Annotated in this window: 109 protein-coding genes, 1 tRNA gene and 1 pseudogene (2 of these 111 running past the window's edge); 67 read left to right on the plus strand and 44 right to left on the minus strand. The window is 68.7% G+C overall.

Going from position 1 to position 110,990, the window contains the following annotated elements; all coding sequences use genetic code 11:
* Positions 1-392: the end of an MFS transporter gene (locus ACLBWX_RS04715; RefSeq protein WP_447675922.1), read on the plus strand. The gene continues 1,366 nt to the left of window position 1, outside the view; 392 of the gene's 1,758 nt are visible here — the last part of the coding sequence; its start codon lies off the left edge, out of view; the stop codon is at positions 390-392.
* Between the two features lie 49 nt (positions 393-441).
* On the opposite strand, the gene ACLBWX_RS04720 is transcribed toward ACLBWX_RS04715, so the two are convergent.
* The 4 genes from ACLBWX_RS04720 to ACLBWX_RS04735 form a co-directional block, all read right to left on the minus strand.
* Positions 442-1,818 carry a DUF2252 domain-containing protein gene (locus tag ACLBWX_RS04720; RefSeq protein WP_447675923.1) on the minus strand — a complete coding sequence of 459 codons (1,377 nt, stop codon included), beginning with the start codon at positions 1,816-1,818 and terminating at the stop codon, positions 442-444.
* Between the two features lie 57 nt (positions 1,819-1,875).
* Positions 1,876-3,474, minus strand: a complete 1,599-nt coding sequence (gene purH / locus ACLBWX_RS04725; protein WP_447675924.1) for a bifunctional phosphoribosylaminoimidazolecarboxamide formyltransferase/IMP cyclohydrolase — start codon at positions 3,472-3,474, stop codon at positions 1,876-1,878.
* Positions 3,475-3,587: 113 nt separating this feature from the next.
* The gene (locus ACLBWX_RS04730; RefSeq protein ID WP_447675925.1) at positions 3,588-5,324 is read right to left on the minus strand and encodes a heparinase II/III family protein; all 1,737 of its coding nucleotides are present in this window, start codon (positions 5,322-5,324) and stop codon (positions 3,588-3,590) included.
* 128 nt (positions 5,325-5,452) lie between these two features.
* The gene (locus tag ACLBWX_RS04735) at positions 5,453-6,307 is read right to left on the minus strand and encodes a CDC27 family protein (protein WP_447675926.1); all 855 of its coding nucleotides are present in this window, start codon (positions 6,305-6,307) and stop codon (positions 5,453-5,455) included.
* 130 nt (positions 6,308-6,437) lie between these two features.
* On the opposite strand from ACLBWX_RS04735, the gene ACLBWX_RS04740 reads away from it, so the two are divergent.
* Positions 6,438-7,820: a leucyl aminopeptidase family protein gene (locus ACLBWX_RS04740; protein WP_447675927.1), complete on the plus strand. Its 1,383-nt coding sequence runs from the start codon at positions 6,438-6,440 to the stop codon at positions 7,818-7,820.
* A 5-nt stretch (positions 7,821-7,825) separates the two neighbouring features.
* On the opposite strand, the gene ACLBWX_RS04745 is transcribed toward ACLBWX_RS04740, so the two are convergent.
* Positions 7,826-8,779 (minus strand): EcsC family protein, encoded by a 954-nt coding sequence (locus ACLBWX_RS04745; protein ID WP_447675928.1) that lies wholly within the window; start codon positions 8,777-8,779, stop codon positions 7,826-7,828.
* Positions 8,780-8,789: 10 nt separating this feature from the next.
* Positions 8,790-10,247 carry an AmpG family muropeptide MFS transporter gene (locus tag ACLBWX_RS04750; RefSeq protein WP_447675929.1) on the minus strand — a complete coding sequence of 486 codons (1,458 nt, stop codon included), beginning with the start codon at positions 10,245-10,247 and terminating at the stop codon, positions 8,790-8,792.
* 319 nt (positions 10,248-10,566) lie between these two features.
* Between ACLBWX_RS04750 and ACLBWX_RS04755 the strand changes: the two genes are divergently transcribed.
* Both ACLBWX_RS04755 and ACLBWX_RS04760 read left to right on the plus strand, forming a co-directional pair.
* On the plus strand, positions 10,567-11,718 hold the full coding sequence (locus ACLBWX_RS04755) for a PAS domain-containing protein (protein WP_447675930.1): 1,152 nt from the start codon (positions 10,567-10,569) through the stop codon (positions 11,716-11,718).
* Positions 11,715-12,170: a response regulator gene (locus ACLBWX_RS04760; protein WP_447675931.1), complete on the plus strand. Its 456-nt coding sequence runs from the start codon at positions 11,715-11,717 to the stop codon at positions 12,168-12,170. Before ACLBWX_RS04755 ends, ACLBWX_RS04760 begins: the two co-directional genes overlap by 4 nt.
* Positions 12,171-12,272: 102 nt before the next feature.
* On the opposite strand, the gene ACLBWX_RS04765 is transcribed toward ACLBWX_RS04760, so the two are convergent.
* On the minus strand, positions 12,273-12,782 hold the full coding sequence (locus tag ACLBWX_RS04765) for a pilus assembly protein N-terminal domain-containing protein (RefSeq protein WP_447675932.1): 510 nt from the start codon (positions 12,780-12,782) through the stop codon (positions 12,273-12,275).
* Positions 12,783-13,195: 413 nt separating this feature from the next.
* On the opposite strand from ACLBWX_RS04765, the gene ACLBWX_RS04770 reads away from it, so the two are divergent.
* The 25 genes from ACLBWX_RS04770 to ACLBWX_RS04890 all read left to right on the plus strand — a co-directional run bounded on the left by ACLBWX_RS04770 (position 13,196) and on the right by ACLBWX_RS04890 (position 37,622).
* Positions 13,196-13,366 carry a Flp family type IVb pilin gene (locus ACLBWX_RS04770; protein WP_447675933.1) on the plus strand — a complete coding sequence of 57 codons (171 nt, stop codon included), beginning with the start codon at positions 13,196-13,198 and terminating at the stop codon, positions 13,364-13,366.
* A 266-nt stretch (positions 13,367-13,632) separates the two neighbouring features.
* Complete coding sequence (locus tag ACLBWX_RS04775) at positions 13,633-14,139, plus strand: A24 family peptidase (protein WP_447675934.1); 507 nt, start codon at positions 13,633-13,635, stop codon at positions 14,137-14,139.
* 123 nt (positions 14,140-14,262) lie between these two features.
* Entirely contained in the window at positions 14,263-15,060 is a 798-nt protein-coding gene (gene cpaB / locus ACLBWX_RS04780; RefSeq protein WP_447675935.1) for a Flp pilus assembly protein CpaB, read from the plus strand.
* Between the two features lie 34 nt (positions 15,061-15,094).
* Positions 15,095-16,585 carry a type II and III secretion system protein family protein gene (locus ACLBWX_RS04785; RefSeq protein WP_447675936.1) on the plus strand — a complete coding sequence of 497 codons (1,491 nt, stop codon included), beginning with the start codon at positions 15,095-15,097 and terminating at the stop codon, positions 16,583-16,585.
* Between the two features lie 61 nt (positions 16,586-16,646).
* On the plus strand, positions 16,647-17,381 hold the full coding sequence (locus tag ACLBWX_RS04790) for a CpaD family pilus assembly protein (protein ID WP_447675937.1): 735 nt from the start codon (positions 16,647-16,649) through the stop codon (positions 17,379-17,381).
* Positions 17,382-17,467: 86 nt separating this feature from the next.
* Complete coding sequence (locus tag ACLBWX_RS04795) at positions 17,468-18,712, plus strand: AAA family ATPase (RefSeq protein ID WP_447675938.1); 1,245 nt, start codon at positions 17,468-17,470, stop codon at positions 18,710-18,712.
* Positions 18,713-18,757: 45 nt separating this feature from the next.
* On the plus strand, positions 18,758-20,215 hold the full coding sequence (locus tag ACLBWX_RS04800) for a CpaF family protein (RefSeq protein ID WP_447675939.1): 1,458 nt from the start codon (positions 18,758-18,760) through the stop codon (positions 20,213-20,215).
* Complete coding sequence (locus tag ACLBWX_RS04805; protein WP_447675940.1) at positions 20,212-21,180, plus strand: type II secretion system F family protein; 969 nt, start codon at positions 20,212-20,214, stop codon at positions 21,178-21,180. Before ACLBWX_RS04800 ends, ACLBWX_RS04805 begins: the two co-directional genes overlap by 4 nt.
* A gap of 67 nt (positions 21,181-21,247) precedes the next feature.
* The gene (locus ACLBWX_RS04810) at positions 21,248-22,210 is read left to right on the plus strand and encodes a type II secretion system F family protein (protein WP_447675941.1); all 963 of its coding nucleotides are present in this window, start codon (positions 21,248-21,250) and stop codon (positions 22,208-22,210) included.
* Positions 22,211-22,352: 142 nt separating this feature from the next.
* The gene (locus ACLBWX_RS04815; protein ID WP_447675942.1) at positions 22,353-23,036 is read left to right on the plus strand and encodes a metallophosphoesterase family protein; all 684 of its coding nucleotides are present in this window, start codon (positions 22,353-22,355) and stop codon (positions 23,034-23,036) included.
* A gap of 257 nt (positions 23,037-23,293) precedes the next feature.
* The gene (locus ACLBWX_RS04820) at positions 23,294-24,571 is read left to right on the plus strand and encodes an amidohydrolase (RefSeq protein ID WP_447675943.1); all 1,278 of its coding nucleotides are present in this window, start codon (positions 23,294-23,296) and stop codon (positions 24,569-24,571) included.
* A gap of 7 nt (positions 24,572-24,578) precedes the next feature.
* Positions 24,579-25,754, plus strand: coding sequence for an amidohydrolase family protein (locus ACLBWX_RS04825; protein WP_447675944.1), 1,176 nt, complete (start codon positions 24,579-24,581; stop codon positions 25,752-25,754).
* Positions 25,755-26,003: 249 nt separating this feature from the next.
* On the plus strand, positions 26,004-26,093 hold the full coding sequence (locus tag ACLBWX_RS04830; protein ID WP_056473541.1) for a K(+)-transporting ATPase subunit F: 90 nt from the start codon (positions 26,004-26,006) through the stop codon (positions 26,091-26,093).
* A 35-nt stretch (positions 26,094-26,128) separates the two neighbouring features.
* Positions 26,129-27,844 carry a potassium-transporting ATPase subunit KdpA gene (kdpA, locus tag ACLBWX_RS04835; protein ID WP_447675945.1) on the plus strand — a complete coding sequence of 572 codons (1,716 nt, stop codon included), beginning with the start codon at positions 26,129-26,131 and terminating at the stop codon, positions 27,842-27,844.
* A 3-nt stretch (positions 27,845-27,847) separates the two neighbouring features.
* Complete coding sequence (locus ACLBWX_RS04840) at positions 27,848-28,051, plus strand: hypothetical protein (RefSeq protein ID WP_447675946.1); 204 nt, start codon at positions 27,848-27,850, stop codon at positions 28,049-28,051.
* A 64-nt stretch (positions 28,052-28,115) separates the two neighbouring features.
* Positions 28,116-30,206, plus strand: a complete 2,091-nt coding sequence (gene kdpB, locus ACLBWX_RS04845) for a potassium-transporting ATPase subunit KdpB (protein WP_447675947.1) — start codon at positions 28,116-28,118, stop codon at positions 30,204-30,206.
* 32 nt (positions 30,207-30,238) lie between these two features.
* Positions 30,239-30,844, plus strand: a complete 606-nt coding sequence (locus tag ACLBWX_RS04850; protein ID WP_447675948.1) for a K(+)-transporting ATPase subunit C — start codon at positions 30,239-30,241, stop codon at positions 30,842-30,844.
* A 33-nt stretch (positions 30,845-30,877) separates the two neighbouring features.
* Entirely contained in the window at positions 30,878-33,613 is a 2,736-nt protein-coding gene (locus ACLBWX_RS04855) for an ATP-binding protein (protein WP_447675949.1), read from the plus strand.
* Positions 33,610-34,311, plus strand: coding sequence for a response regulator (locus ACLBWX_RS04860; RefSeq protein WP_447675950.1), 702 nt, complete (start codon positions 33,610-33,612; stop codon positions 34,309-34,311). The genes ACLBWX_RS04855 and ACLBWX_RS04860 overlap by 4 nt, the downstream gene beginning before the upstream one ends.
* A 69-nt stretch (positions 34,312-34,380) precedes the next feature.
* The gene (locus tag ACLBWX_RS04865) at positions 34,381-35,085 is read left to right on the plus strand and encodes an OPT/YSL family transporter (RefSeq protein ID WP_447675951.1); all 705 of its coding nucleotides are present in this window, start codon (positions 34,381-34,383) and stop codon (positions 35,083-35,085) included.
* Between the two features lie 174 nt (positions 35,086-35,259).
* A complete protein-coding gene (locus tag ACLBWX_RS04870) occupies positions 35,260-35,460 on the plus strand; it encodes a hypothetical protein (RefSeq protein WP_447675952.1) in 201 nt (66 codons plus the stop codon).
* A gap of 181 nt (positions 35,461-35,641) precedes the next feature.
* The gene (locus ACLBWX_RS04875) at positions 35,642-36,151 is read left to right on the plus strand and encodes a ferritin-like domain-containing protein (RefSeq protein ID WP_447675953.1); all 510 of its coding nucleotides are present in this window, start codon (positions 35,642-35,644) and stop codon (positions 36,149-36,151) included.
* Positions 36,152-36,346: 195 nt separating this feature from the next.
* Entirely contained in the window at positions 36,347-36,808 is a 462-nt protein-coding gene (rplM, locus tag ACLBWX_RS04880) for a 50S ribosomal protein L13 (RefSeq protein ID WP_055952181.1), read from the plus strand.
* 2 nt (positions 36,809-36,810) lie between these two features.
* Positions 36,811-37,290: a 30S ribosomal protein S9 gene (gene rpsI, locus ACLBWX_RS04885; RefSeq protein ID WP_056222465.1), complete on the plus strand. Its 480-nt coding sequence runs from the start codon at positions 36,811-36,813 to the stop codon at positions 37,288-37,290.
* A gap of 80 nt (positions 37,291-37,370) precedes the next feature.
* Positions 37,371-37,622, plus strand: coding sequence for a hypothetical protein (locus ACLBWX_RS04890; RefSeq protein ID WP_447675954.1), 252 nt, complete (start codon positions 37,371-37,373; stop codon positions 37,620-37,622).
* 4 nt (positions 37,623-37,626) lie between these two features.
* On the opposite strand, the gene ACLBWX_RS04895 is transcribed toward ACLBWX_RS04890, so the two are convergent.
* Positions 37,627-38,130, minus strand: a complete 504-nt coding sequence (locus ACLBWX_RS04895; RefSeq protein ID WP_447675955.1) for a hypothetical protein — start codon at positions 38,128-38,130, stop codon at positions 37,627-37,629.
* 220 nt (positions 38,131-38,350) lie between these two features.
* Here ACLBWX_RS04895 and argC point away from each other — a divergent pair, with 220 nt between their 5' ends.
* The gene (gene argC / locus ACLBWX_RS04900; RefSeq protein ID WP_447675956.1) at positions 38,351-39,289 is read left to right on the plus strand and encodes an N-acetyl-gamma-glutamyl-phosphate reductase; all 939 of its coding nucleotides are present in this window, start codon (positions 38,351-38,353) and stop codon (positions 39,287-39,289) included.
* Positions 39,290-40,135: 846 nt separating this feature from the next.
* Entirely contained in the window at positions 40,136-40,669 is a 534-nt protein-coding gene (locus tag ACLBWX_RS04905) for a MucR family transcriptional regulator (RefSeq protein WP_447675957.1), read from the plus strand.
* Positions 40,670-41,071: 402 nt separating this feature from the next.
* On the opposite strand, the gene ACLBWX_RS04910 is transcribed toward ACLBWX_RS04905, so the two are convergent.
* Together ACLBWX_RS04910 and ACLBWX_RS04915 are read right to left on the minus strand one after the other, a co-directional pair.
* A complete protein-coding gene (locus tag ACLBWX_RS04910) occupies positions 41,072-42,376 on the minus strand; it encodes a hemolysin family protein (RefSeq protein WP_447675958.1) in 1,305 nt (434 codons plus the stop codon).
* A gap of 195 nt (positions 42,377-42,571) precedes the next feature.
* Positions 42,572-43,012, minus strand: coding sequence for a PaaI family thioesterase (locus ACLBWX_RS04915; protein ID WP_447675959.1), 441 nt, complete (start codon positions 43,010-43,012; stop codon positions 42,572-42,574).
* A gap of 121 nt (positions 43,013-43,133) precedes the next feature.
* Here ACLBWX_RS04915 and ACLBWX_RS04920 point away from each other — a divergent pair, with 121 nt between their 5' ends.
* The 3 genes from ACLBWX_RS04920 (at position 43,134) to ACLBWX_RS04930 (ending at position 45,135) form a co-directional block, all read left to right on the plus strand.
* Positions 43,134-43,562, plus strand: a complete 429-nt coding sequence (locus ACLBWX_RS04920) for a CoA-binding protein (RefSeq protein WP_447675960.1) — start codon at positions 43,134-43,136, stop codon at positions 43,560-43,562.
* Positions 43,563-43,685: 123 nt separating this feature from the next.
* Positions 43,686-44,729 (plus strand): N-acetyltransferase, encoded by a 1,044-nt coding sequence (locus tag ACLBWX_RS04925; RefSeq protein WP_447675961.1) that lies wholly within the window; start codon positions 43,686-43,688, stop codon positions 44,727-44,729.
* Complete coding sequence (locus tag ACLBWX_RS04930; protein WP_447675962.1) at positions 44,707-45,135, plus strand: ASCH domain-containing protein; 429 nt, start codon at positions 44,707-44,709, stop codon at positions 45,133-45,135. Before ACLBWX_RS04925 ends, ACLBWX_RS04930 begins: the two co-directional genes overlap by 23 nt.
* A 7-nt stretch (positions 45,136-45,142) precedes the next feature.
* On the opposite strand, the gene ACLBWX_RS04935 is transcribed toward ACLBWX_RS04930, so the two are convergent.
* Complete coding sequence (locus ACLBWX_RS04935; RefSeq protein WP_447675963.1) at positions 45,143-46,459, minus strand: MFS transporter; 1,317 nt, start codon at positions 46,457-46,459, stop codon at positions 45,143-45,145.
* Positions 46,460-46,796: 337 nt separating this feature from the next.
* Here ACLBWX_RS04935 and ACLBWX_RS04940 point away from each other — a divergent pair, with 337 nt between their 5' ends.
* From ACLBWX_RS04940 to ACLBWX_RS04955, 4 genes are all read left to right on the plus strand, one after another.
* Positions 46,797-48,077: an O-acetylhomoserine aminocarboxypropyltransferase gene (locus ACLBWX_RS04940; RefSeq protein ID WP_447675964.1), complete on the plus strand. Its 1,281-nt coding sequence runs from the start codon at positions 46,797-46,799 to the stop codon at positions 48,075-48,077.
* 69 nt (positions 48,078-48,146) lie between these two features.
* Entirely contained in the window at positions 48,147-48,320 is a 174-nt protein-coding gene (locus ACLBWX_RS04945; protein WP_447675965.1) for a hypothetical protein, read from the plus strand.
* A gap of 119 nt (positions 48,321-48,439) precedes the next feature.
* The gene (locus tag ACLBWX_RS04950; protein WP_447675966.1) at positions 48,440-48,823 is read left to right on the plus strand and encodes a response regulator; all 384 of its coding nucleotides are present in this window, start codon (positions 48,440-48,442) and stop codon (positions 48,821-48,823) included.
* Between the two features lie 34 nt (positions 48,824-48,857).
* The gene (locus ACLBWX_RS04955) at positions 48,858-50,153 is read left to right on the plus strand and encodes an O-acetylhomoserine aminocarboxypropyltransferase/cysteine synthase family protein (protein ID WP_447675967.1); all 1,296 of its coding nucleotides are present in this window, start codon (positions 48,858-48,860) and stop codon (positions 50,151-50,153) included.
* 27 nt (positions 50,154-50,180) lie between these two features.
* Here ACLBWX_RS04955 and ACLBWX_RS04960 read toward each other — a convergent pair whose 3' ends face one another.
* From ACLBWX_RS04960 to ACLBWX_RS04975, 4 genes are all read right to left on the minus strand, one after another.
* The gene (locus ACLBWX_RS04960) at positions 50,181-51,431 is read right to left on the minus strand and encodes a glutamate carboxypeptidase (RefSeq protein WP_447675968.1); all 1,251 of its coding nucleotides are present in this window, start codon (positions 51,429-51,431) and stop codon (positions 50,181-50,183) included.
* 241 nt (positions 51,432-51,672) lie between these two features.
* Positions 51,673-54,009 (minus strand): putative bifunctional diguanylate cyclase/phosphodiesterase, encoded by a 2,337-nt coding sequence (locus tag ACLBWX_RS04965; RefSeq protein WP_447675969.1) that lies wholly within the window; start codon positions 54,007-54,009, stop codon positions 51,673-51,675.
* Positions 54,010-54,070: 61 nt separating this feature from the next.
* On the minus strand, positions 54,071-54,823 hold the full coding sequence (locus ACLBWX_RS04970) for an RNA methyltransferase (protein WP_447675970.1): 753 nt from the start codon (positions 54,821-54,823) through the stop codon (positions 54,071-54,073).
* A gap of 186 nt (positions 54,824-55,009) precedes the next feature.
* Entirely contained in the window at positions 55,010-55,558 is a 549-nt protein-coding gene (locus ACLBWX_RS04975; RefSeq protein ID WP_447675971.1) for a formaldehyde-activating enzyme, read from the minus strand.
* A gap of 334 nt (positions 55,559-55,892) precedes the next feature.
* Here ACLBWX_RS04975 and ACLBWX_RS04980 point away from each other — a divergent pair, with 334 nt between their 5' ends.
* From ACLBWX_RS04980 to ACLBWX_RS04995, 4 genes are all read left to right on the plus strand, one after another.
* A complete protein-coding gene (locus ACLBWX_RS04980; protein WP_447675972.1) occupies positions 55,893-56,486 on the plus strand; it encodes a TadE/TadG family type IV pilus assembly protein in 594 nt (197 codons plus the stop codon).
* Between the two features lie 7 nt (positions 56,487-56,493).
* Positions 56,494-57,147, plus strand: a complete 654-nt coding sequence (locus ACLBWX_RS04985; protein WP_447675973.1) for a TadE/TadG family type IV pilus assembly protein — start codon at positions 56,494-56,496, stop codon at positions 57,145-57,147.
* A 16-nt stretch (positions 57,148-57,163) separates the two neighbouring features.
* The gene (locus ACLBWX_RS04990; RefSeq protein WP_447675974.1) at positions 57,164-58,519 is read left to right on the plus strand and encodes a pilus assembly protein TadG-related protein; all 1,356 of its coding nucleotides are present in this window, start codon (positions 57,164-57,166) and stop codon (positions 58,517-58,519) included.
* Between the two features lie 136 nt (positions 58,520-58,655).
* A complete protein-coding gene (locus tag ACLBWX_RS04995; protein ID WP_447676060.1) occupies positions 58,656-59,867 on the plus strand; it encodes an NADP-dependent isocitrate dehydrogenase in 1,212 nt (403 codons plus the stop codon).
* Between the two features lie 276 nt (positions 59,868-60,143).
* On the opposite strand, the gene ACLBWX_RS05000 is transcribed toward ACLBWX_RS04995, so the two are convergent.
* The 3 genes from ACLBWX_RS05000 to glgX all read right to left on the minus strand — a co-directional run bounded on the left by ACLBWX_RS05000 (position 60,144) and on the right by glgX (position 64,672).
* A complete protein-coding gene (locus ACLBWX_RS05000) occupies positions 60,144-60,467 on the minus strand; it encodes a plasmid stabilization protein (protein WP_447675975.1) in 324 nt (107 codons plus the stop codon).
* A 38-nt stretch (positions 60,468-60,505) separates the two neighbouring features.
* Positions 60,506-62,122: a histidine kinase famiy protein gene (locus tag ACLBWX_RS05005; protein ID WP_447675976.1), complete on the minus strand. Its 1,617-nt coding sequence runs from the start codon at positions 62,120-62,122 to the stop codon at positions 60,506-60,508.
* A 273-nt stretch (positions 62,123-62,395) separates the two neighbouring features.
* Complete coding sequence (gene glgX, locus ACLBWX_RS05010) at positions 62,396-64,672, minus strand: glycogen debranching protein GlgX (RefSeq protein ID WP_447675977.1); 2,277 nt, start codon at positions 64,670-64,672, stop codon at positions 62,396-62,398.
* Positions 64,673-64,910: 238 nt separating this feature from the next.
* Here glgX and ACLBWX_RS05015 point away from each other — a divergent pair, with 238 nt between their 5' ends.
* Positions 64,911-65,642 (plus strand): SHOCT domain-containing protein, encoded by a 732-nt coding sequence (locus ACLBWX_RS05015; protein ID WP_447675978.1) that lies wholly within the window; start codon positions 64,911-64,913, stop codon positions 65,640-65,642.
* 93 nt (positions 65,643-65,735) lie between these two features.
* Positions 65,736-66,803: a spore photoproduct lyase family protein gene (locus tag ACLBWX_RS05020; RefSeq protein WP_447675979.1), complete on the plus strand. Its 1,068-nt coding sequence runs from the start codon at positions 65,736-65,738 to the stop codon at positions 66,801-66,803.
* 13 nt (positions 66,804-66,816) lie between these two features.
* On the opposite strand, the gene ACLBWX_RS05025 is transcribed toward ACLBWX_RS05020, so the two are convergent.
* The 3 genes from ACLBWX_RS05025 to ACLBWX_RS05035 form a co-directional block, all read right to left on the minus strand.
* Positions 66,817-67,605 (minus strand): bestrophin-like domain, encoded by a 789-nt coding sequence (locus ACLBWX_RS05025; RefSeq protein ID WP_447675980.1) that lies wholly within the window; start codon positions 67,603-67,605, stop codon positions 66,817-66,819.
* Positions 67,606-67,909: 304 nt separating this feature from the next.
* Positions 67,910-68,356, minus strand: a complete 447-nt coding sequence (locus tag ACLBWX_RS05030; RefSeq protein WP_447675981.1) for a hypothetical protein — start codon at positions 68,354-68,356, stop codon at positions 67,910-67,912.
* A 97-nt stretch (positions 68,357-68,453) separates the two neighbouring features.
* The gene (locus tag ACLBWX_RS05035) at positions 68,454-69,344 is read right to left on the minus strand and encodes an ImmA/IrrE family metallo-endopeptidase (protein ID WP_447675982.1); all 891 of its coding nucleotides are present in this window, start codon (positions 69,342-69,344) and stop codon (positions 68,454-68,456) included.
* 563 nt (positions 69,345-69,907) lie between these two features.
* On the opposite strand from ACLBWX_RS05035, the gene ACLBWX_RS05040 reads away from it, so the two are divergent.
* The 4 genes and pseudogenes from ACLBWX_RS05040 (at position 69,908) to ACLBWX_RS05055 (ending at position 71,057) form a co-directional block, all read left to right on the plus strand.
* Complete coding sequence (locus tag ACLBWX_RS05040) at positions 69,908-70,210, plus strand: hypothetical protein (protein WP_447675983.1); 303 nt, start codon at positions 69,908-69,910, stop codon at positions 70,208-70,210.
* Positions 70,207-70,638: a PIN domain-containing protein gene (locus ACLBWX_RS05045; RefSeq protein ID WP_447675984.1), complete on the plus strand. Its 432-nt coding sequence runs from the start codon at positions 70,207-70,209 to the stop codon at positions 70,636-70,638. The genes ACLBWX_RS05040 and ACLBWX_RS05045 overlap by 4 nt, the downstream gene beginning before the upstream one ends.
* A gap of 87 nt (positions 70,639-70,725) precedes the next feature.
* Positions 70,726-70,926, plus strand: a pseudogene (locus ACLBWX_RS05050) (DUF5131 family protein); the annotation flags it as partial.
* The gene (locus ACLBWX_RS05055; protein WP_447675985.1) at positions 70,887-71,057 is read left to right on the plus strand and encodes a hypothetical protein; all 171 of its coding nucleotides are present in this window, start codon (positions 70,887-70,889) and stop codon (positions 71,055-71,057) included. The pseudogene ACLBWX_RS05050 and the gene ACLBWX_RS05055, both read left to right, overlap by 40 nt.
* A 90-nt stretch (positions 71,058-71,147) precedes the next feature.
* Here the strand turns inward: ACLBWX_RS05055 and ACLBWX_RS05060 are convergent, their stop codons facing one another.
* The 3 genes from ACLBWX_RS05060 to ACLBWX_RS05070 form a co-directional block, all read right to left on the minus strand.
* Positions 71,148-71,621, minus strand: a complete 474-nt coding sequence (locus ACLBWX_RS05060; protein WP_447675986.1) for a hypothetical protein — start codon at positions 71,619-71,621, stop codon at positions 71,148-71,150.
* Positions 71,606-71,920, minus strand: a complete 315-nt coding sequence (locus ACLBWX_RS05065) for a hypothetical protein (RefSeq protein ID WP_447675987.1) — start codon at positions 71,918-71,920, stop codon at positions 71,606-71,608. The genes ACLBWX_RS05060 and ACLBWX_RS05065 overlap by 16 nt, the downstream gene beginning before the upstream one ends.
* A 168-nt stretch (positions 71,921-72,088) precedes the next feature.
* A tRNA-Ser gene (locus ACLBWX_RS05070) sits at positions 72,089-72,178 on the minus strand.
* A gap of 245 nt (positions 72,179-72,423) precedes the next feature.
* Between ACLBWX_RS05070 and ACLBWX_RS05075 the strand changes: the two genes are divergently transcribed.
* The 3 genes from ACLBWX_RS05075 (at position 72,424) to flhA (ending at position 76,727) form a co-directional block, all read left to right on the plus strand.
* Positions 72,424-73,077: an ABC transporter ATP-binding protein gene (locus tag ACLBWX_RS05075; protein ID WP_056473478.1), complete on the plus strand. Its 654-nt coding sequence runs from the start codon at positions 72,424-72,426 to the stop codon at positions 73,075-73,077.
* 93 nt (positions 73,078-73,170) lie between these two features.
* Positions 73,171-74,415, plus strand: a complete 1,245-nt coding sequence (locus tag ACLBWX_RS05080) for a capsule biosynthesis protein (protein WP_447675988.1) — start codon at positions 73,171-73,173, stop codon at positions 74,413-74,415.
* A 146-nt stretch (positions 74,416-74,561) separates the two neighbouring features.
* Positions 74,562-76,727: a flagellar biosynthesis protein FlhA gene (gene flhA, locus ACLBWX_RS05085; RefSeq protein ID WP_447675989.1), complete on the plus strand. Its 2,166-nt coding sequence runs from the start codon at positions 74,562-74,564 to the stop codon at positions 76,725-76,727.
* Positions 76,728-76,732: 5 nt separating this feature from the next.
* Here the strand turns inward: flhA and ACLBWX_RS05090 are convergent, their stop codons facing one another.
* The 3 genes from ACLBWX_RS05090 to fliI form a co-directional block, all read right to left on the minus strand.
* On the minus strand, positions 76,733-77,782 hold the full coding sequence (locus ACLBWX_RS05090; protein WP_447675990.1) for a lysylphosphatidylglycerol synthase domain-containing protein: 1,050 nt from the start codon (positions 77,780-77,782) through the stop codon (positions 76,733-76,735).
* 156 nt (positions 77,783-77,938) lie between these two features.
* On the minus strand, positions 77,939-78,346 hold the full coding sequence (fliJ, locus tag ACLBWX_RS05095; protein ID WP_056473471.1) for a flagellar export protein FliJ: 408 nt from the start codon (positions 78,344-78,346) through the stop codon (positions 77,939-77,941).
* Between the two features lie 92 nt (positions 78,347-78,438).
* The gene (fliI, locus tag ACLBWX_RS05100) at positions 78,439-79,794 is read right to left on the minus strand and encodes a flagellar protein export ATPase FliI (RefSeq protein ID WP_447675991.1); all 1,356 of its coding nucleotides are present in this window, start codon (positions 79,792-79,794) and stop codon (positions 78,439-78,441) included.
* Between the two features lie 421 nt (positions 79,795-80,215).
* On the opposite strand from fliI, the gene ctrA reads away from it, so the two are divergent.
* Complete coding sequence (gene ctrA, locus ACLBWX_RS05105; RefSeq protein ID WP_019903129.1) at positions 80,216-80,917, plus strand: response regulator transcription factor CtrA; 702 nt, start codon at positions 80,216-80,218, stop codon at positions 80,915-80,917.
* Positions 80,918-81,087: 170 nt separating this feature from the next.
* Here ctrA and ACLBWX_RS05110 read toward each other — a convergent pair whose 3' ends face one another.
* The 6 genes from ACLBWX_RS05110 to chpT all read right to left on the minus strand — a co-directional run bounded on the left by ACLBWX_RS05110 (position 81,088) and on the right by chpT (position 87,752).
* Positions 81,088-81,984, minus strand: coding sequence for a CheR family methyltransferase (locus tag ACLBWX_RS05110; RefSeq protein ID WP_447675992.1), 897 nt, complete (start codon positions 81,982-81,984; stop codon positions 81,088-81,090).
* Positions 81,981-83,159, minus strand: a complete 1,179-nt coding sequence (locus tag ACLBWX_RS05115; RefSeq protein WP_447675993.1) for a protein-glutamate methylesterase/protein-glutamine glutaminase — start codon at positions 83,157-83,159, stop codon at positions 81,981-81,983. The genes ACLBWX_RS05110 and ACLBWX_RS05115 overlap by 4 nt, the downstream gene beginning before the upstream one ends.
* An 85-nt stretch (positions 83,160-83,244) precedes the next feature.
* A complete protein-coding gene (locus ACLBWX_RS05120; protein WP_447675994.1) occupies positions 83,245-83,628 on the minus strand; it encodes a response regulator in 384 nt (127 codons plus the stop codon).
* Between the two features lie 24 nt (positions 83,629-83,652).
* The gene (locus tag ACLBWX_RS05125) at positions 83,653-84,138 is read right to left on the minus strand and encodes a chemotaxis protein CheW (RefSeq protein ID WP_447676061.1); all 486 of its coding nucleotides are present in this window, start codon (positions 84,136-84,138) and stop codon (positions 83,653-83,655) included.
* A 32-nt stretch (positions 84,139-84,170) separates the two neighbouring features.
* Positions 84,171-86,864, minus strand: a complete 2,694-nt coding sequence (locus ACLBWX_RS05130; RefSeq protein WP_447675995.1) for a hybrid sensor histidine kinase/response regulator — start codon at positions 86,862-86,864, stop codon at positions 84,171-84,173.
* 153 nt (positions 86,865-87,017) lie between these two features.
* Positions 87,018-87,752: a histidine phosphotransferase ChpT gene (chpT, locus tag ACLBWX_RS05135; RefSeq protein ID WP_447675996.1), complete on the minus strand. Its 735-nt coding sequence runs from the start codon at positions 87,750-87,752 to the stop codon at positions 87,018-87,020.
* Positions 87,753-87,894: 142 nt separating this feature from the next.
* Here chpT and ACLBWX_RS05140 point away from each other — a divergent pair, with 142 nt between their 5' ends.
* On the plus strand, positions 87,895-88,761 hold the full coding sequence (locus ACLBWX_RS05140) for a 3'(2'),5'-bisphosphate nucleotidase CysQ family protein (protein WP_447675997.1): 867 nt from the start codon (positions 87,895-87,897) through the stop codon (positions 88,759-88,761).
* A gap of 13 nt (positions 88,762-88,774) precedes the next feature.
* Here ACLBWX_RS05140 and ACLBWX_RS05145 read toward each other — a convergent pair whose 3' ends face one another.
* The gene (locus ACLBWX_RS05145; RefSeq protein ID WP_447675998.1) at positions 88,775-89,263 is read right to left on the minus strand and encodes a YHS domain-containing (seleno)protein; all 489 of its coding nucleotides are present in this window, start codon (positions 89,261-89,263) and stop codon (positions 88,775-88,777) included.
* Between the two features lie 153 nt (positions 89,264-89,416).
* On the opposite strand from ACLBWX_RS05145, the gene ACLBWX_RS05150 reads away from it, so the two are divergent.
* From ACLBWX_RS05150 to lysA, 5 genes are all read left to right on the plus strand, one after another.
* Entirely contained in the window at positions 89,417-90,037 is a 621-nt protein-coding gene (locus ACLBWX_RS05150; RefSeq protein WP_447675999.1) for a DUF1134 domain-containing protein, read from the plus strand.
* A 134-nt stretch (positions 90,038-90,171) separates the two neighbouring features.
* Positions 90,172-90,915 carry a hypothetical protein gene (locus ACLBWX_RS05155; RefSeq protein ID WP_447676000.1) on the plus strand — a complete coding sequence of 248 codons (744 nt, stop codon included), beginning with the start codon at positions 90,172-90,174 and terminating at the stop codon, positions 90,913-90,915.
* A gap of 188 nt (positions 90,916-91,103) precedes the next feature.
* Positions 91,104-91,397, plus strand: coding sequence for a 3',5'-cyclic-nucleotide phosphodiesterase (locus ACLBWX_RS05160; protein WP_447676001.1), 294 nt, complete (start codon positions 91,104-91,106; stop codon positions 91,395-91,397).
* A gap of 119 nt (positions 91,398-91,516) precedes the next feature.
* The gene (lptM, locus tag ACLBWX_RS05165) at positions 91,517-91,870 is read left to right on the plus strand and encodes an LPS translocon maturation chaperone LptM (RefSeq protein ID WP_447676002.1); all 354 of its coding nucleotides are present in this window, start codon (positions 91,517-91,519) and stop codon (positions 91,868-91,870) included.
* 106 nt (positions 91,871-91,976) lie between these two features.
* Positions 91,977-93,254 carry a diaminopimelate decarboxylase gene (gene lysA / locus ACLBWX_RS05170; RefSeq protein WP_447676062.1) on the plus strand — a complete coding sequence of 426 codons (1,278 nt, stop codon included), beginning with the start codon at positions 91,977-91,979 and terminating at the stop codon, positions 93,252-93,254.
* Between the two features lie 3 nt (positions 93,255-93,257).
* Here the strand turns inward: lysA and ACLBWX_RS05175 are convergent, their stop codons facing one another.
* A complete protein-coding gene (locus ACLBWX_RS05175; RefSeq protein ID WP_447676003.1) occupies positions 93,258-93,773 on the minus strand; it encodes a DUF533 domain-containing protein in 516 nt (171 codons plus the stop codon).
* Between the two features lie 206 nt (positions 93,774-93,979).
* Between ACLBWX_RS05175 and ACLBWX_RS05180 the strand changes: the two genes are divergently transcribed.
* The 8 genes from ACLBWX_RS05180 (at position 93,980) to ACLBWX_RS05215 (ending at position 102,819) form a co-directional block, all read left to right on the plus strand.
* On the plus strand, positions 93,980-96,631 hold the full coding sequence (locus ACLBWX_RS05180) for a TIGR02302 family protein (protein WP_447676004.1): 2,652 nt from the start codon (positions 93,980-93,982) through the stop codon (positions 96,629-96,631).
* Positions 96,632-96,723: 92 nt separating this feature from the next.
* A complete protein-coding gene (locus ACLBWX_RS05185) occupies positions 96,724-96,909 on the plus strand; it encodes a twin transmembrane helix small protein (protein WP_447676063.1) in 186 nt (61 codons plus the stop codon).
* Positions 96,910-96,919: 10 nt separating this feature from the next.
* Positions 96,920-98,212 (plus strand): AmpG family muropeptide MFS transporter, encoded by a 1,293-nt coding sequence (locus ACLBWX_RS05190; RefSeq protein WP_447676005.1) that lies wholly within the window; start codon positions 96,920-96,922, stop codon positions 98,210-98,212.
* A 131-nt stretch (positions 98,213-98,343) separates the two neighbouring features.
* Positions 98,344-98,958 (plus strand): acyloxyacyl hydrolase, encoded by a 615-nt coding sequence (locus ACLBWX_RS05195; protein ID WP_447676006.1) that lies wholly within the window; start codon positions 98,344-98,346, stop codon positions 98,956-98,958.
* Between the two features lie 163 nt (positions 98,959-99,121).
* The gene (locus tag ACLBWX_RS05200; RefSeq protein ID WP_447676007.1) at positions 99,122-99,694 is read left to right on the plus strand and encodes a cob(I)yrinic acid a,c-diamide adenosyltransferase; all 573 of its coding nucleotides are present in this window, start codon (positions 99,122-99,124) and stop codon (positions 99,692-99,694) included.
* A gap of 240 nt (positions 99,695-99,934) precedes the next feature.
* Positions 99,935-100,684 (plus strand): electron transfer flavoprotein subunit beta/FixA family protein, encoded by a 750-nt coding sequence (locus ACLBWX_RS05205; RefSeq protein WP_447676008.1) that lies wholly within the window; start codon positions 99,935-99,937, stop codon positions 100,682-100,684.
* 101 nt (positions 100,685-100,785) lie between these two features.
* Positions 100,786-101,733, plus strand: a complete 948-nt coding sequence (locus tag ACLBWX_RS05210) for an electron transfer flavoprotein subunit alpha/FixB family protein (protein WP_447676009.1) — start codon at positions 100,786-100,788, stop codon at positions 101,731-101,733.
* Between the two features lie 204 nt (positions 101,734-101,937).
* Positions 101,938-102,819 (plus strand): 3-hydroxybutyryl-CoA dehydrogenase, encoded by an 882-nt coding sequence (locus tag ACLBWX_RS05215; protein ID WP_447676010.1) that lies wholly within the window; start codon positions 101,938-101,940, stop codon positions 102,817-102,819.
* 31 nt (positions 102,820-102,850) lie between these two features.
* On the opposite strand, the gene ACLBWX_RS05220 is transcribed toward ACLBWX_RS05215, so the two are convergent.
* The 5 genes from ACLBWX_RS05220 to ACLBWX_RS05240 form a co-directional block, all read right to left on the minus strand.
* Positions 102,851-103,153, minus strand: coding sequence for a hypothetical protein (locus tag ACLBWX_RS05220; RefSeq protein WP_447676011.1), 303 nt, complete (start codon positions 103,151-103,153; stop codon positions 102,851-102,853).
* 131 nt (positions 103,154-103,284) lie between these two features.
* The gene (locus tag ACLBWX_RS05225) at positions 103,285-104,295 is read right to left on the minus strand and encodes an NAD(P)H-quinone oxidoreductase (protein ID WP_447676012.1); all 1,011 of its coding nucleotides are present in this window, start codon (positions 104,293-104,295) and stop codon (positions 103,285-103,287) included.
* Between the two features lie 72 nt (positions 104,296-104,367).
* A complete protein-coding gene (gene upp, locus ACLBWX_RS05230) occupies positions 104,368-105,009 on the minus strand; it encodes a uracil phosphoribosyltransferase (protein WP_447676013.1) in 642 nt (213 codons plus the stop codon).
* A gap of 206 nt (positions 105,010-105,215) precedes the next feature.
* Positions 105,216-105,668 carry a DUF2852 domain-containing protein gene (locus ACLBWX_RS05235; protein ID WP_447676014.1) on the minus strand — a complete coding sequence of 151 codons (453 nt, stop codon included), beginning with the start codon at positions 105,666-105,668 and terminating at the stop codon, positions 105,216-105,218.
* Positions 105,669-105,755: 87 nt separating this feature from the next.
* The gene (locus ACLBWX_RS05240) at positions 105,756-106,397 is read right to left on the minus strand and encodes a TetR/AcrR family transcriptional regulator (RefSeq protein ID WP_447676015.1); all 642 of its coding nucleotides are present in this window, start codon (positions 106,395-106,397) and stop codon (positions 105,756-105,758) included.
* A gap of 249 nt (positions 106,398-106,646) precedes the next feature.
* On the opposite strand from ACLBWX_RS05240, the gene ACLBWX_RS05245 reads away from it, so the two are divergent.
* Entirely contained in the window at positions 106,647-107,741 is a 1,095-nt protein-coding gene (locus ACLBWX_RS05245) for a helix-turn-helix transcriptional regulator (protein WP_447676016.1), read from the plus strand.
* Between the two features lie 10 nt (positions 107,742-107,751).
* On the opposite strand, the gene ACLBWX_RS05250 is transcribed toward ACLBWX_RS05245, so the two are convergent.
* The 4 genes from ACLBWX_RS05250 to ACLBWX_RS05265 all read right to left on the minus strand — a co-directional run.
* Positions 107,752-107,985 carry a hypothetical protein gene (locus ACLBWX_RS05250; protein ID WP_447676017.1) on the minus strand — a complete coding sequence of 78 codons (234 nt, stop codon included), beginning with the start codon at positions 107,983-107,985 and terminating at the stop codon, positions 107,752-107,754.
* Positions 107,986-108,196: 211 nt separating this feature from the next.
* Positions 108,197-108,388: a DUF1192 family protein gene (locus ACLBWX_RS05255; RefSeq protein ID WP_447676018.1), complete on the minus strand. Its 192-nt coding sequence runs from the start codon at positions 108,386-108,388 to the stop codon at positions 108,197-108,199.
* Positions 108,385-109,629 carry a phosphopentomutase gene (locus tag ACLBWX_RS05260; protein WP_447676019.1) on the minus strand — a complete coding sequence of 415 codons (1,245 nt, stop codon included), beginning with the start codon at positions 109,627-109,629 and terminating at the stop codon, positions 108,385-108,387. The genes ACLBWX_RS05255 and ACLBWX_RS05260 overlap by 4 nt, the downstream gene beginning before the upstream one ends.
* Before the next feature lie 10 nt (positions 109,630-109,639).
* Positions 109,640-110,990: the 3' portion of an ABC transporter ATP-binding protein gene (locus ACLBWX_RS05265; protein WP_447676020.1), read on the minus strand. The gene runs 278 nt beyond the window's last position; 1,351 of the gene's 1,629 nt are visible here — the last part of the coding sequence; its start codon lies beyond the right edge, outside the window; it ends in the stop codon at positions 109,640-109,642.

Genomic DNA, 110,990 nt, shown 5'->3' on the forward strand with positions numbered 1-110,990 from the left:
ACCCGGCGCCCGCCGGCAACGCCACCATCGTCAAGGCTGCGAACCCGATCGACATCTTCACGGGCCAGAAGCTGATCGTGGTCGGGATCCTCACGATCCTCGTCCTCTACGTGACGATGGTCTACGGCCCGATCGCGGCGGCGCTGGTGGAGCTGTTCCCGACCCGCATCCGCTACACCTCGATGTCGCTGCCCTACCATATCGGCAACGGCTGGTTCGGCGGCCTGCTGCCAGCGACCTCCTTCGCCATCGTCGCCCAGACCGGGAACATCTATAACGGCCTGTGGTACCCGATCGCGATCGCGGCGATGACCTTCGTCATCGGGCTCCTCTTCATCCCGGAGACCAAGGACCGCGATATCTTCACCTACGACGAGAACCCGGTCCGCTGAGGATCGCGCGCCCGAGGGGCCCCGCCGCGAGGCGGGGCCCCTTGACGTTTCAGTCGGCCTGGGGCTCGGGCGTGGTCAGGAAGTCCGTGACCAGCAGGGCATGGTCCGCGATGCTCTGGCGCGCATAGGCCATGGCGAAGTCCGCGACCGCCTCGTCGAAGGCGGAGCCCTTGCCGAGATAGCCTGCGATCATCGCCGCGTCGCCGGAGCGGGCATGGGCGCGCGCCAGCGTCGTGCCGCAGAGCTGCGCATAGGCCTTGGCGCCGCTCTCCGCGAGGATCCCGCCGACGGCCGAGAGCTTCCGGTTCTTGAGCTGGCGCACGTAGTAGGAGCGCCCGCTCGCCTCGGAGAACGCCGTGCCGAGAAAGAGATCGCTCGCCGCCTGCATGATCCGCTGGCCGTCGATCACCCGCTGGCCCTCCGAGACCACGCTGAAGGGGCTGAGCGCGAGCTGGCCGATCACGGAGGGACGGGCCTCCTTGATCTGCAGGAACAGCGGGGCGCCGTCCGCGTCGGTGTAGACCCCGACGGCGCAGACCAGCCCCACCGATCCGATGCCGACGACCTTGAAGGCGACGTCGCGCTGCGCGTAGCGGGATAGCAGGGTCCAGCGGTCGGCGGTGAGGCTGTCCGGATAGGCGCGCAGCGCCTCCGCCGCATCGCGCACCGCCTCGGTCAGGCCGCCTCGCCCTTGGTGGAAGATCGTCGGCGCCTTGTCGGCGATCCGCCAGTCCGCCGGGTCGGTCTCGCCCGGGGCCACCGCGAGGGCGGGTACGTCGCCGCGGCTCAGCCCGTCGGCGTTCTCGGTCGCGGCCTCGGACAGGAGGCGCCGGCACAGGTCGTCGTCGCCGAGGCGCCCGACCTCATGGTCGAGGTCGATCCGGCTGTGCCAGATCGCCAGGGGCGAGAGGGCCGAGAGTTCGCGCATGTGCTCGCGATAGGCGCGGACGCCGGCCCGGGCCGCGCGGCGGGCCTTGTCCTCGCCCCGTGGCAGGGCCGCCAGGGCGATGCTGGCGGCGAGGCGCTTCACGTCGACGGTGAAGTCGACGTTCCACAGCGTCTCGTCGAAATCGTTGATGTCGAACAGCGTCTGCCCCTCGGGGCTGCGATAGACGCCGAAATTGCCGATGTGGCAGTCGCCGCAGGCCTGGACCGGGATGCCCGGAACCGGCACGCCCTCGAGGTCTGCCGCCATCACGGCGGCGGCTCCGCGCAGGAAGGCGAACGGGTCCGCCCGCATCCGCTCCCGGCGCAGTGGCACGAGCTCGCCGAGCCGGCCGGCTTCCCCGGCCTGAAGGATGGCGATCGGATCGCGCTGCGGTGCCGGCTGCCAATCGGCGTGCGATTCGCGCGAGACCTGCTCGCGCAGGCGCTTGCCCGCCGCGCGGCGCTCCTCGCGGCGGGTGGAGTGTTGGGTGTGAGTCATTTGGTCAGGCCTCGTGAAGCCGGAAGCTTAGCCGTTCAAGGCTGTCCGAGCGAGACGTCAGTGGCGGAAATGGCGATGGCCGGTGAACACCATCGCGAGGCCGGCCGCGTCGGCGGCCTTGATCACGTCGGCGTCGCGCATGGAGCCGCCTGGCTGGATCACCGCCGTGGCGCCCGCTTCCGCCGCCGCGATCAGCCCGTCGGCGAAGGGGAAGAAGGCGTCGGAAGCGACCACCGAGCCCTTGGCGAGACTCTCGATTGCACCGAGGCGCTTGGCGCCTTCGGCCGCCTTCCAGGCGGCGATGCGCGAGGAATCCACCCGCGACATCTGCCCGGCCCCGATGCCGACCGTCGCGCCGTCGCGCGCATACACGATCGCATTCGACTTCACGTGCTTGGCGACCCGGTAGGCGAAGCGCAGATCGGCGTATTCGCGCTCGGACGGCGCGCGCTGCGTGACGACCGTCAACGGCATGTCGTCGACCACCGCCGCGTCGCGGGCCTGGACCAGGAGGCCGCCCGCGAGGGTCTTCACGGTCTCGCCGGCCCCGCGCGGGTCGGGCAGACCGTCGGCGAGCAGGAGGCGCAGGTTCTTCTTGCCCGCGACGATCGCGATCGCCTCCTCGGTGGCGTCCGGCGCGATGATCACCTCGGTGAAGATCTCGACGATCTTGCGCGCCGCCTCCGCATCGAGGGGGCAGTTCAGGGCGACGATCCCGCCGAAGGCCGATGTCGGGTCGCAGCTCAGGGCGCGTTCGTAGGCCTCGCGGAGGCTCGTGCCCTCGGCCACGCCGCAGGGATTGGCGTGCTTGATGATCGCCACCGCCGCCGACCGTGCCGGATCGAACTCGGCCACGCACTCGTAGGCCGCGTCGGTGTCGTTCAGATTGTTGTAAGACAGTTCCTTGCCCTGGAGCTGGCGCGCGGTGGCGACGCCTGCGCGCGGCAGCCCGGAAGACCGGTAGAACGCGGCGGTCTGGTGGGGGTTCTCGCCGTAGCGCAGGGGCTGGGCGAGGCTGCCGCCGAAGGCGCGATAGGCCGGCGCCGCCTCGGTCTCGATCTGTCCGGCGAGCCAGTTGGCGATGGCTGCGTCGTAGGTCGCGGTGCGCGCATAGGCCTTCTGGGCGAGGCGGCGCCGGGTCCGCTCGTGCAGGCTACCGGCATTCGCCTCCAGTTCGGCGAGGAGATCGCCGTAATCGCCGACATCCACCACGACCGCGACGTCTGCGTGATTCTTGGAAGCGGCACGGATCATCGCCGGTCCGCCGATGTCGATGTTCTCGACGCAGTCGTCGTAGGAGGCGCCCTTCGCCACCGTCGCCTCGAACGGGTAGAGGTTAACCACCAGGAGGTCGATGGCGCGGATCCCGTGCGCCGCGAGGGCGGCCTGATGCTCGGGGTTGTCGCGCACCGCGAGCAGGCCCCCGTGGACGCCGGGATGCAGGGTCTTCACCCGCCCGTCCATCATCTCGGGAAAGCCCGTCAGGTCGGCGACCTCCGTGACCCGGAGCCCGGCCGTGCTCAGGGCCTTGTGGGTGCCGCCGGTGGAGACGAGCTCGACGCCGAGGCGGTCGAGGGCGCTGGCGAACGCGACGAGGCCTTCCTTGTCCGAAACGGAGAGGAGTGCGCGGGTGACCCGCACCTGGTCATGCGACATGGCGTTGCGTCCGAAGGCAAGCGACGAAAAACTGTCGGGCGCCTACCACGAAATTGTGCGCTGCGGCCAGTCGTCTCCTCGGGGTCGGCCGTGCTCTCCGCCGGACCGCTTTTTCAGCCCTGTCGCGTCTGGACCCGAGCGAAGCCCCAGCGGACGCGGGTGTCCTCGGTCACCGGCACGTAGAGCACGATCTGGTCGGTGCGCCGGGCGCCGGTGATTCCGGCGAAGTAGACGCTCTCCTCCAAGGCGACCGGCGCGCCCTCGGCGCCGAAATGCCAGACCTCGCCGATCGGCGAGGTCAGTTCGAGGCGCCCGTGGTCGAGGCCGCGCGCGGCGATGGCGGGATGCAGATGGAAGCGCACCGCCACTTCCTGCGGCCGGTGCCGGGCCTTGCCCCGCTTGGCCACCGGCGGGCGAACGAAGGCGTCCTCGCCTTCGAGGAGGTTGCCGTTTCCGGTGAGGCGCCAGCGGCGTTCGTGGATGAGGCCGAGGTCGCGGGCATAGCCGTCGTGGCGCGCCGCCAGGATGGTGGCGCCCTCCTCCTTCACGCGCTCCGATTTCACGTCGCGCGGGCCGCGCAGGATGACGGGGCCGATCCGGTGCGAGAGCCAGGTCACGGCCCAGCGCTCGTACCAGGCCCCCCCGCCGACCAGGAAGCGGCAGGACGAGGTGTCGCCCACCGTCGCGGTGGAATGGGCGGCCGTGCTGCGGGCGAGGCGACGCAGTTCGGGTCCGCTCGCGGGAAGGCCGCAATTGACGACGATGCGCTGCGGTCCGCTCGACATCTCGAAGGACAGGCACCCGGCGCCCGCGTTGATCGAATCGGGCAGCGGAGGCGGCGCGCCGACATCGGCGACCACGAGGACGCGTCCGCCCTCCAGGCGCTCGTAGCCGGAATTCGGCGCGTGCATCATCGGCTGGGCCAGGGCGCCGTCATAGACCAGCAGGGTGGCGAGGTGGTCGGCCGCCGTCGCGCCCATGCCGTTGAAGTGGCTGAGCGAGGCATCCGGATGCCTGAGCAGCCGCAGCAGCGGCAGCATCCGGTCGATGGCGTGCAGGAGCGCTTCCGGCGGGTCGACGCTGCGCGAGAGGAAGCTCTGCCGCAGGGGCAGCAGGTCGAGGAGCAGTTCCATCGCGAAGCGCGGGTCGCGGCTGCGGTGGCCGCCGTCGCGCAGGATCTGCCGTTCGAGTTCGCGCACGAGGATGCGGGTGGCGCGGCGCAGGATCGGCTGGATGCCGTCGCAGCACAGGCCCGCGTAGCACAGCGCCACCGCCGCGAGCAGGCGGCTCTGGGGTGAGATGCCCCGGCGCAGGTCGCCCTCGAGGTCGCGCGCCGTCTTGCCGAGGGCCTTCAGGAACGCCTGGTAGAAGGCATGGTCGGCGCCCTCCAGGACCAGCGGCGACTGGCAGAGGAAGGAGATCAGCCGGCGGGCCGCGACGGGGGTCGGCCGGGCGAGCGCCGCATCGCCGCGGCCAGCGATGAAGTCGGCCACGAAGGCGCGGGCATTGGCGCGGGCCAGGGCCGTGTCGGCGGCGCGCAGGTGTCGCAGCCACCCGAAGCCGTAAAGGATGTCGGCCCATTCCGGCGAAGGCGGCGCGTAGTCGAAGGGGGAGCGGCCGCTGACCGAGAGGGAGCGCCCGGCAAAGACGAACAGGCCGGCATAGATGTCGTCCGCGAAGGTCGCGTCGCTGGTGCGCAAGTCGTGCGGTGCGATGACCAGGGCGGTGACGCGTGCGCGGGCAAGTAGATCGGGCCGGCCGGTCATCCGAGCATAGGTGTCGCGCACCGAGCCCGCGATCTCGCGTCCGATCAGCCGATAGAAGCGCCAGCGATCAGCACCCCAACGCACGCACTCTCCTCTTCCGCCGGCACGGCCGCGAGCCGGCGCCGCGTGGCGCCATGTCCGTTTGTGACTAGGCCGTGGGCCTTAACCTGCGGTTAACCTCAAGTCACCCGCCCCATCGGTGGCAGGCGGCCTCACTCCACCGGCCGCGCGGCGGCCTGGCGCACAGGCCGCGCGCCGCGGCCATCGGCGGCCTTCAGGGCCTTCCAGCTGTTCGGCTGCGCCACGAAGGCGCGCAGCGCCGCGGTGTTGGCCGCGGCCTCTTCCGGCGAGAGATCCTGGCGGGAGACCGCCTCCGCCTCGGAGAACTTGCCCTGGAGCCCGAGCACCAGGGCCAGGTTCTGGCGCACGCGCGCGTCCGCCCGCGGCTGCTCGGCGGCCCGCCGCAGGGTCGCCTCCGCCTGGGTCAACTGCCGGCCGAGGGCATAGGAGAGTCCGAGGTTCGACAGGATGACCGGATCGTCCGGCTGGATCTTCAGCGCCGCCTCGTAGAAGCCCTGCGCCCGGGTGTGATCGTCGAGCTGGTCGGCGACCGCGCCCTGGGCCGACAGCACGCGCCAATCCGGCCGGGCCGGCGTGTGGGCGTTCTGAAGGACGTCCGCCGCTTCCTGGAAGCGGCCGACCTCGGACAGGCTCTTGCCATAGGCGGCGAGCACGGTGTTGTTCTTGGGATTGCGCAGCGCCGCCTGCTGCAGGACCGCGACGGCCTGCGGCTTCTGGTTCGTGGCGCGCAGGGCCTGCGCGTACCGGAGTGCCAGGGACACGTCGTTCTGATCGGCGGCGTATTTCTCGCCCAGGGCCTCGACCTCCCGGCGGCTGATCACCGCGGGATTCTGGGGGCGGCCGAAGCCCGGCAGCGAGAGGCCGCCGATGGAGCCGGTGGTCTCGGGGGACCGGGATTGGCAGCCCGCGGCGAGGGCGGCGACGAGCGTCGCCGCCAGCAGCGGCATCGGGCGCACCCGGGAGAACGTGAACAGCGGCGTGACCATGACGCGCTCCGCGACGGCCCGATCGGGCGCAGGATTTGCTCGGGCGAGCGCTTCGCGCTGCCGTTCCGGCGGTGATAGAGCGTTAACCCTAACCCGCCGTTAATTCGCCGCCCCCGCCCTCGCGAGACCCATGACCCAGACCCTGTCCCGCCTCGTCGCCGATCCGGGCGACGCCGTCCCGATCACCTGCGTCACGCCGGAATCCTGGGTTCAGGTCGAGGCGGCGCTGCCGGCGCCGCAGGCCGCCTTCGCGCGCGCCACGGATTTCGCGCCCAAGGCCGGGCGCATCGCCCTCCTCCCGGCCGCGGACGGACGGCTCGATCAGGTCCTGTTCGGGCTGGGCGACTCCGGCGACCGGATGATCGCCGGCAAGCTGCCCGGCGCGCTCCCGCCCGGCACCTACCGCTTCACGCCCGTGGACGGATTCGATTCCGGTGCGGCGGCCCTCGCCTGGCTCCTCGGGAGCTACCGCTTCGGGCGTTACCGCGAGGCCGCCGCGGAACGTCCGGCCCTGGTGGTCCCGGACGGGGTCGACGGCGGCGCCGTGACCCGCATCGCCGAGGCGGTGGCGCAGGGCCGCGACCTCGTGAACACCCCGGCCAACGACCTCGGTCCGGCGGAGATCGAGGCGGCCGTGCGCGCCGTCGCCGGGCGTCACGGCGCCACCGTCTCGGTCGTCACCGGCGAGGAACTCGCGCGGGCGTTTCCCCTCGTCCACACGGTCGGGGCCGCCTCGCCGCGGGCGCCGCGCCTCATCGATCTGTCCTGGGGGCCGGTCGATGCGCCGCGTGTGACGCTCGTCGGGAAGGGAGTCGCCTTCGACACCGGCGGCCTCGACATCAAGCCGTCGAGCGGCATGCTCCTGATGAAGAAGGATATGGGGGGCGCCGCGGCGGCCCTCGCGGCCGCCGACATGGTGATGGGTGCGGGACTGAACCTGCGCCTCCGCCTGATCGTGCCGGCCGTGGAGAACGCCATCTCGGGCAGCGCCTTCCGCCCGGGCGACGTGATCCGCAGCCGGGCCGGCCTCACCGTCGAGATCGGCAACACCGATGCCGAGGGACGGCTGATCCTCGCCGATGCCCTGACCCTGGCGGATGCCGAAGCACCGGAGCTACTCTTGGATTTCGCGACCCTGACGGGCGCGGCGCGCGTCGCCCTCGGACCGGACCTTCCGGCGTTCTTCACCGAGGACGATGCCCTGGCCGCGTCGGTCTCGGACGCCGGGATCGCCGTCGCCGACCCGGTCTGGCGCCTTCCCCTCCACAAGCCTTACGCGACCCTGCTCGACTCGAAGGTCGCCGACCTGAACAACGTTTCGGGTGGCCCCTTCGCAGGGGCGATCACGGCGGCCCTGTTCCTGCGGCGCTTCGCGCCCGGCACGCGGGCGCATGTGCATTTCGACCTCTACGGCTGGAATCCATCGACCAAGCCGGGCCGGCCGGAGGGCGGCGAGGTCCAGACCGCCCGCCTCGTGCACGCGCTGCTCGCGCGTCGCTACCCGCGGGCCTGACCGGCTCAGAGGCCCAGCATCGCCTTCTCGGATTCGTAGGCCGCGCGCACGGGGGCGGCGCCGTAGAGTCGCTCCAGCCGCCGAACGGTGAAGTGCGCCCGGGCGGTGGACTGGAAGTGATCCATGAAGGCGGCATTCACCGCCGCACCGCCGACGGCGCCGAGGATCGGCACGGCCTGCGCCGCCACCTTCTGCGAGACGACGAGGCCGAAGCGGGCGGCGATCTGCGTCGAGAAGCGGATCAGGGCCGGCGCCGCTTCGTCGAGGAGCGCCCGGTTGCCGGCATAGCGCGCAGCCTCGACCATCGTCTTGGCCAGCGCCGCACGCACGGCGAAGTAACCGCTCTCGGTCAGGGCGCTCCCGGCCGCCTCGCGACCGCCGAGGGCGAAGACCTGCACGCAGGCGAGCGCATTCTCGGGATCGGCGAGATCCTCCCCCTCCTCCTGCGCGATCTGGGCGATCGAGCGCAGCATCAGGGTCGTGGAGACCGGCAGTTCGACCGCGAGGGTGGCGAGGCCGAAGGCGCCCCCGACGGCACCGGAGACGGCCGCCATCGCCTTGTGGCCGAAGGCGCTGGAAGGCAGGTACTTCGCCAGGCGCGTGACGGTGCGGATCGTGGCCGATTCCGTGCCGGCGGGGCCGGCCAGAAGTGGATCGGACGGGGCGGGGACGTCGATCTCGCGGCCGGCCGGCAGGGTCGCCAGGGCGACCTTGAGCGAGGCGCGCATCGCGCGCTCGGTCGCCTGCGACACGGCGTCGGTTACTGGCGCGGGCAGCGCCCGGCTGATCATGTCGAGTGGCGCGCCGGCCACCGCCGAGAGCCGTGCGGCGAGCCCGGGCTTCTCCAGGGCCTCGACGGCGCGACGGAGCGCCACGCGATCGGCGTCGCTGAGGTCCGGGGCGCCGGGGGGGACGGCCGGCGCGGTGACGATGTCGTCGACGAGTTTGATGTTGCTCACGTCTGCGCTCTCATCCGTGTGCCGGGTGGGGGCGTCCGGTCCGGCCCGCCCCGGGTTGGTCGTTGCCGGTGGAAGCAAGGCCGGGACCCCGCGCATGGTTCCCGCCGATCTCGTCGCCGGCGGCGGTCTCCGGGCGGACCGGATCGGTCGCGGTCGCCCGCGCCGCGGCCGCCTTGCGCCCGCCCGCCCGGCCGACGAGGAGGCAGAGGACGACCACCGGGATGCCGACGGCCGCCGTGAAGGCGAAGAACACCGGATAGCCGAAGGCCGCCACGATGTAACCGGAGGTTCCGGCCACGAGCTTGCCCGGCAGCGCGTAGAGCGACGAGAACAGGGCGTACTGGGTGGCGGCGAAGCCCGGCGCGGTCAGGCTCGACATGTAGGCGATCAGCGCCATCCCGGCGAAGGAGCCGCAGAAATTGTCGATGGAGATCGCGGCGGTGAGGCGCCAGACCTCCGGCCCGCCGAAGGACAGCCACGAGAAGGAGAGGTTCGAGGCCGCGCCCAGGAAGGCGCCGACCACGAGGGTGGGAAACAGCCCGAAGCGCGTCATCGCCCAGCCCCCCACGAAGGCGCCCGCGATGCCGATCCAGATCCCGTAGAGCTTCGAGACCGCGCCGATCTCGACCAGGCTGAAGCCGACCTCCCGGTAGAGCGGGCTCGCCATGACGCCCGAGATGAAATCGGGCAGCCGATAGAGGGCGACGAGGAGGAGGATCGCCCAGAGGCCGGCCCCGAGCCGGGTATGCAGTTCCGTCAGGGGCTCCAGGACGGCGCCGCGGAAGGTCCAGGTTCTCGCCGGTGCGGCCGCGGTCGCCTCCGCGGTCGCGCGGCCATAGGCCGGGGCGAGCAGCGCGGCGACGATTCCGACGCCCATCAGCCCCGCCATCGACAGGTAGGCGACGCTCCAGCCATAGGCGCTCGCGATGAAGAGGGCACCGGCGCCGGCCGACATCAGGGCGAGGCGGTAGCCGAGATTGGAGGTCGCCGCCATCACGCCCTGAAGGTCGGTGCCGGCCGCGTCGATGCGCCAGCCGTCGATGACCACGTCCTGCGTCGCGGCGCCGAAGGCGACCAGGAACGCACCGAGGCCGAGAAGCGCGAGGCTCGTGCCGGGGTCGGCGGAGGCCATCAGCGTCAGCGACAGGGCGACCGCACACTGGGTCGTGATCATCCAGGCGCGCCGGCGTCCGAGCAATCCGCTGAGCACCGGCACGTCGAAGCGGTCGATGAGCGGGGCCCAGAAGAACTTCAGCGAGTAGGGCAGCGCCAAGTAGCTGAAAAGGCCGATGGATTTGACGTCGACGTCCGAGTAGGCGAGCCGCGTCGAGAAGGTCCCGAGCACCAGCAGCAGCGGCAATCCCGAGGAGAACCCGAGCGCGAGCATCAGGAGAATGCGCGGATCCTCGACGATGTCCTTCAGGCGGAGACGGCGGCTCGGGCTGTCCGTTGCGTCGCTTCGGGCCATGGCGTGGAACTCCTGAGGGCCGAAAGGCTTGATGCCCGCGAAGCAAGCGGACCTCGGCGCTCGCCCGGGACGGGGGTTAGCCGCCGGGCCGGTTTGCCGTGGCGCATCGATTACCACCGACAGCATGCCTTCCGAAATCTTAACGCGAGGTCTCGCATCTTCCTGTTAGCGGCCCGACCGCCCTCCCGAGGTTCTCCGATCCAGGTGTTGACGGCGAGTCCTCCCGGCAGTTCAAATCCGGATCCGCGTTCCAGCCGACAGGCGACCGGCCGGCGTACGGGTCGACAGTGCAGGTATCTCGTCTTGGCTGAAGTCGATCATGACGCATAGGGAAACGCCGGCGACGGGAACACGCGACCTCGGTATCGGCGCCGGTGCGTTCGTGGCGGCCTTCACCGCGAGCCCGACGCCCATGGTCCTGACCGACCCGCACCAGGACGACAATCCCATCGTCTGGGCGAACGACGCCTTCCTGTCCCTGACCGGCTACGCCTGGGAGGAAGTCCTGGGCCGGAACTGTCGGATGCTGCAGGGTCCCGATACCGATCCGCGCGCGGTGCGCCGCTTGCGCGAGGCGGTGACCGCCGGGCGCCCGATCGAGATCGAGATCGTCAATTACCGCAAGGACGGGACGTCGTTCTGGAACGGCATGACGGTGGCGCCCGTGCATGACGAGACCGGCCGCATCGCGCATTTCTACTCGGCCCAGGCCGACATGACCGGCAAGTACCGCCACGAAGTCGCGATGAAGGATGCGCACGACGAGCTCGAGCGCCGGGTCAGCGAGCAGACGGCGGATCTGCGGGCCGCCCTCGAACAGAAGACGGCGCTGCTCCACGAGGTCGACCATCGGGTCAAGAACAACCTCCAGGTCATTTCCTCGCTGATGCTCCTGAAGGCGCGCCGAACGCCGCGCGGCGAGGCCCGGGACGCCCTTCAGGGCATGGCCGAGCGCATCGGGGCGCTCTCGACGGTGCACCGAATGCTCTACTCCACCGGCGATGTGACCCGCTTCGACCTTCGAGAATTCGCGGACGACTTCGTCTCGGAACTGGTGGCCGGCCTCGATACCGACCGTACGGCCGTGAGCGCCTCGATCGACTCCATCGCCGTGTCCGCCGCGATGGCGGCGCCCCTGGCGCTGATGATGCACGAGCTCGCCACCAATGCCGTCCGACACGCCTTTCCCGATAGCCGGCCCGGGCGGATCACGATCACCGCCCAGCGCAGCGCGGACGGCCTGCGCATGCTGATCGAGGACGATGGCGTGGGCCTCGCCGCCGGAACGCCGAACCCGGCCGGTTTCGGCCGTTCCCTGGTGGAGATGGTGGTGCGCCAGCTGCGGGGAGTCATCGCCTGGAGCGATGTCGGGCCCGGAACCCGCGTCGAGATCATGGTCCCCCTTGATGCGATCTCGCTCCAGAGCGCCATCACCGATCGGGCTCCCGGCCCGGAATGGGCTTCCCCATGACCGGATCGCCGCTGCGCATTCTGGTGGTCGAAGATGAGGTCCTGATCGCCCTCGAACTCGAATGCCTGCTCGACGATCTCGGCCACGTCACGGTGGGTGTCGCCGGAAGCTCGGCCGAGGCGATCGCTCTCGGACGGGCGACCGCACCCGACGTGGCGTTCGTGGACATCCACCTGATCGACGGACCGACCGGTGTCGACGTCGCCCGTGCGCTCAGCGCCGACCCGAACGTCACGGTCGTGTTCATGACGGCGAACGCCAAGCGGATCCCCGACGATTTCGCCGGTGCCGTCGGGGTGATCGCCAAGCCCTACTCGGAGCGGGTGGTGGCCGGCGCCCTCCGGTACGTCGCCGACCGCCGGGCGGGCCTGGACGCGACGGTCGAGGGCCTGGACGGCTTCCGCCTCGCCGCCGAGAGCGCGGCCATTCATCGCCATTCGTTCGGCGGGTGAAGCCGGACGTCATGGTTTGCCGCGCCTCGATCGCCTGCGCGCGGGACGCGGATCTCGCTCTGCGGTGTCCGCCGTGGGCGGGGCGAGGTCGTCTGGCCCGGACTAGCGGCTCGCAGCCGCGCCGCCCGTCGCCATGCTGCGGCGGCTCTCGGCCTGGCTGCTGACTTCGCCGTAGAACTTGTTCGCATCCCCGAGCTGGATCGACGGCTGGCAATTCGGGGTACAGGAATAGGATTCCCGTTCCAGCCCGCGCTGAACCGTGATCACGGCGGCCTGCGGGGCCTGAACGCTGATCGTGGATTCCGCGAGCATCTGGCCCGTGGCGTCCAGGGCGATCAGGTTCGTGCTGCCGAAGCTCTTGCCGGTCAGGATCAGGATGCCGTTCCGCTGCAGGGCGACGTCGGCGATCATCGGGTTCCCGACGATCACGGTCTGGGTCTTCTCCGGCAGGCGCATGACCTTGGCGTTGTCGACCGTCACCGCGACGATGGTGGGCGGCGCATCGATCGCCTGGGCGCGCGCATGGGAGCAACCGAACGCGGCATAGCCGGCCAGCATCAGGGCCGCCAGGACCCGGAGCGGAATATGCGGTGGGTTTGATGGGGGGTGCATCGGACGCTCACTCGGACCGGACGGCACGACGCAAATCGTGAACGATCTCGGCGAGGAGGCACGCGTCCCGCTGCCGAGGCTTGACCCTCAGGAAGCACGAGCAGGGTAAACGAACCGATAACCGGACGTCCTCGGCGCCGGCAGGGACGCCTCGAACCGCGGACGGGCACGGCGGCCCAGGTGAGGCGAGACCGCGAAGGATTTGGGGGTCGCGGATCCTTTCGGATCAGCGGTCGCCGCCCGCGAAATCTTGGGCTTTACCAATGCTTCACTACAACGCGAGGCCCGCGGATCTGCCTGCGTTTCCGCGACTGATTTAACGCAATGGCAAGGGCCGTTCGGCAATATGAACCCGTCGCCGATCGAGACGCCCAGAGCGTGAACGGCACATTCACTCCCAGGGGAATTTTGCCATGACCACCATGTTCAAGCGTTTCGTGGCTGACGAGTCCGGCGCCACCGCCATCGAGTACGGCCTGATCGCCTCGCTGATCGCCGTCGCCGTCGTTGCCATTCTCGGTACGGTCGGCACCAACCTCAAGGGAACGCTCACCACGGTGGCGAACAACCTGAAGACCTCCTGATCGCGCCTGACGCACCCGCGTCTGCGGTCCGTCCACACGGTCCTGCGGAGCGCGTTCGATAGCCCGACCCGATCGGTTTCGAGGAGTATTGCGGTCCTCCGCAATGCTCCTCGCTCCGTTCGGCCGCGGTCGCGTCTCGACACCGCGGCGCCCGGCCGACCCTGACGGGTCGGCGCGCCGATGCTTCCGCAGAGGCTTCGATCGTCGGACCGATCGGGCCTTCGCCCCACCTCGCACGTCCACCGAGCGGCAGGAACGAAAGCGACATGGCCAGCGTCAGTCTCCTCGTCGTGTTTCCCTTCCTGATGGCCTATGCCGCCGCCAGGGACCTCCTGACCATGCTGATCCCGAACATGGTGTCGATCGCCCTGGTCGCGGCATTCGCGGTCTTCGCCGTCGCCGGCGGTCTCGGTTGGGACGATCTCGCGGGCCATCTCGGCGCGGGCGCCGCGACCCTCGCCGTCACCTTCACCCTGTTCGCCCTCGGCTTCATCGGCGGCGGCGACGCCAAGCTCGCGGCCGCGACGGCCTTGTGGATCGGCTTCGACCAGCTGGCCGGCTACCTGATCATCGCCTCCCTCGCCGGAGGCGCGCTGACCCTGACGCTCCTCGCCCTGCGCCTTCAGCCGCTCCCCTCCCCGGTCGCGCGCCTGCCCTTCGCGCGGCACCTGCACGACGCCAGGACCGGCGTTCCCTACGGCATCGCCCTCGCGCTGTCGGCCCTCGTCGTGATGCCCGATACGGCCATCTGGCTCCGCCTCGTCGCAGTCTGATCTGGCGCCGCCTCGGATTTCGGCATTCGTTCGGATCGATTACTCCTTGTTAACCGTAATTTGAGGAATGCGACGTCATCCTCGACCGACACGGCGATGTGCCGTGCAGGTTCGAGTTCGGCGATGAAACCAGCCAGACTGGCCGTTCTTGCCATAGCCCTCGTGGCAGGTGGTGGCGCGGCGTTGTTGATCAGTGGGGAGGACAAGCCGGTCGTGCAGCCGGCGGCCGTCGTTCCGCCGCCCGTCGTGCCGATGACCGATGTCCTCGTCGCGGCGGCCGAACTGCCGATGGGACAGAACATCCAGGCGCCGGACCTTCGCTGGCAGCCCTGGCCGAACGACGCCGTGACGACCGGCTACATCACCCGCACGAACGCGCCGAAGGGCATGGAGGAGATCGTCGGGTCGATCGCCCGCTCCGGCTTCCTCGCCGGCGAACCGATCAGGCCCCAGAAGCTCGCCCGATCCGACGGCGGCTTCATGGCGGCGATCCTGCCCGCAGGCATGCGCGCCGTGGCGATCACCATCGACGCGGTCGGCAGCAGCACGGCGGGCGGCTTCATCCTGCCCAACGACCACGTCGACGTGATCCGGACTTACCGGGACGACGATTCCGCACGCGGGACCGCCGACGTCCAGCTCTCCGAGACCCTGCTCCAGGACGTGCGCGTCCTGGCCATCGGGCAGGTCGTCCAGGAAAAGAACGGCAACACCGTCGTCACCGGGCAGACGGCCACCCTGGCGCTGACGCCGGGCCAGGCCGAGACCGTGACCCTCGCCCAGAAGGTCGGGCAACTCTCGCTCTCGCTGCGCAGCCTGGTGGACAGCGGACGCAGCAGCGATCCGAGCCTCGAGAGCCGCCCCGAGACGGCCCTGACCGTGGTGCGGTTCGGCGTCGCGAAGCAGCAATCGCGACGCTGAGACCGGCGCACGCACGATGACAGAGGACGCGTCGATGACCCTCTCCCCCTGGCCGGCCCTGCGGCGCGCTCCGCTGCTCGCCTGCCTTCTCGCCGGATTCCTGTCCGTCGGGGCCGTGCGCCCCGGCTATGCTCAGTCCCATGGCGGCCTGACCGCGGCGCCCGTGCTGGCGGTCGGGGCCAACGAGGGGGCGACGTCGCGCCGGGTCGACCTCACCATGGGGCGCTCGCTGGTGATCGACCTCCCGCGCGACGCCAAGGAGGTGTTCGTCGCCAACCCGAAGGTGGCCAACGCGGTCGTTCGCTCGACCCGCAAGGTCTTCGTGATCGGCATGGAGAACGGGGCGACTTCGATCTTCATCATGGATGGCGAGGGCCGGCAGATCACCGCCCTCGACGTCACCGTGGCGCGCGACCTCAACGTGCTGCGCCAGACCCTGAACCAGAGCATCGCGGGCGGACGCTTCGACGTCCGCGCGGCCGGGGACTCGGTCGTTCTGACCGGGACGGTCAATTCCGCCTCCGAGGCCGCCCAGGCCCTCGACATCGCCAATGCCTTCGTGGGCGTCTCGGGCGCCGGTCCGGCCGCGCGCGGCGCCGTCATCAACAACCTCACGATCCGCGGCAAGGATCAGGTGATGCTGCGCGTCACCGTGGTCGAGGTTTCGCGCACGGTGCTGAAGCAGTTCGGCGTCAATCTGAGCGGAGGCTGGTCCGGTCTCAACCTCGTCAACACCACGCCGCTCGCCCTCAACGGCGGCGCCTTCCCGACCGGCAACCTGCTGGCGGGGACGATCAACGGCCCGGGCGGAGCGAACCTCACGGCCACCCTGCGGGCCTTCGAGCAGGCCGGCGTCTCCCGGGTCCTCGCGGAGCCGACCCTGACGGCCATCTCCGGCGAATCCGCGACCTTCACGGCCGGCGGCCAGATCCCCGTCCCCTCGAACCTGAGCTGCACCTCCGTCGGGACCAGCACGATCCAGACCTGCGTGCCGAGCGTCAGCTACAAGGATTACGGCGTCAGCCTCAACTTCACGCCGGTGGTGCTGGCGGAGAACCGGATCTCGGTGCGCGTCGGAACCCAGGTCACCGAGATCGATCAGCAGAACGCCCTGAACCTGAACTTCACCGGGACCACCACCGCGGTGCCGGGCTTCACCGTCCGCAAGTCCGAGACCACGATCGAACTGGCCTCCGGCGCGACGATGATGACGGCCGGCCTGATCCAGCAGCGCAACAAGGCGGCGATCACCGGCCTGCCGGGCCTCATCAACCTGCCCATCATCGGCGCCCTCTTCCGGTCCCGCGACTACCAGCGCCAGGAGACGGAACTGATGATCATGGTCACGCCCTACATCGCCAAGCCGATGGAACCGCGCCAGGTCGCCCGGCCCGACGACGGCTTCGTCGATGCCCAGGACGCCCAGGGCATCCTGCTCGGACGCTTCAACCGTCTCTACGGCGTCGCCGGCGCCAGCCCGCTCGGCAGCGCCTATCGCGGCCGCGTCGGCTTCATCACCGACTAGTCCGGCGCTTCCCCGAACGATCACGGTACCGCGGCCCCGGCACCAGCAGGACCCTCCACCGATGTCCCTCCCGTCTCTCCGCACACCGCTGGCTCTGGCTGCGCTGGCCGGCGTCGCCGCCCTGCTCGGGGCCTGCCGCGCCGATCCGGTCGTCACCACCGGCTCGCTCTACCCGGCCGACTATCGCGCGCGGCATCCCTTGGCCCTCGCCGAAGGCGTGCGCAGCCTCGACGTCTTCGTGACCGGCACGGGTCATATCGATCCGCGCCAGGCCGCCGATGTCGACGCGTTCCTGCTGGAGTACCGGCGCTACGGCCGCGGCACGCTGATCCTCGATGTTCCCGCCGGTGGCGCTCCCGGGACGGCCGCGGCGGTCGACCGGACGGCCGCGGCCCTGCAACGGATGAGCCTTCAGGGCGGCGTGTCCGGCCGTCAGGTCGCGGTTTCCCGCTATGTGGTGGCCAATCCGAACCTCGCTGCGCCCCTCCGGCTGAGCTTCCAGCGCATGGAGGCCAAGGTCGCGAGCCAGTGCGGCAACTGGCCTCAGGACCTCGGGGTCGGCGATCCGGCGTTCAGCGGCCGCAACGAGATCTACTGGAACTTCGGCTGCGCGACGCAGTCGAACTTCGCCGCGCAGGTCGCGGACCCGGTCGATCTCGTGCGGGCCCGCCCCGAAGGCCGGATCGACACGATCCGGCGCACCAACGACATCGGCAAGATCCGAGACGGCAAGGATCCGTCAATCGAATGGCGTCAGGATGGGAAGACCTCGATCAAGGCGCAGGTCTCGCAATGAGCGCGCTGGGCGGGCGCCTCGCTTCGCCCGCGACCCGACCCGTCCTCGCATCCGCTTCGGCGGCAACCTGAACCGGAATTCTCCTCATGGCGGATCTGAACGAGACGTCCGAGCGCATCATCGCTCCCGTGCCGCGGATCACGATTCAGGCGTTCTGCGAGACGCAGGAGAGCGCGGCGCTGATCGAGTCCGTCGGTGCCGACCGGCGCATGCAGAAGGCGCACGTCAAGGTTCAGATGGGCGGTGGCGCCGCCGCGGTGGAGGCCTACCGCCACGCGCCGACGCCGAACGTCATCGTCATCGAGACGCAGGGGACGAAGTCGCGCCCACTCGAAAGCCTCGATTCCCTGGCGCAGGTCTGTGACGAGGGAACGAAGGTCGTCGTCATCGGGCATGTCAACGACGTGGCGCTGTATCGCCAGTTCATCCAGCGCGGCGTCAGCGAATACCTCATGGCGCCTGTGCGCCCGATCGACCTGATCCAGGCGATCTCTGACCTGTTCACGGCGCCGGGCGCCAAGCCGGTGGGGCGGACCGTCGCCGTCGTCGGCGCGAAGGGCGGGGTCGGCGCCTCCACGCTCGCCCACAACCTGGCCTGGACGATCGCCCGGGAGCAGGACACCGCGACCGTCATCGCCGACCTCGACATCGCCTTCGGAACGGCCAGCCTGAACTTCAACCAGGACCCGCCGCAGGGTATCGCCGAGGCGGTGTTCGCGCCGGACCGGCTCGATTCGAACCTCCTCGACCGTCTCCTGTCGAAGTGCAGCGACAATCTCTCCCTGCTCGCTGCGCCCGCCACCCTCGACCGCACCATCGATCTGGCCGAGCCGGCCTTCGATCACCTGCTCGATCTGCTGAGGGCCGCCGTGCCCTGCGTCGTGCTCGACGTCCCCCATCAGTGGACGGCCTGGTCGCGCCGGCTGATGATCAGCGCCGACGAGATCCTCATCGTGGCGAGCCCCGAACTCGCCGCTCTGCGCAACGCGAAGAACCTCCTGACGCTGCTGCAGCAGAATCGTCCGAACGATCGCAAGCCGCGGATCATCCTCAACGGCGTCGGCGTTCCCAAGCGCCCCGAGATTGCCTCGGCCGAATTCGCGAAGTCCCTCGATACGACGATCACGGCCGCGATCCCCTTCGACGCCGCCCTGTTCGGCACGGCCGCGAACAACGGGCAGATGATCGGCGAGGTGCAGTCCGGCGCGAAGGCGGCCGAGATCTTCTCCTCCCTCGCCGCCTCGATCACCGGCCGCGCCGAACTGCGCCGCGCACGGCCGAACCTCTTCGAGCCGCTGCTCGCCAGGCTTGCGCGGCGCAAGGCCTCGTGATGCACCAGCCGGTTCCGCACGACCTGACCGCCGGGAGGCCGCATCATGTTCGGTAGACGATCCGGCAGTGCGGCGGCGGCGCCGTCGCCGCGTCCCGTCGCCGTCATCGCGACGCCACAGGTCTCGCTGCCGATCCACGACGATTCGGCCCTTCGCGCGAAGGTGGAGGCTCCCCGCCGTCCCGAACCCGTGGCCGTCGTGGAGACGGTGAAGTCGGAGGACTACTTCCGCACCAAGAGCATGATCTTCGGTGCGCTGATCGAGGCGATCGACCTGTCGCAGCTCTCGCGCCTCGATGCCGAGTCCGCGCGCGAGGAGATCCGCGACATCGTCTCGGAGATCATCGGGCTCAAGAACATCGTCCTGTCGATCGCCGAGCAGGAGGAACTGCTCGACGACATCTGCAACGACGTGCTCGGCTACGGCCCGCTCGAGCCGCTGCTCGCCCGCGACGACATCGCCGACATCATGGTCAATGGGGCCAGCCGGGCCTTCATCGAGGTCGGCGGGAAGATTCAGCTCACCAACGTGCGCTTCCGCGACAACCAGCAGCTGATGAACATCTGTCAGCGGATCGTGAGCCAGGTCGGCCGGCGCGTCGACGAAGCCTCGCCGATCTGCGACGCGCGTCTCCCCGACGGGTCCCGCGTGAACATCATCGCCCCGCCGCTGGCGATCGACGGGCCGGTGCTCACCATTCGTAAGTTCAAGAAGGACAAGCTCACCCTCGACCAGCTCGTCACCTTCGGGGCGATCTCGCCGGAAGGCGCCCGCATCCTGCAGATCATCGGCCGCGTCCGCTGCAACGTCGTGATTTCGGGCGGTACCGGCTCGGGCAAGACCACGCTGCTGAACTGCCTGACCCGCTACATCGACGAGGACGAGCGCATCATCACCTGCGAGGACGCGGCCGAGCTGCAACTCCAGCAGGCGCACGTGGTCCGCCTCGAAACCCGGCCGCCCAACATGGAGGGGTCCGGCCAGGTCACCATGCGAGACCTCGTCAAGAACTGCCTGCGCATGCGGCCCGAGCGCATCATCGTGGGCGAGGTCCGCGGCCCGGAGGCCTTCGATCTCCTGCAGGCGATGAATACGGGCCACGATGGCTCCATGGGAACGCTGCATGCCAACTCGCCGCGCGAGGCCCTGGCGCGTATCGAGTCGATGATCACCATGGGGGGCTTCAGCCTGCCCTCGCGCACGCTGCGCGAGATGATCTGCGGCTCCATCGACGTCATCGTGCAGGCCACCCGCCTGCGCGACGGCTCGCGCCGGATCACCCACATCACCGAGGTGATGGGTCTGGAAGGCGACGTCATCATCACGCAGGACCTGTTCCTGTACGACGTGCTCGGCGAGGATGCGAACGGCAAGCTCATCGGGCGCCACCGCTCCACGGGCATCGGCCGGCCGCGCTTCTGGGAGCGCGCGCGCTATTACGGCGAGGACGAGGCGCTCGCGGCCGCTCTCGACGCCGCAAGCGCCGGCGGGAGCGCCCTGTGAACGCCAGCGGCCTCGCCCTCGCGTCCGGCCTCCTCGCGCTCGCGGCCGGCGGGCTCGCCTACGTCTTCGTGTTCCCCTACCTCTCCGGCGAGAAGCGGTCCGCCGAACGCCGCAGGACCGTCAGCGTCGTCGCCGCGCCGGGAAGCCGGACCGCGACGGTCAGTCGCCGCGAACAGGTCGCCAAGAGCCTCAAGGAAGTCGAGGCCAAGCGCGAAGGCACCAAGGTCACGCTCGAACTGAAGCTCGCCCGGGCCGGTCTGTCCTGGACCCGGAATCAGTTCTTCGCCATCTCGGTGGCGATGGCGATCGTGTTCGGCTTCGCGATCCTGGTGACGACCGGCAATCCGCTGGCCGGCCTCGGCGCGGTGTTCGCCGGCGGCTTCGGCCTGCCGCTCTGGCTGGTCGCCTATCTGCGCAAGCGCCGGATCAAAGCGTTCATCAACGAGTTGCCGACCGCCATCGACATCATCACCCGCGGTGTGCGCGCCGGTATTCCCGTCGGCGACTGCTTCCGGATCATCTCGCGGGAGGCGGAGGAGCCGATCCGCAGCGAATTCCGACAGGTCGTCGAGGCCCAGACCCTCGGTCTCTCCCTCGGTGAGGCCCTGTTGAAGATGCACGAGCGGGTGCCGGTCTCCGACGTGAACTTCTTCGCCATCGTGATCAGCATCCAGGCGAAGTCCGGCGGCAATCTCTCCGAAGCCCTGGCCAACCTCTCGCGGGTGCTGCGCGAGCGCAAGAAGATGGCCGGCAAGATCCAGGCGATGAGCATGGAGGCGAAGGCGTCCGGCGGCATCATCGCGGCCCTTCCCTTCATCGTCGCCACCCTGACCTACCTGTCGAGCCCGGATTACATCTCGCTCCTCTGGCGCACCGATATCGGCAAGCTCGCCCTGGTGGCCTCCGCGATCTGGATGTCGCTCGGCGTCTTCACGATGAAGAAGATGATCAACTTCGACGTCTGAACCGCCCCGCCGCAAAGCACCCCGTTACCCAGAATCCTCGTCCGGTCGGATCGTACGGAGACACCGCATGCTGGATCTCATCGCCGCGAAGGTCACCGACCCGCGATTTCTCGGCACCGCCCTGGCCGCGGTCGCCGCGGCCGCCACGGCGTTCGCGCTGCTTCAGCCGATCCTCGAGCCGGACCGGCTCGGAAAGCGCATGAAGCTGCTGGGCGAGGAGCGCGAGGAGATCCGGCGCCGCGAGCGCGAACGCATGAGCTCCAAGGCGACGCTGCGGGTCGCGCCGAAGGCCTACATGAAACGGGTGGTGGAGCAGTTCAACCTGAACCGCTGGCTCGGGACCGAAACCGCCCGGAAGCAGCTGATGATGGCGGGGTATCGCTCGCCCGGGGCGGAAACGGGCTTCCTGTTCTTCCGTCTCGTGACCCCGATCGTCCTTGCGCTGATCGCGATCTTCTACGTCTTCGTCCTCGGGGTTCTGGATCAGCCGTTCGCGATCCGGACGATGATCGTGATCGCCGTTCTGCTCCTCGGCATCAAGGCGCCCGAACTCTACCTGCACAATTGCGCGAACAAGCGCCAGACCGAGATCCGGGCGGCTTGGCCGGACGCCCTCGACCTGACGCTGATCTGCGTGGAGTCGGGCATGTCGGTCGAGCACGCGTTCCGCCGCGTCAGCACCGAGGTGGTGGGGCAGTCGATCGTCCTCGCCGAGGAACTCGCCGTCCTGACGGCCGAACTCTCCTACCTTCCGGATCGGCGGATCGCCTTCGAGAATCTCGCCAACCGCATCGGCCTCGACCAGATCAAGGCGGTCACGACCGCCCTGATCCAGGCCGAGCGCTACGGAACGCCCGTGGGCCAGGCGTTGCGGGTCCTGTCGCAGGAGAGCCGCGACATGCGCATGAACGAGGCCGAGAAGAAGGCTGCCGCTCTGCCGCCGAAGCTGACGGTGCCGATGATCCTGTTCTTCCTGCCCGTTCTGTTCGTGGTCATCCTGACCCCGGCGATGATCCAGATTTTCCGATAGCGCGCAGCCGGCGACACGGCCCGGGTCCGGACATCGCGTAGGATGGGGAGGCGCGCGGACCCTTCGTGAATCGAGGATGTTCGCAGCATCGGAATCCTGCCATGCGGTCGGTGTGCTTTCTGACCCCGTCACCGGATTCCGCATGAACGACCTGACCTACGCGATCGGCGACATTCACGGCTGCGCCGGCGCGCTGCTCCGGCTGCTGCGCCGGATCAACGGGCATCGCGCCGGCCGTCCCGCCCGGATCGTCTGCCTCGGCGACTACGTGGACCGTGGTCCCGAGAGCGCCCGGGTGATCGCGATCCTGAGACACCTTCAGGGCGACGCCCCCAACGCCATCACCTGCCTCCTGGGCAATCACGAGCAGATGATGCTGGATGCCTATCGTGACGCGCTCGGTGCCACGGTCTGGCTGACCAATGGCGGCCAGGAAACGCTGCAATCCTTCGGGATCGCGGATCCGGAAGATTTTCCGCACGACGTCCTGACCTGGCTCTCCCGCCTGCCCACCGTTCACGAGGATGCCCTGCGCTACTACGTCCACGCGGGCTTTCGCCCCGGACGCCAGGGAATCGATCCGGACGTGTCCGCCCGCCTCTGGATCCGTGAGCCGTTCCTGAGCGCAGCCTTCGACTTCGGGAAGCACGTGGTCCACGGGCATACCCCGCAGCCGAGCGGCGTGCCGGACCAGCAGCCGTTCCGTACCAACCTCGATACCGGGTGCATCTACGGTGGACCTCTCACCGCCGGGATCTTCGACGGGACCCGGGCCGGCCCCATCGGCTTCCTGCAGGTCGATCGGGACGATGAATCCGACCGCTGATGCGCTGGCGAGATCTCGATGGCTACGGTCGCTCGATCGCCGGCGACGCGCGTATCGATCGGCTCGACGACGGGCCTGGATGCCGCGGATACCGCGGAACGAGTTCGCCTGATCGTCGAAAGCCATTGCCTGCCCCAGCAATCGACCACTACTCTCCTGGGCATCGGAGCCGACGAACGAGCGCCGAGGCCAGGGAGTCGAATCCATGCCGTTCAGGGCAGTGGTCCGCCGCGCGGTCGTGATCCGAGGGCGACGCCGTGGGTGACCCGACACGCCGCGCCTGGCTCGGCGGCGCGGCCGCGACCGGTCTCGTCGCCGCGACCGGCGCACGCGCGGAGCCGGATCCGAACGGGCCCTTCGACCTCGTCATCCGGGGTGGCGAGGTGATCGATCCGAGCCAGGCCCTGCGCGCGAAGCGCGATGTCGGCATCCGCTTCGGGCGGATCGCGGCCCTCGCGCCGGACCTGCCGGCGGACCGGGCCAAGCAGACGATCGACGCATCCGGCAAGCTCGTCCTGCCCGGCCTCGTCGACCTCCATGCCCATACCTTTCCGTACGGCTCGGCGATCGGCATTCCCGCCGACGAGACGGTGCCGTTCTCGGGCGTGACGACGGTCGTCTCCGCCGGCGATGCGGGCGCCAACACCATCGCCGCCCTGCGCCGGCACATCGCCGCCCAGACCCGGACGCGGATGTTCGCCTTCGTGCACATCGCGAACAACGGGTTGTCGGCCTTCCCCGTCGCGGAACTCTACAACATCGACAATGCCCAGATGGAGGCCTGTGCGCGCGCCATCGCCGAGAACCCGGACTTCGTCCTCGGGGCCAAGGTGCGGATGTCGGAGAACGTCATCTTCAGGCACGGCGCCGAACCCCTGCGCCGGGCGATCCAGGCCTGCGAGATGTCGGGACGACCCGCCAAGGTGATGGCGCATATCGGCGGCGTCGAGACCGCCGACCTGATGAGCCGTATCCTCGACCTGCTGCGGCCCGGCGACATCCTCACGCACTGCTATTCCGGCGCGCCCAACATGGCCGGCCAATTCACCAACATCGTCCAGGACGGCAAGCTTCTGCCGGCGGCCCTCGCCGCCAAGCAGCGCGGCGTCGTCTTCGACATCGGCCATGGCGGCGGCTCCTTCGACTTCACCGTGGCGGAGGCGGCCATCGCGCAGGGTGCCCCGCCCGATACGATCTCGTCGGACCTGCACGTCGTCTCCGGCAATACGCCGGGCATGCCGTTCCTGCCGCTGGTCATGAGCAAGTTCCTGCCCCTCGGCTTCGGCCTGGAGGAGGTGATCGCGATGGCGACCGCGGCACCGGCCCGGGTCATCGACCGGGACGCGATGCTCGGAACCCTGCAGGTCGGTGCGCCGGGCGACGTCTCGGTGATGGAGTGGGTCGAGCGCCCGCTCTCCATGGTGGACACCCGCAACAATCGCCGGGACGGAAAAGGCTTCCTCGCGCCCGTCCAGACGGTGAACAACGGCGTCCCGTTCGGGCGCCCGTACCAGCTCCCCTTCTCCGTTCGGTGAGACCGCGATGATCGCATCGTCCGACGTCCCGGCCGCCTGCACCTGCTGCCTGCCGCGTCGCGGCTTCATGCGGGCCGTGGCGGCCCTGGGCGGTGCGGTGGCCGCGGGCTCGCACGCGGCGGCGCAGCCGGCGGATCGCGCGCCCTATCGCGGCCCGGTCATCGACTGCCACGGCCACTACACCACCGAGCCGCCGGCCATGCTGGCATGGCGCAAGCGCCAGATAGACGCCATCAACGATCCCGCCCAGTCCCCCTCGCCCTCCGCGCTGTCCGTCAGCGACGACGAGGTCGTTGCCAGCGTCGCCGGGCGCCAGGTCAGGCTCCAGACCGAGCGCGGCATCTCCCTCGCACTCTTCTCGCCGCGCGCCGGAGGCATGGGCCACCACATCGGGAATGCCCGGACCAGCCTCGACTGGTCGGTCGTCTCCAACGACATGATCCACCGCGTCGCCACGCTGATGCCGCGCAATTTCGTCGGCGTTTGCCAGTTGCCGCAGACGCCCGGCGTCTCGCCGAAGAACTGCACGGCGGAACTCGAGCGCTGCGTGACGCAGCTCGGCTTCGTCGGCTGCAACGTGAACCCCGACCCGTCCGGCGGCCACTGGACCGATCCGCCCCTCTCGGACCGGTTCTGGTACCCGCTCTGGGAGAAGATGGTCGAGCTCGACGTGCCCGGCATGGTGCATGTCAGCGCCTCGGCCAATCGCAACTTCCATGCGACCGGCGCGCATTACATGAACGGCGATACCACCGCCTTCATGCAGTTCGTCACCTCGGACCTGTTCAAGGATTTCCCGACCCTGCGCCTGATCATCCCCCACGGGGGCGGCGCGGTCCCTTATCACTGGGGGCGCTATCGCGGGCTGGCGCAGGACATGAAGCGCCCGCCGCTCACGGAATTGCTGCGCAACGTCTATTTCGATACCTGCGTCTATCATCAGCCCGGCATCGACCTGCTGTTGAAGGTCGTGCCCGCGGACAACGTGCTCTTCGCGTCCGAGATGGTGGGCGCGGTGAACGGGATCGATCCCGAAACCGGCCACGCCTATGACGACACCAAGCGATACGTCGAGGCGGCCGCGCTATCCGATGCGGATCGGGCCAAGCTCTATGCGGGCAACGCTCTGCGGGTCTATCCGCGCCTCGCGGCCCGGCTCGCGCAGGTCGGTCTGGCACCCTGAGCGCGCCGATCCTCATGCGATCCTTATAAGAACGCGCCGGGCACCCTCTCGAACCCTAATGCGGTTCCCGTCCATTCTTCGGGCGAGGCGCGATCGGTCGTGACGACCCGAAACCGATCCGCCGCACCGGATCGGACGCACCATGCTCGACATCACCTTCCTCGCCGCGGGCCTCGCCTTCTTCGGCCTCGCCGCCGGCTACGCCAAGCTCTGCGAACGCCTCTGAGCCGGCTGCCAGGAGCGCGCATCATGACCCTCGACCTGACCTTCGGCGCCCTCGTGACCCTGGGGCTGCTCGGCTACCTCACCTACGCCCTCGTGCGCCCCGAGCGGTTCTGACGAACCCTCCGGACGAATTCCCAAGGACCACCACCATGACCATCAACGGCTGGCTTCAGGTCGCGCTGTTCTGCGCGATCGTGCTGGCGCTCGTCAGGCCGCTCGGCGGGTACATGACGCGCGTCTTCCAGGGTGAGCGCACGCTCCTCTCGCCAATCCTCGCACCCGTCGAGGCCGGACTCTATCGCCTCGCCGGCATCGAGGCCCGAGGCGAACAGACCTGGCTCGCCTACGGGCTCGCCATGCTGGCGTTCCACGCCCTCGGGTTTGCCGCCCTCTACGGACTCCTCCGTCTGCAGGACGTCCTGCCCCTCAACCCGGCCGGGCAATCGTCGGTTGCGCCGGACCTCGCCTTCAACACCGCCGCGAGCTTCGTGACGAACACCAACTGGCAGAACTACGGCGGCGAGAGCACCCTCTCCTACCTGTCGCAGATGCTGGGCCTGACCCACCAGAACTTCCTCTCGGCCGCCACCGGCATCGCCCTCGCGATGGCGCTGGTCCGGGGCTTCTCCCGGGCCTCGGCCCGGACGGTGGGCTCCTTCTGGGTCGATCTCACGCGCTGCACGCTCTACGTGCTGCTGCCGATCTGCGTGGTCTACACCCTGTTCCTGGTCTCGCAGGGCATCCCGCAGACTCTCGGGGCCTCCATCGAGGCGACGACGCTCGAGGGCGCCACCCAGACGATCGCGGTCGGCCCGGTGGCGAGCCAGGTCGCGATCAAGATGCTCGGGACCAACGGTGGCGGTTTCTTCAACGCCAACGCGGCGCATCCCTTCGAGAACCCGACCGCGCTCTCGAATCTCGTCCAGATCCTGTCGATCTTCGTCCTCGGGGCGGCGATGACCAACGTGTTCGGTCGTATGGTCGGCGACGAGCGGCAGGGCTGGGCGATCCTCGGCGCCATGGGCGTGCTGTTCCTCGCGGGCGTCCTCGTCACCTATGCCAGCGAGGCCGCGGGCAGCTCCGTGCTGAACGGGCTCGGGCTCGACGGCGGCAACATGGAGGGCAAGGAGCTGCGCTTCGGCATCGTCGCCTCCGCGCTCTTCGCGGTGGTGACCACCGCCGCCTCCTGCGGCGCGGTCAACGCGATGCACGACAGCTTCACCGCCCTCGGCGGGCTGATCCCGATGATCAACATGCAACTCGGCGAGATCATCGTCGGCGGCGTCGGCGCGGGCCTCTACGGCATGCTCCTCTTCATCATCGTGGCGATCTTCGTCGCCGGCCTCATGGTCGGCCGGACCCCGGAATATCTCGGCAAGAAGATCGAGGCGCGGGAGGTGAAGATGGCCATGCTCGCCATCCTGTGCCTGCCCCTGATGATGCTGGGCTGCACCGCCCTCGCCACCGTGGTGGCCGCCGGTCTCGCCGGTCCCGCCAATGCCGGGCCGCACGGCTTCTCGGAGATTCTCTACGCCTTCACCTCCGCCGCGGCCAACAACGGCTCCGCCTTCGGCGGCCTCAGCGGCAACACCCCGTTCTACAACATCACGCTGGCCATCGGCATGCTGGTGGGGCGGTTCTTCGTGATCATCCCCGCCCTGGCGATCGCGGGCGCGCTCGCCGCCAAGAAGACCGTGCCGGCCTCCGCCGGGACCCTGCCGACCCATGGCGGGCTGTTCATCGGCATGCTGGTCGGCGTGATTCTGATCGTCGGCGGCCTGACCTTCTTCCCGTCCCTGGCGCTCGGCCCGATCGTCGAACACCTCGCGGGCAGCGCGGGCCAGACCTTCGCGGCGGGTGGCTGAGCGATGCGGCCCGCTCTCCCCTCCCACCGGGGCCGGCGCCATCACCTGCATGCGCCCCGCCCCGGCGGCCGCCCGCCCCTCGCGGACTCCCGAGCGCGGCCTGTCCGCCTCTCCGACCTGATCCTGGCGCTGCTCGGGGTCACCCTCCTGGGCGCGCTCGCCCTGGTCTTCGCCGCCGATCTCGCCGGCCGAGCCCTCGCGCCCTGACCCGCCTCACCGACTCGGCGCCACGCGCCCGGCCTCCCCGCGACCATTCGTGGAAACACTTCTCATGTCTCGCCCGTCCTCCTCCCTCTTCAGCGCCGCCCTCGTCGGCCCGGCCCTCGCCGGTTCGATCCGGAAGCTCGATCCCCGTATCATGGTCCGCAATCCCGTGATGTTCGTAGTCGAGGTGGTGGCCGCCCTGACGACCGTGCTGTTCGTCCGCGATCTGGCCACCGGCGCCCCCGGGCTCGGCTTCACCGGCCAGATCATCCTGTGGCTCTGGTTCACGCTGATCTTCGCCACCTTCGCCGAAGCCCTGGCCGAGGGCCGCGGCAAGGCCCAGGCCGACAGCCTGCGCCGCACGCGCACCGAGATGACGGCCAAGCGCCTCACCGGTGCGGGCGATTCCTGGGATGCCGTGCCCGGCACGTCGCTGAAGGTCGGCGACGTGGTGCTGGTGGAGGCCGGTGACCTGATCCCGTCCGACGGCGAGGTCATCGCGGGCGTCGCCTCCGTCAACGAGGCGGCCATCACCGGCGAGTCCGCGCCCGTGATCCGGGAATCCGGCGGCGACCGGTCGGCGGTGACGGGCGGAACGCAGGTTCTGTCCGACGCGATCCGGGTCCGCATCACGGCGGCGGCCGGCTCGACCTTCGTCGACCGCATGATCGCGCTGGTCGAGGGAGCATCCCGGCAGAAGACGCCCAACGAGATCGCCCTCAACATCCTGCTCGCCGGTCTGACCCTCGTCTTCGTCTTCGCGGTGGCGAGCATTCCGAGCTTCGCGAGCTACGCCGGCGGCGCGATCCCCCTCGTCGTGCTCGTCGCCCTGTTCGTGACCCTGATCCCGACCACCATCGGCGCGCTCCTCTCCGCGATCGGCATCGCCGGCATGGATCGCCTCGTCCGGTTCAACGTGCTCGCCATGTCGGGCCGCGCGGTCGAGGCGGCGGGCGACGTCGACACCCTCCTCCTCGACAAGACCGGCACCATCACCCTGGGGAACCGCCAGGCGACCGAGTTCCGGCCGGTTGGCGGCGTCACCGAGCAGGATCTCGCGGACGCGGCGCAACTCGCCTCCCTCGCCGACGAGACGCCTGAGGGCCGCTCGATCGTGGTGCTGGCCAAGGACCGCTACGGCATCCGGGCCCGCGACATGGCCGGCCTGAACGCCACCTTCGTGCCCTTCACGGCCCAGTCGCGCATGTCCGGCGTCGATCTCGACGGCGCGTCCATCCGCAAGGGCGCCGTCGAGGCGGTGATCGCCTCCCTGGGCGGCCAGCCGATGGTCGCGCGGGCCTCGAATGCGGCTCTCGCCTATCGGCCGGAGATGGATGCCCAGGCCGTCGCCGAGATCCGAGACATCGCCGAGACGATCGCGAAGGCCGGCGGCACGCCCCTGGCGGTCGCCCGCGACGGTCGACTCCTCGGCGTCGTCTCCTTGAAGGACATCGTGAAGGGCGGCATCCGCGAGCGCTTCGCCGAACTGCGCCGCATGGGCATCCGGACGGTGATGATCACCGGCGACAACCCGATGACCGCCGCCGCCATCGCGGCCGAGGCCGGCGTCGACGACTTCCTGGCGCAGGCCACCCCGGAGGACAAGCTCGCCCTGATCCGCCGGGAACAGGCGGACGGCAAGCTCGTGGCGATGTGCGGCGACGGCACCAACGATGCGCCCGCCCTCGCCCAGGCCGACGTCGGGGTGGCGATGAACACCGGCACGGTGGCGGCCCGCGAGGCGGGCAACATGGTCGACCTCGACAGCGACCCGACCAAGCTCATCGAGATCGTCGGGATCGGCAAGCAGCTCCTCATGACCCGCGGCGCCCTGACGACGTTCTCCATCGCCAACGACGTGGCGAAGTACTTCGCGATCATCCCGGCGATGTTCCTGACGCTCTATCCGCAGCTTCAGGCCCTGAACGTCATGGGGCTCGCCTCGCCCCAGAGCGCGATCCTGTCGGCGATCATCTTCAATGCGCTGATCATCGTCGCGCTGATTCCGCTCGCCCTGCGCGGCGTGACGTATCGGGCGGTGGGCGCCGCCGCGCTCCTGCGGCGCAACCTGCTGATCTACGGCCTCGGCGGCATCCTGGTGCCGTTCGTCGGAATCAAGGCGATCGACCTCGCCGTGAATGCCCTGCACCTCGCCTGATCCCCTCCCCGATCCGAACCAGAGTCGCCCCCATGCTCGCCTCCCTGCGTCCCGCGCTCGTCCTCTTCCTCGTTCTGACGGCGATCACCGGTCTCGCCTATCCCCTGGCCATGACCGGGCTCGCTGCGGCGATCTTTCCCGCCAAGGCCGCCGGCAGTCTGATCCGCCGCGACGGCACGATCGTCGGCTCCAGCCTGATCGGGCAGTCGTTCACCAGTCCGCGCTACTTCCATGGACGCCCCTCGGCGACCGTCGCCGCCGATCCGGCCGATGCCACAAAGACCGTTCCGTCGCCCTACAACGCCTCCAACTCGGCCGGCTCCAATCTCGGCCCGACCAGCGCGGCCCTGGCCGAGCGCGTGAAGGGAGACCTCGACGCGTTGAGAGCCGAGAACCCCGGTGCGACGGTGCCGGTGGATCTCGTCACCACCAGCGGATCCGGGCTCGATCCGGATCTGTCGCCCGAAGCCGCCCTGTTCCAGGTGCCGCGCGTGGCGCGCGCGCGGGGCGTCAGCGCGGATCGGGTGCGCGACCTCGTCAATGCGCAGGTCGAAGGCCGCACCTTCGGCCTCCTCGGCGAGCCGCGCGTCAACGTCCTGGCGTTGAACCTCGCTTTGGACGCGCGCCTCCGGCAATAATCCGTTCCGCGGGAAGCAGACGAAGGGGTATCGATGATCGAGGATGGCCGCGGGCGCCAGCGTCCCTCGCCGGAGGCGTTGCTCGATCGCGCGCGCCGCGACGAGGCGGGGCGCGGCCGCCTCAAGGTCTTCCTCGGCGCGGCGCCCGGCGTCGGCAAGACCTACGAGATGCTGACGGTCGGCCGGGCACGGATGAAGGCCGGGATCGACGTGGTGATCGGCGTCGTCGAGACCCACGGCCGCAACGAGACCGAGGCCCTCGTCGAGGGATTCGAGGTCGTCGCCCGACGGAGGGTCGCCTACCATGACAGCGTCCTCGAGGAGATGGACCTCGACGCCCTGCTCGCGCGGCGCCCGGCCCTGGCTCTCGTGGACGAACTCGCCCACACCAACGCGCCCGGCTCGCGCCATCCCAAGCGCTACCAGGACGTCGAGGAATTGCTCGATGCCGGCATCGACGTGCACACGACGCTCAACATCCAGCACGTCGAGAGCCTGAACGATGTCGTCGCGCAGATCACCCGGATCCGGGTGCGCGAGACGGTGCCGGACGGCATCCTCGACCGGGCCGAGGACATCGAGGTCGTCGACCTCAATCCCGACGACCTGATCGAGCGCCTGAAGGCCGGCAAGGTCTACGTGCCCGCCCATGCGGAGCGCGCCCTGCGCCACTACTTCTCGCGCGGCAACCTGACGGCCCTGCGCGAACTCGCCCTGCGGCGTACGGCCGAGCGGGTCGACCACGAACTCCTGAGCCACATGCAGGCCCATGCCATCGCGGGGCCCTGGGGCGCCGGCGAGCGGGTGATGGTCTGTGTGAGCGAGGATCCACGCTCCGCCGGTCTCGTCCGCTACGCCAAGCGCCTCGCCGATCGCCTGCACGCGCCGTGGACGGCCGTCACGGTGGAGGGTACGCGCAGCCTCGGCCTCAGCGAGGAGGACCGCGACCGGATCGCCGACGCCCTGCGCCTCGCCGACAGGCTCGGCGGCGACGCCGTCACCGTGCCGGGCAGCCGGCGCGTGGCCGACGACCTTCTGACCTATGCGCGTGGCGCCAACGTCAACCACATCGTCATCGGCAAGGCGTCGCGGTCCTGGATGTTCGAGCTCGTCAACGGCTCCGTGGTATACGACCTCGTGCGCCGGAGCGGAGCCATCAGCATTCATGTCGTGCCCGGCGAGACCCTGCCGATGCCCGCGCCACGAAAGGCGATGGCGACGGCCCCGGCGCGCCCCGCTCTCGACAACGCCGGCTACGGCTTCGCGGCCCTCGCGATCCTCACTGGCCTCGGCCTCGCCCTCGGGTCGCAGCCCTATCTCGGGGTCGAGAATGCCGACCTCTTCCTGCTGACGGCGGTCGTGGCGGTCGCGGCGCGCTACGGCCTGGGGCCTGCGCTCGCGTCCGTGGTCGCCGCCTCGCTTGCCTACAACTTCTTCTTCCTGCCGCCGGTCTACACGCTGACCATCGCCGATCCGACCAACGTCGCCGCCTTCCTGCTGTTCACCCTGGTCGCCGTCCTGGTCTCGAACCTCGCCGCCCGGGCCCGGACTGTTGCGGTGGTCAGCCAGCGCAGGGCCCAGGCGACGGAGCGCCTCTACGGCTTCAGCCGAAAGCTCTCCACCTGCGGTACCCTCGACGACGTGCTCTGGGCGACCTCGGCCCAGATCGCCGCGATGCTGCGCGTACGGGTCGTGCTGCTGCTGCCCGAGGGTGACGCGGTCACGGTCCGGGCCGGTTATCCACCCGAGGACCGCCTCGACGCGGCGGATCTGGCCGCGGCCCAATGGGCCTTCGCCAACGATCGGCCGGCGGGACGCGGTGCCGACACGCTTCCCGGTGCGCGTCGCCTTTTCCTCCCGGCACGAACAGGTCGCGGTCCCATCGGAGTGATCGGCCTCGATGCGGATGGCAGGGGACCGATCCTCACACCCGAGGATCGACGGCTGTTCGACGCGCTGGCCGACATGGGAGCACTCGCCATCGAACGGGTCCGGCTCGTGGAGGATCTGGCGCGGGCAGAACGCGATGCCGAGACCGACCGGCTGCGCCAGGCCCTGCTGACCTCGATCTCCCACGACCTGCGGACGCCCCTGTCATCGGTCCTCGGTGCCGCCACGACCCTGCGCGACCTCGACGCCGAGCTGGATCGGGAGGCCAAGGGCGACCTCCTGGCGACGATCATCGCCGAGTCGGAACGGCTGAACCGCTTCATCATCAACCTCCTCGACATGACCCGACTCGAGGCTGGCGCGGTTGCGGCAAACCTGACCGCGCAGGACGTGGCGGAAATCGTCGACACCGCCCTGCGCCGCCAGGGTCCCCTCCTCGCGGAGCACCGGGTCGTGCTGGAGCTGGCGCCGAATCTGCCGCCCCTTCGCCTCGATCCGGTGCTGTTCGAGCAAGTCTTGGTCAATCTCCTCGACAACGCGGCCAAATATGCTCCGGCCGGCTCCGCCGTCACGGTGTCGGCGCAGCGCGTCTCCGGCCAAGCCGGTGGGCTGTCGAACGTCCGCCTTCAAGTGCTCGACGAGGGCGAAGGCTTACCCGAGTCCGAGCGCGAGCGCGTGTTCGACAAGTTCTACCGCGCCCGGAAGGGCGACAGCGTGCGCGCCGGGACCGGCCTCGGCCTCGCCATAGCGCGTGGTTTCGTCGAGGCGATGGGCGGCACGCTGACGGCTGGCAACCGTGAGGATCGAAGCGGGGCCGTCTTCACCCTCCTTCTACCGGTGCCCGCCGCCCGTCCCGCCGGACCCGACCTAGCCGCATGACCCTCGCTGTCCTCGTGGTCGACGACGAACCGCCTATCCGCAAGCTGCTTCGGATGGGCTTGGTAACGCAGGGCTATACGATCTTCGAGGCACCGAGTGCGCGAGTCGCCCTCGAGATACTGACCCAAGAGACGATCGACCTGATCATCCTCGATCTCGGCCTGCCGGACATGCGCGGACACGATCTCCTGCGCCGAATCCGGGAGGGGCACCGCGATCTGCCGGTGGTCGTTCTGTCGAGCCGCGACGACGAGCAGGGCAAGGTCGAGGCTCTCGATCTCGGAGCGGACGACTACGTCACCAAGCCCTTCGGCATGGGCGAGCTTCTGGCGCGCCTCCGCGCGGCCCTGCGACACCAATTGGCAGTTCAGGGCGAGCGCGCCCTGTTCGAAATCGACGGCCTCAGCGTCGATCTGGTGCGTCGCATCGTCCGCGTTCGCGGCGTCGAGGTGAAGCTGACACCGCGGGAATACGATTTTCTCCGGATCCTTGTGCAGCATGCCGGCAAGGCCCTGACGCATGCCCAACTCATGAACGCCGTCTCGACCTCGTCGGACCCACAATACCTAAGGGTCTACATGCGCCAGCTTCGCCAGAAGATCGAGGCTGATCCCGAGCGCCCCCGTCTTCTCCTCACTGAGACCGGTGTCGGGTATCGCCTGCGTGCCCCGGACGACGAGGGCGGGCCGCTCCGATGAGCCCGTCGAACTCTGGTCCCGTGGATCTCGACCGGACAACTCGTCGATGCCACACCCTGGCGTCAGCGGGTGGCCCTGATCGCCGGTGTCACCGTCGTCGTCCTCGTCATCGCTCCGCTCCTGTCCCTGTTCTATCGGGCCTCCGGCTTCGCCGGAGCGCTGCTCCGGCCGGACATGGACGCGGGCAGCGCCTTGCCGGTGCCGCAGGCTGCCCTGATGACCCAGATCGCGACCGGCATCGTCCATGGCGAACCGTTCTGGACAATGCTGAGGATCGGTGCCGGGCTCGGCGTGGTGTTCGTCGCCCTGGTGGCCGTCCTGCGGCGGCGCGACCTGTCTTTTTCAACGCTGACGGTGGGGATCGGAATCTACCTACCTCCCGAAGTCGTGGTGACGATCGTCGTCGGGGCATCATCGGCTGGTTCGCCCGAAGGCGCCTCCAGGCACACCCTTCGAAAGCTGGGGAGACCTCCGCTCGACGACGGGGCGTTCTCGTCGCATCGGGATTTTTCGTCGGCGAGAGCATCGTCGGTGTGCTTCTCGCCGCCACCGACACGCTTGCCGGGCGCGGCTCGTTCCTCGTGTTGGTCGGTCCAGGTTTCGCACGGGTGGCGACGGGTCTTGGGGCCGCCGCCTTCGTTGCAGCCGCCATCTGCTTTCACCGATTGGTGTCCCATGCATCACCGGCGTGAGGGTCGCGCGTCCTGTGTCCGTGCGGCGTTGCGTTCCCGAGACTCCAACGCAAAGGCTTCGTTCCCGAGTCTCGTCTTCTGACTCCCTCACACTGGATTGTCCCGTTGTTTCCGGCCCGGGTTTCCGATCTCGGACGGCCTGCTCCTCGGCCTCGACCTCGACGGCCTCCTCGGCCTGTACTGCCTCGGCAGCGCTTGACCCTGGCTCGACCGCGCGGGACAGCACCCGACCAGACCCGAGCCAAGGATTGCCACGATGGCCACGCCCCGCGACCTCAAAGTTCAGATGGCGGGCGAAACCCGCGCCCGCGAACGAGCGCAGGCCTTGGCCGCGACGCAGGCGGCGCGTGCCCAGCGTGCCGAGATCGCAGCCCGCGAAGCCGAGGTGGAGCGCGACGGCTGGAAGGTACGGGCCCAGGCCGCCGAGGCGGAACTGGCACGGATGAAGAAAGGCTGACTTCTTCGCAGATCGACAAGCACGGCAATGCATTCGCGTACGTCGGAGGTGGCCTTCGTGGCCATTCTGTCGAGCGACTGCGTCCGAAAGTCCCCTAGGACCGGCGCGGAACAGGAGTCCGCGCGGACATCTTCTCGTGATGACAGCGAATGTCTTCACAAGCGATGAGGAGAACGTCCCGGTGGCCATCGACACGCGTGAAATTTACGTGACTGCCCTGAAGAACACCCATGCGCTCGAAATGCAGGCGCTCCAGATCATGGAGCGGCAGGTCGAGCGCCTGCAGCGCTATCCCGAGATGGAAACGGCCCTCCGTCGTCACATCGAGGAGACGCATGGCCAGCGGACCCGCCTTGAGGAGGCTCTGCACCGCGTTTCGGAAAGTCCTTCGACGATCAAGGAGGGCGTGCTCGGCTTCGTCGGTAACATGATGGCCCTCGGACACATGCCGGCTCAGGACGAGATCCTGAAGAATGCCTACGCGAACCACGCCTTCGAGAACTTCGAGATCGCTGCCTATGAATCGCTCCTCGCCATCACCGAGGCTGCGGGCCAGCAGACGGCACTCACAGGCTTCCAGCAATCCCTGCGCGAGGAGGAGGCCATGGCGCGTAAGGTCCGCGAACTCGTACGCCCGACCACCCTACGCTACATCGAGCTCACCACGGCAGGCGACAAAGCGGATCGCTGATCCAAGGGTGCGGTATTCTGATACCGTGAACCCGAAGAGCCTCGAACGATTGCGTTTTTTGGTCTGTCGTCGGATCAAGCACGCGTGGTGGCTTGACGAAATCGCTGCATCTCCCTAATGGAGCCTTCAACGCCGTCGCGTCCTGCACGCGGCGGCGCATCGTTTTGTCCAGACACCATTACGGAACGCCACGGGATGAAGACCTTTTCTCTGAAGCCCGCCGACGTCGACAAGAAGTGGATCATCGTCGATGCGGAGGGCTTGGTCGTCGGCCGGCTCGCCTCCATCGTCGCCATGCGCCTGCGCGGCAAGCATAAGGCTGCGTACACGCCCCACGTCGATTGCGGCGACAACGTCATCGTCATCAACGCCGAGAAGGTGAAGTTCACCGGTCGCAAGCGCGAGCAGAAGGTGTACTACCATCACACCGGCTACCCGGGCGGCATCAAGGAGCGTACGGCCAAGTTCATCCTCGACGGTCGCTTCCCTGAGCGCGTCGTAGAGAAGGCCGTCGAGCGCATGCTTCCGCGTGGCCCGCTCTTCCGCCAGATCATGGGCAATCTCCGGGTCTACAAGGGCTCGGAGCATCCCCACACCGCCCAGCAGCCGCAGGCGCTCGACGTCGGCAGCCTCAACCGCAAGAACGTGAGCGCTTGATCATGGCGACCCTTCAGTCCCTTTCCGACCTGAACCGCGCGAACGTCGAGTCGCCGGAGAACGCCGCCCCGGTCCACGTCCAGAAGCTCGACGCTCAGGGCCGCGCCTACGCCACCGGCAAGCGCAAGGATGCGGTCGCCCGCGTCTGGATCAAGCCGGGTACCGGCAAGGTGGTGGTCAACGGCCGTGCCGTCGAGACCTACTTTGCTCGCCCGGTGCTGCGCATGATCCTGCGCCAGCCGCTGCAGATCGCCAACCGCGTCGACCAGTACGACATCACCGTTTCGGTTCACGGCGGTGGTCTTTCGGGTCAGGCCGGCGCCGTTCGCCACGGTCTCTCGAAGGCGCTGACCTACTATGAGCCGGAACTGCGCTCACCGCTGAAGCGCGAAGGCTTCCTCACCCGCGATAGCCGCGTGGTCGAGCGTAAGAAGTACGGCCGCAAGAAGGCTCGCCGCAGCTTCCAGTTCTCGAAGCGCTGATCCGGCCCTTCGATACATGTCCGGACAGGGCGGCTTCGGCCGCCCTTTCCTTTTGAGCCGCGGCAGAGAGATGAATTCCCATGGCGAAGCCTTTCCGACGCGTCACCGCTCCCGATGCCTCCGCAGTGACCCTGTGCCTGGCGGAAACGGACGGCGCGACGACGGGAGAAGTGAAGCTCGCCGACGGTCGCCTGTTCAGCACCACCGGCGTGCTCCCGGTCGCGCAGGCATTCGGAATCGCCGTGCACGTCGCCAATGAAAGCGGCCGGGACATCGTAGTGATCGATCCCCAGGACTTGTGGAAGCCGTCCTGGGGCACGTTGACCGCCTGATGGCTCAAGCGTGAAGCGCACGCTCCAGTTCGCCCTTGGACATCTTGGAGCGTCCGGGGATGTTCTTGTCCCGCGCTACCCTCATGAGATCGGCCTTGGTATGGCCTGAGGTGGAACGGCGTGCGGCGGCCGTCTTCTCGGCAACGTCTGCGGGCTGTTTCGAGAACTGTTTGCCTTTCGCCGTGTCTGCGCGCTTCTTCTTCGTCGAACGGTCGTATTCCGACTTGGACACCGATTCCCGCGCTTTCTTCGGAAGATAGCGCTCACCGGTCTCGCCGCTCTTCTTGCCGGATTTGGTGTCCCATTCCTCCTCCGTCCACTGCTTGAGATGGTTGTCGGCTGATTTCTTGCCCTCATAGCCGCCGCCCGCGTCCTTGTAGGCTTTGGTGGCGGCCTGAGCCTTGCGCGCCGACCACTGGCCTGGCTTTCCGCCCTTATCCGATGCGGTGACTTGCTTCTTCACCTTTTCCCAGAGCTTGGGGTCGGTCTTTTCCGCGCTGGCTGACATGCGTTCTCCCTCGATTGCGTGTGTCTCCAGCGCATAACCGGCGGGTCGATCACGCCGTTCCGGGGCGGTGGAAGCGATACACAGGTCACATCGGTCGTCATCAGACCTTGTTCGAGGGTCGCGAAGACATTGACTTGACGAAGCCTCCCGGTCAGGTGGCGCGCACGGGCCGATGCAGGATGTATCTTCGTCGGTGCGGCAGAAAGGATTGTGAGTGTCCATGAGCGAGAATGATGCGGGGCAAAAGCCCACGGTCTTCATCGACGGAGAGGCGGGAACCACCGGTCTTGGAATCCGAGAGCGCCTCGAGCGCGAGGGCCGCGTCGGTCTCAGAAGCATCCCATACGAGAGCCGCAAGGACGTCGCGACGAAGCGCGCCCTGCTGCAGGAGGTCGACCTCGTGGTGCTGTGCCTGCCCGACGCAGCCGCCAAGGAGACCGTTGCCCTCGCCGACACCCTGCCGGGCGGCGGACCTCGCATCCTCGATGCCAGTACCGCTCATCGGGTCGATCCGGCCTGGGTCTACGGCTTCGCCGAACTTGAGGCCGCTCAGGCGCAGGCGATCCGCGGCGCCCGACGCGTTGCTAATCCCGGCTGCTATCCGACCGGCGCGATCGCGGTCCTGCGACCCCTGGTCGAAGCGGGCCTGATCCCTTCGAATCACCCGATCAGCATCAATGCAGTCAGCGGCTACAGCGGCGGCGGCAAGAACATGATCGAGACCTACGAGGCCGGAGAGGGAGAATCTTTCCTGCTTTACGGGCTCGGTCTCGGCCATAAGCATCTGCCCGAGACCCAGGCCTATGCCGGCCTGACGCGGCGGCCGATCTTCATCCCCTCCGTCGGCAACTTTCGGCAGGGGATGCTGGTGAGCGTGCCGCTCCACCTCGACACCCTGCCAGGCTCGCCGACGGTGACGGAGTTGGAGAAGGCTCTTGCTGCCTATTACGAGGGGCAGGACCTCGTGCGTGTCATTCCCAACGATGGTGCCGAACGCCTCGAGCCGGAAGCGTTGAACGACACCGACCGCCTGGAGGTTCGGGTTTTCGGCAACGAGACCTATCGACAGGCTGTCCTCGTCGCACGCCTCGACAACCTCGGTAAGGGTGCATCCGGCGCGGCCGTACAGAATATCGGTCTGATGCTCGGCCTCGACTGATGAACAGCCTCGTCCCCGCCGGCCGTCCGGCGGGGCCGTTCCGCGGTTTATCTGCTTGTCGCCGCCATTCGACCATCGCAACCGTAGCCCTTTCACGGGTAAGTGCCGCGTCGAAAGTTCCGCTTCGCGATCGAGGTCCCACCGATTCGCCAGCATGCGAATGTGTTGCTTGAGCGCTTATCCCAAGCCCGTTCGCGAGACTTCTTCAGACGTCGGAACGAGTATCATCCCTGCGAGATCGTCGAAGCGCTCGCGAAGATAAGCGGCGGCCAAGCAGCCAGAAATGCACAGCAGTGCCGCTTCGATTCCGACTGGGGCTGATCGGCATCTCGGCCTTCGCCAAGCATCTGCTGCCAATGCTGTGCAAAGTCTGTTGGCTTCATTGCGAACACCCTGAAATTGTTTTATCGAATGAAACGTTATGTCCGTCGATCGGGCCGACGTCCGTTACAGAGCGTCACGACAGCGTGTGCGTCGACGAAGGGAACGCGCCAGCGGTAATCCTGGGAGCGTAAAGGCGTCGATCTGACGAAGACCAACGGCACCAAGTGGATCGGAGAACGCACCCGGATTGCGATCGAAGATGTTTCGTTGATGAAGCGCTTTGTCTGCATCGTCGCAAGGATCTGTCAGATTCGATTTGTCTCGCACGCGCCTTCGATGGTGATCTCGGGCAACCGGAGCGCGATTGCTCGTACTGGTGCAGGCGATGCGCGAAGATTTGATAAATGATCCATTGAATGCTGATGAAAAACGCCCATTCTTCGACATAACATCTTGCTTGCTGAAAGATCCGAGCCTACGTTTGAAGACAAGATCCACGCTTATGCAGATCGGCGAAGTCACATGAATGAAACGGACAACGACGCGGCTCGGCTCATCACCCTGGCGGCCGACATCGTCTCGGCCTACGTCAGCAACAATCATGTACAGAGTGCGGAGCTTCCCAAGCTGCTCAGTGACGTCCATGAGGCGATCCGAGGTGTAACTGCCAGCGGCACGCCAGCAGCGGACGCTGGTCCGCCCAAAGCGACGCCCCAGGAGATTCGCCGTTCGATCACGTCGGATTATCTGATCAGCTTCGAGGACGGGAAGCAGTACAAGACTCTGCGCAGGCACCTGACCCTGCGTGGCCTGACCCCGGAGCAGTACCGGGCCAAATGGGGTCTGGCGCCCGATTACCCGATGACGTCGGCAAGCTATTCCGAGCAGCGCTCGGAGTTGGCCCGTGCCCTGGGTCTCGGTCAGCAGCGCCGCAAGGGTGTCGCCAAGAGTGCATCGGAGGAGACCGTGTCGGCGCCGCCGCCTGAGGAAGCTCAGGCCGAGGCTCCGCAGGTCGAAAAGAAGCGGCGCGGACCGCGCAAGAAGGTGGATGCCTGAGCCCTTGATTCATAAGCGCCCTGTTCCGGTGCGCCTCGTCCAATCGTGAACGCAACGCAGGCAGCATGCTGTCTGCGTTGCTTCAATTTCAGACCGTCGCCCGCCTGTCGTGGCGGTGACGGGCTCAGCACGCGGAGAACGTGGCTCGACTGGAGCGCCACCTTTCGCAGCAGGGGTTCCCGGCTCGATCATCTCGCCTTCAATGCTTCGAAGTCGAGGTCTGTGTGAAGTTGCGGCGAATCATGCGCTGATATCGCGATCGATTCGCTTTTTCCCGCTCCTCGGTCTCGGATCGGCACGAACAGACTCACGAACTCAGGCGACGCAGCGCCTCAGTCGCCCCAATTCGCTGTCGTAGGTCGAACCGTTGCGCCGCAGCCGGTTCCACGAGGTGTTGCGATCCTACTCGGCTGCTTTCGATAGGGGCGTCGCCAGAACCTTGTCGATGCGTCGCCCATCCATGTCGACGACCTCGAACCGCCAGCCATGGGATTCGAAGTGCTCGCCCGTTCCCGGGATGCGGCCGAGACGGAAGATCACGAAGCCTGCAAGCGTGGTAAAGTCGTCGGAATTCGGGTGTTCGGCGAAGGCGAGCCGGTCGAAGGCCTGCGACGCCGGCATCATCCCGTCGATGAGGAGCGATCCATCCTCGCGCTCGACCACACTCGGCTCGTCGCCCACTTCGGGGATATTGCCGGCGATTGCCTCCAGAAGGTCGGTCTGCGTGACGATCCCTTCCAGGCTTCCGTACTCGTCGACGACGACTGCCATCCGCACGGGCTTGGCCTGGAAGGTCTCCAGCACCGCCAGGATCGACATGCTCTCGTGGACGACGATGGGCGGTTGGGTCGCCGCGAGGACGTTCACGGGCTTGCCGTCGAGAAGCTGGTTGAGCAGATCCTGCTTGCGCACGACGCCGACGATCTCGTCGACTTCGCTGCGGCTGACCACGAGCTGCGCATGGTCGCATTCGCGCACCGACTTCAGGACCGCCTCCGGCTCCTCGTCCGCGTCGACCCACTCGACCTCGTGGCGCGGCGTCATGATATCGCGCACCCGCCGCTCGCCGATCGAGAAGATGCGCTGCACCGCCTCCTGCTGCGCCTCACGGATCAGACCGGCCTCCTGGCTCGCCTGAACCAGGAGATTGAGCTCCGCTGTAGAGTGCAGCGAACCCTCGCCGTGCCCGGCCTGCAGACCGAACATCCGCACGACACCGTTGCCGAGGCCGTTCAGGAACAGGATCGCCGGCCGAAACACGAACAGGAAGATGCCCAGGGGCCGCACGACGGCGAGCGCCGTGCGCTCGCTGCGCTGGAGAGCGAGGCTCTTCGGGGCCAGCTCGCCGAGAACGATGTGCATCGCCGTGATGATGACGAACGAGATCACCACCGCGATCGTGTGGGCGGCGGTGGTGCCGACCGGTTCGGGCAGGAAGCCGAGGGCGGGCACGATGATGTGCGCCAGGGCCGGCTCGCCGACCCAGCCCAGGGCCAGGGACGAGATGGTGATGCCGAGCTGCGTCGCGGCGAGGAAGGCGTCGAGCTGGTCCGTGGCGCGCTGAAGCGATCGGGCGTTGGTCCGGCGCTCGGAGACCAGCTCGGCGACGCGGCTCTTTCGGACGGAGACCAGGGCGAACTCGGCGGCAACGAAGAAACCGTTGGCCAGCACGAGGGCAAAGACGGCGAGGAGGCCCAAGCCGGTCACCCATACATCGTCGGAAATCGTCGTCTCCCCTGGTCAGCGGCGGATCTCTAGCAGCAACGCCCGGGACGGGCCACTGCGAACCCTGTGCCGCGCTCCAGATGGCGTGCGGATGCGGGAGGCCGGCCGGCGTATACCGAGAGGGTCGCGTCGAGGTCGCGGGGAATCGGGGGACCCGCCCGGTGTCATGCGCGGGGGTCAGGCTCCCGGCGGAATCGCGTAGGTGCCGGTGGCGTGGCAGACCAGGGGGCCGCCGTCCGGACCGGTGATGTGGACTTCGCCGACGGCGAGGCGGCGGCCGAGCTTGAGCAGGCGGGCGGTGCCGAGGAGTTCGGCGGGACCGGGCCGGCGCAGGAAGTTGAAGTTCAGGCTGGTGGTGACGGCGAGCGCCACCGGGCCGAGGCTGGCGAGGATCGCCGCGTAGAGGGCGTAGTCGGCGAGCGCCATCATGGAGGGACCGGAGACCGTGCCGCCGGGGCGCAGGTGGCGGTCGTGGTGGTCCATCCGCATCCGGGCGAGGCCGGGGCCGACCTCGACGAGGTGGTAGGTCCGGCCCCCGGCCGCCATCTGCGGGAAGGCCGATTCGAGGAAGGCCACGGTTTCCTCCAGCGTGAGGGCCTGCGGCAGGGTCTCGGACATGGACGGACAACTCCGGCTCACCGGGCCGCGACCGGCCCGATACGAGGGGAGACCGCGCGACGACTTGCGGACGACCCGCGAAGCCTTGCAGCACGCCGCCGCTTGCCCGACAAGATCAGGGATGCGCCAGTCCCACGATGCCTACGACCCCGCCCTGATCCGCCGGGTGCTCGCCGAGACCCGGACCATCGCCCTGGTCGGCGCCTCGGCCAATCCGGCCCGGCCGAGCCACCACGTCATGGCCTTCCTGCTGGAGCGCGGCTACCGGGTGATCCCGGTCAATCCCGGGCTCGCCGGGCAGACGCTCCTGGGCCAGCCGGTCATCGCCCGCCTCGCCGACCTGCCCGAGCCCGTCGACATGGTCGAGATCTTTCGCAGTTCCGACGCGGCCGGTGGGGTGGTGGACGAGGCGCTCGCCCTCCCCCAGCCGCCGCGCTTCATCTGGATGCAGATCGGGGTGCGGGATGATGCCGCCGCCTCGCGGGCTGAGGCGGCGGGGTGTGTTGTGGTGATGAATCGGTGCCCGAAGATTGAGATTTTTCGATTCTAATGCTGTTTCGCGGTATTCGCTGAAATATTTCGGGCGAGGGCATAATCTCAGGTTGAAAATCTCTGTTCTTGTTTTATTCTTTTGTCCTTGGGAGATCCAGAGCGCGAGTTTTCGAGAAGCCAAATGCTCAATAATCTACGACTGACAAAATTTGAAGATATCGACCTCGAAGATGAATTTTTTGACTCGCTTCGAGCAGATTATGATGGATTTGATAAATGGTATAACAGCAAGCTCAAGCAAAATTGCTATGTAGTCGATAATGTATCAAAGGCAGGAATCCGTGGATTTCTTTATCTCAAGGTAGAGAATGAGGAAGTCGGTGACGTTTATCCCGTAATGCCGGCTGCTAAAAGACTTAAAATTGGTACACTAAAGATCATGGCCCATGGCACCAAGCTTGGCGAGCGAGTTTTAAAGAAGGCTTTCGATACCGCTATCGCGGAAGACGCGAGCGAAATTTATGTAACAATATTTCCGAAACATGTAGGATTGATAAAGCTCTTTGAAAGATATGGTTTCACTAAATGCGGTATGAAGAAAGACGAGTTTGTTTTCTGCAGAAAGATGAAAATTCATACTGGAGATATAGTTAAAGACTATCCTCATATATCATTAGCAGGAAATAGGTATTATCTGCTAGCAATTTATCCAGAGTATCATACTAAGCTATTTCCAGACTCAATATTGCATAATGAAGACGTAAATTTAGTTCAAGATATAAGCTACACCAATACGATCCATAAAGTTTATATTGCTAAAATGCCGCTTACTCGTATGAAGCGCGGTGACATTGTTATAATGTACAGAACTACAGACAGAACTGGGCAGGCACGATTCCGCTCAGTAATCACCTCCATTTGCGTAATAGAAGAGGTTAAAAGGAAGAAAGATTTTGCAAGTCTAGTCGAGTTTCTTAAATTTTCGGTGCCACACAGCGTGTTTTCTGTTGCCGAATTGCGCAAAATATATGCTGACCCAGATCGGCACTACATTGCTCGTATGACCTACAACGCCGCTTTCACTAAACGTGTTATACGTGACAAAATGTTAGACGAAGTTGGTATAACCGAACAACCGCGGTGGGATTTGCGAGAACTCACTGAGGATCAAGTCAGGCATCTTGCAAATCTTGGTGTATTAAATGCGAGTATTGTTGTCGATTAAGCCAGAATTTGCAGAGAAAATTTTAAGTGGTGAGAAGAGATTTGAGTTCCGCAGGGTCATACATACAAATAAAAATGTCAATTCTGTCGTTATATACATGACCGCACCAGTGCAAAGGATTGTTGGAGAGTTTCAAATTGATTGTATATTATTGGACAGTCCTGATAAAATATGGAATAAAACAAAAGAGTTTGCAGGAATTAGTCGAGAGTACTATGATAAGTACTTCGAAGGTCGTAAAATAGCATATGCATTGAGCATCGGATCCGTTACGGAATATCTTAATCCAATAGATCCAAAGTTGATAATGCCGTCATTCACGCCTCCACAATCTTTCATGTACTACCCGCTCGATTACTCAATCCATCGTGCCGAAGAAAATATTCAGATTGAAATGGTATATTGATAATAAATTAAATAGATTGACCGCGAGTCTCACGCATCAACGCCACAGCCACAAAGCTAACCCCAGCCGCCACGGCCAGATAAAGCCCCACCCAACCGACACCACCCCACTCCGACAACCTTTGCGCCAGATACGGCGCAGCGGAGGCCCCCAGGATCCCGGCGAGGTTGTAGGTCACGCTCGCGCCGGTGTAGCGCACGCGGGTCGGGAAGAGTTCGGGCAGCAGGGCGCCCATGGGGCCGAACAGCCAGCCCATGGCGAACAGGCCCAGGCACAGGAAGCCGAGGACGAGGCCGCCCTGGCCGCTGCCGAGCATCGGGCCCATCAGCAGGCCCAGGCTCGCGGTGAAGACGAGGCCCGAGAGCAGGACGGGGCGGCGGCCGTAAGCATCGGCGGCCCAGCCCGAGAGCGGGATGCCGAGGCCCATGAAGAGCACGGCCACGCATTCGAAGAGCAGGAAGGTCGGCCGGGTGAAGCCGAGCGTCGAGACGCCGTAGCTCAGGGCGAAGACGGTGGAGAGGTAGAAGACCGCGTAGCAGGCCACCATCGCGAAGGTGCCGAGCAGGGTCGCGCGGATGTAGGTGGTGAAGATCACCGCCAGCGGCACCTTCTCGGGGGCGGCCTTCTCCAGGGCGGCCTTGAAGACCGGGGTCTCGGTGAGCTTGAGGCGGACATAGAGCCCGACGCCCACGAGCACGGCCGAGGCGAGGAACGGGATGCGCCAGCCCCAGGCCTGGAAGTCGGCGGGGCTCAGCGCCAAGGCGAGGCCGAGGAAGCCCAGATTGGCGGTGATGAAGCCGACCGGCGCGCCGAGCTGCGGAAAGATGCCGTAGAGCGCGCGCCGGCCCGGCGGGGCGTTCTCCACCGCCAGCAGCGCTGCCCCGCCCCACTCTCCGCCGAAGCCGACGCCCTGGCCGAAGCGCAGCACGCAGAGCGCGAGGGGCGCCCACCAGCCGGCGGTGGCGTAGGAGGGCAGGCAGCCGATCAGCACCGTCGACAGGCCCATGATCATCAGGGAGGCCACGAGGGTGGCTTTCCGCCCGACCCGGTCGCCGAAATGGCCGAAGAAGGCCGCGCCCAGGGGCCGCGCGACGAAGGCGATGGAGAAGGTCGCGAAGGCCGCCAGGGTCTGCACCGCCGGATCGCCGGGCGGGAAGAAGATCGGCCCGATCACCAGGGCGGCGGCCGTGGCGTAGACGTAGAAGTCGTAGAACTCGATCGCGGTGCCGACGAAGCTGGCGATGAGGATGCGCGCCGCCGGCACGGCCGCCTCGGGCGTCGTCTGCGGGCGGGCGCGGGTCGGGCGGGTCGCGGTCTGGCTCATGGCCGGGGCCATAGCGCAGGCGCGACCGGCAGGATAGCGCTGGTTTCGGGGCCGGGCGCGGGTTCCCCTCCCCCTTGCGGGGACGGGTCAGGGGTGGGGGTCGCTCCGCCGGCCTTCGCACGCCGCGGGTCACCCGGCCACCCCTACCCGCGATCCCTCCCCGCAAGGGAAGGAACGGCGCGAGCTCCTCCGCCTTGACCCCCTCCCCCGTCCGTCATAAAGAACTCTCGTTCGTTTCAGCGGATGGCCTGCTCTTCCGCCGGTGCCCGGTCCGGCGCTAGAAGACAGGCAAGAGACCACACGCGCGAGCGGGCCGGCGGCCCCGGAGGATTTCCCGATGACCGATCGTCTGCCCGGCTTCAACACGCGGGCCATCCATGCCGGCGCCGTGCCCGACCCGACCACGGGGGCGCGCGCCACCCCGATCTACCAGACCGCCTCGTTCGTGTTCGACGATGCCGAGCACGCCGCCTCGCTGTTCGGGCTCCAGGCCTTCGGCAACATCTACTCGCGCATCACCAACCCGACCAACGCGGTGCTGGAGGAGCGCGTCGCGGCGCTGGAGGGCGGCACCGCCGCGGTGGCGGTGGCCTCGGGCCACGCCGCCGAGTTCCTGGTGATGCACGCCCTGATGCAGCCCGGCGACGAGTTCATCGCGGCCGACCGCCTCTACGGCGGCTCGATCAACCAGTTCAACCATTCCTACAAGAACTTCGGCTGGAACGTGGTCTGGGCGCAGACCGACGACCCCGCCTCCTTCGAGCGCGCGATCACGCCGCGCACCAAGGCGATCTTCTGCGAGTCGATCGCCAATCCGGGCGGGGTCATCACCGACATCGCGGCGCTCTCGGAGATCGCCAAGCGCCACAACATCCCGCTCATCGTCGACAACACGATGGCGAGCCCCTACCTGATCCGCCCCTTCGAGCACGGGGCCGACATCGTCGTGCACTCGGCGACGAAGTTCCTCGGCGGCCACGGCAATTCCATCGGCGGCCTCGTGGTGGACGGCGGCACCTTCCCGTGGGCGGGCGACGCGCGCTTCCCGATGCTTTCGGCGCCGCGGCCGGAATATGCCGGGATGGTGCTGGGCGAGACCTTCGGCAACTTCGCCTTCGCCATCGCGGTGCGGGTGCTGGGCCTGCGCGACCTCGGGCCGGCGCTCTCGCCCTTCAACGCCTTCCTGCTCCTCTCGGGCATCGAGACCCTGCCCCTGCGCATGCAGCGCCACTGCGACAACGCGCTCGCGGTCGCGACCTTCCTCCAGGGCCACCCGGCGGTGGCCTGGGTCAGCTATCCGGGGCTGGAGACCGACCGGTACCACCAGCTCGCCCGGCGCTACACGCCGCACGGCGCCGGCGCGGTGTTCACCCTCGGCCTCAAGGGCGGCTACGAGGCGGGGGTGGCGCTCGTCTCGAACCTGACCCTGTTCTCGCATCTGGCCAATATCGGCGACACCCGCTCGCTGATCATCCACCCGGCCTCCACCACCCACCGCCAGCTCACCGACCCGCAGCGGGTCGCCGCCGGGGCGGGCCCGGAGGTGGTGCGGCTCTCGGTCGGCCTGGAGGATCCACAGGATCTGATCGCCGACCTCGACGCGGCCCTGAGCGCCTGAGGGGAGCCGTGTTAACGTTATCTTTACCACGTCGGGCCGAGGCTGGGGCCGCGATCACCGGAGGTGGCGATGTCGGCCTTGGCTGCGATGGACTGGGCGTTCGTGGAACAGATCGCCGACGGATTGGCGTTCCTGGCCATCCTGTCGGCCCTCGTCGGCCTCGCGGTGGCCTTCGCCCCGGAGCTGCCGGCGCGGCGGATGCCCGCCCCCGCGAAACGGATGCGCGACACCGGCCGTTATTGACGACACCGGCGGCTGGGCCTAGGCCCCCGTCTCCTTCCTGTCGCGAGATCGTCCGGCCGCCGATGCAGCAAGACCCTCCAGAGACTCACGAATCGACGGACTCGCCCGGATCGGCGGAGTTGCCCGGATCGGCGGACCTGCCCGTCGTGCTCCTCGTCGAGGACGACGGCCTGCTCCTGATGGAAGCCGCCGACACGCTCGCGGAGGCCGGGTTCGAGGTGCTGGAGGCCAGCCACGCGGACAACGCCCTCTCGGTGCTGGAGAACCGCAGCGACGTCGGCGTGCTGATGACCGACGTGGACATGCCGCGCGGCTCCATGGACGGCTTCGCCCTGGCCCGCCTCGTCGCCCATCGCTGGCCCTCGATCCCGGTGCTCGTCGTCTCCGGCATGGGTACCCCCGGCCCGCACGACATGCCCGACGGGGCGCGCTTCATCCCGAAGCCCTACGAGCCCTCGACCCTGGTCCGGACCCTGCGCGCCTTCGCCAGCCGCGCCGCCTGACCGCTCACCCGACCTTCACAGACGGGAGGCCCCGATGGCCACCGAGACCCAGACCCATCGCTTCGCGACCCAGGCGATCCATGCCGGCGCCGCGCCCGACCCCGCCACCGGCGCCCGGGCCCAGCCGATCTACTTCACCAACGGCTTCGTCTTCGAGGACACCCAGCAGGCGGCGGACATCTTCGCCATGCGCCGCACCGGGTTCTCCTACTCGCGCGGCTCGAACCCGACGGTGGCCGCCCTGGAGCGCCGCGTCGCCGCGCTGGAAGGCGCCAAGGCCGCCGTGGCGGTGGCCTCGGGCCAGTCGGCCGTGCTCATGGTGCTGATGACCCTGATGAAGAGTGGCGAGGCCTACGTCGCCTCCTCGCGCCTCTTCGGCGGCTCGCTCGGCCTGATGAACCGCCTCGACGGGCGCTACGACCTGAAGCCCCAGTTCACCAAGGGCCTGACCCCGGCCGATTTCGAAGCGCAGATCACCCCGGAGACCCGGGCGATCGTCTGCGAGTCCATCGTCAATCCCTGCGCCACCGTGATGGATCTGGCCGGCATCGCCGAGGTCGCGCGCCGGCACGGCCTGCCGCTCGTCGTCGACAACACCCTCGCCTCCCCGGCCCTGATCCGGCCGATCGAGCACGGCGCCGACATCGTCATCCACTCCACCTCGAAGTTCCTCGGCGGCTCGGGCCAGACCATCGGCGGCGTGATCTGCGACGCGGGCAAGTTCGACTGGGCGGCGATCCCCGGCCGCTACAACCTGATGAGCGAGCCCTGGGCCGATTACGACGGCCTCGTGCTCACCGAGCGCTTCCCGGACTTCGCCTTCGCCTCGGCCTGCCGCGTCTTCGGCATGCGCGAGCTCGGCCCCGGCCTGTCGCCCATGAACGCCTTCCTGACGCTCACCGGCATCGAGACCCTGCCGCTGCGGATGGAACGGCACTGTTCGAACGCCCGGAGCGTGGCGGCCTACCTGAAGGACCATCCGGCCGTGGCCTGGGTGAGCTACCCGGCGCTGCCCGGCCAGGAGGGCGAGGCGATGGCCGCGCGCTACGTGCCGCAGGGGCCGGGCTCGATCTTCACCGTGGCGCTGAAGGGCGGCGAGGCGGCGGCGGTCACGTTCATCATGAGCCTCAAGCTGATCTCGCACCTCGTGAACATCGGCGAGATCAAGTCCCTGGCGATCCACCCGGCCACCACGACCCACCGGCAGCTCGACCCGGCCGACAAAACCGCCGCCAAGGTCGGCCCCGAGACGGTGCGCCTCTCGATCGGCCTGGAGAGCGTCGAGGACCTCATCGCCGACGTCGAGCAGGCCCTGGCGCAGCTGGGCTGAGACGGCTTCCGGCCTGCCGCGTCCGGGTCAACGCCCGCCGTCCCGGGACGCCTCCATCACCAGGCGGGTCGCGAGATAGAGCCGCAGCGTGATGCTGGCGAGCACGGCGAACTCGTCGGCGCTGTGATACTGGCCGCCGACGATGCCGAGGGATTCGAGCAGGACGGGCTTCGCCGGGCTGTCGGGCTGGAAGGCGTAGCCCGCATCGGTGCCGCCGCCGATCTCGGCCAGGGCGAGCGCGGCGCCCATCTCGCCATAGATCGCCCGGGCCCGTTCGCCGAGCGCCTGCGTCGCCGGATTGCGCGGCAGCGGCGGCCGTCCCCTGGCGAGATCGAAGCTGACCTGCGTGTCGGGCACGCGATGGCTGGCGATGATCCGGCGGGCCTGCGTCAGCACCCGGTCGTACTCGCCGGGCTCGAAGTAGCGCATGTCGCCCTCCGCCCGGGCGGCCTCGGGGATGATGTTCGGCTTGGTGCCGCCCTGGACGACGGTCCAGTGCAGGCTGGTCCCCTTGCCCGGATCGCCGAGGTCCTGCAGCTGCAGGATCTGGTGGGCGAGCTCCACCACGGCGTTGCGGCCGGCCTCCGGGGCGCCGCCGGCATGGGAGGCGCGGCCCTTCACGGTCAGGCTCGCGTAGTTGATCCCCTTGGTGGCCACCGTGACGGCATCGACGCCGGCCTCGGCGAAGGACGGCTCGAAGGACAGCACCACGTCCTGCTCGCGGGCGATCCGGGCGATCGCGTCGCGCGACCCCCGCGAACCGCGCTCCTCGTCGGGATTGAACACCACCGTGAGGGTGCCGTAGCCGTCGAAGCGCAGGGTCTCGAGGGCCGCCATCAGATGCAGGATCATCGCGATCCCGCCCTTCGCATCGGCCACGCCGGGGCCGTAGGCCCGGCCGTCGCGCTCGGTATAGGGGCGCTTGGCGGCATCGCCGGTCCCGAAGACGGTGTCGTAATGCACCAGCAGCATGATCTTGCGGGTACCCGTGCCGGATCGCGTGCCGATCAGGGTGTTGCCGCCGAAGGCGGGGGCGGCCCGGCTCTCCACCTGGAGCCCCGCCGCTTCCAGGCGCGACCGCAGGACCGCTTCGATCCTGGCGAGACCGGGGACGTCGCCGGTGCCCGTATCGACGTCCACCAGACCCTTCAGGGTCTCGCGATAGGGGCCGTCCTGCGCCTTCACCGCCGCGAGCACGGCCTCGTCCGGCGCGGCCGCCGCGGGAGCGGGCGACAGGAAGACGAGCAGCGCGAGGGCGAGGGCGGCATTCGGGCGCATGGCGATCCTGATCGGCGAAGGGCGCGGCCGCGACGGCGTCCGGTCGACGCGGCCTGGCCCGTCCTCTCGGGGCATGGGACAGCCTGCCCCGAAAATTCCGGGGCATCAACGCGCCGGAGAAGCCGGGCCGTCGATGCCCGATCGCGTCCCGGCCGGGTGTCCGGACCGGCAGCGCGAACCCGTCGGCCTCGCACCGCGCCGGCATCGGCGGTGGGCCAGTCGGTCCTGAGCCTCGGCCGGCTCAGGCGATGCGCAGGATCGACTCGGCCGCTCGATCCAGCGCCTCGGCGTGGTCGCGCAGGAACCAGGGCACGCGGCTTTCCGGCATCGGCTTGCCGTAGAGGTATCCCTGCACGTGCGTGCAGCCGTTCTGGTGCAGGAAGGCGGCCTGCTCCTGGGTCTCGACCCCCTCGGCGGTGACGTCGAGGCCGAGGCTGCGGCCGAGCTGGAGCACCGCCGTGACGATGGCGGCGTCGTTGGCGTCGCGCTCCAGGTCGCGAATGAAGCTGCGGTCGACCTTGATCTCGTGCACCGGGAATTGCTTCAGGTGGGTGAGCGAGGCGTAGCCGGTGCCGAAATCGTCGAGCGCCACCTGGATGCCGCTGCCGTGCAGTTCGGCCAGCACCTCGCTGACCCGGTCGACGTGGCTGCCGAGCAGGACGGTCTCGGTCACCTCGACCCCGATCCGGCTGCGCGCGAGCCCGGCGGTGTCGACGTCGTCCAGGAAGGTGCGGGCGAGGTCGCCCTGGGCGAACTGCACCGAGGAGAGGTTGAGGAAGACGCGGCCGGGATCGAACCCGAGGCTGGTCCAGTGCAGGATGTCGGCGATGATCCGGCGGCGCAGGGCATCGCCCACCGCCACACCGATCTCGGGATCGTCGAACACCGCCGAGAAGGCGCCGGGCATCAGCAGCCCCCGGGTCGGGTGCTGCCACCGCGCCAGGGCCTCGAAACCGATCACCGCCCCGGAGGCCAGGTTGATCTTCGGCTGGTAGTGGGGCACGAGCCCGCCGCCCGCGTCGAGGGCGGCGCGCATCTCGCGCGTCACCGTCACCCGGTCCTCGATGCTGGCGCGCAGGGCCGGAACGAACAGCGTGGCGCGGTTCCGGCCCGAGGCCTTGGCGGCGTAGAGGGCGAGGTCGGCATTGGTGAACAGGTCGGCCGCGTTGCGGGCGTGATCGGGATAGAGGGCGAGACCGAGGCTGGCCCGGGGCGCCACGACGCGCCCGGTGATCGACATCGGAGGATGCAGGGCGTCGAGGATGTCCGTCGCGAGATCGTGGATGCTCGACCGCCCGGAGGCGTCGCGTCCGGTGGAGAGGACGACGAACTCGTCGCCGCCGAGGCGGGCGACGAGGTCGTCGGGCCCGATGACGGCGCACAGGCGGCGGGCGACCTCCTTCAACAGGGCGTCGCCGGAATCGTGCCCGAGGGTGTCGTTGATCTCCTTGAACGCGTCGAGGTCGAGCAGGATCAGCCCCACCGGCGCGGAATCGGCCTCGGCCCGCACCAGGGCGGTATCGAGGGTCGCCTGGAACAGGGCCCGGTTCGGCAATCCGGTGAGCACGTCGTGATGGGCGGCCGTGCGGATCTGCGTCTCGGCGGCCTTGCGGCTGGTGATGTCGACGAGGCTCGACACGTGGCAGGCCGTTCCGTCGATCTGAACGCATTCGATCGACAGGAGGACGTCCCGGCGCCCGCCCGAGAGCACGACGATGCTGGTCTCCCGATCCCGGACGACGGCCTGCCGGTCCAGCAGGGCCTGCATCTCGCGGCGATCGGCGGAGGCGATGAAGGTCCGGTTGGCGTAGTTCGACAGGGCGTCGCCGGGGGCGAGTTCGAAGAACGCGATCCCGGCATCGTTGGTGCTGATGATCTGCCCGTTGGCCGCCAGGGAGACGACGATCGGAACCGGTACGGCCCGGAACATCGTCTCGAACAGCGCGCGGCTCTCCGCGAGCGCCCCGTTCGCCCGGCGCTCGGCTTCGGTCGCCGTCCATTCGAGGCGTCGCAGCCGGTTCGACCACGTGACGAACAGCAGGATCGTCAGATTCGTGAGGACGACCTCGAGGGTCAGGCCGATCACCGTCACCGGCAGGGCCTCCGGCAGCAGGTAGCCCGCCAGCAGCACGATCGCCGAGAAGCTGCCGGCGGCCGCCGTCCAGGCGAAGCGCAGCGGCAGCACCAGCATGAAGGCGGCCGGGATCATCAGGGTCGCCGCCAGGGCGACGTCCGACTGCGAGGCGCACAGGACGGAGGCCGCGACGCTGAGCACGACCTGCCAGGTGACGAGCAGCCATTGCAGGCCGGAGAAGTGCCGGATGCGCGGCAGGACGAGGAGGCCCGCCAGCGTCGCCGCGACGATGCCGAGGCGCGCCGCCAGCATCGGGCCGAAGGCAGTCTGGCTGCCGGTCAGGGTGCCGTCTGCGGCCAGAAGCAGCACTTCGATGGCGATGCAGACGAGGAAGATCAGCTGCGTGTGGCGCAGGGTCTCGGGCAGCCGCTCCGCCCGGAACGCCGCTTCGCGGGATCGAGAGGCGAACTCGCCTCCGAAGGTCGTGAGACGATCGTTCTGCATGCCGCTGTATTGTGCCATGCAAATATAGCGCGCGGGTTAAGAGCGCCTGCGCAGTTGCGCCTCATCCCGGCCGGCGGCGCGTCAGGGCGCGAAGCGCCCCCCGCATCGTGCGCACGTCCTGCTCGGTCATGGCCATGCGGTGGAGCATGTCGCGCATGTTGCGGGCGATGATGTCCCGCTTCTCCGGCGGATAGAAGCCGGCCGCCGCGAGGCTGTCCTCCAGGGTCCCGAAGAGCGAGGCCATCGCCTCGCGGGTGGCGGGGGGCGACAGCATCTCGCCGCTGAAGGGCAGCGCCGAGAGGCCGGCCGCCCGGCGCCACTCGTAGCCCATCAGCAGCACGCCCTGGGCGAGGTTGAGCGAGGAGAAGCGGGGATCGACCGGGAAGGTGACGATGGCGTCGGCCAGCGACACCTCGTCGTTGTCGAGGCCCGACCGCTCGCGGCCGAACAGGATGCCGACCCGCTGGCCGGCCCGGGCGGCGACGTCGCGCATCGCCTCGTCCGGGGGAAAGACCCGCTTCATCTGCCCGCGCTCGCGGGCCGTGGTCGCCAGCACGTAGCGCAGGTCGGCGATCGCCGCGCCGAGGGTGTCGTACACCACGGCGCCGTCGAGGATGTGGGTGGCGCCCGAGGCCGCCTCGCGCACGCCCTTCTTGGGCCAGCCGTTCTTCGGCGCCACCAGGCGCAACTCCGACAGGCCGAAATTCGCCATCGCGCGCGCCGTCATGCCGATGTTCTCGGCGAGCTGGGGCTGGACCAGGATGATGACGGGGCCGGCGGGGGACTCTGGCGGATTCATCGGTGCGGACGTCATCGGGGCGAAATCATCGGGGCGAAATCATCGGGGCGAAATCATCGGGGCGAAATCATCGGGGTCTGACGTCATCGCATCGGAAGCTTCGGGATCGGCATGGGTCGGCGGCGGCGCGCCTCCGGCCCTCTCGCACGGGCCGGCCGCGCCGGCAAAGCCGCCCGCGGCCGGCCTCGTGTCGCCGCGGCCTCAGATCTTCCCGTCGAGGCCCATCTGATAATACTTGTGGACGATCTTGTCCTGGTTCTCCAGGAGCCAGTCGATGGACGGCTCGTTGGTCATCGCCTTGCGGATCGCCTCGGTCATGCCCCGGCGCTGGATGTCGAACAGCGCCTTGTGGTCGACGCTCTGCGCCTCGATCACGCCCGGGCTGAGCCAGACCGAGCAGATGATCCCGAGGTCGTTCGCCTTCTCCTTCGGAATGTAGCCGGCGCGGACCGCATCGAGCACGCCGTTGGCGATGGCGAACTGCACCGTACCCATCAGGATCGAGGTGTACTTGCTCTCCGTGACGCTCACCTTCGAGACGCAGAGGGTGACCGGGCGCACCATGATGTCGGTGTTGAGGAGCGCGAAGACCCGGCTGTGGCCCACCACCTGGTCGCCCGTGAGGGTGGCGAGCGCGGTGCCCACCGGCCCGTCGAGCTCGCCGATGATCACTTCGGGCTCGGACGCCGTGTTCGGCGGCCCGCCGGCGACGAGGGCCTCGCCGGCCCGGAGGATGATGCGTTCGCTCATGGTGATCTCTCGAGAGGGGGTGCGGCGCCGCCGGAGGAAGGCAGGGTCGCCGTCCGGCCGGTTCCGCGGGGACGGCAGATTCCGGGTGTGGCGCCCAATGTCCACCCCTGCCCCCGCATGGCGCCCCGTCGCGCGGCATCCGCCGTCCGGTGAGGCCGCCCGCGACCGTGGCGGAACCGGGTAATCCGACTTTAAGGCTTGCCAGGCATTCCTGATCGATACGGGACATGGGCATCGGCTGTTCGAGACGACGGTAGTCAAACCTTCGGGTCGGACCGTGATGGCAAGGCCAGGCGACCCGAGGCATCAGACAACGATCGATTCCGGCACCGGCATGTCCTGTGAACTCAAGAAGAAAGGCTGGGTGCGCCGCTTTCGCCGAGCATCGGGCGGGGCGACCGCGGTCGAGTTCGCGCTCGTCATGCCGCTCTTCATCCTGGTCTTCGTCGAGATCCTTCAGGCCGGCCTCTACGTGTTCTGCTACGCCGCCCTGGAGAAGGCGACGGCCGACACGACCCGGACGATCATGATCGGCGCCCTGACCGACAGCGCCTCCACCGCGACCGGCTTCCGCAATTCGGTGGTCTGCACCAAGCTGATCGCCGGCCTCTCCTGCGACAACATCGTCACCAGCCTGCAGACCACGACCTTGTCGGGCTCGGGCGGCGGCTACTCGGTGTTCGTCAGCCCGGACGAGCGCAGCCTCGTGCCCGTCACGATGGACAACGGCAAGACCTCGTACTGCACCGGGGCGCCGGGCACCTACGGCTACATCCAGGTCTTCTACGCGGTCCCGGTGTTCAGCCCGCTCTGGATCGCCCTGAAGCTGAGCTCTCCCTGGAAGGGCGGCTCGGCCGTGTTCGCCCGCGCGGCGGTGGCGTTCCGCAACGAGCCCTTCCTCAACCCGAACTTCCCGACCGTGTGCTGAGGCCGCGATGAGCCGCACCCTCTTCGGACGCTTCGGACGGGACGGGCGCGGGATCGCCCTCGTCGAGTTCGCGCTGATCATGCCGCTGCTGATCACGCTCTCGGCGGTGACCTTCGATCTCGTCCGCTACGTCATCTACATGCGCAAGATCGAACTCGCCGCCAGCACCCTGGCGGACCTCGTGGCCCGCAACGACACGGGCAAGATCACCCAGACCGACATCCAGGCGATCTCGCGCGCGCAGCTGGTCATGTTCCCGGAGGCGATGTCGACGGCCAAGGACGCCAACGTCCCGGTCTGGACGCTGCTGAAATGGTCGCTCTCGGGCGTGAAGTTCACCCAGACGGTGGCGACCTGCAACGCCAACTGCACCTACACGCCGAAGGTGGCCTGGACCTCGGGCCAGAAGCGCTCCTGCACGACGCCTCCGGTGGCGGCCCCCAACACGGCCGGTCCGAGCCCGACGACGCTGCCGAGCGACACCTTCGGGCCAGGCTTCCTAGTCGTGGCCGACGTGGTCTTCAGCTACAAGCCCCTCATCCTCCAATCCGTCGTCGGTTCGATCGACATCGCGAAGTCCTTCTACGTCGCGCCGCGCTACGTCGCGTCGATCGCCTTCGATCCGAGCGGCGGGACGACGTCCGCCAATGCCTGCCCCTGACCCCGAGGCATTTCCCATGCGCGCCGAACCTGTCCCCCCCCTGTCCCGCACCCGGCACCTGCTGCGGCGCCTGCGCGACGAGCGGAGCGGCAACGTCCTCATGGTCTTCGCCCTCGCCCTGGTGCCGCTCATCGGCCTGACCGGCCTCGGCGTCGATTACGTCCGGGGGATCAACTTCCGCACCCATTTCGACCGCGCCGCCGACGCCGCCACGATCACGGCGATCGCCACGGCGCGGGACTACATCTCGACCAATCCCAACAACGAGGCCAACCCGACCGCCTCCGCCCTCGCGCTAGGCAAGACCCGCGGGCTGGCGGCCTTCCGGGTCAATGCCGGTCCGATGCTCAACAGCATGCCCCTGGAGCCGAGCCTGACGGTGACCCGGACCGGCGGCGTCGTCTCGGCGACCGCGACCTACGCATCGAGCTACGAATCCCCGTTCAGCCGGGTTCTCGGGAGTCTGACCTCCATCGCGGTCTCGGGCAAATCGTCCTCGAGCCTGACCCTGGGCAACTACACGGATTTCTATCTGCTGCTCGATACGTCGGGTTCGATGGGCTTTCCGACCTCCAGCGAAGCCCAGACACGCTTCGCCTCCCTGAACCCGGATATGAATTTCGGCGGCGCCAACAATTGTGCCTTCGCGTGCCATTTTCCCGGCCGCCAGGGTTTCGATATTTCGAAGAAGTACAATATCGAACTTCGGATCGCGACGGTCAGCAATGCCGTCCAGGGATTGATCGCCAAGGCTAAAAGCAACCAAACTCTGCCAAACCAATACCGGATCGGACTGTATCCCTTCGTGAGCAACATCGAGGTTGCAGCGGAAGCAACATCGAATTTGGACTCGCTCAAGACGATCAATCTCGAAAACTACATGGATATCGGCAACTCGTATGTTCCTCGTGGTAGCGGCGGAACCCACTACGAAACCGTGCTTCCGGCAATCAACAGCAAGATCACCGCAGTGGGCGATGGATCGAGCGCGTCGAAGGCATTGCCTTTCGTGTTTCTGATTACGGACGGGGTCGCCAACAACCAGTACTACATGAACTCTTCTTGGTGGACGGGATCGCAGGCGAAACTTCTCGATCCGTCCCTCTGCAAGCCGCTGAAGGACCGGGGCGTCACCGTGTCCGTGCTCTATATTCCGTACGTCCCGATTTCGCCGGCCGTCAGTCCCGATTGGACGGTCACGCAGGAGAATCTCCTCGTCAACAGTCTGATCCCCAGCGTCCCGAGCACGCTGCAGAATTGCGCCTCTCCCGGCTACTTCCGCACCGCGAGTTCGGCGACCGAGATCCAGGAGGCCCTGAACGCGATGTTCGACCAGGCGACCAAGAAGGCGCGTCTCGTCGCCAGTCCCTGACAGGGCAAACCATTTGTCATGGCCGCGGGGCGGCCAGCCTGCTTCCGCCCCGGAAGCGCGCGGGCTAAGAGCGGCGCGAGTTCGGCATCCGCCTTGCGTGGCGCCGGACATCCTGGCTCAGGAAGGCGTGCTGCAGATGGACAAGATCAAGGTTGCGAACCCGGTCGTCGAACTCGACGGCGACGAGATGACCCGGATCATCTGGAGCGAGATCAAGAGCAAGCTGATCCACCCCTATCTCGACCTGAACCTGGAATATTACGACCTCGGCGTCGAGCACCGCGACGCCACCAACGACCAGGTCACCGTGCAGGCGGCCGAGGCGATCAAGCGCCACGGCGTGGGCGTGAAATGCGCCACCATCACCCCCGACGAGCAGCGGGTGAAGGAGTTCGGCCTCAAGGAGATGTGGAAGTCGCCCAACGGCACCATCCGCAACATCCTCGGCGGCGTCATCTTCCGCGAGCCGATCATCTGCCAGAACGTGCCCCGCCTCGTGCCGGGCTGGACCCAGCCCATCGTCGTCGGCCGCCACGCCTACGGCGACCAGTACAAGGCCACCGACTTCAAGGTGCCGGGCAAGGGCCGCCTGACCATCAAGTTCGAGGGCGAGGACGGCACCGTCATCGAGCGGGAAGTCTTCAAGTTCCCGAGCGCCGGCGTCGCCCAGGCGATGTACAACCTCGACGACTCGATCCGCGACTTCGCCCGCGCCTCGATGAACTACGGCCTGAACCGCAAGTACCCGGTCTATCTCTCGACCAAGAACACCATCCTCAAGGCCTATGACGGCCGCTTCAAGGACCTGTTCGAGGAGGTCTTCCAGAACGAGTTCAAGGCGAAGTTCGACGCCGCCGGCATCACCTACGAGCACCGCCTGATCGACGACATGGTGGCGTCGGCCCTCAAGTGGTCGGGCGGCTACGTCTGGGCCTGCAAGAACTACGATGGCGACGTGCAGTCCGACACCGTCGCGCAGGGCTTCGGGTCGCTGGGTCTGATGACCTCCGTCCTCCTCACCCCCGACGGCCGCACCGTCGAGGCCGAGGCCGCCCACGGCACGGTGACCCGCCACTACCGCGAGCATCAGAAGGGCAAGGAGACCTCGACCAACTCCATCGCGTCGATCTTCGCCTGGAGCCGTGGCCTCGCCCACCGCGCCAAGCTCGACGACAACGCGGCGCTGGCCAAGTTCGCCACCACCCTGGAGACCGTCTGCGTCGACACCGTCGAGGCCGGGTTCATGACGAAGGACCTCGCCCTGCTCGTCGGCCCCGACCAGAAGTGGCTTTCGACCACGGGCTTCCTCGACAAGGTCGACCAGCACCTCAAGACCGCGATGGCCTGAGGCGGCCGACCCCGTCGCTCGCGTCCGAGCGCGGGGTCGTCCCTCTGCCTCTGCCGGCAGGACCATCGGTCCGACGACGGCCTGCCGGATGCCCCCGGGCGGCACTCCGTCATCCCGGGGCCGCGCCATGGAAGTCGGGATCCAGACGCACAGGTGGTGCAGGACTTCACACCGCCGGCGGCCCTGGCTTGCACGCCTCCGAGTCCGGGCTCGCCTCCGGCGCCCCGGAACGACGTCGGGCGGGAATCGGCCGGCCGATCCGCCCTCGGCCGCCGGTCACGATGCGTGGCGCCCGGCCTCCGCGTTGCGCTTGCGGGTGGCGGCGGCCTTCTTGGCCGAGGCGGAACGCTCCTCCGCCGTGCGGCCGGCCGAGGCCTTGCCCCCGACCTCGCCGCCGCGATGGGCCGCCGGGTGGTCGGTCGCCTTGCCCCGACCGGAGCCGCCGGGCTTCTTGCCGCCGCCATCGTCCTTGTTGACGGTGGCCCAGGCCCGCGCCTCGGCCTCCTTCTCCGGCACCCCGCGCGACTCGTAGGACTCGGCGATGTGCTCGGCCTTGCGGACCTGCTTGTCGGTGTATTTCGACTTGTCGCCCTGGGCCATGCCTGCGCACTCCGATGGGGCGGACCCGGGCGGGAGGCTCAGCCGGCCGCGGCGGGTCCGTCGAGAATCGCCCGGACGCGGCGGACCAGGTCCGTCCGGCGATAGGGCTTGTTCAGCAGATCGAACTCCGAACCCCCGGCATCGGTTCGCTCCAGGCTCGCCTCGGCGTAGCCGGTGGTGAGCAGGACCTTGAGGTCCGGGCGCCGGCGCCTGGCCTCGCGCCCGAGGACGATGCCGTTCATGCCGCCCGGCATGATGAGATCGGTGAACAGCAGGTCGACGGGGCCGCCGGTCTCCAGCACGTCGAGGGCCGCGCGCCCGTTCTGCGCCATCAGGGTGCTGTAGCCGAAATCGCGCAGGATCGTCCGGGCCAGCTCCGCCACGTCCTCGCGGTCGTCGACGATGAGGATGGTCTCGGTGCCGTATCCCTCCTGTTCGCCGACCGCGGCCGGCGCCGCTTCGAGCACCGCGTTCTCGGTCGCCGGGAAGGACAGGTGCACCACGGTCCCCGCCCCCAGGACGGATTCGATGCGGGCCGCGCCGCCCGATTGCTTGGCGAAGCCGTAGACCATCGACAGGCCGAGGCCGGTGCCCTTGCCCTCCTCCTTGGTGGTGAAGAACGGATCCATCACCCGGGCGAGGACATGGGCCGGGATGCCGCTTCCGGTATCGCTGACGCTGATGGTGACGTAGCGGCCCGGTGCCAGCGGGCCGGCCAGTTCGCCGGTGATGACCTGGTTCTCGGTCCTGACCGTGAGGCGGCCCCCGTCCGGCATCGCGTCGCGGGCGTTGATGAAGACGTTGAGGAGCGCGACCTCGGCTTGGTTCGGGTCGACCCGGCAGTTCCAGAGATCCGGGCCGAGTTCGAAGCCGAGGGTGACCGTCTCGCCGAGCGTGCGGCCGGCCATGTCGGCCATGCCCTCGACCAGCGCGTTCAGGTTGACCGAGCGACCCTCCAGACGCTGCTTGCGCGCGAAGGCCAGCAATTGCTGCGTCAGGGTGGTGGCGCGTTCGGCGGCGGTGCGGATGTTGTCGGTGGCGCGGCGCAGGCGGGCGCGGTCGGCCGCCGGGTCGTCGAGGCCGGCGCCGAGGATGTCGACGTAGCCGACGATGACCTGGAGGAGGTTGTTGAAATCGTGGGCGATGCCCCCGGTGAGCTGGCCGAGGGCCTCCATCTTCTGGGCCTGGCCCAGGGCCTCCTCGGCATCGCGCCGGCGCGAGACGTCGAGTTGCGAGGCGAAGAAGTACACGAGCGTCCCGCCCGCATCGTAGATCGGCGAGACGAACAGGGCGTTCCAGAACGGCGTGCCGTCCTTGCGGTAGTTGACGATCTCGATGGCGACGTTCTCGCGGGCGGCGATCGCCCGGGCGAGTTCGCGCACCGCCGCACGGTCCGTCTCCGGCCCCTGCAGGAAGCGGCAGTTGCGGTCCACCACCTCGTCGCGGCGGTAGCCCGTCATCTCCAGGAACGCATCGTTCGTGACGATGATCGGGTTGTCGGGCCGGCGCGGGTCGCTCACCACCATCGGCATGCGCGAGGCGGCCACCGCGGCGAAGAAGAAGGCCGATTCCGGACTGGTCTGCGCCTCGTCCGAGGAGCGGATGGGGTCCTGCGCGAGCGCCCCGGTGGGCGGCATCTTGGGCGTTTCCATCATCGTCGCGCAATCATATCGGCGGGCCGTCGCGGGTGGGACTTGTCGCCCCGGACCTGGCAGGCCGGACTTGGCAGGCAGGACTTGGAAGGCAGGACTTGGCAGGCCTGAATTGCCGACCGGGAATCAGCGGCCCTACCCTGACAGCCCGGCCCTAACATGGGTCAAACGACCGGCGCCATCATCGTTCCCCGCGGCACGCTCCGCCAGCCACGCCGCTACATGACGATTCGGCGAGGATCGCTGCGCGCGTCGCGCGCAGCGGGTCTTCGGCCGTCAGCGCTGCTCGGTCTCGAAGCGCACGCTGTTGACGTTGGCGCGCTCGAAGGCCTGCATCACGTGCTGGTACGAGCGCTCCATGTCGGTGGCATCGACGCCGTCGACCTCCTCGGGCTTCAGCACGAACATCAGCATCGAGTGCCCGGTGACGTCGTAGGTCTCGCCGATCAGCTTGCTCACCACGTCCTGACTGTCGGGCAGGTTGGTGTCGAGGAGACGGGTCCAGCCGACGCCGCCGACCGATTCCGGCAGGGTGAACGACACGAGGTCGTGATAGGCGTTGTAGAGCAGCAGGAGGGTGGCGTCGCCGCCGCGCTGGTGGATGCCCGACGCCTGGGCGCGGCCGTCGAGCAGCACCGCGATGGCGCGGGCGTCCCCCTGCGACCAGTTCTCGGGCGACATCTCCCCGCCGTCGGGACGCAGCCAGGTCACGTCCTTGACGCCGAACTCCTCGTCGTAGGCGCCGGTGAGGAAGCGTCCGCGGGTGAGGATCGGCAGGGCCTCGCGCAGCAGGGTCAGGCGCTGCGTGAACTCGGCGAGATCCCGCTCCTCGGGGCCGATGGCCTCCCAGTCGAGCCAGGAGATCTCGTTGTCCTGGCAATAGGCGTTGTTGTTGCCGTTCTGGGTGCGGGCGAACTCGTCGCCCGCCAGCAGCATCGGGGTGCCGCGGGACAGGAAAAGGGTCGCCAGCATGTTGCGCATCTGGCGCAGGCGCACGGCCCGGATCTCCGGATCGTCCGTCGGTCCCTCGGCGCCGTAATTGTTCGACAGGTTGTGCGAGTGGCCGTCGCGGTTGTCCTCGCCGTTGGCCATGTTGTGCTTCTCGTTGTACGACACGGTGTCGTTCAGCGTGAAGCCGTCATGGGCAGTCAGGAAGTTCACCGAGGCCCAGGGCTTGCGCCCACGCTTGTTGAACTTGTCGGCCGAGCCCGTGAGACGCGCGGCCAGATCGGGCAGCATGCCCTCGTCGCCGCGCCAGTAGGCGCGCACGTCGTCGCGGAAGCGGTCGTTCCATTCGGCCCAGCCGGGCGGGAAGCCGCCGACCTGGTAACCGCCCGGACCGCAATCCCACGGCTCGGCGATCAGCTTGACGCTGTTCAGCACCGGGTCCTGCCGGCAGGTGTCGAGGAAGCCGCCGCCCTCGTCGAAGCCGTGCGGCTCGCGGCCCAGGATGGTGGCGAGGTCGAAGCGGAAGCCGTCCACCCGCATCTCGGTGGCCCAGTAGCGCAGGGAGTCGGTCACGAGCTGCAGCACCCGCGGATGCGACAGGTTGAAGGTGTTCCCGGTGCCGGTGTCGTTGATGTAGTAGCGCGGCTCCTGGGGCATCAGCCGGTAGTAGGAGGCGTTGTCGACGCCCTTGTAGGACAGGGTCGGACCCTTCTCGTTGCCCTCGGCGGTGTGGTTGTAGACCACGTCCAGGATCACCTCGAGGCCGGCGCCGTGCATGCGTGCGACCATCTCCTTGAACTCGGAGAAGGCGAAGTCCGGCACCGCCGAATAGCGCCGGGCGGGGGTGAAGAACGAGATGGTGTTGTAGCCCCAGTAGTTCACCAGCCCCTTCTCCTGCAGGTAGTCGTCCTGCACGAAGGCGTGGACCGGCAGGAGCTCCACCGAGGTGACGCCGAGGCTCTTGATGTAGTCGAGCACGGCCGGGGTGCCGAGGCCGGCATAGGTGCCGCGCAGCTTCTCCGGCACGGCCGGGTGCAGCTTGGTGAAGCCCTTCACGTGGGTCTCGTAGAAGATCGTCTTCTCCCACGGCACGTGCGGCTTGCGGTCCCGGCCCCAGGTGAAGGCCGGGTCGATGACGCGGCTGCGCCGGGTGAAGGGCGCGGAATCGCGCTCGTCGAAGGTCAGGTCGTCGCCCGTCTCCATCTGGTAGCCGAACAGGGCCGGGTTCCAGGTGATCGAGCCGACGAGGCCCTTGGCGTAGGGGTCGATCAGCAGCTTGTTCGGGTTGAAGCGGTGCCCGGCCTTCGGATCGTAGGGGCCGTGGACCCGGTAGCCGTAGATCGTCCCGGGACGCGCGTCGGGCAGGTAGCCGTGCCAGATCTCGTCGGTGTACTCCGGCAGCTCGATGCGCTCGATCTCGTTGATGCCGTCATCGTCGAACAGGCACAGCTCGACCTTGGTGGCGTTGGCGGAGAAGAGGGCGAAGTTGACGCCGAGGCCGTCCCAGTTGGCGCCGAGGGGATAGGGCGACCCTTCCTTGATGCGCGAACGTTTGGCGCGGCCCTGCGGGCTCGAGCGGTCCGCTGGATTCGTCGTGTCGGCCATGTTCGCTCCGGGCGGTATCGATGCGTGCGTCGGGACGGGGCGCCGCGCGACGGCCCGTCCTGGAAACCTCGACAGGAACGCTCACGCTTCGCCGGAAGGTCCGCTTTCGGAAGAAATCTTTTTGCATTGCACGGTCGGAGCCCCGGGGCGGCTTCCACGCCGCCCGCGCTTGCGGCAAGACTGTCGCGACGAGATTTGGACGACGACGCGGCCGGGCCGCGCGCGAGGAGACCGGCGCATGACGGATCAGCCCAACGGCCTGCAGGCGATCGCCGACCGCTACCGGGTCAGCCTCGACGCCGTGCGCCACCTCGTGCAGGCGCTGGAGGCCGGCAACGGCCGGATGGCGCAGTTCAACCATCCCGACCTCGGCGGCTTCGGCCAGTGGTCGGGCGCCGGCATGACCATGATCGGCGACATGTTCAACGCCGACCTCAAGGCCCGGGTCGACGCCCTGTGCACCACCCTCGCCGCGGCGCTGCCCACCGGCGCCTTCGCGGAAGCCCCCCGCGCCGGCGGGTCGCCCTGGCCGGCCGAATGGGGCGCGCCGGCGACCTCCGGCTCGCAGAACGGCATGCGCTACGCCTATTTCCCGGCCCACCGGCGCCTGGTGGTCGATGCGGACGGGCGGGCCGCGGTCTACGACACCGGCGATCATGCGATCAGCGGTGTGTCGCAGCAGCAGGGCGGGGGCACGAACCTGCACTTTTCCGGCCCCGGCGGCCCCGTGGACCTCGCCAGCCTGAGGCGCCTCGACGAGGCGGAGCGCGGCGAAGCCCGCCCCTTCGCGCCCGAGCCGTTCGAGGCCGGCGCCGCGGGGGCCGAACCGCCGCCCGCGCCGGGTGCCGCGCCGGTCCCGGGCAGCGACGTGCTGACGACGATCGAGCGCCTGTCCGAGATGCGCCGCAAGGGCATCCTCACCGAGGGCGAGTTCACCGCCAAGAAAGCGGAGCTGCTCGCCCGCCTCTGATCGCCACACCGCGGATCGCCTGATGCCGCGGGGCGTTGGCCCCGGGCCGGATGCGCGCGCAGGACGCGCATCCCGGTCGATGTCCCAAGGCAGATGGCCAGAGCCCGCGACCTCCTCGACGTCTCGACGATCTACCACGAGCCGGCCGTGCGGGACTTCCCGCGCGGGCGGGAGATCCTGGACCGGTTTCCGGAAGCCGCGCGCATCGTCGTGCCCTCGCACTGGAACATCCCGAGCCTGCACGGCAACGCGGGCTCGGTGGATGACTGGGTGCGGATCAAGCGCTCCACCCTGGTGCTCGGGGTGAAGAAGGGCCTCGCCATGCGGCCGAACGGGCGCAGCGCCCATTTCATCGCGCCCTCGACCTCGAACGGCTGCGCCATGGCCTGCGCCTATTGCTACGTGCCCCGGCGCAAGGGCTTCGCCAACCCGATCTCGCTCTTCGTCAACGTCGAGGCCGTGTCCGCCGCCATCGCCCGCCACGCCGCGCGCCAGGGCCCGCTCCCCGAGCCCGACACGATCGATCCCGCCCTCTGGGTCTACGATCTGGGCGAGAACGGCGACCTCTCGGTGGACGCCCTGGTCAGCGACACCGTGCGGGACCTCGTGGCCCTGTTCCGCGACATCCCCAACGCCAAGGCCTCCTTCGCCACCAAGGCGGTGAACCGCGACCTCCTCGCCTACGACCCGCAGGGCAAGACCCGGATCCGCTTCTCGCTGATGCCCGAGCGCATCGCCCGCATCGTCGACGTGCGGACCGCGCCGATCCCCGAGCGCATCGCCGCGATCGACGATTTCGTCGCCGCCGGCTACGAGGTCCACGTCAATTTCTCGCCGGTGATCCTCTACGAGGGCTGGGAAGCCGACTGGGCGGCGCTGTTCGAGGCCATCGACGGGGCGATCGGCCCGGCGGCCCGCGCCCAGCTCAAGGCGGAGATCATCCTCCTCACCCACAATGCCGACCTGCACGCGGTCAATCTCGGCTGGCACCCCAGGGCCGAGGATCTGCTCTGGCGCCCGGACATCCAGGAGGGGAAGGTCTCCGAGGGCGGCGGCGCCAACCTGCGCTACCGCACCGGGTGGAAGGGGAAGTGGCTCGGTCGCTTCAAGGCGCTGCTCGCCGAGCGGATGCCGTATTGCACGGTGCGCTACGCGTTCTGAGGGGCCGCCTCCATCAGTTCAGGCCCTCGACGATGACCGTTCGCGCCCGTTCGATGGGCGCCGAACTCATGGCCATGGGGCCGTCGAACGGGCGCTCGTGCAGAGCCACGACGCCGAGGGTCGTCACCATGGCAATGGAGAACAGCGTCAAAGACGTGACCTGGGCGACCGGGCGTTCCAGGTGCACGATGCCGATCGCGACAAGGGTGAGGCTGGCCAGCACCATGAGGTTCAGCCATTTCGATTGATCACCCTGCGCATCGCTGAGGGCCAGGCGTTCTCCTCGGGCCGTACGCAGGTTCATCACGACTTCGAGCAGGAGCGCGTGAGCGGCTTGGCCCGACACGTGATGTTTCGGGTCGGCGGCGACTGCCATCAGTTGCCCCAGCGCGACGCTCGCCTTGAGCGAGGACATCCCGTCGGTCATCTTCGGCCACTCGTCGGCGACCAGAGCCTCGGCGTAAGCGACCAAGGCGATCCGGATTTCGCGCATGTCCGACACCGTGGCGAGGCTCAGATCGTTGACGGCGAGGAGGCTCGATCGCTCGCTCTGTACGATCCGCGCCGCCTGTCGTTGGCGTTCCCAGGCATCGCTGGCGACGAAGCCCGTCAGCAGGGCGAGCATCGTCGAGATGGCCGTGAAATAGGCGGGCACCATGCCCAGACCGAGGTACAGCAGGGCGGGACGCGTCCATCGCAGATTCGTCAGCAGGACGAGAGACCCCGCAAACGCGGCGAACACGCCCGCGAGTGTCGTGAAGATCAGCCAGACCGGCAGGTCGAGCCACAGGCTGAGGATCATACCGCATCTCCGTCCGGCATCTCGGCCAGGCCCGTAGGCCCGAGGGCGCTACCGAAGCATGACGTGCATCGAAGGCGAGCGAGACGGGTCAGGAGGCAGGGTCGCCGCCTCAGCCGCACCCATGCCTCACCGGCGCCATCCGGCACGCCGGCGGGTCCGTCGAGGGGCTTCGGCCACTGACGCCGTGGCCAGTCCTGAGCCCCGCGATCGTTCGGCCTCTCAGCCGAACCTCCCGAAGCCGGGTCCCCGAGCCAATCGGCATGGCTCGGGTTCACGCCGCCGAGGGCCGCGCCGTCGGGCAGCGCTATGGCTTGCTCGGGGTCTTCTTCGACGGCTCAGCGGATTTGATGCTTCCCGTCTCGGACACTCGATCACGAGCCTGATCGAGACGCTTCCGCGAGGCGACAAGCTCGCGTTGTGAATTGCCGAGCTGGCTTTTGGCCGCGTCGCGCGCCGCAACAGCTTGGCCGACTTCCTCGCGTGCTGCGGCGAGTTTGCCCTGCCACTCACGGACGAGATCGATCTTCGCCTGTTCCAACTCTTTCTGGCGGCTCACGAACCCGCTTCTCTCCGTCCGAAGCAGGCTGACCTCGGTCGCGAGATCGCGGTTGGCCGACGCTTTGCTCGCGTAGCCACCCCAACCTGCTATGGCGAACACTCCAAGGACGAGGGGAAGCAACTGAGCGGGTTTTGGCGTCCAGGCAAAAATCACCTGGAGCTTCCAGCGCAGCAATGCGAGCAGGCGAGGCATCGACCGGTTGTCTCCCGTCGCGACCGGGCGGACCTCTCTGGTCCGAACGACTGATCGCTCCATGTCATCACGATGCGCGAACTGCCTTAATCCTTGCTTACCGTCGCCCCGAGTGGAAACGGTGACGCCAACCCTCATCCAACCTGCGCTCCTCCGCGGTGTCCTCCGGAACGGGTTCCAGACGCAGCAGGATCATCGCGAAGCCGCTCTGCTGGAGGTACACCTGCTCGGAGAGAGCCGGCGCGCGAAGGTCGCGCCTGACATCGATCCAGAGATCGGGACTGCACGCAGCGACCTCGCTCGCGACGTTCGGCCGTCGCGGACCGCTGTGATGAAGCGAGGCGGCCGGGACCGGGCTGCCGACCGCGCAAGTGATGTCTGGAAAAGAGAGGCTGCGGTAGCAGCGCTGGACCCGGCCGTTCCCGGCGACGACGATGGCGATCCGCTCGGGGTGGTACTGCACGTAGGCCCGGGCCGCCGTCTCCTTTCCGACGCCGAAGTCGCGCGCGAGCGCGAGGACGTGCTGCAGATCGGGCTCGCGAAAGGTCGCCATGGCCCCCCGCATGAGGTGCGAAGGCATCAGCAGGAGGGCGGCGAAGCGATTGGCCTCGACTTCCCTGCGCTGCCTCCCATCATCCGCGGTGACCGTGAGGCGCAGCAGGTCGGAACTCTTGCACAGGAACCGGCCGGGCCGATCCGGAACGTGGTGCGCCATCAGGAAGTGGCCGAGTTCGTGTGCAAGGGTGAAGCGGCGACGCGGTTCACCCCCGCGCTTGGCGAGGATGATTCCCTCGGACCGCTTCGTGTCGGTCCGGAGACTGCCCTCGAACTCGTCGGTATCGAGGTCCTCGATCCCTCGGATGCCGAGGCGCGCGCACAACTCCTGGATCGGCACGGGCACCGAAAGGTTCGGCTCGGCTTTCAGAATGCGTGTGACGAGCGCCTCCGGTGACCTCGCGTCCGCCAGATCCTTCCTGCTGATCCGCACTCGCACCGCCCCTTCCTGTCTCCGAGCCCATCCCTCGGCCTGCCAGGCACCCGGGATTCCGAGACCGGACGACCCTCAGATAATGCGGGCGATACCAAACCGGACCATCGCGAGCATAGGCTATCTTGACGTGGCACGTCGGTCCCGACGATCCCGTTGGCATCGGCGAGGCGGAGAACGCCCCCATGTTCGGGCAGGCGAGCGCGGCGGCGCATGTCTGGACCGGACGGCCTACCGCACGGGCATGAGCAGCAGAAGCGTCTGTTCCATGCGATCCAGCGAGGGAAGCTTCAACCCGATACCAGATCTGGGCCAAAATGATCGCCGCGGGTTTGACCTCGGTCTAAAACCGCAGCGTGTCGAGCCGCCCAATGCGGATGTCTGGCGGGCTGCGCCCGACGATGATGAGCACTACGTCTACGCTATAGCCCTCCAACGCCGCAAGCGGAGGCCCATATCTGTCGGCTTGACGCTCGATGGATGCGGTAAGCCCCTCCAACAATGTTGCTCGAGTCGATGCGGAAGGATATATATCCAGTTATATTCGAGGAGGAGGCTTGGCCATGAGCAATGCAGCACAGAAGCGAGCGATCCGTAATTACCGGTCGCGTCAGGCCGAGCGGGGCATCGCGCGCTTCGAGGTCCAGGCGCTCGATGCCGATCGTGACTTGATCCGCGCACTCGCGCGGCGGCTTGCCGATGACGGTCCCGAGGCCACACAGGCCCGCACGATGGTTCAGAAAATCGTGTTCGGCGAGCCGCCCCATCAGGGCGGTATCCTTCAAGCCCTGCGTCGGTCGCCGCTCGTCGGCGCCGATCTCGACCTCGGTCGCGCTTGCGAGGAAGGGCGCAGGGTCGATTTGTGATGCGATACTTGCTCGACACCAACATCATCAGCAATGTCGTCAAGCCGGAGCCTTCCGCGTCTTTGCTGGACTGGATGGCCACGCAGGCGGACGATGCGCTATTCATGGCATCACTGACGGTCGCAGAAATCCGACGCGGCGTTCTGGAGAAACCGGCCGGCAGAAAACGAGAGGCGCTTGAAGCATGGTTCTCCGGTCCCGAAGGACCGCAGGCTTTGTTCGCCGGGCGTATCCTGTCATTCGACGACCGGGCCGGACTGATCTGGGCGCGGCTGATGGCGGACGGAAAGATCACCGGTCGCCCTCGCAGCGGCCTCGACATGATCATTGCTTCGGTTGCCGATGCCAACAATTGCGTCGTTGTCACCGACAACGAAAAAGATTTCGCCGGGCTTCGGTTCATCAACCCGTTGCGCGAAAGGGTCTGACGTCAAAAGCCACTCGGCATCGCTCGGGAGGGCGGCATGGCTGAAACCCAGATCGAGTGGACCGACTCCACTTGAAACCCTGTCGCCGAATGTTCGATCGTTACCGCGGGCTGCACGCATTGCTACGCTATAGGGATGGCGAAGCGCCTGGAAGTGATGGGCGCCGCTAAATATGCGGGGCTGACCCGGAAGACCGGCAAGAGGACCGTCTGGAACGGTGTCGTGCGTGAAGAGCACGACGCACTTACGTGGCGTCCTTCGCTGACACCGATCCGGGTTCGGCCCTGAACGCTCAGTTCGGTGGCGGCATCACCGCACGAAAGGCCGGCAAGGAGGTGGTCCTAAACATCCCATGCCATCAGGAGATAACCTACCGCTCCGGTCTGAATGCTTGCCTGATCAAGGTCAGCGGTCTCTGATCCACCGAGGGAACGCCTCGCGTTTTCCCCTCAGTCTTTGCCCTGCTCTCATAAAACGGTCGTTAAAACGAGACGATCGAAGCGCCGGACTCAGGCGAGTCGCGTCATCTTCGGCTCGCTCCAGTGCCAAAACACTGCTTTCGCCTCAAAATCTTCTTGGCCCGCCATGACAATATTTTTCGAGTCTGTCCTGATGACGTCGAGATTGGATTTAAGGCGGTAAACCTCTTCTTGACTTAAAGTAAAAATGTAGGATTCCTTGACAAGTTTGGCTCCATTCGGTGATTTTATGGAAAAGTGCAAGCTGTACGAGCCTGGACGCCACCAAAAGAAGTCCTCGTAGACTTGATACAGATCCTGCATCTCTATCGAAGACAAAAACTCGACAGGCGCAAAAACATCTGATTTGCGGCTGTATGACAATTTCTTGATGGCAAGACTCATCGTTGCAGAATGTTTTTCGTGGAAATTCTGATCTTGAAATCGGACCGATTTCTCGACTAGCGCATCGGTACCTATTTTTAAAGCGACAGGCGGCAGTTCTCTCTTCACAGTTTGCTGCACACTGTTGTCACTACTAGAATTTGGTAGCCTTCTGCGTGTCCGACCCAAGACAGGCGCCGAGTGTCGCCTGCCTCGTGCCTCAGATGGACCGAAAGCTCTTCTAGTAGGGCGTCTTTCCGTTCCGACGCGAAGGCGATGTGCAGATTGAAGATTGGGCCGAAAGAGGTGAAGCCAACGGATAGTGATCTGTCGGGCATCAGGCGTACCTTGGGTTTCGAGAAGGCTTTGACCCCCCAACCGATGATCTGCGGCAACCAAGCCGCAGCCCCGATGTACGCAACGATGTCGGCGACTTCCACCCTCAGCTCCCTGGCGACCGGCTGCATGCACTCGAGCACCGTACCATCGCAACGCGCTTTTCACATGCTGCCGCTGGGGGACAGCCTGAGGGCTAAGTTAGGCGACAGCCAACCAGGTAGGTGCCGCAAGTCGATGTTTTCAAAACAAAAATGTCGTTAGTTTATATTTGGCGGAGGGAGCGGGATTCGAACCCGCGATACCGTTTCCGGTATACACACTTTCCAGGCGTGCGCCTTCAACCACTCGGCCACCCCTCCGGTCCCCGGCACCGCGTCTCGCAGCCGCCGGGGCGGCCGGGCTTCGCGATCGCGCCGGGAGGCGTCGTGTACAAGCCGCACCGGCGGCGTGCAAGCCTCAGAACGGCAAAGCTGGCGATTCCGTCGTGATTTCGGGTGCGCCGCGTCGACGGCCGGCTCGCGGGTTCTCAGATTCGCCGCTTTTGCGCCCGATGCGCTCGGGGCGGCATCGCGCCGCCCGCAGGCCCCGGGAGCCGTTCGCCGCCGTGATCCGCTTCGACAACGTGACCAAGGTCTACCGGACGGACGGCCATCGCCGCACGATCCTGGAGCGCGTCTCGTTCACCCTCAAGCCGGGGGTCAGCTACGGCATCCTCGGGATCAACGGCGCCGGCAAGTCGACCTCCCTGCGCCTGCTGGCCGGCACCGAGATGCCCACGAAGGGGCGCGTGATCCGCAGCACGCGCGTCTCCTGGCCGCTGGGCTTCGCCGGCGGCTTCCACCCGGCCATGACGGGGCGCGACAACATCATCTTCGTCGCCCGGATCTACGGCGAGGACCCGCGCAAGGTGCTGGAGTTCGTTGAGGACTTCTCGGAGCTCGGCAGCTACCTCGACGTGCCGATCCGGACCTACTCGTCGGGCATGGGCTCGCGCCTCGCCTTCGGGATGAGCATGGCGATCCCGTTCGACTGCTACCTGATCGACGAGGTGACGGCGGTGGGCGACGCGCGCTTCCAGAAGCGCTGCGAGGAGGCCTTCGCCGCCCGCCGCGAGAACGCCGACGTGATCATGGTGTCCCACGCGATGGACACCCTGCGCACCTGGTGCCAGCAGGGCATCGTCATCATCAACGGGCGCGCGATCGTCTACGAGAACATCGACGACGCCATCGAAGTCTATCGCCGCCTCAACGCCTGAGCCGCGTTGGCCGGCCACGGTTTCGCCGCGTCGCGGGTGTAGAGGGTACCGCGTCGCGTCCGGAGGGTCGCACGACATGGAATGCCGGGGCGCATGAGCATCGAAATCCGCAACCCGCAGGGCCAGCCGCTGACCACGGCCGACCGCTCCAATGCGGTCGCCGAATCCCTGAAGCAGATCGCGCGGGTCTCGCGCTTCGCCGATCGCAAGAAGGGCATCCGCTCCTACCAGAGCCACGTGAAGACGGACGCGCTGATCCCGGTTCTGTTCGTGGTCTGCTTCCTGATCCCGACCCTGGCGGCCGTCGCCTATTACGGCCTCATCGCGTCCGACCGCTTCGTGGTCGAGGCGCGCTTCGCCCTGCGCCCCGCCCTCGGCAACGTCGAGAAGGCCTCGCCGGACCAGGTCGGCACCAATTCCGGCACGCCGATGCGTCAGATGGTGGCGCAGGACAGCCTGATCGCGACGAATTACATCACGAGCCGGCCGATGATCGAGGCGATCGAGAAGGCCTATCCCCTGCGGGAGATGTTCTCCCGCCCGGGAATCGATTTCCTCTCGCGCTTCGATCCCGAGAAGCCGATCGAGAAGCTGTTGAAGTACTGGCACGAACGGGTCCACACCAAGGTCGAGGCGGGCTCCGGCATCATCGAGCTGACCGTCAACGCCTTCGACCCGCAGGAGGCGCTCGACCTCTCGAACGCGATCCTGGCCGAGAGCGAGCGCATGGTGAACGCCCTCAGCGGCCGCGCCCGTCAGGACGCCGTGGCCGAGAGCCAGCGTGAACTCAAGCGCGCCGAGGAGCGGATGGTGAAGATCCGCACCGAGGTCGCCGCCCTGCGCAATCGCGACGGCGTCCTCGACGCCCAGAAGACCAACGAGAGCAACCTGAAGGTGCTGGGCGAACTCAGGACCGCGCGCATCAACCTGGCGGTCCAGCTCATCCAGGGGCAGCGCGACCTCTCGCCGGAGACCCGGCGCATCCAGGACATGAAGGCCCAGCTCAAGGACCTCGACGACAACATCGCCCGGATCGAGCGCCAGTCGGCGAGCGAGGATCCGGAGCAGCGGCGCATCCTGGCCAACGCGCTGACCCGGTTCGAGGCCTTCGACACCGAGCGGACCGACGCCGAGAAGTACTTCGCCAAGGTGTTGGCCTCGAACGAGCGCGCGCGCATCATCGCGGAGCGCCAGATCGAGTTCTTCAGCATGATCGTCCAGCCGGTGAAGCCCGAATCCTCGCAGCAGCCCCGCCGCCTGCTCATGATCTGCCTGATCTCCGGCGGCGCCGCGATGGCGTTCGCCCTGGCGGTGGTCACCCGCAAGTACCTGGCGTGACACCTGGTCTGACACCTGACGTGATACCTGGCCTGGCGCGCCGGACCTCCGGGCCGGCGGCGATCGGCGGGACATTAACCCTTCGCTAACCCTGAACCCGGCAAATCTTGCCGGGCTCCCGACCCTCGGGAGCAGTGAGGGTAACGATGAGCGAGACGGCCGCCGCCGCGCCGGCTCCGGCGGGGGGCTCCAGCGGGAGCCTCGCACAGTTCGCGAGCTTCGCGATCCCGAACCGGGCGAACCTGAGCGCGCTGTCGAAGCGCACCGACCTGTTCTTCGCCACCGCCGTGATGGGCATCCTCACGGTGCTCATCTTCCCGCTGCCGGCCTTCCTGCTCGACCTGCTGCTCGCGGTCTCGATCATCATCTCGGTGCTGATCATGATGACCGGGCTGTTCATCGACAATCCGCTCGAGTTCACGGTCTTCCCGACCCTGCTCCTCGTGGCGACCCTGCTGCGGCTCGCCCTCAACCTCGCCTCCACCCGCCTCATCCTCGGCCACGGGCACGAGGGCACGGCGGCGGCCGGCCACGTCATCGAGGCCTTCGGCAACTTCGTGATGGGCGGCAACTTCGTCATCGGGATCATCGTCTTCGCGATCCTGATCATCGTGAACTTCGTCGTCATCACCAAGGGCTCGGGCCGCATCGCCGAGGTGGCGGCCCGCTTCACCCTCGACGCGATGCCCGGCAAGCAGATGGCCATCGACGCCGACCTCTCGGCGGGGCTCATCGACGAGAAGGTGGCCAAGGCCCGCCGCGCCGCCCTGGAGGAGGAATCCTCCTTCTTCGGCGCCATGGACGGTGCCTCGAAGTTCGTCCGCGGGGACGCCATCGCCGCCCTGCTGATCACCTTCATCAACGTCATCGGCGGCATCATCATCGGCGTGGCCCAGCAGGGCATGCCGTTCATGCAGGCGGCCAAGTCCTACACCCTGCTCACCATCGGCGACGGTCTGGCGAGCCAGGTGCCGGCCCTCATCGTCTCCACGGCGGCCGGCATCTTGGTCTCCAAGGCCGGCGTGAAGGGCTCGGCCGACAAGGCGCTGGGCAAGCAGCTCGCGAACTACCCGAAGGCGCTGGGCATGTCGTCGGGCGTCATGGTGCTGATCGCCCTCCTGCCCGGCATGCCGATGCTGCCGTTCCTGGCGCTCGCCGGCGCCTCCGGCTACGCCGCCTGGCACTTCGCCAGGATCGCCCGCAACGCGCCGCCGCTGGATGCCGACGGCACCCCGATGGATGCCACCGCCGTCGCCGCCGCCGCGGCCGCCAAGGAGGAGACCGTCACGGACCTCCTCAAGCTCGACGACCTCAAGCTGGAGATGGGCTACGCCCTGCTCGCCCTCGTGAACGGACCCGAGGGCCAGGACCGGCTGACGGACCAGATCAAAGCCCTGCGCCGCCAGCTCGCGGCGGATCTCGGCTTCGTCATGCCCTCGGTGCGCATCCTCGACAACGTCCAGCTCGACGCCAACGCCTACGTGGTGCGCGTCAAGGAGATCGAGGCCGGCACCGGCCAGATCTTCCCCGGCCAGTTCATGGCCATGGACCCGATGGGCGGACAGGTGCAGCTGCCCGGGCAGCACATGCTGGAGCCGACCTTCGGCCTGCCCGCCACCTGGATCGACGCCTCGCTGCGCGACCAGGCCCAGCTCAAGGGCTACACGGTGGTGGACGCCGCCACCGTCGTGTCGACGCACCTCACCGAGATCATCAAGGCCCACGTCTCCGAACTCCTGAACCATGTCGAGGTCCAGAAGCTCCTGCGCGAGGTCTCGAAGGACCATGCCGAGCTCCTCAAGGAGGTCATGCCGAGCCAGATCGGCACCACCGGCATCCAGCGGGTGCTGCAGTTCCTGCTGGCCGAGCGGGTCTCGATCCGCGATCTCGGGGCGATCATCGAGGGCATCGCCGAGGTGGCCGGCCACGTGAAGAACCCGCGCGACATCGTCGAGCATGTGCGCGCGCGCCTCGGGCGCCAGATCTGCGCCCAGTACCAGGGCCCCGACGGCATGCTGCCGATCATCACCCTGTCGCCGGCCTGGGAGCAGGCCTTCCTCGAATCGATCGCGGGCGAGCGCGACGAGCGCTACCTGGCGATGCAGCCCTCCAAGCTCTCGGAATTCGTCAACACGGTCCGCGACCGCTTCGAGACCGCCGCCCGCATGGGCGAGATGCCGGTGCTGGTGACCTCGGTCCAGGCCCGGCCCTTCGTGCGCTCGATCATCGAGCGCTTCCGCCGCGAGACCCCGGTGATGAGCCAGGCGGAGATCCATCCCCGCGCCCGGCTCCGGACCGTCGGCTCGGTCTGAGGCGATCAGACCGGCTTCTTCTCCATGCGGCGCTCGATGGCGTGCGCGTCGAGGCCCGGCGCCGTGAGGGGGGGCTCCGGCGCCGACGGGTCGCGGGGCGTATCGCGCAGGGCCGAGGCGAGGCGGTTGCGCTCGTAGAGGAGCACCACCACCACCGAAATCAGGAACGGGATCCAGAAGTAGAACAGCCGGAAGACGAGCAGGGCGGCGATCACCGACGGCCGGGCGATGTCGGGCATCGCCACCACGAAGACCAGTTCGAACACGCCGAGGCCGCCCGGCGCGTTCGACACGAGGGCGGCCGAGAACGAGGCGAGGAAGACCGCGAGCACGACGAGGAAGCCCGGATTCCCGGCCTCCGGCAGGGCGAAGTAGATGATTCCGGCCGCACCGAGCAGTTCCAGCGGCGCGGCGATGAGCTGGCGGCCCATGATGCGCGGGCGGGGGTATTCGAGCTTGAACTTGCGGATCGTCAGCGGCTTCAGGTGCAGCAGCGAGCCCACCACGTAGAGGGCCACGAAGGCGAGCAGGCCGGCGCCGAGGATGCGGGCGGTGGCGGGGTCGGTCAGGAGCGCCGGCAGGTACCCGTTCAGGCGCGTCAGGGTGTCGGGCAGGACGGTGAGGACGAAGCCGCCGAGCAGGATCGTCCCGAGGCCGAAGGTGAAGGAGCAGAGGGCCACCAGCACGGCGACCTGGGCCGCCGAGAGGCCCTTGGCGGTGTAGGCGCGGTAGCGCACCACCGCGCCGGAGAACACCGAGGCGCCGATATTGTGGGAGAGCGCGTAGGTGGTGAAGGAGCAGACGGAGACGAAGAACCACGAGATGTGGGTCACGCCGAGATGCAGGAGCGCGATCCGGTCGTACCAGGCGAGCGCCGCGTAGGCGACGAGGGTCGCGACGGCGGCGAGGAGGAAGCGGTGGACCGGGATCGCGGCGAAGCTGCCCTTGATCTCCGCCACCGAGATGCCCGCCAGCTCCTTGTAGAGCAGGTAGCCCGAACCGATCACGGCGGCGAGGCCGATGATCGGCCAGATGAAATCGCTGATCTTCTTCATTGTGGTCTGGACGAGCCCCTTCTCCGGAGCCCTCCCTGCACGACGCCGCACGGCATCGCAAGCAAGGTTCCGCACGGCCCCGGCAGGAACGGCTCTTCCCACGGGATCATGACGGTTTCGTGCCGGCCTCCCCCGGGGCCGGCACGCGGGGCGCGGTCAGGCCCGGATGCGCGAGAGGCCGATCCCGTCCATGGCGGCCTGGTCCCGGGCCGCCTCGGCGACGCGCTCGGCGGTGCGCTCGCGGTCGTCCAGGATCTCGATCTTCTTCAGGTCCTCGAAGGCCTCGCCGAGCTCGGCCTTGGCCTCGGCGAGCTGCCCCTCGAGGGCGGCGGCCGACTGGCGCATGTTGTCCCGGCGGGTGGCGGCCGCCCGCGCGTAGGTCGGGTAGGCGAAGTGTGCGGGATCGGAGATGCCGGCGCGGCTCTCCTCATGGGCGACCTCGCGGTCGAGCTCCATCGCCATGCGGGTGAAGTCCGCCTTCATCATCTCGATCTGGGTCACGCGCCGACGCTTCTCGTCGACCTGGAAGCGTCGCAGCCGGATCAACGTGTCACGGGATTTCATGGGCGGTCTCACTCCACGCAACGCACGGCTCGCCGGTGCGCGACGGGCCGCGCTCCGGGCCCGGCATCGGGAGATGGGGTCGGGGCGTCCCCTCACGGGGCGACGACGATCTCTGCCAGGCGACGGTAACCCTCGCCGATCGAAGTTGCTTCTTCCTTACCCTGACCCAGAAAAGCCTCCATTTCGGGCATCAGCGCGATCGCCTCGTCCACTTCGGGCGAGGCGCCGGCCCGATAGGCGCCGAGCCGGATCAGCTCCTCCATGTCGGCGTAGGTCGAGAGCAGGCGGCGGGCGCGCCGGACGGTGGGCAGGTGCTCCGGGTCGCAGGCCCGCGGCATGGTGCGGGACACCGAGCGCAGGACGTTGATCGCCGGGTAGCGTCCGCGCTCCGCGATGCCCCGCTCCATGACGATGTGTCCGTCGAGGATGCCGCGGACCGCGTCGGCCACGGGCTCGTTGTGGTCGTCGCCCTCGACCAGGACGGTGAACAGGCCGGAGATCGCCCCCTGCCCCGTCCCGGGCCCGGCGCGCTCGAGCAGGCGCGGCAGCTCGCTGAAGACGGTCGGGGTGTAGCCCTTGGCGGTGGGCGGCTCGCCGGCCGCGAGGCCGATGTCGCGCTGGGCCATGGCGAAGCGGGTGATCGAATCGATCATGCACAGGACCTGGGCGCCCTGGTCGCGGAAGTACTCCGCCATCGCCAGGGTGACGTAGGCGGCGTTGCGGCGCATCAGGGCCGGCTCGTCGGAGGTGGCCACCACCACCACCGAGCGGGCGAGGCCCGCGGGACCGAGGTCGTCCTGCAGGAATTCCTGCACCTCGCGGCCGCGCTCGCCGACGAGGCCGATCACCGCCACGTCGGCGGCGGTGTAGCGGGCGAGCATCGAGAGCAGCACCGACTTGCCGACGCCCGAGCCGGCGAAGATGCCCATGCGCTGGCCGGCGCACATCGTCAGGAAGGTGTTGATGCAGCGGATGCCGAGGTCGAGGGGCGGCCCGACCCGCTGGCGGGCATGGGCCGGAGGCGGATCGGCCCGCAGGGGATAGATCGCCGGCCCGGGGGGCAGCGGCCCGAGGCCGTCGATCGGCCGGCCGAGGGCGTCGATGGTCCGCCCGAGCCAGGCGGCGGAGGGGCGCACGGCGCCCGCGGCCTCGTCCCGCACCATCGCCGGGCAGCCGCGCCGGACCCCCTCCAGCGAGCCGAACGGCATGGCGAGCGCCCGGTCGCCCTGGAAGCCGATGATCTCGCAGGGCACCGCCCCGAGGCCGTTCTCCACGGCGATGTCGAGGCGGCCGCCGAGGCGCATCGCCGCCACGGGACCCGCCACCTCGATGAGCAGCCCGCGAATCGCCACCACCCGCCCGTAGGTCTCCAGGACCTGGACGGCGTCGACGGCGCGGCGCGCGTCAGCCAGACGCAAGCGCCCGCCGTTAGGGTCGCGGTCCGTCATCGGCGGTTCTCTCAACCATTCGTTTACCTCCCTCCTTAACACTGTGTGCATCGGGCTTGTAGCGCGCCGCCGGTCCAGGCCGGGACGTAAAAAACTTCTGTCGGGTCGGCGACATTTCGATGCCGTTGTACCGGAGAGACAGCACGCGACAAGTCCTTGCGGACAAGGCACTTGAGAGGACATGCGAAGGTTTCGTCGGAAGCCCGAGGACGATCGAACGAGAACAGATCGTCAACGGTTCGAAGCGTGGCCGGACCTCCGTTTCAATTGCGTGCTTGCGTCTGTGAATCAGGGTTTGTTAACGATTAACGAATAGCGTTTCACGTCATTGACGAGGGAGCGTTCGCCACGGGCCGGTGGCGAACGAACAGCGGGGGCTTGCCCGTACGCTGCACACGGCCGGCTGGGCTGGGGACCGACGATGCGGGTACTTCTGATCGAGGACGACAGCGCAACCGCGCAGAGCATCGAACTGATGCTCAAGTCCGAGAGCTTCAACACCTACACCACCGACCTCGGTGAGGAAGGGATCGACCTCGGCAAGCTGTATGATTACGACATCATCCTGCTCGACCTGAACCTGCCCGACATGTCGGGCTACGAGGTGCTGCGGAACCTCCGCGTCGCCAAGGTGAAGACCCCGATCCTGATCCTCTCCGGCATGGCCGGCATCGAGGACAAGGTGAAGGGCCTCGGCTTCGGCGCCGACGACTACCTCACCAAGCCCTTCCACAAGGACGAGCTCGTCGCCCGCATCCACGCGATCGTCCGCCGCTCGAAGGGTCACGCCCAGTCGGTGATCACCACCGGCGACCTGATCGTGAACCTCGACCAGAAGACCGTCGAGGTCTCCGGAAGCCGCGTGCACCTGACCGGCAAGGAGTACCAGATGCTGGAACTCCTCTCGCTCCGGAAGGGCACGACGCTCACCAAGGAGATGTTCCTCAACCATCTCTACGGCGGCATGGACGAGCCCGAGCTGAAGATCATCGACGTCTTCATCTGCAAGCTGCGCAAGAAGCTCGCCAACGCCTCCTCCGGCAAGAACTACATCGAGACCGTCTGGGGCCGCGGCTACGTGCTGCGCGAGCCCAACGAGGGCGAAGAGCGGATCGCCGTCTGATCCACCGGTCGGACGACGAAACGGCCCCGCGCGAGCGGGGCCTTTTTTGTTCGTCCCGTCCGTCCGCGTCGCCGCCGTCCCCTCCCCCTCCGGGGGATGCCCGCCCTCGAACGCGAAGGGCGCGGGCTCGCGCCCGCGCCACGCTCATCCGGCCCCGCCTCGATTCGCGTTCAGAGGCCCACGGCCCGGCGAAAGGCCGGAGCGCCGGCGGCGGGGGCGAGCATCGGTGCCGTCCGGCCCTGCGGCAGGGACGCCGCGCCGGCCTGGTTGTACAGGCCCCGGTGCTTGGTGTTCGGCACGAGCTTCTCGGTCAGGCCGATCACGGTCTCGGCGGCGCCGAGCAGGAGCGCGCCGTCGGCCGCCAGGCTGTTGCTCAGGCGGGACAGCACGTCGCCCTTCGTCGGGGCGTCGAAATAGATCAGCACGTTGCGGCAATAGATGATGTCGAAGGTGCCGAGGCCGTCGAAGGACTGCAGCAGGTTGAGGGGACGGTAATCCACCATCTGCCGGAGTGTGGCGGAGATGCGCCACTGTTCGCCGACCTGCTCGAAATGCTTGATCAGCGACTGCACCGGCAGGCCGCGCTGCACCTCGAAATGGCTGTAGAGCCCGGCCTTGGCCTTATCCAGGACCTCGGTCGAGAGGTCGGTCCCGATGAGGTCGACGGTCCAGCCCGCGAGGCGGGGGGCGGCGTCCTGCAGCATCATCGCCAGGGAATAGGGTTCCTGGCCGGTCGAGGCGGCGGCACACCAGATCCGCAGGCGGCGCTGGGCGGCCCGGCGGGCCAGGGCCTCCGGCAGCAGCACGTCGCGGAACAGGTCGAAGGGCGTGCGGTCGCGGAAGAAGAACGTCTCGTTGGTGGTCATCGCCTCCACCACCGCCTTCTCCATGGCGAGGTCGCGGCCGCCCTTGAGGGCGTTCACGAGCGCGCCGAGATCGGCGAGGTTGAAGCGTCGGCAGACCGGGCCGAGGCGGCTCTCCACCAGGTAGCGCTTCTCCCCGCTGAGGGCGAGGCCGGAGCGGGTCTTGAGGTAGGCGCGCAGGAAATCGAATTCGACGTCGGTCATGCGCCTTGTCCCGTCAGAAGATTGCGCAACGCCGGGCCGATCTCGCCGAGCGGAAGGATCGCCTGGGCGAGCCCCGCCTTGGCGATGCTGCCGGGCATGCCCCAGACCGTGCTGGTCGCCTCGTCCTGGGCGAGCACCGCGGCGCCGGCCTCGGTGAGGGCGCGGGCGCCGCCGGTCCCGTCCGAGCCCATGCCGGTGAGCACCACGGCCAGGGAGGCGGCGCCGAAGATCGCGGCGGCATCCAGGAACAGCACGTCGACGGCGGGACGGCAGAAATTCACCACCGGGCCGTCGTGCAGGCGGATGGTCACGTCCTGGCGCGACCCGGCGAGGCCCATGTGGCGCCCGCCGGGGGCGACATAGATCCGGCCCGGCTGCAGGCGCTCGTCGGCCTTGCCTTCCGCCGCCGGCAATCCGGTGCGGACGCCGAGATGCTCGGCGAACACGGCCGTGAAGACCGGGGGCATGTGCTGCACGATGAGGACCGGGAACTGGCGCAGGGTGGCGCTGCCGATCTTCTCCAGGACCTCGCCGACCGCGCGCGGTCCGCCGGTGGAGGCACCGATGAGGAGGACGCGGGGGGCGACGCCGTTGCGGGCCTTCGGGCGCAGCACCAGGGGCGCCGTCGGCCGCAGGGCCGAGACCGGCGCGGGCGCCGGCATGCCGGGCGAAATCGGGACCGGCGCGCCGGAGGCGCCGCGCTTGCGCGCCCGGGCCGAGCCGAACAGGCGCACCCGCTCGATCAGGTCGGTGCGGAAGGCGTCCGACGTGGTGACGCCGCGGTTGCTCTCGGGCTTGGGGATGTAGTCGACGGCGCCGAGGGCGAGGCAGCGCAGGGAGATGTCGGCGTTGCGGGTCGTCAGGGTCGACATCATGATGACCTGGACGCCGGGGCTCTTGGCGAGCAGCAGCGGCAGGGCCTGGGTGCCGTCGAGTTCCGGCATGTCGATGTCGAGGAGGATCACGTCGGGGTCGTGGCGCGACATCGCCTCCAGGGCGATCCGGCCGTTGGCGGCCGTCGCGACGACCTCGTAGCCGGCCTCGCCGATCCAGCGGGCCACGAGTCCGCGCACCACGGCCGAATCGTCGGCGATCAGGACCCTGACCCGCTGCCCCGCCAGGGGCGGCGGGGCGGGATGGGTCGACGCGAAGGTCGGTGCGGGAGCGGCCATCATGGATTTCACGCTGTAAGCGACGCGGGAATGCGGTCGGATCGGGAACCTCGGCCGGACGGGGCGAGGTGCCCGGTCCGTGTCCGCGTCAGGCTGCGTCGGCGTCCGTGGCGAAGCCGACCTGGGCCAGCTTCGCCGTGACGATGTCGCGGTCGAAGGGCTTCATGATGTACTCGTCGGCGCCCGCGTGCAGGGCGCGGGCGATGGCGCCGACGTCGTTCTCCGTGGTGCAGAACAGGACCTTCGGCTTCTCGCCGCCGGGAGTCTTTCGCAGCGCCCGCAGGAAGTCGTAGCCGTCCATGGTCGGCATGTTCCAATCGAGCAGGATCGCGTCCGGCATCGTCTTGCCGCAGGCGGTGAGCGCCTTCTCGCCGTCCTCGGCCTCGCCGACCTCGAAGTTCATGGTCTCGAAGATGCGGCGCGCCACCTTCCGGATGACGGCGGAGTCGTCGACGATGAGACAGGTTTTCATCGGTCCCTTCTCCTGGGCTGGGGTTCAGGCGGCGCCGGCGGTGCGGGCGTTGGTGCCGAAGGCGAGGAGCGCATCGACGTCGAGGATCACGAGCAGGCGCCCGTCGAGGCGGTGGACGCCGAGCGTGAGGTCGCGCCAGCGGGCATCGAGGTTGATCGGCACCGGCTCGTGGGTCTCGGCCCCGAGCTTGAGCACCTCGCCGACGCCGTCGACGATGAGGGCGAAGGTCTCGCCGCCCTGCTCCAGGCCGATCGCCATCTGGGCGCCGTCCCCGGTGCGGGGCGCCATGCTGAGGCGGCGGCGCAGGCACAGGGCGGTGACCACGCGGCCGCGCAGATTGAGGAGCCCGACGATCTCCGGCGGAGCGAGCGGCACCGGCGTGACGCCGGCCGGGATGAAGACGTCGTGGACCCGGTCGATGGCCAGACCGAACATGGTCTCGCCGACGAAGACGGTGACGAAGTCGCGGGTGCCGACGGTTTCCGCGGCGTTGGTGTTGGCGGCCTGCATCATGGGCGTGGACTCCGGAGGGGCGTGGCCGATCAGGCGGCGGCGGCGAAGCTGGCGACGTCGAGCTCGGCCAGCGCCGAAATCAGGCCGCTGCGGTCGAACTTCGCCACGAGGTCGGCGATGCCGAGGGTCCGCGCCCGCTCGATGGCCTCGGCGCCGATGGTGCCGGAGAGGCCGATGACGGGAAGTCCGGCGACGCGGCCCTCGACCTTGCGCATGGCGCCGACGAGGTCGAAGCCGTTGCGGCCCGGCATCTCGAGGTCGCACACCACCACGTCGATCCGGCCGTTGGAGAGCAGGGCCGCCACCGCCTCGTCGGCGCTGGCGGCGGTGATCACGCTGTAGCCGGCGGCCTTCAGGACCGGGCTCAGCATCTCGCGGAAGAAGGCGGAGTCGTCGACGAGTAGGAGGGTCGAGCTCTTCTTGACCGTCTTCTTGGGACCGCGCGCCCAGTCGTCGTAGGCGAGCGGCAGGAAGTGGGCGATGTTGATGATCTCGGTGGCGCGGCCGCGCAGGACGGCGGAACCGATGAGGTCCGAGCGGTCCGCCGAGATCTCGACGTCGAGGCGTTCCTCGACGATGTCGACGATCTCGTCGACCACGAGGCCCATGGCCCGCTCGCCGTCGGAGAACACCACGAGGGCCTGGGTGCCGGAGGCGCGGATCTCGATCGACGGATCGGCGGGCACCAGCGGCATCAGGCGGCCGCGGTACTGGATCAGCGGACGCCCGCCGACCCACTCGACCTTCGCCGATTCGATCTCCTCGAGGCGGGTGACCAGGGAAAGCGGCACCGCCTTGTAGCTGCCCGCGCCGCCCTTGAAGACGAGGAGCGTCGCCTTGGCATCGGCGGCCTCGACCTCCTCGGCCTCGGCCTCGACCGGGATGGCGCCGGACTGCGAGCCCTGGCTGACCTGCTGGGCGATGCCGTTCGGATCGACGATGAGCACCACGGCGCCGTCGCCCAGGATGGTGTTGCCGGCGAAGAGCGGCAGGTGGCGCAGCTTCGAGGACATCGGCTTCACGACGATCTCCTCCGTGTGGAAGACCTCGTCGACGAGGATGCCGAAGCGCTGGCGGCCGACCTGGGCCACCACCACGAAGCCGGAATCCACGGCGTCGGCGGCCTGGTCCTGGCCGAGGACGCCCGTGAGGGTGACGATCGGCAGGAGGCGCTCGCGCAGGCGCAGGACCGGCGAGCCGTTGATGCGCTCGACCTTCTGCGCCGTCGCCTTGTCGACGCGCACCAGTTCGAGCACCGCCACCTGCGGCACCGCGAAGCGCTGCTCGCCGGCCTTCACGATGAGGGCGGCGATGATCGCGAGGGTCAGCGGGATCTTGATGGTGAAGGTGGTGCCGCGCCCGAGCTGCGTGTTGATGTCGATGACACCGCCGATGAGCTCGATGTTCGTCTTGACCACATCCATGCCGACGCCGCGGCCGGAGACCGAGGTGATGGCGGCGGCCGTGGAGAAGCCCGGATGGAAGATGAACTTCGCCACCTGGGCGTCGGTCATCCGCTCGACCTCGGCCTGGCTCGCGACCTTGCGCTCCACGGCCTTGCGGCGGATGGCGGCGAGATCGAGGCCCTTGCCGTCGTCGGCGATCTCGATCGTGATCGTGCCGCCCTCGTGATAGGCGGAGAGGCGGATGGTGCCGCGCAGCGGCTTGCCGGACGCCTTGCGGTCGGCGGCCGACTCGATGCCGTGATCGGCCGAGTTGCGCACCATGTGGGTGAGCGGGTCCTTGATGACCTCGAGGACCTGGCGGTCGAGCTCGGTCTCGGCGCCGCTCATCACGAGCTCGATCTGCTTGCCGAGTTCCGAGGACAGGTCGCGGACCACGCGCGGCAGCTTCTGCCAGGCGTTGCCGATGGGCTGCATGCGCGTCTTCATGACGCCTTCCTGCAACTCGGCCGTCACGTGGCTGAGGCGCTGCAGGGGAACCTTGTAGGTCGAGTCGTCGTGGCGGCGGGCGATCTCGAGGAGCTGGTTGCGGGTCAGCACCAGCTCGGACACCATCGTCATGAGGTGTTCAAGGGTGTCGACGTTGACGCGGATGGTCTGGACCTTCGCGACGCCCCCCTCGCCCTCCGGGGCGGCGGGCGCATCGGCGGATTTCGCGGGCGTCTCGGTGGCCTTCGCGGGCATCGGGGCCGGAGCCTCGCGCACCGGCTCGGGGGCTGCGGCGACCGGCTCCGGCGCGGGGACGACGTCGAACGGATCGGGGCCCTCGGCCTCCATGAAGGCGCGCTCGAGATCCTCGAGGCTGACCTCACCGGGCTTCAGCTCGCGCACGACGGGATCGGGCAGCTTGATGTCCGCGACGGGCGCGGGAGCGGCGGGTGCGATCGGGGCGGAGGCCATGACCTCCAGGGCGCCGATGAGATCGTCGTCGCTGCCGGCCGGCTCGGCGCCGGTGGCTTCGAGGTCGCCCAGGATCGCCTTGAGGCGGTCGAGGGTGACGAGGATGAGGCTGACCGCGGGGCCGGTGACCGGCATGCCGTCGCGGAACTGGCCCATGAGGGTTTCGGCGGCATGGGCCAGTGCTTCGAGGCGCGGCAGGCCGAGGAATCCGCAAGTGCCCTTGATGGTATGGACGAGGCGGAAGATGTTCCGCAGGATCGTCTGATTGTTTGGGTCCTGCTCGAACCGGACGAGCTCGGCATCGACGGTGTCGAGGTGCTCTGCGCTCTCGGTCAGGAACTCACGCAACAAGTCGTCCATGAGAGGTACTCGGTCCATACGCGCACTACAGTCTGTGCAGGACGGACCTTGAACCCGAACCGGTTAGGGAAGGGTTTCATCCCCGAGGACAAAGCGGGAGATCGCCACAATATTTGTCGATCTCCCGATGAGCCGCTGAAAGCTCGGTTCGCGTCAGGCCAGCGCCGTGTCCGGCGGCTCGGAATCCGACGGCCGGTCGGCCTCCGGCTCGGCGTGCGGCGCTGCGGGCGCCTCCGGCCGCGCGGCGGCGGTCGGCGTCGCCGCGATGGTCACGGTGTCGCCCTCGATCGAGAAGCGCACGTCCATGGCCGCGGCGCGGGCGACGAGGCCGGCATAGAACGGCAGGATGCCGTGCGCGTCGACGGTGCCGCTCTCGGGCGTGCCGGCGATCATGTCCTCGACATGGGCCGGGATGCGGGCATGCGAGCCCTTGCTGGTCAGGGTCAGGGTCGGTGCCTCGCCGTCGCCGCGCACCACCACGTCAATGAGGCCGCCGCGCGGGATCGCGCTCTGCGCGATCATCACGAGGTTGAGGAGGAGCTTGACCTTGTTCTTCGGGTAGAGCGCCTGGGGCGCGCTCCAGGCGAGCTGCGTCTTGTCGTCGGCGAACATCCCGCGCGACACCTTCTCGGCATCGGCGAGGTCGATCGAGGCTCCGGCCGAGCCGGCGGCGCCGAAGGCGATGCGGGCGAATTGCAGGCGCGCCGAGGCCTGGCGCGCGCTCTTGGCGATGAGCTCCAGGGCGAATTCCCGCATGGAGGTGTCGCTCTCGTCCTCCAGGACCTCCAGCCCGTTCACGATGGCTCCCACGGGGCTGATCACGTCGTGGCAGACGCGTGAGCACAGGAGGGCGGACAGGTCGAGGGCGTCGAGATTGAGGGGGGTCATGGTGCGCTCCGCGCAGGCGTTTCTGGGCCGCGTCCGGTCTTGAACGGCACCGATAGACGGCGCCGGATACTTTGAAAAGCACCCGGACCCCTCGCGATCCGGGTCGACAAGGGTCCGTGCCGCGGGCATCATGCCCCCTATCATGTCGATTGATGCGCCGACGCGCGACCGTATTGCGGCCACCCTGATGGAAATCGCCTGCCGGGCGGGCGAAATCCTGAGGCGGCACCATGGCGGCGACTGTCCGCACGTGCTCAAGCCCGACGGCTCGCCGGCCAGCCAGGCGGACGCGGAATCCGAGACCTTCATCATCGGCGAACTCGCCCGGCACTTCCCCGGCATCCCCGTGATCGCCGAGGAATCCTCCTACGACCATCCGCCGGCACCGCTGTTCTTCCTGGTCGACCCTCTCGACGGAACCCGCGACTTCCTCGCCGGCAATGCCGAGTACAGCGTCAATATCGGGCTGGTCGCGGGCGACCGGCCGATCGCCGCCGCCCTCGCCGCGCCCGGCCTGCGCCGGGTCTGGGGCGCCGGCGCGCACGCGTTCGGGGCGGAGATCCGCGATGGGCATCTCGGCGAGCGGCAGCCGATCGCGGTCCGGCCGCGGCCGGACCAGGGCCTTCTCGCCCTGCGCAGCAACCGGCACGGGGACAGCGAGACGGAGGCCTGCCTCGGCGCCCTTCGGCTCGGGGCGACCCGCTCGGCCGCGTCCGCCCTGAAATTCTGCCTCATCGCCTCCGGCGAGGCCGACATCTACGTCCGCTGCGGGCCGACCATGGAGTGGGACACGGCGGCGGGCGACCACATCCTCACGGTCGCGGGCGGTTGCGTCGTCGCCCCCGCCGGCCGGCCCATGACCTACGGGCACTACACCCGCAGCTACCGCAACGGCCCCTTCGCGGCCCTGGGCGACGCGAGCTACGCGGACAATCTCGTGCTGCCCGAGCGCAGCCCGGCCGGGCGCGGCCCGGACCGGCACGCGCCGCAGGGCGAGGGCCGCGTCTGACCGGAGCGGGCCTTCAGTCCGGGAAGTCCGTGTCGATCTGGTCCCGCAGGCTCGGCCAGCGCGCCTCCGCCTCCGCGGCGAGGCGCGGATCCGCGACGACGCGCAGGCGGTGCTCGTCGGTGCGGAACAGGTAGAGCCGCTCGGTTCCGTCCGGACCCGGCAGGCGGGCATACACGAGCGGATCGGTATCGACGAGGCGCCCGGCGGCGACGCCGACCGGGTCGAATCCCCCCAGCCGGGGGGCATAGACGGCGGGCGCGGCCCGGAACGCCTCCCGGTTCCCCGCCCGCGCGAAGCGCCACGTCCGTCCCGACCAGGACAGCTCGTGGGCCGGCCGGCCCGGCTCCGGGCCGTCGAGGAAGTAGCTCACCACATCGAAGCCCGCGAGGGCGATGCGGCCGGCAGGAAGCGGCGGCAGCGTGGCGGCCCGGACCCCGGTGCCGACCGCGTGCAGACTTCCGATCGCGGCGACGCGAAGCAGGTGACGGCGCGTTAACCACATGTTGCTTTGTTTCGCATCATGATCGCCGCGTATCGAGGCGCACCGGCACGGGGCCGCGGCGTCCCTAGGATGACATCACCGTCCATAGCGCGGTCTCGGTTAGCGAGACGATAGCGCCTCCGGGCGGGTGTCGGTAGACAGGAGGGACGAGGCATGACGTCGAACCATCGGGCCGGCCGCGCCCTGCCATCGCGTGATCGCACCACCCGGCGCGCCGTCGTCGGCGCCCTCGCGGGCGCGCTCCTCCTCGGCGTCTCGCCCCGCGCCCTCGCGGCGGCCGACGGCGCGCCGGGCAAGTTTCGCCCCGAGGAACTGGTCGATAACGGTCACCGCTTCTTCGGCTCGATGTCGCGCGGCCTGGCCCAGCTGGTCGAGGAGGCGACGCGCCGCTGGGGCGAGCCCAACGGCTACATCCTCGGCCAGGAGGCCTCCGGCGCCATCGTCGGCGGCGTCCGCTACGGCGAGGGCACGCTCTACACCCGCAATGCCGGCCAGCGCCGGATCTACTGGCAGGGTCCGTCCATCGGCTTCGACGTCGGCGGCGACGGCGACCGCACCATGATGCTGGTCTACAACCTGCCGGCGGTGGCGGGCCTGTACCGCCGCTTCGGCGGCGTGGACGGTTCGGCCTACCTCGTGGGCGGCTTCGGCATGACGGCGGTGACGGCGGACGACATCGTGGTGGTGCCGATCCGCACCGGCGTCGGCGCCCGCCTCGGCATCAACATCGGGTATCTCAAGTTCACGGCCAAGCCGACCTGGAATCCGTTCTGAGGCGCGCGAGCGCGGGGGTGTGTCCCCGCACGCCTTGCCCATCCCGGGGGGACATGGGCTAAACAGGCCGGCGAGGGTCGACGGGTGTCCCCGTCGTCTCTGTCGTCAACGGCGTGTTGAGCGAGCGTTTCCGCGTGATCGAAACCGTGATGATCTTCACGCTCGGCTTCCTGGCCGCGAGCCTGTGCGCGCTGTTGCTCCTGCCCGCCGTGAACACCCGGGCGGCGCGCCTGTCGACGCGCCGCGTCGAGGCCCGGCTCCCCCTGTCGATCTCCGAAGTCGCGGCCGAGAAGGACTATCTGCGGGCGCAGTTCGCCGTCGCCCAGCGCCGTCTGGAGCGCAGGGTCGAGGCGGTGAAGGCCCATCGCCACGGTGACCTCGCCGCCATCGGCGCGCGGACCATGGAGGCCGCCGCCCTCACCCGGACGGTCGAGGAGCGGGAGGCCACCCTGAGCGAGCGCGAGGCGGTGCTTGCGGCGACCCGCGCCACTCTGAGCGACGTCGAGCGCGACCTCGAGGCGGCGCGCCAGGACACGGCCCTGGGCCTCGCCACCCTGCAGGTGCTCGAACTGGCCCACCAGGAAATCCTCGACGACCTCTTCGCCGCCCGCACCGCGCAGAGCGGGCCGGACGGGGCCGGAGCCGGGGTTCCGTCGGGGTCCGAGGTCCCGGACCTCACCGCCACCCTGGTCGCCGAGCGCGAGACCCTGCGCGCCAGCCTCGCGGCGGCCGAGGAGGCCCTGGCCGCGGTGATGGACCGGCGCGAGGGCGAGGCGGCCGACCTGCGCCGGCGGATCTCCGACGTCGCCGACAGCCTGATGCAGCGCGAGCGGCTTCCCCCCGTCTCGGCCTACCCGATGCCGGCCCGGACCAGCTGATCCGCGATCCGGCCGCCTTCGCGTTTCGTCACGTGGAGCGGAATACGCCGCGGACGTTGCGCGGACGGGAAATCGCGGCGTAGAAAGCGGCCTGACCACGCGGCGACCATCGGCGCGCCATGTTTCGACCATGTCGGCGCTTCATCGGATCGCCCATTCCCTGTTTTCTGAGACGGACCGCGCCCCCCATGGCCCTTAAGCTCACGTCGCTTGCCCTCCTCCTCGCCGCCACGGTCGCCGTCGCACCGGCGCTCGCACAGCCCGCCGCGCAGCCGCAGGGCGCCGCCGCTCCGCAGACGAAGCGCGGCAACGAGACCCTGAAGAAGTATTGCACCGGCGACTACCTGACCTATTGCGGCAACCTCGCCACCGATGATCCGGCCCTCGACAAGTGCTTCCAGACCAACTGGACCAAGCTCTCGGAGAACTGCCGCCGCGCCATCGACGTCTACCAGAAGACGGACGGCAAGAAGAAGAGCTGAGCCGCGCCCGGTTCCGCGCGGGACGACATCGCCGCGCGGGACAGCGTCGCCGTTTCCCTCGCGTCGCGCGGCCGCAACGGCTATGCTGACCGCCACCGCGTCCCGGACCGCATGCGTCGATGTTCCTCCGTTTCCGCCCTCTGACGACGATCGCCGTGCTCGGCCTCATCGCGCTGTCCGCCTCGGCCTGCGGCCGCCGCGGCGCGCTGGAGCCGCCGCCGGGCACCGCGGCCGCGCGCTCCGTGGCGCGCCCGGGCCTGCCCGGCGTCGCGAGCCCGCGCGCTCTGCCGCAGAGCGTCGGCCTCGGCGGCGGGACCGCGACGCCGGAGCCGGAGGCTGTGCGCGCCGGTGACGAGCTCGATACCCTGGCGGCGCCGGGCTCGGGCGCCGAGGCGCCGGTGAAGACGACGCGCGGCGCCAAGCGCGGCTACGTCATCCCCAAGCAACCTTTCCTGCTCGACCCGCTCCTGTAGAAGCGGATCACCACAGACCTTCCCCGGCCTCGTGCGGGAAGACGCGCCCGCCCGGACGCGCCGCGCGCAGGCCCGAATCCCCGGGCGGATGCCCGCAGGCAGGCCGATGCACCACTTCCAGTACCGCGACGGCCGCCTCCAGGCCGAGGATGTCGACCTGACCGCCCTCGCGGACACGGTCGGGACGCCGTTCTACTGCTACGCCACCGCCACCCTGGAGCGCCATTACGGCGTCTTCGCCAAGGCCTTCGGCGAGGACGACGCCCTCGTCTGCTTCGCCATGAAGGCGAACTCGAACCAGGCCGTGCTCGCCACCCTGGCGCGCCTCGGGGCCGGCATGGACATCGTCTCGGAGGGCGAGCTGCGCCGGGCGCTGGCGGCCGGGGTCGATCCGCAGCGCATCGTCTTTTCCGGCGTCGGAAAGACGCAGGGCGAGATGGCCGCCGCCCTGAAGGCCGGCATCTTCTGCTTCAACGTCGAGAGCGAGCCGGAACTGGTCCAGCTCTCCGCCGTGGCGTCCGGCCTCGGCCTGACGGCGCCGGTCTCGATCCGGGTCAATCCCGACGTCGATGCCGGCACCCACGCCAAGATCTCCACCGGCAAGTCCGAGAACAAGTTCGGCATTCCGATCGGTCGGGCCCGGGCGGTCTACGCCCATGCGGCGACGCTGCCGGGCCTCGCGATCGCCGGCGTGGACATGCATATCGGCAGCCAGATCACGGATCTGGCGCCCTTCGACCACGCCGCCGGCCTGCTCGCCGGGCTCGCCCGCGACCTGATGGCGGAGGGGCACGACCTCCACCACATCGATTTCGGCGGCGGCCTCGGCATTCCCTACCGCGACGACAACGCGCCGCCGCCGGAGCCTGCCGCCCTGTCGGCGATCCTGCGCCCGCATTTCGCGCCGCTGGGCCTGCGCCCGGTCTTCGAGATCGGCCGCATGATCGCCGGCAATGCCGGCATCCTGGTGACCCGCGTGATCTACGTGAAGCGCACGGAGGGCCGCACCTTCGTCATCGTCGACGCGGCGATGAACGACCTGATCCGGCCGACCCTGTACGAGGCCTATCACGGGCTGCGGCCGGTCAAGGAGCCCACGTCCGAGACGCCGAGGATCGTCGCCGACGTGGTCGGGCCGGTCTGCGAGAGCGGCGACTACATCGCGCTGGGCCGCGAGATGCCGGAGGTCGCCCCCGGCGACCTCGTCGCGGTGATGAGCGCCGGTGCCTACGGCGCGGTGCAGGCGGGCACCTACAATTCCCGCCTGCTCGTGCCGGAGGTGCTGGTGCGCGGCGCGGACGCCGCCATCGTGCGCCCGCGCCAGACCTACGACGACCTGATCGCCCTCGACCGGGTGCCGGACTGGCTCGGGCCGCAGGGCTGAACCTCAGGCGGCGAGTTCGCCCTCGATCCGGGCGACGGCCTCCTCCGGTACGTCGAGGGCCTCTGCGAGCCGCTTGAGGAATTCCCGCTCCTGCAGCGTGTCCGCCAGGACTGAGACGCGCACCGCCGCGTAGATCCGCGTCGCCTGCTCGGGCGTCGTCACCGCATCCGCGATGATGTCGAGGTCGACCGGATCGGCGATCTCCGCCTCCAGCCAGGCCGCCTCGTCCCGCGCGATCCCCGAGGCCTGGACCGCCGCATCGAGGCGCTGGCGCTCGTCCTTGTCGATCATCCCGTCGGCCAGGGTCGCCGCCACCATCGCCCGCAGCATCCAGCGCGCCTCGTCCTCGTCGACGCCGGGGTCCGCCGGCGCCTCGGCGGGCTCCGGCTGGGCCGATCCGCGCAGCGCCCGCGCGGCGAGGCCCGCCACCAGGGCGAGACCGCCGAGGGCGGCGGTGGCCGCGAGGCGGCCGCGGCGCGCGCGCACGAGGGCATCCACGAGGGGCTTCACATCGACCATGGCGGGCATCCTTCCGAACCGCTGAAATCGAGGCAGCAACCCGCGGGGGACGCGGCGGGTTCAGATCCGCGCGCCGCCGGGGCGCGGAGGCCAGGGGATGCAGCGGGGCACCCTGGGATGATTTGACCCCGTCGCGCGGCGCCGCCACCATGCTAGCCTTGCGGGTAGGGCGCGGCGCCGATGCGACGCGCGAGGAGCCAGACACGATGGGCGAGGCCGACCCGGCGACCTCCACACGCAGCGGACAGGCGTCGGATTCGCACGCGACGGCCCCCGAGACACGGGGACCGGCCCTGCGCCGGCGGCTCGATCGCCTGGTCGCCCGCTCGCAGGTCGCCGGCCTCTGGGAGCGGGCCTGGCCGATCCTGTGGCGCGGCATCGGCCTGGTCCTGGCCTTCCTCACCCTGTCCTGGCTCGGGCTCTGGCTCGACCTGCCGCCGCTCGCGCGGGTCGCCGGCATCGCGCTCTTCGCCCTGGCCCTCGTCGCCGTGCTCCTGCCCCTGGCGCGCCTGCGGCGCGACACCCGGCGCGAGGCCCTGGCCCGGATCGACCGCGCGGCCGCCGCCAGGGGCGGTCCCCTCTCCCACAACCCCGCCTCGTCGATCGAGGACACCCTCGCGGTCGGCACCGCCGATCCGGCGACCCGCGCTCTCTGGGCCCTGCACCAGGCCCGGGCAGCCGAGGCCGTGGCCGGGCTGACGCCGCCGCCGCCGCGGCCCGCGATGGCGCGTCGCGACCCCTTCGCGTTCCGGGCGGGCCTGATCGTGGCGGCGGTGGCCAGCCTGTTCGTGGCCGGTGCCGAGTGGCGCCCGCGCATCCTCGGCGCCTTCGACTGGCGGGCGCCGCCGGCCCCGGGACCGACCTTCCGGGTCGACGGCTGGATCGATCCGCCGCTCTATACCCGCCTGCCGCCCCTGGTCGTGACCATGAACGGCGAGCAGCAGCGCCTGCGCGCGCCGGTCAATTCCACCCTGATCGTGCGGATCGCCGGCCAGGGCGAGGCGGTGCTGACGCCGAAGGCTGGGCTGAAGGCGCTGCCGGGCAAGCCGCCCCATGCGGACCTGCGCGAGGACCGCTTCCAGCTCACCGGCGGCGTCGCCGACCTCACCGTCGCGGCCGGCGGCACGACGCAGCATCTCGTCGTCGAGACGATCCCCGACACGCCCCCCGAGGTGGAGCGCATCGGCGCCCTCGAAGTGAACGCGCGCGGGACCTTCAACCTGACCTACCGGGCCAAGGACGATTACGGCATCGCCTCGGCCGAGGGCCTGGTCGAGCCCCTGGCCAAGACCCGCGCGCTGGTGCCGACGCCGAAGATCGCGCTGGCGCTGCCAACCGATGCCACCGGCGAGCACGACACCAAGACCCTGGTCGACCTCACCGACAATCCGTGGTCCGGCGCCCGCGTGCGCCTGACGCTGGTGGTGAAGGACGAGGCCGGGCAGGAGGGCCGCACGCCCACCGCCGAGGTGACGCTGCCGGCCCGGGTCTTCGCTCAGCCGCTGGCCCGCGCCCTGGCCGAGGAGCGCCGGCGCCTGATCACCGCGCCGGACGACGGCCGCGCCCGGGTGCAGACCGCCCTCGACGCGCTCCTGATCGCCCCCGACCGGTTCACGCCCCAGCCGAGCATCTTCCTCGGGCTGAAGACCGCCTCCCGCCGCCTGCGCGCCGCCCGCAGCGACGAAGCCCTGATGGACGTGGCCGACCTCCTCTGGGAGATGGCCCTGAAGATCGAGGACGGCGACCTGTCGGACGCCGAGAAGAGCCTGCGCGCGGCCCAGGACAACCTGAAGCAGGCGATCGAGCGCAACGCGCCGGACGAGGAGATCAAGAAGCTCACCGAGGACCTGAAGCAGGCCCTCGACAAGTTCATGAAGGGCATGGCCGAGCGCCAGCGCAAGGACCAGAAGCCCCAGGCGGAGAAGAGCCAGCCCAACCCGAACGCCAAGACGGTGACGCCGGACGATCTCACCAAGATGCTCAACGACATGGCCGAGGCCATGAAGCGCGGCGACACCGCCGAGGCGCAGCGCCTCCTCGACCAGCTGCGCGAGATCCTGGAGAATCTGCAGACCGCGGAGCCGGGCGGCAAGTCCGACCCGAACGGCCGCGAGATGAGCAAGCAGGCCGACGAACTCGACAAGCTCTCCCGCGAGCAGCAGGACCTGCGCGACGAGACCTTCAAGGACGGCCAGGACAAGCGCGGCCAGCGTCCGCAGCGCGGGCAACAGGGCCAGCCGGGCGAGGGCCAGAAGGGCCAGCCCGGGCAGCAGGGCCAGGGTCAGCAGGGCCAGGGTCAGCAGGGCGAAGGTCAGCAGGGCCAAGGTCAACAGGGGCAGAAGGGCGAGGGCCAGAAGGGCGGCGCCGGCCAGCGCCAGCAGGCCCTTCGCGAGCGCCTGGAGGATCTCCAGCGCCGCATGAAGGATCTCGGCATGCAGGGCGAGGAAGGCCTGTCGGAGGCCGAGGAGGCCATGCGCGAGGCCGAGGGCGCCCTCGGCCAGGGCAAGGACGGCGAGGCGGTCGACGCCCAGGGCCGGGCGCTGGACGGCCTGAAGCGCGGCGCCGAGGGCATGCAGAAGCAGATGCAGGAGATGGCCGAGGGCGAGGGCGAGGGCAAAGGCGAGGGGGGCGAACAGCCGAGCCAGCAGGGCCAGGCCGGCAACCGCGACGACGATCCCCTCGGTCGCCCCACCAAGGGCCGCGACATGACCAACGGCAATGCCCGCGTGCCCACGGCGGACGAATCCGCGGTCCAGCGCACCCGGCGCATCATGGAGGAGCTGCGCCGCAAGCTCGGCGACCCGAACCGTCCGCGCGACGAGCTCGACTACTTCGAGCGCCTCCTGCGCCGGAACTGACCCGATGAACCCGCCCCCTGGGCTCCTCCCTCGAGGAGCCCATATGGGGGGCGACGACCCCCGACCCGACAGAACCGAGACCTGACGCCGTGATCTCCTCCAACACTCTCGTGCTCCTCGCCTGCGTCGCGGTGGCGGTGGTCCTGTTCCTCGGCCTGTTCAACATGATGCGCGGGGGCAGCGCCAACCTCTCGCAGAAGCTGATGCGCCTGCGCGTGCTGCTGCAGTTCATCGCGATCATCTTCATCATGGGCGTGGTCTGGTGGCGCTCGGCCTGATCGCGCGCCGATGGCCTCCGCTTCGTTCCTGAGCTCGGTCCTCGACCGGCGCGTCGCGGCGATGCTCGGCCTGGGCTTCAGCTCGGGCATCCCCTTCCTCCTCGTCTACGTGACGCAGTCGGCCTGGCTGTCGGAGGCCAAGGTGCCCATCGGCATCCTCGGGCTGATGAGCGAGCTCACCCTCGCCTACAAGTTCAAGTTCCTCTGGGCACCTTTCCTCGACCGCTACGATGCGCCCCTGATCAGCCGGTTCGTGGGGCGACGGCGCGGCTGGATCATCGTCTCGCAGCTCGGCGTGATGCTGGCCCTCGCGGGCATCGCTTTCGGCGACCCCGCCCACTGGCTCGCCTGGACCATCGCGTTCTCCCTGGCGCTCGGCTTCGCCGGTGCGACGCAGGACGTCGTCATCGACGGATGGCGCATCACCGTGGTGCCGGTGGAGCGCCAGTCGCTGATGTCGTCCTGGGCCGAGATCGGCTGGCGCATCGGCAACCTCGTCGCCGGGGCCGGCGCCCTCTATCTCGCCGACGCCTATGGCTGGCGGGCGGCCTACCTCTTCATGGTGGCCGCGATGGCGCCGGGGGTCATCGCGGCCCTCCTCGCCCCCGAGCCCGAATCCGACCGGACCGCGACCCACGACCATCCCGGCTTCGTCGAGACCATCGCGGCGCCGATCCGCGACCTCGTCCGCCGCCTGGGTCCGCTGGCGATCCCGATCCTGCTGATGGTGGCCGGCTTCCGCATGCCCGGCTACGTCGCCAGCGCGATGGCGATGCCGTTGTTCAAGAGCCTGCACTACTCGAACACCGACATCGCCACGGTGACCAAGCTGTTCGGCTTCGGCGTCGCCCTCGCGGGCACCTTCCTTGCCGGCTACGTCGTCCCGCGAATCGGCATGATGGCGAGCCTCCTGGCCGGGACCGTGTTCGGCTCGGCCTCGCATCTCAGCCTCGCCTACCTGGCGCTCCACGGCGGCGACGGCGGGACCGCGTTCTGGACCTTCGCGATCGCGGTGAGCATCGACAGCTTCGCCTACGCGTTCGCGTCCATCGTGCTGATCACCTTCATGTCGTCGCTCGCCGCCTCCGAGCACGCGGCGAGCCAGTACGCGCTCCTCACGTCCCTCTGCGCCCTCCCCGGCAGCCTGCTGGCCGGCGCCTCCGGCTTCGTCATCGAGACGACGGGCTTCGCCGGGTTCTTCGTGGCGACCTCGATCATCGGCGTGCCGGTCGCGGTCCTGTGCTGGTACGTCTGGCACCGGCAGGGCGAGACCGGGGCGATGGCGCCCCCCGCCGCGGCCTGAGACGCCTTGGACCGGGACGGGTGTTGCCCGGAGGGCTCACCGCACAGCTATCGCCGAGGCGAGGCCCCCGATGCCTGACGGTGCCGCGGGCGGCCATGCTAGACACGTTGGGTCAAACCGGAACCGTCTCGATGCATTCCCACACGTTCCGCCTCGCCGTTGCTGCCGCCGTACTCGCCACGGCCGTGCCGGTCCAGGCCGCAGACTTCCCGTCCGCGCCGCCGGCCGCCTATGTCAGCCCGGTGAAGCCCCTGAGCATCGTCTCCGAGGTCCGAATCGGCGGCGCCGTGCAGGATCCCGGCAGCGCCGAGCACGACACGAGCAACATCAACGGCGAAATCCTGTTCTCCAAGCCGCTCGTGAGCGTCGACCCGTTCTGGCAGGCCTTCGTGCCCCGGGCGACCGTCGGCGGCAGCTACAACTTCGGCGGCCGTACCAGCTACGCGTATATCGGTGCGACCTGGACCGTGGACCTCTTCCCGCAGACGCTGAACAACATCGTCTTCCTCGAAGGCTTCTTCGGCGCCGGCGCCCATAACGGCTACACCGGTCCCAAGTCCACGGCCCCGGCCGGGTTCAACACCCTGGGCTGCAACCCGCTGTTCCGCGAGGCGGCCGCCCTCGGCTTCCGGCTCACCGAGCACTGGAGCATCATGGCGACCGTCGAGCACATGTCGAATGCCGGCCTCTGCGCGAACAACCGCGGCCTCACCAATTTCGGCGGCAAGCTCGGCTACACCTTCTGAGTTCGCCGCGCTCGCATCCCGTATGAGCCTCGAGGGCCGGTCCCGCCGATGCGGGGCCGGCCCTTCGCGTTCCGCCGATGCGACTCGCAGCGGCGGGAAACTGCGCTAGGTTCCCGCTCCCGCCGGCCTCTCTCGCCAGCCCCGCTCAGGATCGGACGCCATCGTGGTCACCCTCAACCGCATCTACACCCGCACCGGCGACAAGGGGTCGACCGCGCTCGCCAGCGGCGAGCGGCGCTCCAAGGCGGACCTGCGCATCGAGACCTACGGCACCGTCGACGAGACCAATGCCTGCATCGGCCTGGTGCGGCTGCATGCCGATCCGCGCCTCGACGCGATGCTCGGCGCGATCCAGAACGACCTCTTCGATCTGGGCGCCGACCTCGCGACGCCGGAGATCGCCGAGCCGCCGAAATACGAGCCCCTGCGGATCGTCGCCGCACAGGTGCAGCGGGTCGAGCGCGACATCGACGCCCTGAACGCCGACCTGTCGCCCCTGAAATCCTTCGTGCTGCCCGGCGGGTCGCCGGCCTCGGCCGCCCTCCACCTCGCCCGGACGGTGTGCCGGCGGGCCGAGCGGCTGGCGGTGGCCCTGGCCGCCACCGAGGGCGAGATCGTCTCGCCGGAAGCGCTGCAGTACCTGAACCGGCTGTCCGATTTCCTGTTCGTGGCGAGCCGCACCGCCAATGCCGACGGCGCCGACGACGTGCTCTGGATACCGGGTAAAAACCGCTGAGGCTCAGGCATTTGGAATACCACCGGGCTGCGAGCCCGAGCCTGCGAGGCCGATCGCCGGCCCTCCAAGACTCGCGCCCGGACGGGCGGTCGCCGGGCGCGTTGACAAGGCGGAAATGAGGCCGTTACGGTCCGCCGCCTCAATGACCAGGGTTCTGGACCTCCGGTTGTCCCGGAGTTCCTTTGCGCGCCGCGCCGGCCTGGTCGAACAACATCATCCGCGCGGAGGATTGTGAACGCCATGAAGGTTCTCGTGCCCGTCAAGCGGGTCGTCGACTACAACGTCAAGATCCGGGTCAAGGCCGACGGTTCGGGCGTGGACCTCGCCAACGTCAAGATGTCGATGAACCCCTTCGACGAGATCGCCGTCGAAGAGGCGATTCGCCTCAAGGAGAAGGGCAAGGTCACCGAGATCGTCGCCGTCTCGATCGGACCGCAGCAGGCGCAGGAGACGCTCCGCACCGCGCTCGCCATGGGCGCCGACCGGGCGATCCTGGTGAAGACCGATGGCGTGGTCGAGCCGCTGGCCGTGGCCAAGATTCTCAAGGCCCTGGTCGAGAAGGAGGCTCCCGGCCTCGTCATCCTCGGCAAGCAGGCCATCGACGACGATTCGAACCAGACCGGCCAGATGCTGGCGGCGCTCCTCGACTGGCCCCAGGGCACCTTCGCCTTCAAGGTCGAGTTCGGCGAGGGCTCGATCGACGTCACCCGCGAGATCGACGGCGGCCTCCAGACCGTGACGCTGACCCTGCCGGCCATCGTCACCACCGACCTGCGCCTCAACGAGCCGCGCTACGCCTCCTTGCCCAACATCATGAAGGCCAAGAAGAAGCCCCTCGAGGAACTGGCCCCCGATGCCCTGGGCGTCGACGTGACCCCGCGGGTCACCGTGCTCAAGACGGTGGAACCCGCCGGGCGCAAGGCCGGCATCAAGGTCGGGTCCCCGGCCGAACTCGTGCAGAAGCTGAAGGGCGAGGCCGGGATTCTCTGAGCCCCCGCCCCTCCCACGGTTTCAAGAGCCCGCCGCGTCGCTGCGGCGGGTGAGACGGGGTCCGGGACCCTCCCGCTGATCGATTTCGAGGTTCGCACACCATGGCCACCCTTCTTCTCATCGAGCACGACAACGGCGCGGTCCGCGACGCGAGCCTGAAGGCTCTGACGGCGGCCGTCTCCTTCGGCGGTCCGGTTCACGCCCTCGTGGCCGGCGCCGGCAGCCGCCCCGCCGCCGAGGCCGCCGCCAAGCTCGACGGCGTCGAGAAGGTGCTGCTCGCCGAGGACGCCGCCTACGACCACCTCCTCGCCGAGCCCACCGCCGCCCTGCTGCTCTCCCTGGCCGAGCCCTACGACGTCGTCGTCGCGGCGGCTTCCACCACCGGCAAGAACGTGCTGCCGCGGGTGGCCGCTCTCCTCGACGTGGCGCAGATCTCCGACATCATCAGCGTGGTCTCCCCCGACACCTTCGAGCGTCCGATCTACGCCGGCAACGCGATCCAGACCGTGCAGGCCGGGGCCGGCAAGAAGGTGATCACCGTCCGCATGGCGGCCTTCAAGCCGGCGGCCGAGGGCGGCGCGGCGGCGCCGATCGAGCCGGTCCAGGCGGCCGCCTCGTCGGGCAAATCGAGCTTCAAGGGCGAGGAGATCGCCAAGTCCGACCGCCCCGAGCTGGCCGCGGCCAGGATCATCGTCTCCGGCGGCCGCTCCCTCGGCTCCTCGGACAAGTTCAAGGAGCTGATCGAGCCGCTGGCCGACAGCCTGGGCGCCGCCGTGGGCGCCTCGCGCGCCGCCGTGGATGCCGGCTACGCCCCGAACGACTGGCAGGTCGGCCAGACCGGCAAGGTCGTGGCACCGGAGCTCTACGTCGCCGTCGGCATCTCCGGCGCGATCCAGCATCTCGCCGGCATGAAGGACTCGAAGGTCATCGTCGCCATCAACAAGGACGAGGATGCCCCGATCTTCCAGGTCGCGGATTACGGCCTCGTCGGCGACCTGTTCCAGATCGTGCCCGAGCTGCAATCCGAGATCACCAAGGCCAAGGGCTGATCCGGAACGCCGGATCGCAGCGTCGGGGCGCGACCGGTGCGCTCCCAGGCGCATCGGTCTACCCGCGCGAACGGCGTTTCCGGCATGGAATTGCTCTAGGCCGCTGCCCTCGCGGGACGTTATAAGCGAGGCGGGCGCCCTCGGCGGCCGGGCGGGGGGCCCGGACCGCGACGGAGGCATGCCCCAGGGGTGCGAGTGCAGACGATGGGCATCGATATCAGGACGGTCGGCATAATCGGCGCCGGGCAGATGGGAAGCGGCATCGCCCATGTCTGCGCGATGGCAGGGCTCGACGTCCGCCTGAACGACCGCGATCCGGCCCGCATCCACAACGGACTGGCCACCGTCGACGGCAATCTGGCGCGTCAGGTCTCCAAGGGCAGCATCGCCGACGAGCAGCGCCGCGCCGCCGTCTCCCGCATCGTGGCGGCCGAGACCTTCGACGACCTCGCGCCCTGCGACCTCGTCATCGAGGCGGCCACCGAGGACGAATCGACCAAGCGCCAGATCTTCAGCACGCTCTGCGCGTCCCTGAAGCCGGATGCCCTGATCGCCACCAACACCTCGTCGATCTCGATCACGCGTCTGGCGGCCTCGACCGATCGGCCGGAGCGCTTCATCGGCATCCACTTCATGAATCCGGTGCCGGTGATGCAGCTCGTCGAGCTGATCCGCGGCATCGCCACGGAAGATCCGACCTACGAATCGGCGAAGGCGTTCATCGCCAAGCTCGGCAAGATCTCGACGATGTCGGAGGATTTCCCGGCCTTCATAGTCAACCGCATCCTGCTGCCGATGATCAACGAGGCGATCTACACCCTCTACGAGGGCGTGGGGTCGGTGGAGTCGATCGACACGGCGATGCGCCTCGGCGCGAACCACCCGATGGGTCCGCTGCAGCTCGCCGACTTCATCGGCCTCGATACCTGCCTGTCGGTGATGCAGGTGCTCTACGAGGGGCTGGCCGATTCGAAGTACCGGCCCTGTCCGCTGCTGGTGAAGTATGTCGAGGCCGGCTGGCTCGGACGCAAGTCCAAGCGGGGCTTCTACGATTATCGCGGCGAGACGCCCGTGCCGACCCGCTAGAGCCGGCCGGCACGGACGATCCGTCTCGGTCTTACTGCTTGTTGCCGTTGGCGGCCGGCTGGGCCGGGCTCGGATAGGCCGGGTTCGCGGCCGGTACCGAACCGGTGTTCGACGACGAGGTGGCGTTCGAGCTGCCCTTCACGGAGCCCGTGACTTCCTGACGGGCGGCGTCCTGGCTCTGGCTGGCGTAGTCCTTCGGCGAATTCGCGCCCTGCCAGGTCATCAGGCCCGTGATCGCAATCGCGAGCAGCACGAGGCTGGCGACGAGGACGTAGAGCACCGGCTTGCCACGATTGCCCTGCCGGGCTTCCTGACCGTGTAGTTTCTCGACCATGCGATCCTCGCTTGAACGGTCCTGAAGACCGATGTTTCGACCCGAGCGCCGATTTCCGTGAATCCGGCTCGTGATTCTGGCTCGGGTCTGAAACGCGACGGTCGAGAGCGGAGTTCCGCCCGGGTCCGGCCTTAGCGGCCGGTCACCAGCATGATCTTGCCGAGATGGGCGCTCGATTCCATCAGCTCGTGGGCCTTGCGCGCCTCCTCCAGCGGGAAGGTGGCGTGGATCACCGGGCGGATGGTCCCGGCCTCGAGCAGCGGCCAGACATCGCGGGCGAGGCCGCCGGCGATCGCCGCCTTCTCGGCCTTGGGCCGGGCCCGCAGGGTCGCGCCGGTGAAGGTCAGGCGCTTCATCATGATCGGCGTCATGCTGAAGGCATCGACCTTGTAGCCCTGCATGAACGCGATCTGCACGAGGCGGCCCTCGATCGCCAGGGCCGAGAGGTTCTTGGCGAGGTAGGGCGCCCCGACCATGTCCAGGATGACGTCGACGCCGCTGCCGTCGGTCAGCCGCTTCACCTCCTCGACGAAATCGGCCTCGCGGTAGTTGATGGCGGCCTCGGCGCCGAGCGCGCGGCAGAAGTCGCACTTCTCGGCCGAGCCGGCGGTGGCGAAGACGCGGGCGCCGTGGTGCTTGGCGATCTGGATCGCGGTCGAGCCGATGCCGCTCGATCCGCCGTGGACGAGGAAGGCCTCGCCGGCCTTTAGGCGGCCGCGCTCGATCACGGTGCTGTAGACGGTGAAGTAGTTCTCCGGCAGGCCGCCGGCCTCGACCAGCGAGAGCGAGGACGGCTTCGGCAGGCACTGGCCGATCTCGGCCACGGCGAACTCGGCATAGCCGCCGCTGATCACCAGGGCGCAGACCTCGTCGCCGATGGAGGCGCCGGAGACCCCCTCGCCGAGGGCGACGATGCGGCCGGCGACCTCGAGGCCCGGGATCTCGGTGGCGCCCTTCGGCGGCGGATATTTGCCTTCGCGCTGCTGGATGTCGGGCCGGTTGATGCCGGCGGCCACGACCTCGATCAGGACCTGGCCGGGACCGGGCTGCGGCAGCGGTGCGGTCTCCAGGGCCAGAACGTCGGGCCCGCCGGCACCGTTAAAGCGGATCTGTCGCATGGTCTTGGGCAGGCTGGCTGTCATCGGGGTCTCCTCCTCGGAGCCCCGTCATGTGCCGCTGGAGCCGCGCTTGGCAAGGTCGCGCGGTTCCGGTCCTCAGCGGGTGCCGTACATCCGGTCGCCGGCATCGCCGAGGCCCGGCACGATGTAGCCGTGGTCGTTGAGATGGCTGTCGATGGCGGCCGTCCAGACCGGCACGTCGGGATGGGCCGCCTGGAGGCGGGCGATTCCCTCCGGAGCGGCGAGCAGGCAGACGAAGCGCAGGTCCTGCGCCCCGCGCTGCTTGAGGAGGTTGATGGCCGCCACCGCCGAGTTCGCCGTGGCGAGCATCGGGTCGAGGACCAACACCGTCCGGTCGATGAGGTCCGAGGGGGCCTTGAAGTAGTACTCCACCGCCTCCAGCGTCTCGGGATCGCGGTAGAGCCCCACATGCGCCACCCGGGCCGAGGGCACCAGGGACAGCATGCCGTCGAGGAAACCGACGCCGGCGCGCAGGATCGGCGCCAGCACGAGCTTCTTGCCGGCGATCTGGGGCGCCTCCATCGACTGGATCGGCGTCTCGATCGTCACGGATTCGAGGGGCAGGTCGCGGGTGACCTCGTAGGCCAGCAGCATGCCGATCTCGTTGAGGATCTGGCGGAAGCCCTTGGTCGAGCGCTCGCGCTGGCGCAGCAGGGTCAGCTTGTGCTGCACGAGGGGGTGATCCACCACCCGGACGGTCGCGGCGGCTGCCTGCATCGCTGATCTCCAAGCGGCCGGGGTATGAGGCCGGGGTGGTCTGGGGCCGGGCTCCGCCGGGGCGCGGAGAACCCGAGGCAAGACCGGGACCGTTCCTAGAGCATCGCGCCAGCGCGAGCGAGGGTGTCCGATCCGCCATCGTCCACGAAAAAGGGCCCCCGACCTGCGCCGGAAGCCCTCGCGTTGCGGGGATCTGAATCCGCGCGTCAGACCGAGCGGGTCGCGTCCGCGCTGCGGCGCTTCTGCATGAAGGCGTCGAACTGCTCGCGGTCCTTGGCCCGCTTCAGCTCCTCGACGAACTCGGCGAAGGCGCGGCTCTCCTCCTGCAGCGCGCGGCGCTGGGCGTCGAGGCGCTCGATCTCGCTCCGGCGATAGTCGTCGAAGGCACGGTTGCCCGTGCTTCCGCCATTGGCGGCCTCGAACGCGGCGGCGAAGCGCGAGCGCGTGGCGCCCGCGTTCCACGAGAGGCCGCGGCCGGCCAGGCCCCGCAGCTCGCCGAGCGCGGGATACCCCGCCACCTTCCAGGCGACGTAGGCGGCGGCCAGGGGCCACCAGTAGACGAAGGCGACGACGATCGCGCCGATTTCCAGGGATCGCTTGGGGAAGGGGCCGCTACGGCAGACCTTCCCGGTGGTGAAGGGGGAGGAAGAGAAGCTCACGGCTCACGGCTCCAATGTAAATGTGAACGACATTCACTTGCGGATGGTCTCGCGCGCTTTCAAGGGGCGGTCCGGCGCCGGATGTCCTTATTCGCGGGACCGGTTGCCGGCCGCCGCACCGTGGACGAGGGCGAGGACGCCGGCCCGCAGGAGTTCGTACTTGTCCGGCATGCCGGCCGCCTTCGGCAGGTGCCCGGAGGCCGAGAGGGTCGCGAGGCCGTGCGCGAGGGCCCAGACCTCCAGGGCGATGAAGCGCGGCGGGGCGCCGCCGAACCCCTCGGGAAACGTCGATTGCAGCGCCTCGACGAGGAGATCGAACGGGCTCGGCCGGGCGGACGCGACCTCGTTGGGGACGGCGGCGGCGAGGCCGCGAGTCTCGAAGATCGCCGCGTAGTAGCCCGGCTCCTCCTCGGCGAAGGCGAGGTAGGCCTCCCCCATCCGGGTGAAACGCTCCAGGGGCGTGCCCTTCGCGCCCAGGGCCCGGGCGAGGCGCTCGGCCAGATCGGCAAAACCGCGGCCCGCCACCTCTTCGAGGAGCGCTTCCCGGCCGCGGAAGTGGCGGTAGAGGGCGGCGGGCGTGACGCCGACGAGGCGCGCGGCATCCACCAGCGTGAAGCCGCCGATCCCGCGCTCGGCGATGAAGCGGCGCGCAGCCTCGATCAGCGCCTCCTTGAGGTTGCCGTGGTGGTAGCTTCGCCGGTCGCCCGGTCCTTCGCGCCAGTGCCGCACGCCAAACTCCCCGCCCCCGCTCCGAATCGACATGACCGGTCGGATGGGCTCAAGGTTCCCCCTGATCCCCTCCCCTACCACGAAGGGCGCGGCTTTCGAGCCCTCCGGATGCCGGGTGGTTCCGTTTCGCCCCCGGTTTCCGTTATCCCATGGTCGGATCACGGGATTTTGCCGGTGACGCGGCTTGCCGCAAGCCGAGCTTTGACCGCATGGTGTTTACGATTCAGACACATGTGGATGCAGGGGGCCGTGCCGGATCGATCGGGACAGGACGACTTCGAGTCCCTGACGGACCTCATCTACGAGGCCGCCGTCCTGCCCGAGCTGTGGCCGGCGGTGCTCGACCGGCTCGCCGGGATCGCCGGTGCCCAGGGCACGGTGCTGATCGCGGCGGACCTCGAGTCGCACCGGTGGATCAACTCCGCATCGCTCGATCAGGTCATGGCGGATTTCGCCGCCGGCGGCTGGAGCGGCGCCGGGCAGCGCTCCGCGCGGCTCCTCGGCGCCCGGCATGCCGGCTTCATCCGCGAGCAGGACGTCTACACGCAGGCGGAACTGGAGCAGGACGTTCTGATCCAGCAGTTCCTGCGTCCGCGCGGCCTGGGCTGGGGCGTCGCCACCGCCTGCCCGCTCACCACCGGTGACACGCTGATCTTCAGCGTCGAGCGGCGCTACGTCGACGGGCCGGTGCCCCATGCGGCGACCCGGGTGCTCGACACCCTGCGGCCGCATCTGGGGCGGGCGGCCCTGGTCTCGGCCCGGCTGAAGCTCGAGCGGGCGCGGGCGGCCGTGAGCGCCCTGGAGGTGATGGGCCTGCCCGCCGCCGTGATGGGTGCCCACGGGCGACTGCACGACCGCAACGCGGGCTTCGCCAACCTCGTCCCACGGGTGGTGCGGGACCACCGCGAGCGGGTGACCCTCGCCCATCCGGGAGCGGATGCGCTGCTGGCGGACGTGCTCGCGGGACGGCGGGCGCAGACGGCGCGGTCGATTCCCATCCCGGCCGGCGAGGACGACCCCGCGATGGTCCTGCACCTGCTGCCGATGCGCGGACTGGCCCAGGATGTCTTCGGCGGCGGTACGCTGCTGATGGTCGCCGCACCGGTCCTGCCGCGTCCGGTCCCAGGCACCGAGCTTCTCGCCGGATTGTTCGACCTCACCGCCGCCGAGGCGCGAATCGCGCGCGGCATCGCCGACGGCGCCACGATCTCGCTCCTCGCGGCGCAACAGAGCGTCGGCGAGGGGACGATCCGAAGTCAGGTCAAGGCGATCTTCGCCAAGACCGGCGTGACCCGTCAGGTCGATCTGGCCCGGCTGATCTCGGGGTTCAGTCTGGTCCGGTGATCGCCCGCGGTCACCGGGCGTCGCGACCGCCGGCCCGATCGAAGGCCAGGGCGCGGAACAGGATGACGTTCGAGAGATCGTAGCGGGTGGACGGATCGGCGCTGATGGCGGCCTGCCGGATCTCGCCTGCAGGAATCTCGCCCGCGCTAATCTCGCCCGTGCGACGCGCGTCCGACGGCCCTGCGTCGTTCAGGATCGGGCTCGGCTGGGCCGCCGCCGCGGGATTGATCAGGCACGCGATCACCCGATCGCTCGTGCCGCGCTGAACATGCCGCGCAAGCCGCCGGCGCATCCACGGCGCCCTCGTCCACTTTTCAAGCATGACCGCCCTCGCTCATGGTTCCAGGCGACAGTGAAGCCTGCGGGCGGCGGCCCTTCATCCCCCATTTGGGGGAGGTTGAAGAATCCTTCCTGAAAGAGGGACATTCGTCACAAATCCTTCGGCCACAGGTGGTTCACAGGCGGAACAGCGAGCTTGCGCGTTCGAGCGCCGCCTTCTTGGCGAGGCGTGCCGCCTCCAGACGTTCCACCTCGGAGCGCAGCAGCGCGATCCGCTCCTCGAGATCTTCGACGGACAACGTGTCGAGCGGTTCGCCGACCCGGTGCGCGATCGTCTGCCCGGGAGCGCGGTCGTCCTCGTCCCTCATGATGGTCTCCCAATCGTGCGTCGGAGCCAGGATGTTCCCGCATCCAGTCGGGTCGTCCCGAGATGATGCGCCAGGGTCGCGCCGATATCGGCGAAGCTCTCGCGCCGCCCGACCGATCCGGGCGCGATTCCCGGCCCGAAGGACAGCACGGGAACCTGCTCGCGGGTATGCTCGGTCCCGCCCCAGGTCGGGTCGTTGCCGTGGTCCGCGGTGATGATGCAGAGGTCGCCGGGGCGAAGGACGCGGTGGATCTCGGGCAGGCGCGCATCGAAGCGTTCGAGTTCGGCGGCGTAGCCCGGCACGTCGCGGCGGTGGCCGTACTCGGTGTCGAAATCCACCAGGTTGAGGAAGACGAGCCCACCCTCCGGCAGCGCCGCGAACGCCGCCAGCGCCGCGTCGAGGCAGGCGGCGTTGCCGCCGGGCTTGATCTCCCGCCCCGTCGCCCGGTGGGCGTAGATGTCGCCGATCTTGCCCACGCTGACGATGCTCCGGCCCGCCGCGTCCAGCACGTCCAGCAGGGTCCGGCCGGGCGGCTCGACGGCGTAGTCCTTGCGGTTGGCGGTGCGCCGGAACCCCTCCACGGCGCTTCCGACGAAGGGCCGGGCGATGACGCGGCCGACCCGGTAGGGATCGCAGAGCTCGCGGGCGATCCGGCAGGTGGCGTAGAGGCGCTCCAGCCCGAAGCCGTCCTCGTGCGCCGCGATCTGGAAGACGCTGTCGGCGGAGGTGTAGCAGATCGGCTTGCCCGTCCGGACGTGCTCGGCGCCCAGGCCTTCGATGATCGCGACGCCGGCGGCGTGGCAATCGCCGAGGATGCCCGGCAGGCCGGCCTGCGCGATCAGCGCCTCGGTCAGGGCGGCCGGGAAGGTCGGGACCGCGACGGGAAAGTAGCCCCAGGGGTCGCGGACCGGAAGGCCGGTGATCTCCCAGTGGCCCGAGGGCGTGTCCTTGCCGGCGGCGGTCTCGACCGCGTGGCCGTAGGCGCCCGCGGGGTCACCGGAGAGGTCGAGACCCGGCGGCACCGCACCGGTCGCGCCCTTCGCGGCGAGTCCGAGGCCGAGGCGGGTCAGGTTCGGAAGGGCCAGGGGCCCCGCGCGCAGACCCGCCCGGTCCCCGCGCCCCTCGGCGCAGGCGCGGGCGATGTGCCCGACCGTGTCGGACCCGGCATCGCCGTAGCGGTCGGCGTCCGGGGCGCCGCCGATGCCGACGGAATCGAGCACGATGAGGAAGGCGCGGGCCATCGGGCGTCCCTCAGGCCGGGATCGGGTCGGCGACGGCGTCGCTCTGAAGATCGAAGGCGGCGGCGAAGAGCGCTTGGGTGTAGGCGGTCTTGGGCGCGGCGAAGATCGCCTCGGCCGGACCCTCCTCGACCACGTGGCCGTTCTGCATCACCAGCACGTAATTCGCGAGCGCCCGCACCACCTTGAGGTCGTGGCTGATGAAGAGGTAGGCGAGGCCGCGCTCGCGCTGGAGGTCGCGCAGGAGGGTGACGATCTGCGCCTGGACCGAACGGTCGAGGGCCGAGGTCGGCTCGTCGAGGACGACGAATTTCGGCTTGAGCACGATGGCGCGGGCGATGGCGATGCGCTGGCGCTGGCCGCCGGAGAATTCGTGCGGGTAACGGTTCATGGTCGCCGGATCGAGCCCGACATCGGTGAGCGCCTTGGCGACGACCGCCTGGCGCTCGGCCCGCGTCTTCACCACGCCCTGGACCACGAGCCCCTCGGCGACGATGTCGGCCACCGTCATGCGGGGCGAGAGCGAGCCGTAGGGGTCCTGGAAGACCACCTGCATGTCGCGGCGGACCGGGCGCATGGCGGCGGGCGGCAGGCCCGCGATGGAGCGGCCGAGGAAGACGATCGGACCCTCGCAGCCGGTCAGGCGCAGGAGCGCCAGGCCGAGGGTGGTCTTGCCCGAGCCGGATTCGCCGACGATTCCGACGGTCTCGCCGGCCCGGACGCGCAGGGAGACGCCGTCCACCGCCTTCACGTGGCTCGTAGTCCGGCGCAGCAGTCCCTCCCGGATCGGGAACCAGACCTTGAGGGGGCCGGCTTCCAGCAGGGGCGCGGCGTCCGCCGGCACCGGGTTGGCCCGGCCCTTCGGCTCCGAGGCGAGGAGGCGCCGGGTGTAGTCGTGCTGCGGACGGGCGAAGACCTCCGCCACGGGGCCGGCCTCGACGATGCGGCCGGCGAGCATGACGCAGACGTCGTCGGCGATGCGCTGCACGATGCCGAGGTCGTGGGTGATGAACAGCATCGCCATGCCGAGGCGCTTCTGCAGGTCCGCCAGCAGGGTCAGGATCTGCGCCTGCACGGTCACGTCGAGGGCGGTGGTCGGCTCGTCGGCCACCAGCAGGTCGGGCTCGCAGGCGAGCGCCATGGCGATCATCACGCGCTGGCGCTGCCCGCCCGAGAGCTCGTGCGGGTAGGCGTTGAGCCGGCGCTCGGCATCGCGCAGGCCGACGAGCTCGAGGAGTTCGAGGATGCGCGCCCGCGCCTTGCGGCCCGACAGGCCGCGATGCACCTCCAGCACCTCGCCGATCTGCCGCTGGATCGCGTGCAGCGGGTTCAGCGAGGTCATCGGCTCCTGGAACACCATGGTG

This window comes from Methylobacterium sp. M6A4_1b (assembly GCF_053345175.1).

What these genes read in the sequence shown, in the direction of transcription:
- argC (WP_447675956.1), top strand. Translation starts at nt 38,351, where the DNA reads ATGAGCGAGAATGATGCGGGGCAAAAGCCCACGGTCTTCATCGACGGA.
- ACLBWX_RS05115 (WP_447675993.1), bottom strand. Translation starts at nt 83,159, where the DNA reads ATGATGGCCGCTCCCGCACCGACCTTCGCGTCGACCCATCCCGCCCCG.
- lysA (WP_447676062.1), top strand. Translation starts at nt 91,977, where the DNA reads ATGCACCACTTCCAGTACCGCGACGGCCGCCTCCAGGCCGAGGATGTC.
- ACLBWX_RS04750 (WP_447675929.1), bottom strand. Translation starts at nt 10,247, where the DNA reads ATGGCCCGAAGCGACGCAACGGACAGCCCGAGCCGCCGTCTCCGCCTG.
- glgX (WP_447675977.1), bottom strand. Translation starts at nt 64,672, where the DNA reads ATGGCCGACACGACGAATCCAGCGGACCGCTCGAGCCCGCAGGGCCGC.
- fliJ (WP_056473471.1), bottom strand. Translation starts at nt 78,346, where the DNA reads ATGAAATCCCGTGACACGTTGATCCGGCTGCGACGCTTCCAGGTCGAC.
- ACLBWX_RS05145 (WP_447675998.1), bottom strand. Translation starts at nt 89,263, where the DNA reads ATGTGGTTAACGCGCCGTCACCTGCTTCGCGTCGCCGCGATCGGAAGT.
- ACLBWX_RS04890 (WP_447675954.1), top strand. Translation starts at nt 37,371, where the DNA reads ATGGCGAAGCCTTTCCGACGCGTCACCGCTCCCGATGCCTCCGCAGTG.
- cpaB (WP_447675935.1), top strand. Translation starts at nt 14,263, where the DNA reads ATGAAACCAGCCAGACTGGCCGTTCTTGCCATAGCCCTCGTGGCAGGT.
- ACLBWX_RS05150 (WP_447675999.1), top strand. Translation starts at nt 89,417, where the DNA reads ATGACGTCGAACCATCGGGCCGGCCGCGCCCTGCCATCGCGTGATCGC.
- ACLBWX_RS04915 (WP_447675959.1), bottom strand. Translation starts at nt 43,012, where the DNA reads ATGTCCGAGACCCTGCCGCAGGCCCTCACGCTGGAGGAAACCGTGGCC.
- ACLBWX_RS04755 (WP_447675930.1), top strand. Translation starts at nt 10,567, where the DNA reads ATGACGCATAGGGAAACGCCGGCGACGGGAACACGCGACCTCGGTATC.
- ACLBWX_RS05140 (WP_447675997.1), top strand. Translation starts at nt 87,895, where the DNA reads ATGTCGATTGATGCGCCGACGCGCGACCGTATTGCGGCCACCCTGATG.
- ACLBWX_RS04815 (WP_447675942.1), top strand. Translation starts at nt 22,353, where the DNA reads ATGAACGACCTGACCTACGCGATCGGCGACATTCACGGCTGCGCCGGC.
- ACLBWX_RS05005 (WP_447675976.1), bottom strand. Translation starts at nt 62,122, where the DNA reads ATGATGGAAACGCCCAAGATGCCGCCCACCGGGGCGCTCGCGCAGGAC.
- ACLBWX_RS04775 (WP_447675934.1), top strand. Translation starts at nt 13,633, where the DNA reads ATGGCCAGCGTCAGTCTCCTCGTCGTGTTTCCCTTCCTGATGGCCTAT.
- ACLBWX_RS05020 (WP_447675979.1), top strand. Translation starts at nt 65,736, where the DNA reads ATGGCCAGAGCCCGCGACCTCCTCGACGTCTCGACGATCTACCACGAG.
- ACLBWX_RS04735 (WP_447675926.1), bottom strand. Translation starts at nt 6,307, where the DNA reads ATGGTCACGCCGCTGTTCACGTTCTCCCGGGTGCGCCCGATGCCGCTG.
- ACLBWX_RS04830 (WP_056473541.1), top strand. Translation starts at nt 26,004, where the DNA reads ATGACCCTCGACCTGACCTTCGGCGCCCTCGTGACCCTGGGGCTGCTC.
- upp (WP_447676013.1), bottom strand. Translation starts at nt 105,009, where the DNA reads ATGCAGGCAGCCGCCGCGACCGTCCGGGTGGTGGATCACCCCCTCGTG.
- ACLBWX_RS04840 (WP_447675946.1), top strand. Translation starts at nt 27,848, where the DNA reads ATGCGGCCCGCTCTCCCCTCCCACCGGGGCCGGCGCCATCACCTGCAT.
- fliI (WP_447675991.1), bottom strand. Translation starts at nt 79,794, where the DNA reads ATGACGGACCGCGACCCTAACGGCGGGCGCTTGCGTCTGGCTGACGCG.
- ACLBWX_RS05040 (WP_447675983.1), top strand. Translation starts at nt 69,908, where the DNA reads ATGAGCAATGCAGCACAGAAGCGAGCGATCCGTAATTACCGGTCGCGT.
- ACLBWX_RS04720 (WP_447675923.1), bottom strand. Translation starts at nt 1,818, where the DNA reads ATGACTCACACCCAACACTCCACCCGCCGCGAGGAGCGCCGCGCGGCG.
- ACLBWX_RS04985 (WP_447675973.1), top strand. Translation starts at nt 56,494, where the DNA reads ATGAGCCGCACCCTCTTCGGACGCTTCGGACGGGACGGGCGCGGGATC.
- ACLBWX_RS04935 (WP_447675963.1), bottom strand. Translation starts at nt 46,459, where the DNA reads ATGAGCCAGACCGCGACCCGCCCGACCCGCGCCCGCCCGCAGACGACG.
- rplM (WP_055952181.1), top strand. Translation starts at nt 36,347, where the DNA reads ATGAAGACCTTTTCTCTGAAGCCCGCCGACGTCGACAAGAAGTGGATC.
- ACLBWX_RS05175 (WP_447676003.1), bottom strand. Translation starts at nt 93,773, where the DNA reads ATGGTCGATGTGAAGCCCCTCGTGGATGCCCTCGTGCGCGCGCGCCGC.
- ctrA (WP_019903129.1), top strand. Translation starts at nt 80,216, where the DNA reads ATGCGGGTACTTCTGATCGAGGACGACAGCGCAACCGCGCAGAGCATC.
- ACLBWX_RS04955 (WP_447675967.1), top strand. Translation starts at nt 48,858, where the DNA reads ATGGCCACCGAGACCCAGACCCATCGCTTCGCGACCCAGGCGATCCAT.
- ACLBWX_RS04855 (WP_447675949.1), top strand. Translation starts at nt 30,878, where the DNA reads ATGATCGAGGATGGCCGCGGGCGCCAGCGTCCCTCGCCGGAGGCGTTG.
- ACLBWX_RS05260 (WP_447676019.1), bottom strand. Translation starts at nt 109,629, where the DNA reads ATGGCCCGCGCCTTCCTCATCGTGCTCGATTCCGTCGGCATCGGCGGC.
- ACLBWX_RS05080 (WP_447675988.1), top strand. Translation starts at nt 73,171, where the DNA reads ATGAGCATCGAAATCCGCAACCCGCAGGGCCAGCCGCTGACCACGGCC.
- ACLBWX_RS04785 (WP_447675936.1), top strand. Translation starts at nt 15,095, where the DNA reads ATGACCCTCTCCCCCTGGCCGGCCCTGCGGCGCGCTCCGCTGCTCGCC.
- ACLBWX_RS05205 (WP_447676008.1), top strand. Translation starts at nt 99,935, where the DNA reads ATGAAGGTTCTCGTGCCCGTCAAGCGGGTCGTCGACTACAACGTCAAG.
- ACLBWX_RS04980 (WP_447675972.1), top strand. Translation starts at nt 55,893, where the DNA reads ATGTCCTGTGAACTCAAGAAGAAAGGCTGGGTGCGCCGCTTTCGCCGA.
- ACLBWX_RS04870 (WP_447675952.1), top strand. Translation starts at nt 35,260, where the DNA reads ATGGCCACGCCCCGCGACCTCAAAGTTCAGATGGCGGGCGAAACCCGC.
- kdpA (WP_447675945.1), top strand. Translation starts at nt 26,129, where the DNA reads ATGACCATCAACGGCTGGCTTCAGGTCGCGCTGTTCTGCGCGATCGTG.
- ACLBWX_RS05090 (WP_447675990.1), bottom strand. Translation starts at nt 77,782, where the DNA reads ATGAAGAAGATCAGCGATTTCATCTGGCCGATCATCGGCCTCGCCGCC.
- ACLBWX_RS04945 (WP_447675965.1), top strand. Translation starts at nt 48,147, where the DNA reads ATGTCGGCCTTGGCTGCGATGGACTGGGCGTTCGTGGAACAGATCGCC.
- ACLBWX_RS05110 (WP_447675992.1), bottom strand. Translation starts at nt 81,984, where the DNA reads ATGACCGACGTCGAATTCGATTTCCTGCGCGCCTACCTCAAGACCCGC.
- ACLBWX_RS05125 (WP_447676061.1), bottom strand. Translation starts at nt 84,138, where the DNA reads ATGCAGGCCGCCAACACCAACGCCGCGGAAACCGTCGGCACCCGCGAC.
- ACLBWX_RS05195 (WP_447676006.1), top strand. Translation starts at nt 98,344, where the DNA reads ATGCATTCCCACACGTTCCGCCTCGCCGTTGCTGCCGCCGTACTCGCC.
- rpsI (WP_056222465.1), top strand. Translation starts at nt 36,811, where the DNA reads ATGGCGACCCTTCAGTCCCTTTCCGACCTGAACCGCGCGAACGTCGAG.
- ACLBWX_RS05015 (WP_447675978.1), top strand. Translation starts at nt 64,911, where the DNA reads ATGACGGATCAGCCCAACGGCCTGCAGGCGATCGCCGACCGCTACCGG.
- ACLBWX_RS04940 (WP_447675964.1), top strand. Translation starts at nt 46,797, where the DNA reads ATGACCGATCGTCTGCCCGGCTTCAACACGCGGGCCATCCATGCCGGC.
- ACLBWX_RS04770 (WP_447675933.1), top strand. Translation starts at nt 13,196, where the DNA reads ATGACCACCATGTTCAAGCGTTTCGTGGCTGACGAGTCCGGCGCCACC.
- ACLBWX_RS04740 (WP_447675927.1), top strand. Translation starts at nt 6,438, where the DNA reads ATGACCCAGACCCTGTCCCGCCTCGTCGCCGATCCGGGCGACGCCGTC.
- ACLBWX_RS04800 (WP_447675939.1), top strand. Translation starts at nt 18,758, where the DNA reads ATGTTCGGTAGACGATCCGGCAGTGCGGCGGCGGCGCCGTCGCCGCGT.
- ACLBWX_RS05220 (WP_447676011.1), bottom strand. Translation starts at nt 103,153, where the DNA reads ATGGTCGAGAAACTACACGGTCAGGAAGCCCGGCAGGGCAATCGTGGC.
- chpT (WP_447675996.1), bottom strand. Translation starts at nt 87,752, where the DNA reads ATGACCCCCCTCAATCTCGACGCCCTCGACCTGTCCGCCCTCCTGTGC.
- flhA (WP_447675989.1), top strand. Translation starts at nt 74,562, where the DNA reads ATGAGCGAGACGGCCGCCGCCGCGCCGGCTCCGGCGGGGGGCTCCAGC.
- ACLBWX_RS04930 (WP_447675962.1), top strand. Translation starts at nt 44,707, where the DNA reads ATGCGAGTATTGTTGTCGATTAAGCCAGAATTTGCAGAGAAAATTTTA.
- purH (WP_447675924.1), bottom strand. Translation starts at nt 3,474, where the DNA reads ATGTCGCATGACCAGGTGCGGGTCACCCGCGCACTCCTCTCCGTTTCG.
- ACLBWX_RS04995 (WP_447676060.1), top strand. Translation starts at nt 58,656, where the DNA reads ATGGACAAGATCAAGGTTGCGAACCCGGTCGTCGAACTCGACGGCGAC.
- ACLBWX_RS04860 (WP_447675950.1), top strand. Translation starts at nt 33,610, where the DNA reads ATGACCCTCGCTGTCCTCGTGGTCGACGACGAACCGCCTATCCGCAAG.
- ACLBWX_RS04895 (WP_447675955.1), bottom strand. Translation starts at nt 38,130, where the DNA reads ATGTCAGCCAGCGCGGAAAAGACCGACCCCAAGCTCTGGGAAAAGGTG.
- ACLBWX_RS04975 (WP_447675971.1), bottom strand. Translation starts at nt 55,558, where the DNA reads ATGAGCGAACGCATCATCCTCCGGGCCGGCGAGGCCCTCGTCGCCGGC.
- ACLBWX_RS04795 (WP_447675938.1), top strand. Translation starts at nt 17,468, where the DNA reads ATGGCGGATCTGAACGAGACGTCCGAGCGCATCATCGCTCCCGTGCCG.
- ACLBWX_RS05180 (WP_447676004.1), top strand. Translation starts at nt 93,980, where the DNA reads ATGGGCGAGGCCGACCCGGCGACCTCCACACGCAGCGGACAGGCGTCG.
- ACLBWX_RS04990 (WP_447675974.1), top strand. Translation starts at nt 57,164, where the DNA reads ATGCGCGCCGAACCTGTCCCCCCCCTGTCCCGCACCCGGCACCTGCTG.
- ACLBWX_RS05025 (WP_447675980.1), bottom strand. Translation starts at nt 67,605, where the DNA reads ATGATCCTCAGCCTGTGGCTCGACCTGCCGGTCTGGCTGATCTTCACG.
- ACLBWX_RS05120 (WP_447675994.1), bottom strand. Translation starts at nt 83,628, where the DNA reads ATGAAAACCTGTCTCATCGTCGACGACTCCGCCGTCATCCGGAAGGTG.
- ACLBWX_RS05255 (WP_447676018.1), bottom strand. Translation starts at nt 108,388, where the DNA reads ATGAGGGACGAGGACGACCGCGCTCCCGGGCAGACGATCGCGCACCGG.
- ACLBWX_RS04790 (WP_447675937.1), top strand. Translation starts at nt 16,647, where the DNA reads ATGTCCCTCCCGTCTCTCCGCACACCGCTGGCTCTGGCTGCGCTGGCC.
- ACLBWX_RS05215 (WP_447676010.1), top strand. Translation starts at nt 101,938, where the DNA reads ATGGGCATCGATATCAGGACGGTCGGCATAATCGGCGCCGGGCAGATG.
- ACLBWX_RS04920 (WP_447675960.1), top strand. Translation starts at nt 43,134, where the DNA reads ATGCGCCAGTCCCACGATGCCTACGACCCCGCCCTGATCCGCCGGGTG.
- ACLBWX_RS04960 (WP_447675968.1), bottom strand. Translation starts at nt 51,431, where the DNA reads ATGCGCCCGAATGCCGCCCTCGCCCTCGCGCTGCTCGTCTTCCTGTCG.
- lptM (WP_447676002.1), top strand. Translation starts at nt 91,517, where the DNA reads ATGTTCCTCCGTTTCCGCCCTCTGACGACGATCGCCGTGCTCGGCCTC.
- ACLBWX_RS05160 (WP_447676001.1), top strand. Translation starts at nt 91,104, where the DNA reads ATGGCCCTTAAGCTCACGTCGCTTGCCCTCCTCCTCGCCGCCACGGTC.
- kdpB (WP_447675947.1), top strand. Translation starts at nt 28,116, where the DNA reads ATGTCTCGCCCGTCCTCCTCCCTCTTCAGCGCCGCCCTCGTCGGCCCG.
- ACLBWX_RS04925 (WP_447675961.1), top strand. Translation starts at nt 43,686, where the DNA reads ATGCTCAATAATCTACGACTGACAAAATTTGAAGATATCGACCTCGAA.
- ACLBWX_RS05190 (WP_447676005.1), top strand. Translation starts at nt 96,920, where the DNA reads ATGGCCTCCGCTTCGTTCCTGAGCTCGGTCCTCGACCGGCGCGTCGCG.
- ACLBWX_RS05210 (WP_447676009.1), top strand. Translation starts at nt 100,786, where the DNA reads ATGGCCACCCTTCTTCTCATCGAGCACGACAACGGCGCGGTCCGCGAC.
- ACLBWX_RS04810 (WP_447675941.1), top strand. Translation starts at nt 21,248, where the DNA reads ATGCTGGATCTCATCGCCGCGAAGGTCACCGACCCGCGATTTCTCGGC.
- ACLBWX_RS04760 (WP_447675931.1), top strand. Translation starts at nt 11,715, where the DNA reads ATGACCGGATCGCCGCTGCGCATTCTGGTGGTCGAAGATGAGGTCCTG.
- ACLBWX_RS05225 (WP_447676012.1), bottom strand. Translation starts at nt 104,295, where the DNA reads ATGACAGCCAGCCTGCCCAAGACCATGCGACAGATCCGCTTTAACGGT.
- ACLBWX_RS04965 (WP_447675969.1), bottom strand. Translation starts at nt 54,009, where the DNA reads ATGCAGAACGATCGTCTCACGACCTTCGGAGGCGAGTTCGCCTCTCGA.
- ACLBWX_RS04765 (WP_447675932.1), bottom strand. Translation starts at nt 12,782, where the DNA reads ATGCACCCCCCATCAAACCCACCGCATATTCCGCTCCGGGTCCTGGCG.
- ACLBWX_RS04970 (WP_447675970.1), bottom strand. Translation starts at nt 54,823, where the DNA reads ATGACGTCCGCACCGATGAATCCGCCAGAGTCCCCCGCCGGCCCCGTC.
- ACLBWX_RS04850 (WP_447675948.1), top strand. Translation starts at nt 30,239, where the DNA reads ATGCTCGCCTCCCTGCGTCCCGCGCTCGTCCTCTTCCTCGTTCTGACG.
- ACLBWX_RS05030 (WP_447675981.1), bottom strand. Translation starts at nt 68,356, where the DNA reads ATGCCTCGCCTGCTCGCATTGCTGCGCTGGAAGCTCCAGGTGATTTTT.
- ACLBWX_RS05130 (WP_447675995.1), bottom strand. Translation starts at nt 86,864, where the DNA reads ATGGACGACTTGTTGCGTGAGTTCCTGACCGAGAGCGCAGAGCACCTC.
- ACLBWX_RS05000 (WP_447675975.1), bottom strand. Translation starts at nt 60,467, where the DNA reads ATGGCCCAGGGCGACAAGTCGAAATACACCGACAAGCAGGTCCGCAAG.
- ACLBWX_RS04825 (WP_447675944.1), top strand. Translation starts at nt 24,579, where the DNA reads ATGATCGCATCGTCCGACGTCCCGGCCGCCTGCACCTGCTGCCTGCCG.
- ACLBWX_RS04905 (WP_447675957.1), top strand. Translation starts at nt 40,136, where the DNA reads ATGAATGAAACGGACAACGACGCGGCTCGGCTCATCACCCTGGCGGCC.